Here is a 108,440-nt window from a genome sequence, read left to right on the forward strand (position 1 = left end):
CTTAACTCATTGAATCTCAAGGAGTTTTGCGTTCCGTTGTCGCTGGAAGTGTGGCGCATTATAAGGGGATTCGAGAGGGCGTCAACCGTTTATTTCAATAAGTTGAAATGGGGCATGTACAAGCCTTCATATGACCCCTGTATCTCTCAGCCGCTTCAATTGAGCGGCGTCCAGCCCCAGCACTTCAGCCAAGACCGCATCGGTATGTTCACCCAGTAACGGCGGCGCACGCCGATACTCAACCGGGGTTTGCGACAGCCGTATGGGGCTTGCCACTTGCGGTACGCTGCCACCCAGTGGGTGCGGCATGCTGACGGCCAGGCCTCGAGCCAGTACCTGCGGGTCCTGGAACACCTGGGCCAGGTCGTTGATCGGCCCGCATGGCACACCAGCAGCCTCCAGCTGGCTCACCCACTGCGCCGTGGTCTTGAACACGGTGGCCTGCCTGATCAACGGGATCAGTTGCGCCCTGTTGGCCACGCGCAGCTTGTTGGTGGCGAACCGCGCATCGTCCGCCCACTGCGGCTGCCCGGCCACCTCAGCGAACTTGCGGAACTGGCTGTCGTTACCCACCGTCAGGATGAAGTCACCATCTGCGGTAGGGAAATCCTGGTACGGCACTATATTAGGGTGCGCATTGCCCAGACGCCGCGGTGGGTTACCCGTGGTCAGGTAGTTCATGGCTTGGTTCGCCAGGCAGGCCACCTGCACGTCCAGCAGTGCCATATCTATGTGCTGGCCGATACCTGTCTGCTCCCGGTGCGACAAGGCAGCAAGCATGGCAACGGTCGAATACAGCCCGGTAAGGATATCGGTAAGCGCTACGCCCACCTTCACCGGCCCTTCACCGGCTTCCCCCGCCGGGCGCCCCGTGAGGCTCATGAGGCCACCCAGCCCCTGAATCATGAAGTCATAACCAGCGCGCTTGGCATAAGGGCCTGTCTGGCCGAACCCGGTAATCGAGCAATAGATAAGCCTGGGGTTGACCGCCTGCAGGCCCTCATAGTCCAGCCCATAGGCCGCCAGGCCACCCACCTTGAAGTTCTCGATGACAATATCGCAGGTGGCCGCCAGCTCACGCACCAGGCGCTGGCCCTCTGGCTGGGTGAAGTCGATGGTTACCGAGCGCTTGTTACGGTTGGCCGACAGGTAGTAGGCAGCCTCACTGGTATTATCGCCTTCAGCGTTCTTGAGGAAAGGCGGCCCCCAGGCGCGGGTATCGTCCCCAGACCCGGGGCGCTCCACCTTGATCACGTCGGCCCCCAGGTCCGCGAGGATCTGCCCGGACCAAGGCCCGGCCAGCACGCGCGAAAGGTCCAGCACCCGCAGATGTGATAGCGCGCCCATGGGCCGGCTCCTTATAAGCAGATCAATAGAAGGCCTGGATACCCGTCTGGGCACGCCCCAGAATCAGCGCATGCACGTCGTGGGTACCTTCATAGGTATTGACCACTTCCAGGTTCACCAGATGACGCGCTACACCAAACTCATCGGAAATGCCGTTACCCCCCAGCATGTCCCGCGCCATACGGGCGATGTCCAATGCCTTGCCACACGAATTACGCTTCATGATGGACGTAATCTCTACCGCCGCCGTGCCCTCATCCTTCATACGCCCCAAGCGCAGGCAGCCCTGAAGGGCCAGGGTGATTTCGGTCTGCATGTCGGCCAGCTTCTTCTGGATAAGCTGGTTGGCGGCGAGCGGGCGGCCGAACTGCTGACGGTCCAGGGTGTATTGACGTGCCGTGTGCCAGCAGGCCTCCGCAGCACCCAGCGCACCCCAGGAGATGCCATACCGGGCTGAGTTCAGGCAGGTGAAGGGCCCTTTGAGGCCGCGCACTTCGGGGAAGATGTTGTCCTCGGGGACGAACACGTTGTCCATGACGATTTCGCCAGTGATCGACGCACGCAGCCCCACCTTGCCATGGATCGCTGGCGCGCTCAGGCCCTGCCAGCCCTTCTCGAGCACAAAGCCACGGATGTCACCCGCATCGTCCTTGGCCCATACCACGAACACATCAGCGATAGGGCTGTTGGTGATCCACATCTTGCTGCCGGTAAGGCGATAACCGCCTTCAACCTTACGGGCACGGGTGATCATCGAACCTGGGTCGGAACCGTGATTGGGCTCGGTGAGGCCGAAGCAGCCAATCCACTCACCACTGGCCAGCTTCGGCAGGTACTTCTGCTTCTGCCCCTCGGTACCAAACTCATTGATCGGCACCATGACCAGCGAGGACTGCACACTCATCATCGAGCGGTAGCCGGAGTCGATGCGCTCCACCTCACGGGCGATAAGGCCGTAGCACACATAATTCAGGCCACTGCCGCCGTACTGCTCGGGGATGGTCGCCCCCAGCAGCCCAACCTCACCCATCTCGCGGAAGATTGCCGGGTCAGTCTTCTCGTGGCGGAAGGCCTCGAGGACCCGCGGCGCGAGCTTGTCCTGGGCAAACTGATAAGCGCTGTCACGCACCATGCGCTCTTCTTCAGTGAGCTGCTGGTCCAGCAGCAGCGGGTCGATCCAGTTGAAGCTTGCCTTGGGGGCCATGAGCGTATTCCTCGAATGCGGCAACAGTTCGGTATGCATTGATCCTAGGCCGCAACGGCACGCACCACAAACGACGATTACGCACCAATCAGTGATAATTTCTCACTTCGTAAACCTGTTGAAGCCCAGCTTCACCGCCTACCAAGTGAGGGATAAGCATGCGGCGCAAAATTCCCAGTACCACAGCCCTGATCTGCTTCGAGGCATCGGCCCGCCACGAAAGCTTCACCAAGGCAGCCCAGGAGCTTTCCCTGACCCAGGGCGCAGTCTGTCGCCAGGTAGGCGGGCTGGAAGTGTTCCTTAATGTGGAACTGTTCAGGCGATCACGCCGAGGTGTGAAGCTGACTGAAGCAGGGCTTTCTTATAGCCGGCAGGTTGCAGCCCAGCTGGACGCGGTAGAGCGCGACACGCTGTCGGTAATGCGCCAGCAGGGCGCCAACGTCATCGAGCTGGCCGTAGTGCCCACCTTCGGCACGCAATGGCTATTACCCCGGCTGAAGGATTTCCAGCAACGCCACCCCGACGTCACCGTCAACCTCACCAACCGCACCCGGCCGTTTCTGTTCGCCGATACGCCCTTCGACGCTGCCGTGTATTTTGGCGATGGCGACTGGTCTGGTACCCAGGCCCACAGGCTGATGGGAGAGAACCCGGTACCCGTGTGCAGCCCTGCGCTGCTGCGCGGGCTGCCGGCCCTGGAGGCACAGCGTATTGCCGAACTGCCACTACTGCAGCAGAGCACACGCCCGTACGCCTGGCGCCAATGGTTCGCCAGCGCAGGGCTAAGCGTGGAGGGGGACATGACCGGGCCTCGCTACGAACTGTTTTCAATGCTCTCGCAGGCGGCCATCCACCAGATGGGCATCGCCCTGATCCCTCCATTTCTGATCCAGCGAGAGTTGGAGGAGGGTAGGTTGGTGGTCGCTAACAGGCATGTTCTGAGCAGCCACAAGGCCTACTATCTGATGATTCCGGAGCGCAAGGTTCAGTCGGCATCCCTGGTTGCCTTCCGTGACTGGCTCACCGAGCAGTCACACGCGTATATAAAGACAGCCAGCGCTAACTGACCCCGTAGTCAGCTTTATCCAAAGCCTACAGATATAAATATATGTCGCACTTGATTAATTTTCATGAGCTGCACCAAAATGGTCACCAGCCCCGTCACAGCACGTTTTGAAGCGTAATTTTGCGACATTCACCTTTCCAAACACGAATTATGCAGATTTTATTCTGTTTTTTCGCCTAATCTGCCGAATGCCCGAATTTGCAGGGCTGCGTGAGATGCACTGCGACATGCAGTCACAGGGTGACTTGTAGTTTTACGATGGTTTCGCTCCAGAATGGCTTGTAGGGCCTGAGGTTCGTCTGCAAAATGCTTCGCCCGCCCAGGATTCGGCGGGTTGGGGCTCGATAGCCGCCCCAGCACACCACCCGAAGTGTGCTGGCATTTACAAAGACAAAAGGTCACCGCAGGAGAAATGTCGTGCACATAGGTGTTCCTCTCGAAACGCAGGCCGGTGAGGCCAGGGTCGCTGCGACCCCGGAAACCATCAAGAAACTCATTGGCCAAGGCCATCAGGTCACGGTGCAGCGCGGGGCAGGGCTCAATGCCAGCATTCCCGACAGTGCCTTCGAAGCGGTGGGTGCGGCCCTGGGCAGCGCAACTGATGCCTACGGCGCGCAACTGGTGCTCAAGGTGGTCGCGCCAAACGACCAGGAGCTGGCGCAGGTCAAGCCTGGCACCTTGCTGGTGGGCATGCTCAACCCGTTCAACAGCGAGCTGATCGCCCGAATGGCCGAGCACGGCGTCACTGCCTTCGCCCTTGAAGCAGCGCCACGTACCTCACGCGCTCAAAGCCTGGACGTGCTGTCGTCCCAGGCCAACATCGCAGGCTACAAGGCCGTGCTGTTGGCAGCGCAGCACTACCCGCGCTTCATGCCGATGCTCATGACCGCGGCCGGCACCGTCAAGGCCGCGCGCGTGCTGATTCTGGGTGCCGGTGTTGCCGGCTTGCAGGCCATTGCCACAGCCAAGCGGCTGGGTGCCGTGATCGAAGCCTCCGACGTACGCCCCGCAGTAAAGGAGCAGATCGAGTCGCTGGGTGGCAAATTCATCGACGTGCCCTATGAGACCGACGAAGAGCGCGAGTGCGCCGAAGGGGTAGGCGGCTACGCACGCCCAATGCCGGCCAGCTGGATGCAACGCCAGGCACAGGCTGTGCACGAGCGCGCCAAGCAGGCAGATATCGTCATTACCACGGCGCTCATCCCGGGCCGCAAGGCGCCTACCTTGCTCAGTGCCGAGACCGTTGCCCAAATGAAACCTGGCTCGGTGGTGATCGACCTGGCAGCCGCGCAGGGCGGCAACTGCCCACTGACCGTCGCAGATCAGGTGGTGCAGGCGCACGGCGTAACCATCGTCGGGCCGACCAACCTCCCCGCGCAGGTAGCCGCCGACGCCTCGGCATTGTATGCCCGCAACCTGCTGGACTTCATGAAGCTGCTGTTCGACAAGGACGGCGCGCTGACCATTAACCTGGAAGACGACATCGTCGCGGCCTGCCTCATGTGCCGCGACGGGCAGATCGTCCGCAAGAACGGCTGAGGAGCACGACAATGGAAGACATGCTGATTTCCCATGGCATCTACAACCTCATCATTTTCGTGCTGGCCATCTACGTGGGCTACCACGTGGTGTGGAACGTTACCCCAGCGCTGCACACCCCACTGATGGCGGTTACCAACGCCATTTCTGCCATCGTCATCGTCGGCGCGATGCTGGCTGCGGCACTGACCGTAACCCCCGCCGGCAAGGTGATGGGCACCCTGGCCGTGGCGCTTGCGGCAGTCAACGTCTTCGGTGGCTTTCTGGTCACCCGGCGCATGCTTGAGATGTTCAAGAAAAAAACCAAGAACGAGGGGCAGAAGTCAGCATGAGCATGAATCTGGTAACGCTTCTGTACCTGGTTGCCTCGGTGTGCTTCATCCAGGCACTCAAAGGCCTGTCGCACCCCACCACGTCACGGCGCGGCAACCTGTTCGGCATGATCGGCATGGGGATCGCCATCCTCACCACGGTTGGCCTCATCTATAAGCTGGGTGCCGAGCTCGCTACTGCCGGCATCGGCTACGTGCTTGTCGGCCTGCTGGTCGGTGGTACGGCCGGTTCGATCATGGCCAAGCGCGTCGAGATGACCAAGATGCCGGAGCTGGTCGCCTTCATGCACAGCATGATCGGCCTTGCGGCAGTGTTCATCGCCATTGCTGCGGTACTCGAACCCCAGTCCATGGGCATTGTCGCCGCCATCAGCGACCCGATCCCCACGGGCAACCGGCTGGAACTGTTCTTGGGCGCAGCAATTGGTGCCATTACCTTCTCCGGTTCGGTGATCGCGTTTGGCAAACTGTCGGGCAAATACAAGTTCCGCCTGTTCCAGGGTGCGCCGGTGCAGTTTGCCGGGCAGCACAAGCTGAACCTCATCCTGGGCCTGACCACCATCGCCCTGGGCCTGCTGTTCACGTTCACCGGCCACTACAGCGCCTTCACCCTCATGCTGGCCCTGGCGTTCGTGATGGGCGTGCTGATCATCATTCCGATCGGCGGGGCAGACATGCCGGTGGTGGTATCAATGCTCAACAGCTACTCGGGCTGGGCGGCTGCCGGTATCGGCTTCTCGCTGAACAACTCGATGCTGATCATTGCGGGCTCGCTGGTCGGTTCGTCGGGTGCGATTCTGTCGTACATCATGTGCAAAGCCATGAACCGCTCGTTCTTCAATGTGATCCTCGGCGGCTTTGGTGGGGATACAGATGCGGGTGCGGCACAGGGCTCGAAGGAGCAGCGCCCGGTGAAGTCGGGTTCTGCCGATGACGCCACCTTCCTGCTCAGCAACGCCGACAGCGTGATCATCGTGCCAGGTTACGGCCTTGCAGTGGCCCGCGCCCAGCATGCATTAAAGGAGCTGACCGAGAAGCTGACCCACAACGGGGTGACGGTGAAGTATGCGATTCACCCGGTAGCAGGGCGTATGCCCGGCCACATGAACGTGCTGCTGGCCGAGGCAGAGGTACCCTACGACCAGGTGTTCGAAATGGAAGACATCAACGCCGAGTTCGGCCAGGCCGACGTGGTGCTGGTGCTGGGCGCCAACGACGTGGTCAACCCGGCTGCCAAGAACGACCCCAAGTCACCGATCGCCGGCATGCCCATCCTCGAAGCCTTCAAGGCCAAGACCATCATCGTCAACAAGCGCTCCATGGCCAGCGGCTATGCGGGGCTGGATAACGAACTGTTCTACCTCGACAAGACCATGATGGTGTTTGGTGACGCCAAGAAGGTCATCGAGGACATGGTCAAGGCTGTGGAGTAACCACTGCTGCTGCATCGGCCTATATTAAGCAGAGCCCCGGCCTGATCCAACGGGGCTCTGCTTTTTTGATCCGGATCAACGGCAGCCAACCCTGCAGGGTCATACGACCATGGTCGCGGGACGGCAACGGGCGAAAACACTAGACTGCGCTGCAGTAGCTTAGTAGCCCGAGATAACAATCCATGTACCGTGATCGTATCCGCTTGTCCTCCCTGCACAGCAAGGTAATGAGTGCGGCTGATGCCGCTGGCCTGATCGAGGACGGCATGACCGTCGGCATGAGCGGCTTCACCCGCGCCGGTGAAGCCAAGGCCGTTCCCCACGCACTGGCCGAGCGCGCCAAGCTGACCCCGCTGAAAATCAGCCTGATGACCGGCGCCAGCCTGGGCAACGACCTGGACAAGCAGTTGACCGAGGCCGGCGTGCTCGCGCGCCGTATGCCGTTCCAGGTGGACAGCACACTGCGCAAGGCCATCAACGACGGCAAGGTGATGTTCATCGACCAGCACCTGTCCGAAACGGTGGAGCAACTGCGCAACCAGCAGCTCAAGCTGCCCGACATCGCGGTCATCGAGGCGGTGGCGATCACTGAACAAGGCCACATTGTACCTACGACGTCGGTGGGCAACTCGGCCAGCTTCGCGATTTTCGCCAAGCAGGTGATCATCGAGATCAACCTGTCGCACAACCCCAACCTCGAGGGTTTGCACGACATCTATATCCCAACCTACCGCCCCACCCGTACACCGATCCCACTGGTGAAGGTGGACGACCGTATTGGTAGCACCGCTATCCCCATCGACCCGGCCAAGATCGTTGGTATCGTCATCAGCGACCAGCCGGACTCGCCCTCCACCGTGTTGCCGCCCGATGGCGAAACCCAGGGCATCGCCGACCACCTGATCAACTTCTTCAAGAAAGAAGTGGCGGCGGGGCGCCTGACCAACCGGCTGGGCCCGTTGCAGGCCGGTATCGGCAGCATCGCCAACGCAGTGATGTGCGGCCTGATCGAGTCGCCATTCGAAGAACTGACCATGTATTCCGAGGTGCTGCAGGACTCCACCTTCGACCTGATCGATGCGGGCAAGCTGCGTTTCGCCTCTGGCAGTTCGATCACCTTGTCCTCGCGCCGCAACGCTGACGTGTTCGGCAACCTGGAGCAATACAAGGACAAGCTGGTACTGCGCCCGCAGGAAATCTCCAACCACCCGGAAGTGGTGCGCCGCCTGGGTATCATCGGGATCAACACCGCGCTGGAGTTCGACATCTACGGTAACGTCAACTCCACCCACGTGTGCGGTACGCGCATGATGAACGGCATTGGTGGCTCGGGCGATTTCGCGCGAAATGCGCATTTGTCGGTATTCGTGACCAAATCGATTGCCAAAGGGGGTGCCATCTCCAGCGTCGTACCCATGGTCAGCCACGTGGACCACACCGAGCACGATGTCGACATCCTGGTCACTGAACAAGGCCTGGCCGACTTGCGAGGCCTGGCGCCGCGGGAGCGGGCGCGGGTGATCATCGATAACTGTGTGCACCCAGACTACCGCGCCGCGCTGAACGACTACTTCTACAGGGCATGCGAGCGAGGTGGGCATACCCCGCATATCCTGCGCGAGGCACTCAGCTGGCATGAAAACCTGGAAGAAACGGGGCGCATGTTGGCCAGCTGACCGGCAACCCGCCTGCTTGTGCAACACAATCGAGGGCCGCGATGCGGCCCTTTTTCTTTGCCTGCTACAAACTGCCAGGCATTACCAAAATAAACTGTACTACTGTACTGGTTAAACCTTCATCTCTAAGCCTGATCACCCGAAAAAACCGCTAAGACGCACCAAAATGAGGCATACCAGTACAGTTAGGCTGCTTTCGGGTGCAACAGTACCGTTACACAGTTAACTGGCCCATTATCTTTTGAAGGAACTGTATCTACTGTTATGGACAAGAGGGGAGGATCATTGGCATCAGTTAAATCACTATCTAATGCCGCCATAAGCGGAAGGATGATCATCATGGAACGTACCCTCAGTTCCGGTCTGGTTTTTGAAAGCGAAGCTCAGCAATCCCAGGCCTCCCTGCCTCTGCGTGTAGCCTCCACCCTGCTGTTGTGGCAGCGCCGCATGGCCAGCCGTCGTCAACTGGCTCGCCTGGACGCCCGCCTGCTGGCGGATGCCGGTATCAGTGAGTCGCAGCGTTACGAAGAGCTCAGCAAGCCTTTCTGGCGCTAAGCGCTGGGTTGCCAGCCAGGCTGGCACCACGAATTTCCTAAACCCGCCGCAGGCCACTGCGGCGGGTTTTTTGTTGGTGTGAATAGCGACGCCAGTCTCGTACCAGTACAATTTCCCTTGCATTGCATGAGACAGGTACAGTTGTTGCCAACGGCTGTGTTTAACATTCTGATACACCTACGCGTGATACGCTTCGGCCAACAGTCTGGTAGAACCCACCTTTATGGGTGTCCAAAACCGCCATCTTAACGTCCCAGTAGCATTACGACCCAAGCCAGGAGTTTCCCTACATGCACCGTAACTATCTGATTGGCGCTGCCTTGATGCTGAGCCTGGCCGGCACTGCACAGGCCAGCAGCTTCATCGTGACCACCGACAGTGTGGTCGGCGCGGTAGCGGCCTCCACCGATGCCACCTCCGACGCCACCTCGTCGCTGCGCGACGACAAAGTGGTGCAAGCGGCGCGTGACGACGCCGCCAGCTTCGTCGCCAGCCAAGGTGATATTCGTGGCGCCAAGCTGGAAAGCGCGTTGCTGCACATCCGCTCACAAATGCCAGCCCTGCAAGCCAGTGACGCACAACTGGCCCAGGCTATCCTCGCGCTCTGAGCAAGCCCCGACTGCCTCGTTCAACCATGCGCTATTTGTTGCTGCCGTTGTTGTGGCTCGCCAGTATCGCGGCAGCCCACGCCATGGATACCACCACCCAGGGGTTGGTGATTTCTGGCTATGTCACCAGCCAGGTCACCAGCGCGCCGTTCGACCGCAAACTGGTGCTAGAGGCGCGCGATGACGCTGCAGCCTTCGTGGCCAGTGGAGGGCAGCTGCGGGGTGCATGGCTGGAAGCCGCGTTGGCATCATTAAGGCGCGATTGTACGTGCCGTGGCGCCAGTGACCTGGAACTGGCGCAGGCTATCCTCGTCCAATAACTACCCCTCACTCCCTGTATTTTCGGAGATGCTCCATGCGCAAACCGCTGATTGCCGCGACCCTCGGCATGCTGTTGCTGGCCGACCTGGCTCAGGCACAGACCCTGGTGGCCACCAGCAACATCATCGTGCGTGCCTTTGGCCGCTCGATTGACTTCACGTCCGATACCACCACCTCCATCCGCGACTCGAAAGTGGTGCGTGAAGCCCATGACGACGCCGCCAGCTTTGTCGCCAGCAACGGCGACATCCGCGGGGCCCAGCTTGAAGCCGCCTTCGACACATTGCGCGAACGCGTGCCGCAGGCACGTGACGCCAGCGACCAGGTGCTGGCCGAAGCCATTCTCGCGCTGTGAACAACGTGCGTGTCTGGTTGCTCGGCTGCGCCCTGACGCTGACCGGCACGCCCGCACTGGCAGACCTGCAGCTTGAGCTGCAGGTGGCCGGCCTCGACGCGCAACAGGTAGAGGCCAGCCAGAGGCTGCTCGACGAGGCCATGGCCAAACTGCCACCTCTGTTCAAGCAGCGGCTTGACCGCACTGTTCAGGTCGGCTGGAGCGACCACATGCCGGCCAACGCCTACGGCCAGGCTTCCCCGGTGTCCACCCTCGAACTCAACCGGCGCCTGCTACCCAGCCTTGCCGACGGCAGCGCGGCAACTGAGCCTACGCAGCGCCCTCATGGCACCGTGCGCGCAGAGCTGCTGGCCACCGTGCTGCATGAACTCACCCATATCTACGACCGCGCCCGGCTGTGGCCCAGCCAGGAGCAGTCGCTGATCGCGCGCTGCAAGCGCCAGCAAGGCACCCTGGGCAAAGTGGGCTTGCCCGGCCAGTGCCGCGGCCAGGCCGAGCGCCGCTTCACCCTCAGCGACGACCCGCGCCTGCTCGACCTGGCCGGCTGGCAGCAATACGTAGGCCGGCGCGGCGAGCGTGAGCAGCACAATGGCCAGTTCGTGCGCAGCCCCGACAGTTACGAACTGAGCACCCCGAAGGAATACATCGCGGTCAACATGGAGTACTTCCTCCTCGACCCGAGCTATGGCTGCCGCCGCCCGGCGCTCAACCAGTACCTGCGCGAGCATTTCGGCTGGGCGCCCCCTCAGGACACCTGCGCCAAAACCCTGCCGTTCATCAACGCCGGCAGCGACTTCGCCCGCCAGCCACTGGGTGAAGTGGACCCCGAGCGTGTGTACGAAGTGGACTTCCTGCTGGCCGAAGCCAATCAGAACCTGGTCAGCCGCTGGGGGCACAGCATGTTACGCCTGGTCATCTGCAAGCCAGGCCGCCCACGGGGCCCGGACTGCCGGCTGGACCTGGACCAGAGCCTGGTGCTCTCGTACCGCGCATTCGTCAATGACGTGCAGTTGTCCAGCTGGGATGGCCTGGTGGGGGTGTATCCGTCACGGCTGTTCGTACTGCCCCTGGGCCAAGTGATCGACGAGTACACCAAGACCGAGCTGCGCAGCCTGGCTTCCGTACCGCTCAAGCTCAACCGGGAAGAGATCGAAAACCTGGTGCGCCAGGCGGCGGAAATGCACTGGAGCTACGACGGCAATTACTGGTTCCTGTCGAACAATTGTGCGGTGGAGTCGTTGAAGCTGTTACGCAGCGGCACTGCCAACCCCAAGCTCAACGACCTCGACAGCATCATGCCGAACGGCCTGCTGGCCGTGCTCAGCGGCCGCGGGCTGGCCGATACCCGCGTGCTCGACAACCCCCGCGAAGCGCTGCGGCTGGGTTACCGCTTCGATTCTTACCGGGACCGCTACCAGGCCATGTTCGAGGTGCTGAAGAAGCAACTGCCGGTCGAACAGAAAGCAGTGGAAGACTGGCTGGCGCTGGATGCCGAGCAACGCCGCAGCTGGTTCGCCAAGGCTGACCTGCGCACCAGCGCCGCGTTGCTGCTGCTGGAACAGGCTGGCCTGCGGCGGCAATTGCTGCTGGCCCAGGATGAAGTCAAGCAACGCTACCTCAATGCCGCGGCGCTCAAGGACGGTAGCATCGACAAGGCTGACGCCACCCTCAAGCAGATGCTCGCCAACAGTGGCTTCCTGAGCCGGCCGGCCGAACTGCTGGATTCAACCGGGTACGGGCTGCCTCAACCTGAGGAGCGCAAGCACCTGGAAACAGTCAGCCGCGAACGCCAGGCGCAGCTGTTGCGGCTGAGCACCAGCCTTGACCAGGAGGTGAGGGCGCTGCTGGAGCCGTCGAGGGCCAAGCAGATTGCTGCAGTTGAAGCCAACGTAAAACAGATCGGCGAGCACCTGCGGGCGCTGCACAAGGCAGCGGGTGGCCTGCAGTTGTGATTGAGCTGGCCATACAGCCTATAACCTTTCGCCAAACTCCGAAGGCAAATGCTCGTCCAGGTGCAACCAAGGCACCCGGCTACCCACCCAGATATGCCGATTGGCCCGCACCCGCTCCGGCTGGTCCAGCGTCGCGACCGTTACATCCACCGTGTCAGGGCTGTGCGAAGTCACCAGCGCCAGATGAGCACCGCAGCGCCCGCAAAAATAGCGGCTGCAACTGGCCGGTGCCACATAGCAGCTCGGCACCCCCTGCAACCAGCTGAAGCCCGAGCGGGGCAGCGTGACCCAGGTCACCACCAGCCCGCCACTGACCCGTCGGCAAATGGAGCAATGGCAGTGGGCGACATCTGACAAATCGCCCTCCAGCCGGTAGCGCAGGGCGCCGCAATGGCAGCCCCCTTCCGTCATATCACCCATGCATAACCTCCTGTCGACTTTGTTGCAGCGAAAGCTGGCTGAAAGCTTGCCCACCTAGGATAGCCCCCATTGCCGGCACAGACCGGTCAGCCAGGGCACGGAATACCGCGCCCGGCGCAATCCAACAACAACAATGGTGACCCCGATGCCTTTCCGTGCCCGACTCGTCGTAGCCCACATCCTGCAGCTCCATGCACAGCGCCCTACGCGCTGACCCGCCCGAATCGCCTTAACTTTCGCGCCTCGCCTGGAGTACTGCCATGCTGACTTTCCTTGGCTTTGCCATGGTCATCACCTTCATGTACCTGATCATGACCAAGCGCCTCTCGGCCTTGATCGCACTGATTCTGGTACCCATCCTGTTCGCCATGTTCGGCGGTTTTGCCAGCAAGATCGGCCCCATGATGCTAGAAGGCATCAGCAAACTCGCGCCCACCGGCGTGATGCTGATGTTCGCCATCTTGTATTTCGCCCTGATGATCGACTCCGGCCTGTTCGACCCGGCCGTGCGCAAGATCCTCAAACTGGTCAAAGGCGACCCGCTGAAAGTGTCGGTGGGTACCGCCGTGCTGGCCCTGGTGGTTTCGCTGGACGGTGACGGCGCTACCACCTACATGATCTGCTGCGCGGCCATGCTGCCCATGTACAGCCGCCTGGGCATGAGCCCGCGGATCATGGCCGGCCTGACCATCCTGGCCGGCGGCGTAATGAACATGACCCCGTGGGGCGGGCCGACTGCACGTGCAGCCAGCGCACTGCACGTCGACCCTTCGGACATCTTCGTCCCGATGATCCCCGCCATGTTGTTTGGTGTGGTGGCCATCCTGGGTATCGCCTACCTCTACGGCAAGCGCGAGCGGGCTCGCCTGGGTGAGCTGCACCTGCCCACTGACGATATCGACCACAGCGAAATCAGCGTGTCGCAGTACCCGGAAGCCCGGCGCCCCAAGCTGCTGTACTTCAACGGCGCCCTGACCGCCGCCCTGATGGTGGCACTGATTGCCGGTGTACTGCCGTTGCCCGTGCTGTTCATGATCGCCTTCAGCATCGCCATGATCGTCAACTACCCGTGCCTGCAGCAACAGAAGGACCGCATCGCCGCCCACGCCGGCAGCGTACTGGCAGTGACCGGGCTGATCTTCGCAGCCGGCATTTTCACCGGCATCCTGTCGGGCACCGGCATGGTCGATGCCATGTCCAAGAGCCTGCTGGCGGTCATCCCCGAAGCGCTGGGCCCCTACCTTGCGGTCATCACAGCCATCGTCAGCATGCCGTTCACCTTCTTCATGTCCAACGATGCGTTCTACTACGGCGTGCTGCCCGTGCTGGCCGAAGCCGCCAGCCATTACGGCATCACCCCGGTCGAAATGGCCCGAGCGTCAATCGTCGGCCAGCCCGTGCACCTGCTCAGCCCCCTGGTACCCTCCACCTACCTGCTGGTGGCCCTGGCCGGCATCGAGTTCGGCGACCATCAGCGCTTTACGCTCAAGTGGGCGGTGCTGGTATGCCTGTGCATAATGTTTGCCGCGCTCTTGATGGGCATCTTTCCGCTGTTCAGTAGTCTTTAATACACTCGCATTCTCCCTTGCCGCACGCCTGGCGTGCGGCCTTTACCGCTTGAAGGAAAACACATGGAATGGCTGACCAGCCCGGAAATCTGGGTTGCCTTTTTCACCCTTACCGCACTTGAAATCGTGCTGGGGATCGACAACATCATCATGATCTCGATCCTGGTCAGCCGCATGCCCAAGCACATGCAGCCGCGCACTCGGATCTTCGGCCTGGCCCTGGCTATGGTCACCCGCATCATGCTGCTGCTATCCATCACCTGGGTGATGCGCCTCACCAACGACCTGTTCGTGGTCCTGGGTCAGGGCATTTCCGGGCGTGACCTGATCCTGTTCTTCGGTGGCCTGTTCCTGCTGTGGAAAAGCTCCCAGGAGATCTACCACGGCCTGGAAGGCGAAGATGAAAACGCCGAGGAGCCCAAGGGCTCGGGCGGCAAGTTCTTCTACACCATCATCCAGATCGCGATCATCGACATCGTCTTCTCGCTGGACTCGGTCATCACCGCAGTGGGCATGGTTTCGCACGTACCGGTCATGATCGCCGCCATCGTGGTCGCCGTACTGGTGATGATGGCCTGCGCCGGCGCCATCAGCGACTTCATCGACAAGCACCCTTCGTTGAAGATGCTCGCCTTGTCGTTCCTGATCGTGGTGGGCACCGTGCTGATTGCCGAAGCATTCGACGTGCATGTACCCAAGGGCTATGTGTACTTCGCCATGGCGTTCTCGCTGGCAGTGGAAGCCATCAACATCCGCATGCGCACCGCCGTTGCCCGCAAAGCCGGCAAGGATCACGACCCGGTGAAACTGCGCAAGGACATCCCGGGTCAATAAACCCAGGAAGCTGCAAACCCCAAAGGGCCTTTCAAGGCCCTTTTCTTTTTTGGGCAGCCCGCCCCATGGCATAAATGTTTCAAAATGATGACTGCCATGCGAAGCTGGCGATCGCTGCACAAAACAACTAAAGCTTTGAGTGGGCAACGGAAATTTCCACGTGCCCGCGCTTCGTCTTCTGGCCCAATGGCCAGTGCAACAGGGGGTTCCCGCCATGCTGACCCTGCTCAACCTGCTCTCGGCAGTCACACTTCTGGTGTGGGGCACGCACATCGTGCGTACCGGCATCCTTCGGGTGTTCGGTTCCGACTTGCGGCGCATCATCGGCCAGAACATGGACAAGCGACCACTGGCGTTCATTGCCGGCATTCTGGTGACAGCCGTGGTGCAAAGCAGCAACGCCACTGCCATGCTGGTGACCTCGTTCGTGGGCCAAGGCCTGATGGCCATGACCCCGGCACTGGCGATCATGCTCGGGGCAGACGTGGGCACGGCGCTGATGGCCCGGGTGCTCACCTTCGACCTGTCGTGGCTGTCGCCGCTGCTCATCTTCCTGGGCGTGATCTTTTTCCTGTCGCGCAAGCAGACCCGCGCCGGCCAGCTTGGCCGGGTGGGCATCGGCCTGGGCCTGATCATTCTTGCGCTGCAACTGATCGTGCAAGCCGCCGCGCCCATTACCCACGCCCAAGGGGTGAAGGTGCTGTTCGCCTCGCTCACTGGGGATATCCTGCTCGATGCCCTGGTAGGTGCCATGTTTGCCATGGTGTCCTACTCCAGCCTGGCGGCGGTGCTGCTCACCGCCACCCTGGCCGGTGCCGAGGTGATCAGCCTGCCGGTGGCGATCGGCCTGGTGGTCGGGGCCAACATCGGCAGCGGCCTGCTGGCCTTCATCAGCACCAGCATGCAGAACGCGGCCGGGCGCCGGGTAGCACTGGGCAGCCTGCTGTACAAACTCATTGGCCTGGTGCTGATCATCCCGGTGCTGCACCCACTGGTAGGCTGGATGGACTCGCTGAGCTTCAGCCCCCAGGAGCTGGTCATCGGCTTCCACCTGCTCTACAACACCCTGCGCTGCTTGATCATGCTGCCTACCGTCAAGCCCATGGGCCGGCTGTGCAACAGCTTGTTGCCAGAACGCGAAGCCAGCAATGGCCAGATACGCCCACGCCACCTCGACGCCTCGGCGCTGGAAACCCCTAGCCTGGCCTTGGCCAATGCCGCACGCGAAACCCTGCGCCTGGGCGATATCGTCGATAACCTGCTCGAAGCCATGCTGGGTGCACTGCGCGGTACCCAGGCTGCCTTGCCGCAACAGGTGCGGGCGTTGGGCGAAGATGCAGAAGCCCTGTACAGCGCCATCAAGCTGTACCTGGCGCAGATGGCCCGCGAAGACCTCAGCGAGCATGACAACCGCCGCTGGGCCGAGATCATCGAGCTGGCGATCAACCTGAAACTGGCCTGCGACCTGGTTGAACGCATGTTGCGCAAGGTGCAGCAGCAAAAGACCAGCCAGCGCCGCGCCTTCTCGCAAACAGGCCTGGAAGAGCTGACCGGCCTGCAGGAACAGCTGCTGGCCAACCTGCGCCTGGGCCTCTCGGTGTTCCTCAGCGCAGACCCCGAAAGCGCCCGCCTGCTGCTGCGGGAAAAGCGCCGTTTTCGCGCCCAGGAACGTCGCCTGGCTCACGCCCATGTCAGCCGCCTGCAACGCAAGGTGGTGCAAAGTATCGAAACCAGCTCACTGCACCTGGAACTGATTGCGGACATGAAGCGTTTGAACTCTTTGTTCTGTAGCAGTGCCTATGTGGTACTGGGCGGCTCGGACACGGGCGGGCTGATGCTCGACAGCGTGCCGGACGAAGCCCCTCTGCCATGATTGTGCCGACCCGAGGACCCTAGCTCGCCCATGCGTTGCCTGATGTTCATCTGCCTGCTGATCTGCAGCCTGCCTTCGTTTGCCCTGGACCGTTCGCGAGTGGAAGGTTATCTGTTGCCCAACGGCCTGCAGGTCATCCTGAAAGACGGCTACGAACGGGATCATGTGTCGATCCGCCTGGTGGTAGGCGTAGGCCTGGACGACTTCGGCTGCGAGCAGAATGAACTGCCGCACCTGCTTGAGCACCTGCTGTTCAGCGGTATCGACGAAGCAGGCGAGGGTGGCCTGGAGCGGCGCCTGCAGGCGCTGGGTGGTGAGTGGAATGCCTACACCAGCAATGCCGACACTACCTTCGTGATCGAAGCCCCGGCGCGCAACCAGCGCAAGGTGCTGGACCTGTTGCTGGCGATCCTGCAAGACACGCACATTGATGCCAAGGCACTGGCTACCGCCAAACGCATCATCGAGCGCGAGGACGGTGGCCACTACGGTCATCTGCAGCGCTGGCTGGACCGCCAGGACATCGGCCACCCTGCCAGCCAGCAACTGGCCACCGAACTGGGCCTGAAGTGCCCGGAGCGTTCCAACCTGGATGACATGACCCTGGAACAGGTACAAGGGCTGCGCGAACGCTGGTACGCGGCCAACAACATGACGCTGATCATGGTAGGTGGCCTCGATCGCCTGCTGCCCGCCTACCTGGAGCGTACCTTCGGTGAACTGCCGGCTACCGAGCCCGAAGAACGCCGCGACCTGGAAACCATCAGCCACAAGGCAGACCAGCGCCGCGACCTGATGCACGGCTGGCTGGGTGATAGCGCCAAACTCCACTGGCTGTTCATCGAGCCGGTGCTAGACAACGATCACCAGGCCACCCTCGACCTGCTGTCGCGCTACCTGGACTGGGCGTTGTACGACCAACTGCGTTTGCGCAACGGCCTGTCCTACGGCCCCTCAGTACAACGTGAAAGCTATGGCGACACCGGGCTGATCAGCCTCAATGCAGACCTTGAGCGTGACGACATCGGCCGTGCCGTTGATGTGATGCAGTCGCTGTTCGAGCGCCTGCGCAAGGACGGCCTGGACGCAGACACCTTCGCCCGCATCAAGCAGGCCAGCATCGCCAGGGAAAGCTGGAGCACCCAGGGCAACAGCGCGCTGGCCGATTATTACTGGGGGGCGCTGAACGACTACACCGATGGCCGCTTCGCAAGCCCCACCCGCCAGTTGCGCCATGTCACGCTCGAGCAAGCCAACCAGGCCCTCAGGCAGCTGCTCAAGGGCGACGGGTATATCCGCATCGAAAAACCGCTGCTCGGCTACGACGAGCTGTATGGCCTGGTGTTTCTGGTGCTCGGGCTGATACTGGCGGCTGGCCTGCTGCGCTGGCGCCGGCAGGCGCCCCACAAGCCCAGTGGTGCTACACGGCAGCGGTGAATCGGCGGTATTCTTTTGCCGGTATCGGGCTTGCGGTCGCTTGCGCGTCATGGGCCTGGTACAGCCACTTCACTCTTGCGTCGTAGCCCTCAATGCCCCCAATACCCCAGATCGTCCAGCGCATCATCGAACTGCTCAAACGCTACCCGGGCGTCATTGCCCTGGGCGGTTTTCTGTCGGGTATCGGCAGCTTCATCCTGGTCGACCGGCAGGCGGGCCTGGCCAGCTGGATAGCGGTGCTGTTGCTGGTCAGCTGGGTATGGCTGATGCTGGAAAACACCCTGACCGGCCTGTTCGCCCGTACCTTCAAGCGTGAAATACCCCAGCCGCTGCTGCGTTACGCCACGCAGATGATCCACCAGGAATCGCTGTTCTTCGTCCTCCCGTTCTTCTTCATCACCACCACCTGGAACAGCGGCCAGCTGGTGTTCACCGGCCTGCTGGGTGTGGCGGGGCTGATCTCCATCATCGACCCGCTGTACTACCGGTGGCTCGCGCCCCGGCGCTGGCTGTTCATGGCGCTGCACACCTTCACCCTGTTCGCGGCACTGCTCACCGCGCTGCCAATCATCATGCACCTCACCACTGCGCAGAGCTTCAAGCTGGCGCTGATCGCTGCCATGGCGCTCTCGTTCCCGAGCCTGGCCAGCAGTTTTCCGATCAACAGCTGGCGGCGTGGCCTGGCCCTGGTGGCCATGACCCTGGTGGTGGGCGGCGGGGGCTGGTTGCTGCGCTCCTGGGTACCCCCGGCCACCCTGTGGATGACCGAGGTTGCGGTCAGTACCGAGGTGATCAACCGCCAGCCCGGCGAATCGCTGGATGAAATCGCCGCCAGCCGTATCCGCAGCAGCGGCTTGTACGCCTATACCGCCATCAACGCGCCCCGCGGCCTGAACGAGCGCATTTATCACGTATGGCAAAAGGACGGGCAGGAAGTGGACCGCATTGCCCTGGACATTCATGGCGGGCGCAAGGAAGGCTATCGGGCCTGGACGCACAAGCAGAACTTCCCGCCCAACCCGGTGGGCAGGTGGCAGGTGAGGGTGCTGACCGAGGATGGTCAGGTGATCGGGGTGTTGCGCTTCAAGGTAGTGGACGACGCGCAGGCGGGATAAGGCAATGGCGGGTGATCCGGCGCCCACATGCGCTATGATCAGCCCCTGAGCCCTAGCGCAGAGCCTGTAGCATGGAGCCGTTGTCACCCCCCAGCGCCACCCTCGATACATCCAGCCACCCGGCCTGCCTGCGCATCGCCGGTGACTGGACGCTGGCGCACTATGCCAACCTCAGGCGCCAGAGCCAGAGCTTGCGCACCCAGTACGGCGACGATGCCGTCGCCGACCTTAGCCAGCTGGGCCGCCTGGACACTGCCGGCGCCTCGCTGCTGGCTGAGCTGCTGGGGGCGCAACGCCTGGCCCGCTGTACGGCTCAGTTGCCAGAGGCAAACCGCGCACTGCTGAACACCGTCTATACCTCGGTCGAAAACTACTGCATCCCGGTGAGGGAGCCTGAGCGCAATGCGCTGCTGATGCTGCTGGAACGCATCGGCTGCGCGGTGGGCACTTTGTGGCGGGATACCCTGCAGCTGCTCGGCTTCGCTGGTGTAATCCTGCAAACCCTGATGCGCCGGGCCCTGCAGCCCCACCGCTGGCGCTGGACACCCGTCGTTGCGCACATCGAGCAGACTGGCCTGGACGCTGCCCCCATCGTGGCCCTGCTCACGTTTCTGGTGGGGGCGGTGGTGGCCTTCCTCGGGGCCACGGTATTGGCAGACTTCGGCGCCACTATTTTCACCGTCGACCTGGTGGCTTTTTCATTCCTGCGCGAGTTTGCCGTGCTGCTTACCGCCATCCTGATGGCCGGCCGCACGGCCAGCGCCTTCACAGCGCAAATCGGCTCGATGAAAGCCAACGAGGAAATCGACGCCATCCGCACCCTGGGGCTCAACCCCATCGAATTGCTGGTGCTGCCCAGGGTGCTGGCGCTGCTGATCTCATTACCCCTGCTGACCTTCGTCGCCATGCTGTGCGGCATGGTCGGTGGCGCCGTGGTGTGCGCGTTGTCCCTGGATATTCCGCCGGCCATGTTCCTGTCGCTGCTGCAAACCGACATTGGCGTGCAGCACCTGCTGGTAGGCTTGGTGAAAGCACCGTTCTTCGCGTTCCTGATTGCTGCCATCGGCTGCCTGGAAGGCTTCAAGGTCAGCGGCAGTGCCGAATCGGTAGGCGCGCACACCACTTCAGCGGTGGTGCAGTCAATTTTCGTGGTGATCGTACTGGATGCCGTTGCAGCACTGTATTTCATGGAGATGGGCTGGTGAGCACAGACAACACCGTCATCCAGGCCCGGGGTATCTGCAACCGTTTCGGGCAACAGGTGGTGCACGAAAACCTTGATCTCGACCTTTATCGGGGTGAAATCCTGGGCGTGGTCGGTGGCTCGGGCAGCGGCAAGTCGGTGCTGCTGCGCAGTATCGTGGGCCTGCGCCGCCCCGACGCAGGGCAGGTGAGGGTGTTTGGCCAGGACCTCGCCAGCCTGGGTGAAGAACAGCGCTCGGCCGTTGAAAGGCGTTTTGGCGTGCTGTTCCAGAAAGGCGCGCTGTTCTCTTCGCTGACCTTGACCGAGAACGTGGCATTGCCGCTGATCGAGCATGCCGGCCTGTCCCGTCCCGACGCCGAACACCTGGCCGGGGTCAAGCTGGCCCTGGCCGGGCTGCCGATCTCGGCCGCCGACAAGTACCCGGCATCGCTGTCAGGGGGGATGATCAAGCGGGCGGCGCTGGCCCGTGCCCTGGCGCTGGACCCTGACATCCTGTTTCTTGACGAACCCACCGCAGGCCTGGACCCGATCGGTGCAGCCGCCTTCGACCAACTCATCCTGACCCTGCGTGACGCGCTGGGCCTTTCGGTGTTTCTGATTACCCACGACCTGGACACCCTCTACACCATTACTGACCGCATCGCGGTGTTGTCACAGAAGAAGGTGCTGGTGGCGGGCCCACTGGCAGAGGTTGCGCAACACCCCGACAGCTGGATCCAAGCGTACTTTCATGGCCCCCGCGGGCGCGCAGCCGAGCAGGCCGCCCTCCGTACCGGGCAGGAGCACTGAGCAATGGAAACCCGAGCCCATCACGTTCTCATCGGCCTGGTCACCGTCCTGGTGGTGGCCGGCGCCATGCTGTTCGGCCTATGGCTGGCCAAATCCAGCGTGGACGATGCTTTCAAGGACTACGAGGTCGTGTTCAACGAAGCCGTGTCCGGGCTGTCCCGGGGCAGCGCCGTGCAGTACAACGGCATCAAGGTGGGCGATGTGTCCAGCCTGCGCCTGGACCCGAAAGACCCTCGCAGGGTCCTGGCGCGCGTACGCCTGAGTGCCGACACCCCCGTGAAGGAAGACACCCAGGCCAAGCTGACCCTGGCCGGGGTAACCGGTAACTCGTTCATCCAGCTGAGCGGTGGCACGCCCCAGAGTCCGGAGCTGAAGGGAAGGGACGGCCAGCTGCCGGTGATCATCGCCTCGCCGTCGCCCATTGCACGGCTGCTCACCGATGGTAGCGACCTGGTCACCAACATCAACCTGCTGCTGCACAATGCCAACCAGATGTTCTCCGAGGACAACATCGGCCATTTTGGCAACACCCTGGCCAACCTCGACAAGACCACAGGCGCATTGGCCGGGCAGCACGGCAGCATCACACAGGCCATCGAGCAGCTGGTACAGGCGGGCAAACAAGCCAGCGCCACCCTGGCCGAAACCCAGGCGCTTATGCGTAACGCCAATGGCCTGCTCAACAGTGAAGGGCGCCAGGCCATCGGCAGCGCCGAGCAGGCCATGCAGTCGCTGGCCCAGAGCACGGCCACCATCAACCGCCTGCTGCAGGACAACCGCGAAGCGCTCGACAACGGCGCCCAAGGCCTCGACCAGCTGACGCCGGCCATTCGTGAACTGCGTGAGACGCTGAATGCGCTCAAGGGCATTTCCCGGCAGCTGGAAGCCGACCCCAGCGGCTACCTGCTGGGCCGCGACAACCACAAGGAGTTTCAGCCATGAGCGCCACAATGCGCCTGCTGGGCGCGGCCGTGGCGATGAGCCTGGCCAGCGCCTGCTCGATCCTGCCGCACAGCGAGCCTGTCGACCTCTACCGCCTGCCAGTCGACCAGCCCAGCCGGGCGGTGCCAGCGGTGGAGTGGTCATTGCGCCTGAACAAGCCCCTGGCCAGCGAGGCGCTCGCCGGGCCACGAATTGCCGTCGTCCCCCACGGGAATGTAATCAGCAGCTACAAAGGGGCACGTTGGGCTGATGCCGCCCCCATTCTGGTACGCAACCGCCTGCTCGATGGCTTCCAGCGGGACGGCCGCGTGCAGCGCCTGAGCGCTGACGACAGCAACCTGCAGGGCGACTTCGAGCTGGTGGGTGAATTGCTGGCCTTCCAGACCGAATACCGCCCGGGCGGGGCTGTGGAAGTGGTGGTTCGCTATGACGCGCGCCTGGTGCAAGGGCGCACCCAGCGCATCCTTGCCAGCAAGCGGTTCGAGGTGCACCAGCCGCTGGCTGACACGCAATTGCCAGCCGTCGTCGCCGGCTTCGGCCAGGCCAGCGACCAGCTGACCGGGCAAGTGGTGGGCTGGACCATCACCCAGGCTGGGGCCTGGGTTCAGGCGAAGAACCAGTAGCAGACGAAGATCGCCGCCACCACGCCAGAAAACTCGGCCAGCAACGCGCAACCGACCGCATGCCGGACGCGCTGGATACCCACCGCGCCAAAGTACACCGCCAGCACGTAGAAGGTGGTTTCGGTACTGCCCTGAATGGTCGCGGCCACCAGCGCCGGGAAACTGTCCACGCCCTGCGCCTGCATGGTCTCGATCAGCATGGCCCGCGCCGCGCTCCCCGAGAACGGTTTGACCAGCGCGGTGGGCAAGCCATCGACGAATCGCGTATCCAGGCCCAGCCAAGTCACCAGGTGGCGGATACCGTCCAGGGCGATCTCCAGGGCGCCCGAGGCGCGCAGCACGCCAACCGCCACCAGCATTGCCACCAGATAAGGCAGCAGGTTCCTGGCCACGTCGAAGCCTTCCTTGGCGCCCTCGACGAAGGCTTCGTACACCTTCACCCGCTTCAGCGCACCGATGACCAGAAACAGCATGATGACCCCGAACAGGGTGAGGTTGCCCAGTATGGACGACAGGTTGGCCAGCGCAGCCGCCGACAGGGTGCCCAAAAACGCCATGAAACCGCCCAGCAGCAAGGCACCGGGGATCAGATAGGCCAGCACCACCGGGTCCCACAGCCGAAGGCGCTGCATCACCGCCACGGACAACAGGCCCACCAGGGTCGAGACGCTGGTGGCCAGCAGAATGGGCAGGAACACCATGGTCGGGTCAGGTGCCCCTTGCTGGGCCCGGTACATGAAGATGGTTACCGGCAACAGGGTGAGCGAAGAGGCGTTCAGTACCAGGAACAGAATCTGTGCATTGCTTGCGGTAGTGCTGCTGGGGTTCAGCGCTTGCAGGGCCCGCATCGCCTTCAGGCCGATGGGTGTGGCAGCGTTGTCCAGGCCCAGGCCGTTGGCGGCGAAGTTCATGGTGATCAACCCCAGCGCCGGGTGCCCAGGGGGTACTTCAGGCATCAGCCGGGCGAACAGCGGGCCCAGCACCTTGGCCAGCCACTCGACGATACCGGCCTGCTCGGCAATTTTCAGAAAGCCCAGCCACAGGGTGAGGGTGCCGAACAGCAACACCATCACCTCGACCGACAGTTTGGCCATGGCGAAGATACTCTCGACCATCGCCGCGAAGATGCCAGCGTTGCCACCTACCAGCCATTGGGCCATGGCAGACACTGCTGCCACCAGGAAAAAGCCGAGCCAAAGGCCGTTGAGCATCCGCGTGTACCCCCTGAAAAATGCCCGAATGATAGCGGAAGTTGCCCCTACCGGCTTCACCCCTGGTAGGGCCGGCTTGCCGGCTATAGGGCCAACTGCACCCTACAGCCCTTACAGACAGCAAAAAGCCCCGACAAGTCGGGGCTTCTGTTCAAGCAACCGTCACGCTCAGCGCTTGACGGGCTCGCCAACCACCGCAGCCTGCTGCTTTTCGGCAACCAGCGAGGCGTAGTACTGCTCGCCCTTGGCCGCATCGTACATGCCTTCCCAACGGGAGATCACCAGCGCCGCCAGGGCGTTGCCGATCACGTTCAGCGCAGTACGGGCCATGTCCATGATGCGGTCGACACCGGCAATGAAGGCCAGGCCTTCCAGCGGGATGCCCACGCTGCCCAGGGTAGCCAGCAGCACCACGAACGACACGCCCGGCACGCCCGCAATACCCTTGGAGGTCACCATCAGGGTCAGCACCAGCAGCAGCTGCTGGCTCCACGACAGGTCGATACCGTACAACTGGGCGATGAAGATGGCCGCAATGCTCTGGTACAGGGTCGAGCCATCGAGGTTGAAGGAATAGCCGGTTGGCACCACGAACGAGCAGATCGACTTCGGCGCGCCGTACTTCTCCATCTTCTCGATCACCCGCGGCAGCACGGTTTCCGAGCTGGAGGTGGAGTAGGCCAGGATCAGCTCATCTTTCATGATGCGCATGATCTTGATCACCGAGAAACCAAACAGCCGCGCCACCAGGCCCAGCACCATGAAGGCGAAGAAGGCGATGGCGAAGTACACCAGCAGCACCAGCTTGGCCAGCGGCAGCAGCGAGCTGAAGCCGAAGTTGGCCACGGTCACGGCAATCAGGGCAAACACACCGATCGGGGCGTAGTTCATGATCATGTGAGTGACCTTGAACATGGTTTCCGAAACGGCCTGGAAGGTGCGTACCAACGGGTCGCGCAGCTCTGCCTGCAGGCTGGAGAGGCCCAGGCCGAACATCACCGAGAAGAAGATGATCGGCAGCATTTCGCCACGCATCAGCGCTGCAAAGATATTCGACGGGATCAGGTTGAGCAGCGTTTCGATGAAGGCATGCTCATGCTGTACCTCAGCCGCGGTTGCCTGGTACTTGGAAATGTCCACGGTACCCAAGGTACTCATGTCGATACCGGCACCTGGGTGGAACAGGTTGGCCAGCACCAAGCCTACGACGATGGCAATGGTGGTGACGACTTCGAAATAGAGAATGGTCTTGAGGCCGATACTGCCCAGCTTTTTCGCATCGCCAACCCCGGCGATACCCACGATCAACGACGAAATCACGATCGGGACGACGATCATCTTGATCAGGCGAATGAAGATGTCACCAGCTGGCTGGAGGACGTTGCTGATCCACCATGCCTTTTCCGCACTGAAGTGATTCAGTAGCGCACCGACTGCAACGCCCAGCAGCAGACCGATGACGATCTGCCAGGCGAGGCTCAGTTTTGCCTTCTTCATGTCTTTACCCTTTGTTCTAGTGGTCATGCCACCTCACGGAAACCCGCAGTCCCTGCCATCGGCAAACTCCGGCGGTAACGCCTTCCGCAAGGCAACGTGTTGTAAGGACAGCGCAGGCGGGCGTGAGGGCGCCCTGGCCGGCGAAAAAGGCGGCAACTATTGCGATGGGAAAAGGGGAAATCTAATGCCTGAAATGCATAGCCCATACCGATAGCGCATAAGGACTTTAGCGTTATTAAGCGCTTCAATCAGCCTGGATGGCCCGCGTTCGGGATACCGAACAAGGCCATAGCGCCAAATCAAGGCAGAAATGACAGTAGCGGAAGGTAGGAAGATTCGACTTGTTCGACAATCCGAATGGCAAAAATGCCACCCGAATGAATGAAGGGCAGAGCGAAAAAAAACTGATGTGCGGTTGAGACAAAATGTGTCTTCAAACAATAAACGTGCAAGGCCACCGCAACGGGCTCCTCGGAAGCCAGGCCTGCCATGAGCCTTTCCATGGCACCCAGCCTGACGCTTCCGATTCCGCCTTTTCCTGACCCGGCCCACTGAATGGAGGCACTCCCTGTACCCCTAGGCCACTCCGACCCTGCAACAGCCAGAACAGCCCGGCCCCATGGTCATGTGCTGCTCCTCCTCGGAGCGGCGCATCATGGAAGGCTGACACTATAGGGCCGTTCAGCTTCCATTTCGTGACAGTGCAGGGCGTTCTACCCGTACCGTCAGCAAACACTCAATACCAGTTCGGGTCACGCTTGAGCTGGTCCTGCAGCAACGCCTTCATGCCGTCATCCGGCTTGCCAAACCAGGTGTACTTGGCGTGACGGGTCGGCGACTTGTCGCTTGGCAGGCCCTCAGGCACTTCCACCAACATGCCGTAGGCATCATCCTTGTCCCAGCTCACCGCCACGATCAGGCGCTTGTACGTGCAGTTGTTGTCTGACTCGCACAGCGGGCCGACCAGGTACTTGTCGCCATCTTCGGTCAAGGCCGACATCTGCTGAGACGAGCTGCCAGACAGGTTAACTACCCACTCCGGCGGGTTTTCCTTGCCCTTGAGCGCGTCTTGCCAGGCTTCCCTGTATTTAGCGTCGGTCAGCAACTGGTTCACACGCAGTTGGCCATCATTGGCCGCCACCGCCGCGCCAGTGGCGCTCAACAGCAGAGCGCCAGCCAGAACGTTACGCAACAGGCTGCCCATTACCGTCGACCACGTCCGAAGAAGAAGGAAGCGACGAACAGAACCAGGAAGACGATGAACAGGATCTTGGCAATCCCTGTAGCAGCGCCCGCGATGCCACCAAAGCCCAGAACTGCAGCGACGATAGCGATGATGAGGAAAGTGATAGCCCAGCTCAGCATGGTGATTCTCCTTTCTTTTTGACGGCAGTGTGGGTCAGAACACCCAACGATCCTGAGGTACGACGTGTTCAACGGTGGCCGGTGAAGCGGCTTTGCCTTGCGAAGGCAGCTGCTCTGCTGCCTTTACCAGGTTACTGGCCCGCGTCGACTGGATCTGGGACAGCAAGGCGGTTTGCGCCGCCACCTGATCCGCAAGGCGGGCTGTTTGAACGCTGTAGTAGAAGAGGCCGGCTGCCAAAGTCAGCACCACCGCAACCCCCAGCGACAAAATTTGGCGCAGAGGCAGTGCAGCGACTTGCGAGTGGTTGACGGGTTGGCGGCTCATGCTGGCTCTCCTGCTGTAATTTTTGTCCAGACCTGAACAAGTAATTGCAGCCTGCGTGCCAGCTTTTAAATCATTAAAAACTCCTTATAAATCAACAACTTAAAATATTGAACCAATCAACCCTGGGACGTATCCTGCACGATGCCCGATTTACCTCCGTGCGAAATGCACGATCAGCCTTCCACCTTCGTCGCGACCTTGAGCATGTCTGCATCCACGCCACGCACGCCGATGATCTGCCGGGCGATCTCGGAGGCGATGGTTTTTTGCTCAGGGCTGACCACCTCACCCGACAAGCGCACCATCCCTTCCTCGCTTACAACCTTGAGGTTGAGGCCATCCAGATTGCGGCTGAAGCGGTAACTGCTCTGGATCTTGTCGACGATCCAGCCATCACTGGGTTGCGGCCCGCTGGGCAGGTCTACCGGTGCGTTCCTGGCCTTGGCCATGGCTGCAGTGTCCAGGCTGACCAGGTTGTTGACCAGGTAAACACCGTCGGTGGTGCGCGCCACTACCCCCGCCAGTTCCTTGGCCTCGGTGCTGTCCACCCTGCCACGCAGCGTTACCACGCCGTTGTCGCTGTTCACCTCGATAGGCGCTTTTTCGGTGACGCGGCTCCAGGACAAACGCGCCCTGATCACAGCTGCCAAGGTGGCATCCTCCACGCGCCGGGCGTAGGCACGCAGCTCAAGCGGGCGTTCGACCAGGCTCGCGTTCACCTGCAACTGGTTTTGCACCTTGTCGATGCCGGAGGTGGCCAAGGCGACGTCCTCGGCCAACCGCAGCTCGACATCATTTTCCACCTCACCCGACAGCTGCGCCTGAGCACCGTCCACCTCCACCTTGATGCGGTACGGGTTCAGCACCGGGTTAAGCGACAGTGCAGTTTGCAACGCCCCCTGCAGGCGGGCATCGTGCACGGCGTCAGCGGCTGCAGGGTGCGCAATTGCCAGCAAGCTGACACCCAACGCCAAGGCGCGGAAAGGAAATGGCATGGCTTTCTCCCTTTTTGTAGGCAAAATCTGTAATTCATCGCAACCAATGTGCCAAGCGCTGCCTCTAAGCAAATCACCGGCAGATTGCGGCTTTCAGGCATCATTCGGCCATTTGCTAGCATGCAAAGGGCAGAATCCTTCAGAATTGACCATGCAACTTGCCCGATTTTTCCCACACTAAACAAAGATATTTCCCTAAGGAGCGCAGGTAATGGAATCAGCCCAGGACAAACAAGGCCGGATTCTGCTGGTGGATGACGAGTCCGCGATCCTGCGCACGTTCCGTTATTGCCTGGAGGACGAGGGCTACAGTGTCGCCACCGCCAACAGCGCATCCCAGGCAGATACCCTGTTGCAACGCCAGGTGTTCGACCTGTGCTTCCTCGACTTGCGGCTGGGTGAAGACAATGGCCTGGACGTGCTGGCACAGATGCGCATCCAGGCCCCGTGGATGCGCGTGGTCATCGTGACCGCACATTCCGCCATCGACACGGCAGTAGATGCGATCCAGGCCGGCGCTGCCGACTACCTGGTCAAACCCTGCAGCCCGGACCAACTGCGCCTGGCCACCGCCAAGCAATTGGAGGTGCGACAGCTCTCGGCACGTCTGGAAGCCCTCGAAGGCGAGGTGCGCAAGCCCAAGGACGGCCTGGACTCGCACAGCCCGGCCATGATGGTGGTACTCGAAACTGCCCGGCAGGTGGCTACCACCGATGCCAACATCCTGATCCTCGGTGAGTCGGGTACCGGTAAAGGCGAGCTGGCCCGCGCCATCCACGGCTGGAGCAAACGTGCCCGCAAGGCCTGCGTCACCATCAACTGCCCATCGCTGAACGCCGAGCTGATGGAAAGCGAGTTGTTCGGCCACACCCGCGGTGCGTTCACCGGTGCCAGCGAAAGCACCCTGGGCCGGGTCAGCCAGGCGGACGGCGGCACCCTGTTCCTCGACGAGATCGGCGACTTCCCGCTGACCCTGCAACCCAAGCTGTTGCGCTTTATCCAGGACAAGGAATACGAACGTGTCGGTGACCCGGTTACCCGCCGCGCCGACGTGCGCATCCTCGCCGCCACCAACCTCAACCTTGAAGAAATGGTCCGGGACGGGCGTTTCCGAGAAGACCTGCTGTACCGCCTCAACGTAATCACCCTGCACCTGCCGCCGCTGCGCGAGCGCAGCGAAGACATCCTGACCCTGGCAGATCGGTTCCTGGCCCGCTTCGTGAAGGAGTATTCGCGCCCAGGCCGCGGCTTCAGTGACGAAGCACGGGCGGCCCTGCTGAACTACCGTTGGCCAGGCAACATCCGTGAATTGCGCAACGTGGTGGAGCGGGCGAGCATCATCTGCCCACAGGAAAAAGTTGAAATCAGCCACCTGGGCATGGGCGAGCAACCTGCGGGCAATGCACCGCGGGTAGGGGCCGCCCTGAGCCTGGACGAGCTTGAGCGCGCCCACATCGGCGCCGTGCTGGCGGCCAGCGATACACTCGACCAGGCAGCCAAGACCCTGGGCATCGATGCATCGACCCTGTACCGCAAGCGCAAGCAGTACAACCTGTGAAATGGCCAACCATGAAGCTGCGCACGCGGCTGTTCCTCAGCATATCGGCGCTGGTCACCGTGGCGTTGCTTGGGTTGCTGCTGGGGCTGGTCAGTGTGCTGCAGATGGCCTCGGTGCAGCAGCAACTGGTGCGCGACACCACCCACTCGCTGGAGGTAGGCCTCAAGCTGCGCCAGAACCTGGGTAACCAGTTGATTCAGATCCTCGATGAAACGCCTGCCACTGAGAACCTTCAGGTACTTCAGGAAGACTTCCAGCAGCTACTCGGCCAAGGGGTAGCCCAGGGCAGCGAGCGCGAAGGCTTCATCAAAGCCAGCGCGCATTATCAGGACTTCCTCAAGGCCTACCGCGAAAGCGCTACGCCTTCGCGCAGCATGGGCGTAGACCAACCGTTGGGCGCTGCCTTCAACCAGGTCCGCACCGACCTCATCGACGCCCACAAGCAGGCCTTGCAATACATCAGCCGCAGTGAAGAGCAATCCCGCGACCGGGCGCTCCTGGTCAGTGGCACCCTCGGCCTGATGGGCCTGGTGGTGCTGGTGCTGGGCTTCATCACCGCACACAACATTGCCCGGCGCTTTGGCCAGCCCATCGAGGCCCTGGCCAAGGCAGCAGACCAGCTGGGCAAAGGCAATTTCGATGTCACGCTGCCGGTAACCCAGGCCAGCGAGCTCAACCAGCTCACCCGCCGGTTCGGGCTGATGGCCGATGCCCTGCGCAAACACCAGGCGACCAATGTGGACGAGTTGCTGGCAGGCCAGCAACGCCTGCAGGCCGTGCTCGACAGCATCGACGACGGGCTGCTGATCATCGACCGGCAAGGCCTGCTGGAACACCTCAACCCCGTCGCCCAGCGCCAGCTGGGCTGGACCGACAGCCGGGTCGGCAGCAGCCTGGCCGAAGCCCTGCAACGCCCGGAGCTGGAGCAACAGTTGCGCCAGGTACTGCGCGGCGGCAGCCTGGACCGGCCACCCGACGACCTGAACATGGAGGTGGACGAGGAGGCACGCCTGCTCACCTACAGCCTCACCCCCGTCAGCCACCCGCAAGGGCCTATTCTGGGCGCGGTGATGGTGCTGCACGATGTTACCGAGCAGCGCGCCTTCGAGCGGGTTCGCAGCGAGTTCGTGCTGCGCGCCTCCCATGAGCTACGCACCCCGGTCACCGGCATGCACATGGCCTTCGGCCTACTGCGCGAGCGGGTGTCGTTTGCTCCCGAAGCCCGCGAGAACGACCTGCTGGACACCATCGGCGAAGAAATGCAGCGCCTGACCCAGCTGATCAACGACCTGCTCAACTTTAGCCGCTACCAGAGCGGCTTGCAAAAGCTGGAGCTTGCGCCCTGCGCCGTCGACGAACTGCTGGAGCGTGCCCAGGCGCGCTTCGCCGAACAGGCGGGGCAGAAAGACATCGAACTGGTGCTGGCCCTGGAGCCCCCGCTGCCGCGTATACAGGCCGACCTCGCCCAACTCGACCGGGTGCTGGACAACTTGCTGCACAACGCCATCCGCCATACCCCGCAGGGCGGGCGTATCCGCCTGCACGCCCGCCGGCATGCCGAGCGGGTCATCGTCAGTGTCGAGGATAATGGCGAAGGGATCGCCTACGGGCAGCAGGGCCGCATCTTCGAACCCTTCGTGCAGGTGGGGCGCAAGAAAGGCGGCGCCGGCCTGGGCCTGGCGCTGTGCAAGGAGATCGTGCAATTGCACGGGGGGCGCATGGGCGTGTTTTCCCGGCCAGGGCAGGGCACGCAGTTCTATATGGCCTTGCCGGTGTAATCCACAGGGTTAACGCTGCCGCCCATGCGGCAGCTTCCCCCGCGTTACCAGCTCGGCGAACTGCCGGGCAGTGAGGGCCTTGGCGAACAACCAGCCTTGGCCGTAGTTCACCCCTTCACTGAGCAGCAGCACTGCCTGGTCTTCGCGCTCGATACCTTCGGCGATCACTCGCAAGTGAAGGTCATGGGCCATGCGGATAATGTGCGGCGCAACCCCACTGCTGGCGGCATCGTGCCCGAGGGCACCAATGAATGCCTTGTCGATCTTCAGGCAATCAACCGGCAGGGTTTGAAGGTACGCCAGGCTGCAGTAGCCAGTGCCGAAGTCGTCGATCAGCACCTGGTGCCCCTCCGCACGTAGCGTCTGCAAGTTGTCGCGTGCCACTACCACGTCGATAAGGCCGCGCTCGGTGACCTCGAAGGCGATCTGGCTCGCATTAACCCGGTGCAACGCCAGCAGCCGCGCCGCCACCTCGCCGATACGCGGCACCATGACGTCACACGCCGCCAGGTTTACCGAGATGTACAACTTTGGGTGCGACCTCAGCAGCGCGCCCAGTTGCTCCAGCACGCGCTGCAAGACGAAGTCGGTGATCTGGCGGATCTGGCCGGTATTTTCGGCCAGCGGTATGAACAGGTCGGGGCTGGTAAGGGTGCCATCAGGCCGGCGCCAGCGCACCAACGCCTCGGCCCCCACACAGCGCCGGGTGTCGAGCTGGAAGATGGGCTGGTACAGCACCTGCAACTGGCCACGGCGCAGGGCATGTTGCAGCTCTGAACTCATCGACCGGCGTTGCTGTATCAGTTGCAGCACCAGCCAGCCAATGCAACAGGCCCCCAGCACGCTGCCCGGGAACAGCAACCACAAGGTGCCGTTCATTCTCAACGGCAGGCTGGCGCGTGGGGCGATCAGTACAAGCTGATAATCGGGCGACTTGGTCGGCATGCGATAGATCAGGCGATCACTGAACTCCAGCAGCGTCTTGTGGCTGCTGGACCACACCGACGGCGGCGGCCATACCTGGGCCGGGCCAAGCACGGGTATCGCCCTCGCACCGTTGTCCAGCACCACCAGCAGGCTGCCCCCCGGGGGCAAGTCCACCACATCGGTCAGGTGCCCCCGCGAGGTGGACACCAGAAACTTGCCACGGCCCAGCATCAACGCCGCCAGGTTTTCGTCAGGCTCGGTGGTTGTATTAAGCCAGTAGCTGTAGACCGGGCCCTTGATGTCCGGCGCACGCAGCGGTACGAATGCACGCTCGTCTCCCCGGTTGGAGCAGGCCGCATTGCCGTCCACGTAAGCCGCTTCGTAGATGAACCGTGAACTCAGGCCAACCCGTTGCAGGGTAGCCAGCATGGCTGGGCTGCAGCCGCGCACGGGTTGCGCCTGCAGTAAATCGACGCCTTCACGCAACTGGCCAAACACCTGCTCCAGGCGTTCGAGAAAGCGCTCGCCCTGGGCGTTCATCTGCTCGGTTTCGCTCTGCTTCATCTGTTGCAAGGCAACACCGATGCTGGCGGTGAGCAGCAGGGCAGCACTGGCCAACGCTGCCAACGTGGCCAGCATCCAGGGATGGTTGAAAATTTGGCGCAGCGTAGCGGTGGTGTCCGGCATCGAAGGCATCCAGTTGATTACCAAGGTATAGCAACTGGATCAGGATTTACCTTCGCCGTTTGGCGCTTCGCCCGAACACGGCATGGCCGCCTGGGCAGGCGACCTTAGCGGGTACGGTTCAACACTTGCAATATTGCCGCCGTCTGGGCGTCCGGCAGGCCGTCGAAGCGCTGCGGCCGGAACCGCATCTGGAAGGCCGCTAGCACATGCCGGGTGGCCACATCCAACACACCGGTCTGCTCGATGGCGTAACCAAAGCGCGCCAGTTCCTGCTGGTACCAGCCGACACCAGGCGGGTTGACGTCGAAATAGGCCTGCTGGCGTGCCACCGCGTTTGCATCGGGCCAAATGCCCAGGCCCTCGTCGGCCAGGCGCTTCCACGGGAACATCGGGCCTGGGTCGAGCTTACGCAACGGGGCGATGTCGCTATGGCCGATGATGTGCCTTGGCTCGATGTTGTTGCGCTTGACGATGTCCTTCAACAGCGCGATCAGTGACTGGATCTGCGCTTCGCTGTAAGGGTGCCACACCCGGCCTGCGGGCGTGTCCGTGAAGCCCGGGTTGACGATTTCGATCCCGATCGAGGATGAGTTCAGCCAGGTACGGCCCTGCCATTGGCTGTCGCCTGCGTGCCAGGCGCGGCGGTTTTCGTCTACCAGTTGATAGACCGTACCCGGCCCGTCGCCGATCAGGTAGTGGCTGCTGACCTCGCCATGGGTGAGCAACGCCAATGAGCGTTCCAGCGATGCATTGGTGTAATGCAGCACCACGAACTGGATACGGTTGTCCTGGTTGGCCGAGGGGTGGCTGCGGTCGATACGCAGGCCCGTCGAGCATCCGGCCAGGGTGAACAGCAGCAAAGTGATCAGCGTTGTTTTCAGCGTGGAAAGCACATCGGTGGCCTCAGCAAATGAGCGCTACAGTATAACGTGCTCCATGACGGCGCGCTCGCGGGTCTAGGAGCCGCTGATCAGCCTTGCTCGATGCGGTTTCGCCCCTGTTCCTTGGCCCGGTAGAGCGCTGCATCGGCACGCTTGAGCACTTGGTCGCCGTGCTCGCCGGCCCGGAACGCACTCAGGCCGATGGAGGTGGTAATGACTACCCGCTCCCCCTTGAAATGGAACGGGCAGGCCTGCACGGCCGCGCGCATGGCCTCGGTGACCTCCAGTGCCTGCGCGGGTGTGGTCTGCGGCAGCAGCAGGACAAATTCCTCACCGCCGAAGCGGGCAATGAAATGCCGGCCGCGCAAGCGCTTGCGCAATTGATCGGCAACGATCTTCAACACCTTGTCACCGGCCAGGTGCCCATAGCTGTCGTTGATCCGCTTGAAATGATCCAGGTCGAGAATGGCCATGGCGAGGTGACCACCTTGCGCCTGCCACGCCTGCACCTCGGCATCGAGCTGCTCGCTCCACGCGGCGCGGTTGGGCAGGCCGGTGAGCGGGTCCAGCAGGGCCTTCTGGCGCTGTTCTTCCAGGTGCTCGCGATAGCCAAGGGCTTCCTGCTCCATGCTGGCCACCCGCTCGGACAACCCGTGCAGGCGGCCGGCCAGCTCCTGCTCGCGGCGGTCGCGTTCATGCTTGTGCTGGTCCATGGTAACCAGCAGGCTTTCGAGCCGGCCGTCCAGCGCCTGCTTGAGGCTCACCACATCGGCGGCGCACTGGACATCGCTCTGCAGGCCGTCCACATGCTCACGCAACTGGGTATCCAGCTCCCGCGCTGCGCTGCTGTTGTCGGCATGGCCGGCGCTGGCCTGGTGCAAATAGTCGTGAAAACCTTCCAGGCGCTCGTTGAGCAGTTGCAGGTAGGTTTCGAATTCGTGCTGGCCGCTGTCGGTGATGGCCAGCAACAGAACGGCAAGGTCATCGAGCACCGGTATCAGCTCGTACCAGTTAAGCCCACGCGCAACCCGGTCGCGCATGGCCTGCGCCTGAGCCTTGTGCCGCTCCGGCAGGCTGAGGTCATCCAGCAGGCCGATCAGGGTCTGCTGGATGTGCGCGGCCACCTGGCTGTAGGGCGGTTCTACCGCGTAGGGCAGGGCGTAGGCCTCATCGGCGGCTTCCCGGCTATCCGGCGGAAGGTGCTCGGGCGTTGGGACGGTTGGCGGTGGGGTGGCGGCTACGTGAGCTTCTGGCAACGGGTCGTTGGCAGGTTGTACTGCGGGCTCGGCAGCAGAATCGACCTCAGGGGCATGCGGTGCATCGAATGCATCGATGCTGTGCGCCGCCGGGGCCTGGGCAAGCGCCGATGGCGGCTCGATGAGCGGCGCTGGTGACGCTGGCGCTTCCGGTGCGGGTGCTGGGGCTGGGGCTGGGGCTGGATCAGCCTCAGGCACCGGGGCCGCAGGCACCTCGTCCTCACGACCCTTGAACAGGCGCTGCAGGAACCCCCCACGCGGCTCACCAGCCGACTTGCCCAACGCCGAAAGCGCACGCTCCTGCAAGCCGCTCAACTCGCCCAACAGCGGCGGCAGATCACGCGATTGGCTCACCCCTGCCTCCAGGCGTTTAGCCAGCTTTTTCAAAGGCCGGGACACATCGCTGGAAAGGGGCAGGCCTTGCAGTTGCCCTACCAGCGAGGTCAGTGCATCACCCACCTGGTTCATGCGGGTTTCGCGGCGCTGCTCAGAGTCCAGCACCGCCTTCTCCAGCCGCGGTATGAGCCCGGCCAGCCCGGCGTCCATATTGTCACCACGGATCACCTCGCGCATTTCCTTCATGCACTGGTCCACGATCTTGTCGCTGCCTTCAGCGGCCAGGGTACTGCGCACCAGGCCACGGCGCAGCAAGTCGAGGCGAGCCTCCCAACGCCGCTCGAGCTTCTCCTGCTGCTCGATGCTCTTTAGGTATTTTTCTTTCCAGCGCTCGGCTTCTTCGGTCATGCCTGTGTCCGCACGGGTGATACAACTGGGGCTGTCTGATACACACTGTCGGCGCACACCCCGGGCACTTTAGGGCATGCACAGCTTCAGTTGATTCAGCTCAAGGCCGGCAGCGTATCCACAGTCAATGCATCAGGCAATCGGATCTCGACAGCGACCGGAAGGTGGTCGGAGATCGGTTGGGCCAGCACCTCCACGCGCTCCAGCGTAAGGCTGGGGCTGAGCAGAATGTGGTCCAGGCAACGCTGGGGGCGCCAGCTGGGGAACGTGGCCTCCACCTGCGGGGCAATCAGGCCAAGGTCGCGCAACGGCGAATGCTCGAGCAGGTCCGTGGCATGGGTGTTCATGTCACCCATCAACACCTGGTGACGATAACCGCCAATCAGCTCGCGGATATAGGCAAGCTGCAGGGCCCGGGTCTTGGCACCCAATGCCAAGTGCATCATGACCACGATCAGCGCATCCTCACCCTCGCCGAAGCGCACCAGAATGGCACCCCGCCCGGCGGGGCCGGGCAGCGGATGGTCTTCGAGCTGGTGCGGTTTCAAGCGGCTTAGCACGCCGTTGCTATGCTGGGCAAAGCGGCCAAGGTTGCGATTGAGTTGCTGGTACCAGTAGGGGAAAGCGCCCAACTGGGCCAGGTGCTCGACCTGGTTGATGTAGCCCGAACGCATGCTACCGCCGTCGGCTTCCTGCAAAGCCACCAGGTCGAAGTCGCTGAGCAGTTGGCCAATCTTCTGCAGGTTACCGGCCCGCCCGGTGTGTGGCAGCAGATGTTGCCAACTGCGGGTCAGGTAGTGCCGGTAGCGTTCGGTGCTGATGCCCACCTGAATGTTGAAGCTGAGCAGCCGCAGGCGACCATCCTCGGGCAGGCCAGGGGCCTGCAGGTGATGCTCGTTGACCTGCGGCTGGTGCAGGCCAATGCCACGCGTGGACCGGAAGCGGGGCATGGTAGCGCCGCCTACTTGGCGGCGCGCTCCTTGTCGATCAGCTGGTCGGCAACGTTCAGTACGGCCTCGGCACCGCCGGCGGTACCCAGGTCGAAGCGATACTTGCCGTTGACGATCATGCTCGGTACGCCGGTGATTTCGTACTTCTTCGCCAGCTCTTTGGCCTGGTTGACCTGGCCTTTGATCGCGAACGAGTTATAGGTGGCCAGGAACTTGTCCTTGTCCACGCCTTGGGTCGCCAGGAAGTCCGCCATGTCCTGTGGATCGGTCAGGCGCTTGCGCTGGTTCTGGATAGCATCGAAGACGGCAGCATGCACTTTATGCTCGACACCCATGGCTTCGAGGGTGAGGAACATCTGGCCATGGGCATCCCACGGGCCGCCGAACATGGCGGGGATACGCTTGAAGTTGACATCCTTGGGCAATTTTTCCACCCAAGGGTTGATCACCGGCTCGAAGCTATAGCAGTGCGGGCAGCCATACCAGAACAGCTCGACCACTTCGATCTTGCCAGGGACGGAAACCGGAACAGGGTTGCTCAGCACCAAATATTCCTTGCCGGCAACAGGCTCTGCGGCCTGGACGGCAGTCATACCGAATACGCTGGCAGCGACCAGCGCAGCGCTGAGAATCAGTTTACGCATGCTTTACTCCTGAGCAGTCATGGGTCGCCGCGACGCGACCTGCACTGAGACAGGCCGGGAAGGGCTCAAGTTCTGTAGTGTAACGGCTGCGGGCAAAAAAAAGGGCGGCCGCACCGCCCTTTCATCATTGGCTGGCAACATTAACCGAATGTTAATGCAGGCCCTGGATATAGCTGGCCAGGGCTTCGATATCATGGTTGCTCAGCTTGCCGGCGATGGTGCGCATGGTCATGGCATCGCCGTCGTTGGTGCGGTTGCCTTCGCGGAAGTCGGTGAGCTGCTTGCTCACGTACTGCGCGTGCTGGCCGCTCAGGTGCGGGAAGCCGGCAAGCGCAATACCGGCGCCGTTGGGGGAGTGGCAGCCGGTACAGGCAGGCATGCCCTTGTCGAGGTCACCGCCATTGAACAGTGCGCGGCCGCGTTCGACCAGCGCCGGGTCAGCAGCCCCCACGCTGCCTTTCTGGCTGGCGAAGTACGCAGCGATATCGGCGAGGTCCTGGTCGCTGAAAGCGGCCAGCATGCCGGTCATCTCCAGCACGGTACGCTTGCCGGACTTGATATCGTGCAGTTGTTTTTCGAGGTAGCGCTGGCCTTGGCCAGCCAGTTTCGGGAAGTTCGGTGCCAGGCTATTGCCGTCGGGGTTGTGGCAGGCGCCACAGACGGCGGTCTTGGCCTGGCCCGCGGCAGCATCGCCCATGACAGGTTGTGCAGCAGTGGCCGCACCTGCGACACCCAGGGTCAACAGCAGACTCACGACTAGTTTGTTCATCAGCTAATCCAACACGGCTAAGGGTGAAATGTTATGTATCGGGACTGCCACTCATCCAAAGGATGACCAAACGGTAGTCCTCGGCACTGCAGTCCATGCACAATCCACGCGGCGGCATAGCCTTGAAACCCTGGGTCACGTGCCTTACCAGTACCTCCATGCCCTGCGCCAGCCTTGGCTCCCACGCTACCCGGTCGCCCTGCCTGGGCGCCTGTGGCAACTGCCCGGCGTGACAGGCCGCACACGTGCGGTTGTACAACACCTCGGGATCCTGTGTAGCCTGTGCGCTGAAAACCGGCAGAAACATACCGACAGCAAGCAGCCATTTCGCCATGCGGAACGACCTTCAGGGTTGGGGGCCGCGCTGCGTTCTGTTGCGCGAGCTATTGATCGACACCCCATGCCCGTTCCCCTACGTTGGGAGAATGAGCACACAAAAACTGGGGCATTATATACTTCCGCCGTCCAAACGGAAACGACACCGCTTGCCAGGCTCAGGCCAATCGAGCCCGGCAACACCCACATCGGATATCCCATGCAAGTCAAGAACCCCATCCTCGGCCTGTGCCAGAAAGCCCAATTCGCCCTCAGCGCCGCCAAGGTCGAACAATGCCCCGACGACCAGGGTTACGAGGTGGCTTTCGCCGGCCGGTCCAATGCCGGCAAGTCCAGCGCCCTCAACACCCTGACCCACGCCAGCCTGGCACGCACCTCGAAAACCCCGGGCCGCACTCAGCTGCTGAACTTTTTCAGTCTGGACGATGAACGGCGTTTGGTCGACTTGCCGGGTTATGGCTATGCCAAGGTACCGATCCCGCTCAAACAGCACTGGCAAAAGCACCTGGAGGCCTACCTGGGCAGCCGCGAGTGCTTGCGCGGCATCATCCTGATGATGGACGTGCGCCACCCCATGACCGACTTCGACAAGATGATGCTCGACTGGTCCAAGGCCAGCAGGATGCCCATGCACATCCTGCTGACCAAGGCCGACAAGCTGACCCACGGCGCAGCCAAGAACACCCTGCTTAAAGTGCAGTCGGAAATCAGAAAAGGCTGGGGCGATGGCGTGACCATCCAGCTGTTCTCGGCGCCCAAGCGCCTGGGCGTAGAAGACGCCTACCGCGTGCTGGCCGGCTGGATGGAGCTGGAAGACAAGCCTGCGGTGTAACGCTTTGCCAAATCGCAGGCAAAAAAAACCCCGGACTTCGTATGGGGAGGGGGAAGTTCGGGGTTCAAGTCCGGACCGCTAGGGCGGGGTCCAGATATCTGCCAACACTTAACACAACATAGGAGCATCGAAAGGCTTCACCAGCCATTCAGGACCTCTGAGTCGCAATTCACCCTTTAAGTTCCTGACCGCTGCTTCAATTTGTGCGCTGTTTCATGAAATGCCATCGGCCACCGAGGTGGCCGGCATCCAGTCATGCGGCGATAAGTCGCAGAGGCTCGTGAGTTTTAACCGCTCGATCAGTGCGCTTCGTCCCAGTTCGCGCCCACGCCCGCTTCAACTAGCAGCGGTACGTCGAGTTTCGCGGCGTTGCTCATGTGCAGGCGAATTTCATCTTTGACCTGTTCAACCAGGTCCTCGCGCACCTCCAGCACCAGTTCGTCGTGTACCTGCAGGATCACCCGGGCGTCCAGCCCGCTCTCGCTCAGCCAGTTGTCCACGTTGACCATCGCCCGCTTGATGATGTCTGCGGCGGTGCCCTGCATGGGGGCGTTGATCGCCGTCCGTTCGGCGCCTTTGCGCAGGGCGGGGTTCTTGGCGTTGATGTCGGGCAGGTACAGCCGGCGGCCGAACAGGGTTTCGACGAAGCCCTGCTCCGCCGCCTGGGCGCGGGTGCGCTCCATGTAGGCCAGCACGCCAGGGTAGCGGGTGAAATAGCGGTCGATGTAGTCCTGGGACTGCTTGCGGTCCACGCCGATCTGCTTGGCCAGGCCAAACGCGCTCATGCCGTAGATCAGGCCGAAGTTGATCGCCTTGGCGCTGCGGCGCTGGTCGTTGGTCACCTGTTCGAGCGCCACGCCAAACACCTCTGCCGCCGTGGCCCGGTGCACGTCCAGGTCATTCTGGAAGGCATGCAGCAGGCCCTCATCCTTGGCCAGGTGGGCCATGATGCGCAGCTCGATCTGCGAATAGTCGGCAGCCAGCAGCTTGTAGCCGGGGCTGGCGATGAACGCCTGGCGGATGCGCCGGCCCTCGGCAGTACGAATGGGGATGTTCTGCAGGTTCGGGTCGCTGGACGACAACCGGCCGGTGGCCGCCACCGCCTGCTGGTAGGAGGTGTGAATGCGCCCGGTGCGCGGGTTGATCTGCCCCGGCAGCTTGTCGGTGTAGGTGCTCTTGAGCTTGCTCAGGCTGCGGTACTGCATCAGCACCTCAGGCAAGGGGTAGCCTTGCATCGCCAGGTCGTCGAGCACCGCCTCGGCGGTGGACGGCTGGCCCTTGGCGGTTTTGCTCAATACCGGCATGCCCAGCTTGTCGTACAGAATCGCCCCCAGCTGTTTGGGTGAGCCGAGGTTGAACTGCTCACCGGCCAGCTCGAAGGCGCGTTGCTCCAGCTCGGCCATCTTCACGCCCAGCTCACCACTTTGTACCTGCAACAAGGCAGCATCCACCAGGGCGCCCTGGCGCTCGATCTTGGCCAGCACCGGTACCAGCGGCATTTCGATGTCCATCAGCACCGGTTGTACACCGGGGGTTTGCGCCAGCCGTGCCTGCAACGCCTGGTGCAAGCGCAGGGTGATATCGGCATCCTCGGCCGCATAGGGGCCCGCCTTGTCCAGGTGGATCTGGTTGAAGGTGAGCTGCTTGGCGCCCTTGCCAGCGATGTCCTCGAAGGCAATGGTGGTGTGGCCCAGGTACTTCTGCGCCAGGCTGTCCATGTCGTGCCGGGTAGCGGTGGAATTGAACACGTACGACTCAAGCATGGTGTCGTAGGCAACACCCTGCATGCGGATGGCGGGCGAGCCGTTGGCGAGGATGTTGATATCGTATTTGGCGTTCTGCCCTACCTTGGCCTTGGTTGGGTCTTCCAGGAGGGGTTTCAGTGCCAGCAGCACGGCCTCGCGATCAAGCTGGGCGGGCGCCCCCTCGTAGTCGTGCATCAAGGGCACATAAGCGGCTTCGTGGGGTTCCACGGCAAACGAGATGCCCACCAGCTGCGCCCGCTGGGCATCCACGCTGGTGGTTTCGGTGTCGAACGCGATCAGTGGCGCGTTGCGCAGTTTTTCCAGCCAGGCATCGAAGCGGGCCTGATCGAGGATGGTTTCGTACTTTGCCTCGACGACCGCCGCCGGCGCTTGCACCGGGGCTACTTCATCACCTGCGCGGGCGGCATCGCGCTGCACATCGGCCACCCAGCTCTTGAATTCCATCTCGGTGTACAGCGCCAGCAGCGCCTCGCGGTCCGGCTCGCCGCACACCAGGGCGTCCACTTCGATGTCCAGCGGCACGTCGATCTTGATGGTGGCCAGTTCATACGACAAGAACGCCGCGTCGCGGTGTTCCTCAAGCTTGGCGGGCAGGCTCTTGGCGCCACGGATGGCCAGGGTGGGTACCTTGTCCAGGTTGGCGTACAGCTCGCTGAGCCCGCCACCGATACCGGTCAGCAGGCCTGCGGCGGTCTTTTCACCTACGCCCGGTACGCCTGGAATGTTGTCGACCTTGTCGCCCATCAGGGCCAGGAAGTCGATGATGTGCTCGGGCCCGACGCCAAACTTCTCATGCACGCCAGCCACGTCCAGCACGCTACCGGTCATGGTGTTGACCAGGGTAATGTGCCCGTCCACCAACTGCGCCATGTCCTTGTCGCCCGTGGAGATGATAACCGGCCGGCCAAGCGCGGCACTGCTGCGGGCCAGGGTACCGATGACGTCGTCAGCCTCCACCCCCTCGACGCACAACAGGGGGTAGCCCAAGGCCTTGACGCTGGCGTGCAAGGGCTCGATCTGCACCCGCAGGTCGTCAGGCATGCTCGGGCGATTGGCCTTGTAATCGGCATACAAGGTGTCGCGGAAGGTGCCGCCCTTGGCGTCGAACACCACGGCGAAGAGGCTTTCGGGGTACTGCCTGCGCAGGCTCTTGAGCATGTTCAGCACACCCTTCACCGCGCCAGTCGGCATGCCCTTGGACGTGGTCAGGGGTGGCAGCGCATGAAAGGCACGGTACAGGTAGGAGGAACCGTCCACCAGGACGAGGGGCGCTTGGCTCATGTGCAGAATCAACCTTTTCGACGGGTCCGGCGCTAGAATAGCCAGAATCATTGACGACAAAGGGACTAGGTTATCATGCGTACACTCAATCGCCTGTTACTGCTCGGCCTGTTGGCAACCACGCCTGTCGTAGCCCTGGCGGCGGACGACGCGCCCTCGGCCGATCCCGAGGTGACCATTCGCACGGAAGGCGACAAGACCATCCAGGAATATCGGCAAAACGGCTTCCTGTATGCAATCAAGATCACACCGAAACATGGCAAGCCTTACTTTCTGGTACGCGCCGATGGCTCCGATGGCAATTTCATTCGTTCCGACCAACCGGACATGCTGATTCCGGGCTGGAAGATCTTCGAGTGGTAATCTGACGCGCACCGTTCACATCAACCCGGCACTTCCCGGCGGAAGTGCCTGCATGGGCAATCTTTCATCATGTCAGTCTTCACCCCCGTGACCCGGCCTGAGCTGGAAACCTTTCTGGCGCCTTACCAGCTGGGCCGCCTGCTCGACTTCCAGGGCATCGCCGCCGGTACCGAGAACAGCAACTTCTTCGTCAGCCTCGAACAGGGGGAGTTCGTGCTGACGCTGATCGAGCGTGGGCCCAGCGAAGACATGCCGTTCTTCATCGAACTGCTCGACACCCTGCACGCCGCGGACATGCCCGTGCCCTATGCCGTGCGTGACCGTGACGGCAACGGCCTGCGTGAGCTGTGCGGCAAGCCGGCACTGCTGCAGCCAAGGTTGTCGGGCAAGCACATCAAGGCGCCCAACGCCCAGCACTGCGCCCAGGTCGGTGAATTGCTCGCACACATTCACCTGGCTACCCGCGAGCGCATCATCGAACGCCGCACCGACCGCGGGCTGGACTGGATGCAGGCCGCCGGGGCCGAGCTGCTACCGCGCCTCACCGCGGAGCAGGCTGCGCTGCTGAGGCCGGCACTGGCCGAGATGGCTTTGCACAAGGCACAGATCCTGGCATTGCCACGGGCCAACCTGCACGCCGACCTGTTCCGCGACAACGTGATGTTCGAAAGCACCCACCTGACGGGTGTGATCGATTTCTACAATGCCTGCTCGGGGCCGATGCTCTACGACCTGGCCATTACGGTGAACGACTGGTGCCTGAACGACCAGGGCGGCGTCGATGCACCACGCGCACAGGCACTGCTGGCGGCCTATGCTGCGCTGCGACCGTTTACGGCGGCCGAGGCCGAGTTGTGGCCAGAGATGCTGCGGGTAGGCTGCGTGCGGTTCTGGTTGTCGCGGCTGATTGCCGCTGAATCGTTCGCCGGCATGGACGTGATGATCCATGACCCGCGTGAGTTCGAGGTGCGCCTGGCGCAGCGTCAGCAGGTGAGCCTGCACTTGCCGTTCGCGCTGTAAACACGCGGTCGCGCGCGCCTGTCACAGCCGTGATTGGCCCGAAACAAGCGTAGGAGCGAGCGCAGCTCGCGATGCGCCGCGCGGGCGGCGCTCGGTCTCATAGGCGCAGACTCTTTTGTGGCGAACACCTGGCGGCCATCACGCAACCTAGGCCCGGTCCCTTCACCGGCAGAATACGGTGGGGCTGGGAAGTTGTCACCGGCACAGTTTTCAGCGCCTGGGCGATCGAGCGCCGCCCGCGCGGCGCATCGCGAGCTCCGTTTGTTTCGGGCCAGTTTGGCTGCGCCCCTAGGGCGCATGACGCGCTATGGCACGGTTACAACTGCTCCAGGCACCCGGCCAGGTCATTACCCAGCTTCTCCAGCAGGCGCTCATACCCTTTGCCATCTACCGGGTCTGTACCGCCCAGCGCGTCCAGCTCGGCCAGGCGCACCGGCAACCCTGCGGTCAGGGTCTCGGCCAGGCGTGGGCGCAGGGGCGGTTCGCTGAAGACACAGGTTTTGCCCACCTCCTGCAACCGCGTGCGCATGGCTGCCACATGCTGCGCACCGGGCTGTACCTCCGAAGCCACACTGAACACGCCTGTGTGCTTCAGGCCGTACTCCGCCTCGAAGTAATCGAACGCCTCGTGGAAAACAAAGTACGGTTTGCCTGCTACGCCCGCCACCCGGGCCTTGATTCGGCCATCCAGGGCATCCAGGTGCCCATCAAAGGCCTTCAGGTTGCTCTGGTAACGGGCAGCATTGGCAGGGTCGACCTGGGCAAGGTCAGCGGCCATCTTCGCGGCAATCACCCGTGCGTTGACCGATGATAACCACAAATGCGCATCCAGGCTGCCTGGGCGGTGATCATGGTCATGATCGTCCTGGGCCTCGTCATGGGAGTGGCTGTCCTCGCCAAAGTGGCGCAACTTCATGTTCGCCAGCGACTGCACCGCCACTGTGGGTTTGCTGCGGCTGCCCAGCACCCGAGGCAAGAAGCCCTCCATGTCCGGGCCGATCCAGTACAGCAGGTCGGCATCACCCACACGCCGCACATCGGAAGGGCGCAGCGCGTAATGGTGCGGTGAGGCACCGGGCGGCAACAGCACCTCAGGGCTGCCAACCCCGTCCTGAACGGCTGCGGCAATCTGCTGCAGGGGCTTGATACTGGTCAGCACACGCACGTCGGCGTGGGCTGAGAATGCGATGAAAGCGACAAACAGGGCCAGGAATCGGGACACGGTAGGTACTCGAATCGTCTAAAACAGGTAACATAATAACGTCTCTGTCCAGAACCGTCGCTGCCCATGTCCATCACGCCGCTGGCCAACCGCCCCCATGATCATTCCCATTGCGTACACAGCGCCCTGGCCGAAGCCGACGCGCTGTGCGCGCGCCAGGGCCTGCGCCTGACCGCACTGCGCCGCCGCGTGCTGGAGCTGGTATGGCAAAGCCATAAACCGCTGGGTGCCTACGACATCCTGGCGGTGCTCAGCGAACAGGACGGGCGCCGGGCGGCGCCCCCCACCGTGTACCGCGCACTGGATTTCCTGCTGGAAAACGGCCTGGTGCACCGCATCGCCTCACTCAACGCCTTCATGGGCTGCAGCCACCCGGAACACGCTCACCAAAGCCAGTTCCTGATCTGCCGCGTCTGCCATGTGGCCATCGAGCTGGAGCAGGACAGCATCAGCGACGCCATCATCGGCAGCGCCAGGCACGTCGGCTTTACCGTCGAGAACCAGACCGTGGAAGTGGTGGGCCTGTGCAGCAATTGCCGGAGCGCGGCATGACCGACGCGCTCATCCGCCTGGAGCAGGTCGGCGTCACCTTCGGTGGGGAGAACGTGCTGGACAGCATCGACCTGTCGGTGGCACCCGGCCAGATCGTGACCCTGATCGGCCCCAATGGCGCAGGCAAGACCACCCTGGTGCGCGCCGTGCTGGGGCTGCTCAAGCCACACCGCGGTTCAGTATGGCGCCGGCCCAAGCTACGCATCGGCTACATGCCGCAAAAAATCCAGGTGGATGCCACGCTACCGCTCTCCGTGCTGCGCTTTCTGCGCCTGGTGCCGGGTGTTGACCGGGCGGCCGCCTTGGCAGCGTTGCACGAAGTGGGTGCCCAGCACGTGATCGACAGCCCGATCCAGACCGTGTCCGGTGGCGAGATGCAGCGCGTGCTGCTGGCCCGTGCCCTGCTGCGCGAGCCACAGCTGCTGGTGCTGGACGAGCCGGTACAAGGTGTGGACGTGGTCGGCCAGACCGAGTTGTACAACCTCATCACCCGGCTGCGCGATCGCCTGGGCTGCGGCGTGCTGATGGTGTCCCACGACCTGCACCTGGTGATGAGCGCCACCGACCAAGTGGTGTGCCTGAACCGCCATGTCTGCTGTTCGGGCCACCCGGAACAGGTCAGCGGCGACCCGGCGTTCGTCGAACTGTTCGGCCAGACCGCGCCAAGCCTTGCCATCTACCATCACCATCACGACCACAGCCATGACCTGCACGGCTCCGTGGTCGCCCCTGGCAACCCTGTTCATGGAGCGCACTGCAAGCATGGCTGATTTTCTTCTCTACGCCCTGCTTGCCGGTCTGTCCCTGGCACTGGTGGCCGGGCCGCTGGGCTCGTTCGTGGTCTGGCGGCGCATGGCCTATTTCGGGGACACCCTGTCACACGCAGCGCTGCTCGGCGTGGCCATGGGCTTTGCCCTGGATGTAAGCCCGGCGCTGGCAGTGACCGTGGGCTGCCTGCTGCTGGCCATTGTGCTGGTTACCTTGCAGCAGCGTCAGCCACTGGCCTCCGACACCTTGCTGGGCATTCTCGCACCCAGCACGCTGTCGTTGGGGCTGGTGGTGCTGAGCTTCATGCATGACGTGCGCATCGACCTGATGGGTTATCTGTTCGGCGACCTGCTGGCCATCAGCCCCACCGACCTGGCCTGGATCCTCGGCGGCAGTGCCCTGGTGCTGGTGCTGCTCGCTGTGCTGTGGCGGCCATTGCTGGCCGTGACCGTGCATGAAGAGCTGGCCATGGTCGAAGGCCTGCCCGTCGCCGGCCTGCGCATGGCGCTGATGCTGCTGATTGCCGTGGTCATCGCCGTGGCCATGAAGATCGTCGGGGTGCTGCTGATCACCTCACTGCTGATCATTCCAGCAGCTGCGGCGCAGCGTCACGCCCGCTCTCCCGAGCAGATGGCGCTGGGGGCCAGCCTACTGGGCGTCACCGCAGTTTGCGGCGGGCTGGCGCTGTCCTGGTTCAAGGATACCCCTGCCGGCCCCTCCATCGTGGTGTGCGCTGCAATGCTATTCTTGCTGAGCCTGGCACTGCCAAAACGGTGAAAAACCGGCGTGCCGGGGCTGCCTCTGCAACCTTGGGCGAAGTAAAGGGTCTGTAAGACCTGTTTTCGAGCGTGCGCACCTGGGTGTAGACTTGCTCGCTTTTTGCGCAAATAGAGAGTCGCAGGAATGAAGCCGTTTGCCTCCCGTTGTCTGCTTGTTGCCGCGTTTTCACTGTTTCTGGCCGCCTGTACCCATGCGCCAGTTCAACAGGCCACCGCACCTGCCCAAGCCGATGCCTGGCAGCAGTTGCAACAAAATATTGCCAGCAATGAGCTGGCCACCGCCGAAGACCAGTTGGCCGCGCTGCAAGCGCAGGCGCCAGGTGACGCGCGTATCGAGCAATTCCAGCGCCAGCTGGCCGAAGCCTATCTGCAACGCAGCCAGATCGTGCTGCAGAAAGGTGACGTGAACGCCGCTGCCACGGCACTGGCCAGGGCCCGCGCATTGATGCCCCAGGCACCTGCCGTGATCGGTGGGGACCCGTTGACGCAAGCGCGTAAAGCCGAGCTGGCCAAGGCGGAGGCTGCGCTGCAGGCAGCCGAAGCCAAGCCCAAGGCACGGCTGATCGACCCGACAGCGCCCAGCACGGTCGTTGCGTTGAAAACCACGGATATTGGCGCAATGCGTCATCAGCTGGACGATATCGCCCAGGACGTCGTCAACTACCGATGCGAAGTGGTGTTCCAGGTGCCCCGCAGCGCTGATGCACCGTGGCTCAAGCACCTGCTTGAAAAGCGTGTGCACAAGCTGGACAGCGGGTACAACCTGAAGCTCAAGCATGAGATCCAGCGTGCATTGCCGGCGCAGGTGGTTCTGGTCCCACACCAGCAATAACGTCGTAGGCCCCGCCAGCAGGCCGGCTCCAAAGGTCGCCGGCCACGGGGTGGGCCGTCAGGCTGGCACAGCCTCGGCTGCCGCTTCACGCTCCCAGACGCGGTGCCCTTCTACCGCCTTGACGAACGCGTCCACGGTTTTCTGGTCATCGCCTGTCAGCAGCCCCTTGTCCTCTTTGAGGCCAAGCGTTGCCAGCAGCTCCTTGGTCAGCACCATGGCCTTCAGGTGTTTGTAACCTTCGAGCAGGAAGTGCTTGGCCACGCCGCTGCCAGCCAGCGCATCACCAGAGGCTTTGCCCGCCGGCACGATAATGCCGTCGAACATTACCGACGGCATGCCCTCCATCGACGCATCCACCGGCAACTGCTTGCCGTCTGCGGCCTTCACCGGCGCCGAAGTCGGCCCCAGCAGCATCGGGCGGGCACTCTGGGCTTCCAGTGCCTTGACCAGCTTGTCGACACTGCCCGCATCCACGCCATTGGCCACCAGAATGGCAATCTTGCGCCCCTTGATGCCCACCTTGCCCGGCAGGTTCATCTGGCTAAGCGTAGGCGACGTCGCCTGCTTGCTGCCCTTGACCTGGACCGTGCCGGCCTTGGGGGCAGGCAGGCCGAGGTTCTCGGCAACTGCTGCCGCCAGTTTGAGATCGATGTTGGCCAGGATCTCATTCACCTGACGTGCGCGAATGGCCTCACGCTCGACCTTGCCCAGTTCAAAGCTGTAAGCCTTGATGATGTGCTGCTGCTCGGTCGGGCTCATGCTCTGGAAGAACAGACGCGCCTGGGAGAAGTGATCGCTGAACGAGTCGCTGCGCTGGCGAATCTTGTGCGCATCGATGCGTTCCTGGTAGCTCTCGAAGCCACCGTCACGGGCGCCCGGCGGGGTTTCCTTCGGCCAGCCGCCATCGATGGAGTTAGGCTCGTAGGACGCCTGGCCCTTGTGCACGATGTGCTGGTGAATGGCATCGCGCTGGTTGTTGTGGAACGGCGCAACCGGGCGGTTGATCGGGATCTGGTGGAAGTTCGGCCCACCCAGGCGGCTGAGCTGGGTATCGGTGTAGGAGAACAGGCGCCCCTGCAGCAGCGGGTCATTGGTGAAGTCGATGCCCGGCACAATGTGGCCTGGGCAGAATGCAACCTGCTCGACCTCGGCAAAGAAGTTGTCCGGGTTGCGGTTAAGCACCATCTTGCCCAGCGGTGTAACCGGCACCAGCTCTTCGGGGATGAGCTTGGTCGGGTCCAGCAGGTCGAAGTCGAACTTGTGCTCATCAGCCTCCGGCACGATCTGCACGCCCAGCTCCCACTCAGGGTAGTGCCCGGTTTCGATGGCTTCGCGCAGGTCGCGGCGGTGGTAGTCGGTATCCTTGCCCGCCAGCTTCTGTGCCTCGTCCCACAGCACCGAATGCACGCCTTCGCTCGGCTTCCAGTGAAACTTCACGAAGCTGGCCACGCCCTCGGCGTTGATCAGGCGGAAGGTGTGCACGCCAAAGCCTTCCATCATGCGCAGGCTGCGCGGGATGGCCCGGTCGGACATGGCCCAGATGACCATGTGCGCCGATTCTGGCACCAGCGACACGAAGTCCCAGAAGGTATCGTGGGCCGAGCCGCCGGTCGGCATTTCGTTGTGCGGCTCGGGCTTAACCGCATGCACGAAATCAGGGAACTTGATGGCGTCCTGGATGAAGAACACCGGCATGTTGTTGCCCACCAGGTCGAAGTTGCCTTCGTCGGTGTAGAACTTCACGGCAAAGCCGCGAACGTCGCGCACTGTGTCGCCCGAGCCGCGTGGGCCCTGCACGGTAGAGAAGCGCACGAACACCGGGGTGATCTTTTCAGGGTCCTGCAGGAAACCCGCTTTGGTCAGCTCGGCATGGCAGCCATAGCTCTGGAAATAACCATGGGCGCCCGTGCCGCGGGCATGAACGATACGCTCAGGGATGCGTTCGTGGTCGAAGTGGGTGATCTTCTCGCGCATGATGAAGTCTTCAAGCAGCGAGGGCCCACGGGGGCCAGCCTTGAGGGTGTTCTGGTTATCGGAGATGCGCACACCCTGGTTGGTGCGCAGCGCCTGCCCAGTGGCGTCACTGCGGTCGGCCTCCAGGCTCTGCAGCTTGGCGTTGGTGTTGGCCTTGTCTGGGCTCTGGTTGCCCGCAGCCTCGCTGTGCTTGGGGGCGTCCGTCTTCTTGCTGGGCATGTTCGGCTCTCCTCATCAGTCTTCAGGCGTGCCCGTTCGGGCTATGTTCTGGTAGTGACTGGAGGTGTTCGGTGAGCGTTCAATCAGGTTTACCGGTTGTCGACATATGCCCGTTGGCTTGGTCCAAGGCGAAATAAATGCTAAGAACAGCGGGTGGAAAAGGCTAAAATGCGCCACCCAGCCAACCGCTGACCCAAATTCATGCGCCCCACAAGGTTCGCTACGTGATCGAGTTCCAACAGGTACACAAGACCTACCGCGTCGCCGGTAGGGAAATCCCCGCCCTTAACCCGACTACCCTTACCATCGAGAATGGCCAGGTGTTCGGCCTGATCGGCCATTCCGGTGCCGGCAAAAGCACCATGCTGCGCCTGATCAACCGCCTGGAAGAGCCTTCCGGCGGCACGATCATCGTCGATGGCGAAGACGTCACCGCGTTCAACGCCACCCAGTTGCGCGGCTTCCGCCAGCAGGTCGGGATGATTTTCCAGCACTTCAACCTGCTGGCATCCAAAACTGTCGCCGATAACGTCGCCCTGCCACTCACCCTGGCCGGCGAACTGTCGCGCAGCGAGATCGACAAACGCGTCACCGAACTGCTCGCCCGCGTCGGCCTGTCGGACCACGCTCGCAAGTACCCGGCCCAGCTCTCGGGTGGCCAGAAGCAACGCGTGGGTATCGCCCGGGCGTTGTCGACCAACCCCAAGATTCTACTGTGCGACGAGGCGACCAGCGCCCTCGACCCGCAGACAACCGCCTCGGTGCTGCAACTGCTCGCCGAGATCAACCGCGAGCTGAAGCTCACCATCGTGCTCATCACCCACGAGATGGATGTGATTCGCCGGGTCTGCGACCGTGTTGCGGTAATGGACGCCGGCCATATCGTCGAGCAGGGCTCGGTGGCCGATGTCTTCCTGCACCCGCAGCACGCCACCACCAAGCGCTTCGTCCAGGAAGACGAGCAGGTGGACGAAGGCGAGCAGCGTGACGACTTCACCCATGTGCCAGGCCGCATCGTGCGCCTGACCTTCCAGGGTGATGCCACCTATGCCCCGTTGCTGGGCACCGTGGCCCGTGAAACAGGCGTGGATTACAGCATCCTCGCCGGGCGTATCGACCGCATCAAAGACGTCCCCTATGGCCAGCTCACCCTCGCCTTGATTGGCGGTGACATGGAAGCGGCCTTCGCCCGCTTCAAGGCAGCTGACGTTCATATGGAGGTACTGCGTTGATGGACGCCCTTAATTTCTTCGCCAACGTCGACTGGGCCGAAATCTGGCTGGCCACCGTCGACACCATGATCATGCTGTTCGGTTCGCTGTTGTTCACCGTGCTGCTGGGCCTGCCCCTGGGCGTACTGCTGTTTTTGTGCGGCCCCAAGCAGATGTTCGAACAGAAAGGCGTTTACGCGCTGCTGTCGTTGGTGGTCAACATCCTGCGCTCGCTGCCGTTCATCATTCTGCTGATCGTGATGATCCCGATCACCGTACTGATCACCGGCACCTCGCTGGGCGTCGCTGGCGCCATTCCGCCGCTGGTGGTGGGTGCCACGCCGTTCTTTGCCCGCCTGGTGGAAACCGCCCTGCGAGAAGTGGACCGCGGTATCATCGAAGCCACCCAGTCGATGGGCGCCACCACGCGCCAGATCATCACCGGCGCCTTGCTGCCAGAAGCCCGCCCGGGCATCTTCGCCGCCATTACCGTCACCGCCATCACCCTGGTGTCGTACACCGCCATGGCCGGTGTGGTCGGTGCGGGCGGCCTTGGCGACCTGGCCATCCGCTTTGGTTACCAGCGCTTCCAGACTGACGTCATGGTCGTCACGGTGGTGCTGTTGCTGGTGCTGGTGCAAGTGCTGCAAAGCGTCGGCGACAAGCTTGTCGTGCATTTTTCCCGTAAGTAACCCCAATGGGGCAGACCCGTTCGGGGGCCGTCGCGGCCCTCACAAGGAGTGATCAATGAAGAAGCTGCTTGCTGTTGCTGCCGCCGTGGCGGCCTTTTCGGCCCAGGCCGATACCCTGACCGTCGCTGCCTCGCCGGTGCCCCACGCGGAAATTCTCAACTTCGTCAAACCACAGCTGGCGAAGGAAGGTGTAGAGCTCAAGGTGAAAGAATTCACCGACTACATCCAGCCCAACGTGCAGGTTGCGGAGAAGCGCCTGGACGCCAACTTCTTCCAGCATCAGCCGTACCTGGATGAGTTCAACAAGGCCAAGGGCACTGACCTGGTGAGCGTGACCGGCGTGCACATCGAGCCGCTGGGTGTTTACTCGGGCAAGCTGAAGAAGCTGGACGAGCTGCCTTCCGGCGCCACCGTGGTCATCCCCAACGATGCCACCAACGGCGGCCGCGCATTGCTGCTGCTGGACAAGGCCGGGGTGATCAAGCTCAAGGACAACAAGAACATCCTCTCGACCGTGAAGGACATTGCCGAGAACCCGAAGAACATCAAGTTCCGCGAGCTCGAAGCGGCGACCATTCCGCGTGTCCTGACCCAGGTGGATGCTGCCTTGATCAACACCAACTATGCGCTGGAAGCCAAGCTGAACCCGGAGAAAGACGCCCTGGCCATCGAAGGTGCGGATTCGCCGTACGTGAACATTCTGGTTGCCCGGCCGGACAACAAGGATTCGGACGACATGAAGAAACTCGCGGCTGCACTGCATTCGCCTGAAGTGAAGCAGTTCATCACCGAGAAGTACAAGGGCGCCGTGGTTCCGGCGTTTTGATGTGATGGTCATGGGGCCGCGTTGCGGCCCCTGAAACCGTTGGACAGGCTCACCCGCGAACGGGCAGAGCCGACAGCCTCAGTCCTGCTTCACCAATGCCGGCAACCGGGCTACCAGCTTCTGGTTGTTGAACGGCGCACGTATGAACCCCCGCTGGCGCCCGTCCGGGCCGACCACCGCCAGGTTGCCACTGTGATCAACCGTATACCCCGGCTTGCTGGTGTCTGCCGGGATGAACGGGATGCTCAAGGCATTGGCCAGCTTCTGCGTATCCTCGATCGACCCTGCCAGCCCGACGAAGTCCTTGTCGAAGTAAGCCAGGTACTGTTTGAGCTGGTTGGGCGTGTCGCGGTTGGGGTCCACGCTCACCAGTACCACTTGCAGGCGGCTTAAGGTCTCCTTGGGCAGCTCGCTTTTTACCTGGCGCAACTGCGCGAGGGTGGTCGGGCAGATATCCGGGCAATAGGTATAGCCAAAGAACAGCAGCGACCATTTGCCCTTCAATTCGTCCAGGTGTACCGGCTGGCCGTCCTGGTTGGTCATGGTCACATCGGGCACCGCGCGGCTCTGCGGCAGCAGGATGATGCCTGCATCGATCAGCTCGGTGGGGTTTACCTGGCCCCGGCCGTTGAGCACCTTGTTGACGGTAAGGCCCAGGATCAGCGCGACCAGGGCAACGAGGATGAAGACGGTTTTCTGGGTTCGGGTCATAAGCTCGGCAACAGTTCGTGGTCAACGGGCGCCGCGATCAATGGCGCGCACAGGAAGCCGATAGAGTACGCGAAGGTGCTGGCCACTGCATGCGGCCGGCTGCCACGGGCCGGTATCGGCATGGGCCAGCGGAGTGAGGCGCCAGGCTGCGGTGATGCGCGGCTTGTCGACCACGCGGATGCGGAAGTTGACTAGCACCATGGCCAGCAACAGCACCGCACCCCCCGCGTTATGCAGCACGGCAACGGCCAACGGCACGTGCAGCAGCACATTGGCGACCCCCAGGCACAGCTGCAGCCCCAGCGCCGCCAGCACCATCACCGCCAGGCCGCGCAAGTGCAACCGATGCAGCTTCCAGCCAAGCAGCAACAGCACACACGTCACCATCAGCGCACCCAGGCGATGGCTGACATGGATGGCCGTGCGCGCATCGCTGTCCAGCTGCCCGCCCAGGTAGTTGGGCCCCACGTGCTGGGTGAGGTGGAAACCATTGCCGAAATCGGCGGCCGGCCACCATTGGCCATGGCAGGTGGGCAGGTCAAGGCAGGCAACGGCAGCGTAGTTGGCACTCACCCAGCCACCCAGGGCAATCTGGCCGATCACCACCAGCAATGCCAGGGCTGCCGTGCGGCGCAAGCTCAACGGCAGCTTGGGCATTGGCGGCAGGCGCCCGCACAGGCGCAGCGCCAGCAAAAACAGCAGGCTCACGGTGGTGAAGCCGCCCAACAGGTGCGCAGTGACCACCTGCGGCCACAACTGCAGCGTTACTGTCCACATGCCGAAGGCCGCCTGGCCCAGCACCACCGCAAGCAGCAGCAAGGGCAGGCGCCGGGGCTGGCCATCGCCAGGGTGGCCACGCAATGAGCGCAAGGCCAGCCAGGCAATGACCAACGCCAGCGCACCGGCGAAATATCGGTGGGTCATCTCTGCCCAGCCCTTGGCCTGCTGCACCGGGTGGTCCGGGAAATGCCGCTCGGCGTGGGCCAGTTGGGCGTCGGTCTTGGGCACGGTGAGCATGCCGTAGCACCCCGGCCAGTCCGGGCAGCCCAACCCGGCATGGGTCAGGCGGGTGTAGGCGCCCAGCAACACGACCATCAAGGCCAGCAGGGTGGCGAACACAGCAAGGCGAAATCCAGGTCGGGCCATGGTGTTGTCCTAGCCGATGTTGGACAGCTTGAGCAGGTGGCGCAGGTCGTCGAGGACATGCTTGCCGTTCACCCCGGCGTCATAGCGCAGCACCAGGTTGCCATGAGGGTCGACGATCCACAGCTGCGGCCCGGGCTGGTTCACACGCTGTCGGTAACGCACAGCATCCAGCGCATAACGTTGCAGCCGCGGGTATTCGCGACCGAGCAGCGCCTGGTAGGGGGCGCTCAGGGGCTGGGATGCGGCCAGGGCATGGCTGGCACGGCTGGCATCGCGGCCCAGGCCAACCTGTATCTGCCGGGCCAGGTACACCAGCCGCTGGCAATCGTCGGCGCACTCCGCAGGCGCCGTGACCAGCAGCTGCCAGCGCTCATCCTGGCCCGCCACGCCCAGGTCGGCGCGGCCTTCGCCATTGCCAACCAGCACGCCATGGAAGCTGCGGCCATCCGGCACCCAGAACCCCAGCTTGTACATGCAGGTGGCCAGCACCATGGGCCCGATCACCAGCAACAGGATCAACAGCAGTTGCAAGCGCCCGCGGGCCTTGCGCTTGCCGCGTTCAGGCGCGGTCAGTGGCGTGGCGGTGGCCATGGCGTTTCTCCTTGTGCTGATGCCAGCCGAAATAGAGGTAGAGCACCACCAGGGCAATGGCCAGGGCGAACCACTGCACGGCATAGCCCACGTGCTTTTCCGGGCCCATGGCCACTGCCGGCCAGCCCAGGCGATAGGCAGCGGGGCCAGGTTCAAGCCGTAGCTCGTGGGCAAAGCCCTCACGCCCCAGCTGTTGCCACAGGCCGCTGGGGTCGACGGCCGTCAGCAGGTGGGGCCATTGCCCGCCGACAGGGTCGGCGTGCAACTGGAATGGGCTGCCGGGGGCGACATAGACAGAGGCCTGCAGTGCCAGCGCCTTGGCTGGGGTTTCGAAGCGCACCGGCACGCGCCGGTCGGGCCATGCCAGCCAGCCGCGGTTGATCAATACCCACGCACCGCTCGGTTGGTCGTGAAAGGGTTGCAGCAGCTCCACACCGACCTGGCCATCGCGCATGCGGTTGTCCAGCAACAGGCTGTGCTCGGGGTCAAAGCGCCCGTACAACTGCACGCGGCGGAAGGCATCGTCACCCGCCGGCGCCAGTTGCGCGACAGCCAGCGGCGGCTCGGTGCGCCGTTCAGCGTAGGCTGCCAGCAGCACCCGCTTCTGCTCGGCCCGCCCCAACTGCCAGCAGCCAAGCGCGATCAAGCCAGGCACTAGCGCCAGCACCGCCAGCGTCGGCAGCCAGCCAGGGCGAAATCGCCTCTGCATGGCCGTACCCGGTGGCTCGCTATACTTGTCCACATTCCTGCACCTCTTCGGAGTAGCCCCATGCTCAAGGCTGCGATTGTGCTGATGCTGTTGGCCACGGTTGCCAGCCTGTTCAGTGGCCTGGTGTTTCTGGTCAAGGACGATGAAAACTCCACACGCCTGCTCAAGGCACTGACAGTGCGGGTCACCCTCGCAGCACTGACCATCGGCTTGGTGGCCTGGGGGTTCATCAGTGGTCAGCTGGTTTCACATGCCCCGTTTTAAGTGCCGGCCTTCAAACCACATACACAAAGATGAACAGCCCTACCCACACCACGTCGACGAAGTGCCAATACCAACTGGCCGCCTCGAAGCCAAAGTGTTTTTCCGGGCTGAAATGCCCACGCAGAATGCGCACGAACATCACCAGCAGAATGATCGTGCCCAGGGTCACGTGGGCGCCGTGAAAACCGGTGAGCATGAAAAACGTAGCGCCATAGATGCCGGAGCCCAAGGTCAGCCCCAGTTGCGTGTACGCCTCGTGGTACTCGTAGGCCTGCAAGGCAATGAAGCTGGTGCCTAGCACCAGGGTCAGTGCCAGCCACAGTTTCAGCGCAGTGCGGTGCCCTCGGCGCAGGGCATGGTGGGCCAGGGTGATGGTGATGCTGGAACTGACCAGCAACACCGTATTGATCAACGGCAGGTGCCACGGGTCAATGACGCTCTTTGGGGGCGGGAACAGCTTGGGGTCCGGCGTGTGCAGCAACGGCCAGGTGAATTCGAAGCTTGGCCACAGCATGTGCGCCACCCCCTTGGCGCCATCGCCGCCCAGCCAGGGCCCGGCCAGTACCCGCACGTAAAACAGCGCACCGAAGAAGGCCAAAAAGAACATCACCTCCGAAAAGATGAACCAGCTCATGCCCCAGCGGAACGAGCGGTCCAGCTGCGGGCTGTACAGGCCAGCCCGGCTCTCGCGCACCACCGCCCCGAACCAGCCGAACAGCATGTAGGCCAGCAGCAATGCACCGATGAAGAAGATCAACGGCCCATGGGAGCCAGCATGCCCGGCCTTGATGTCATTGAACCAGGTACCCAGCCCGAACACCGTCACCAACAGCCCGAGCGAGGCGATGATCGGCCACTTGCTCTGCGCCGGAACGTAATAGTGCTGGTGGTTTGCCATGACGGTGCTCCTTCCCTCAGCGGGCGCGCCCTGGGTCAACCGCCGAGGCCTGGGCGACGGGCGGGTGACGGGCGGTGATGTCGAACAAGGTGTAGGCCAGGGTCAGGTGCTTCACACCGGCAGGCAGGTCACGGTCGACGATGAAACGCACTGGCATCTCGATGCGCTCACCGGGCTGCAATACCTGTTGGGTAAAGCAGAAGCACTCGGTCTTGTGGAAATACGCTGCAGCCTCGGCCGGGGTGATGCTGGGGATGGCCTGGGCGCTCATCGGCCGGTCGGTGGGGTTGCGGGCAATGAAGATCATCTGGTTCACCGCACCCGGGTTCACCTGCAACTGGTCGGCGCTGGCGTAGAAGTCCCAGACCATGTCGCTGGCATTGGTGGACATGAACTGCACCCGCACCGACCGGGTTGTATCAGCCAGCTGGCTACCCTCGTACTGCCCGCCGGTCTTGCCATTGATACCAAAGGCCTTGCACATCACGTCGTAGAGCGGCACCAGGGCAAAGCCAAAGGCGAACATCACCACCGTCAGCATCAGCAGGCGCAGCACCAGGCGTTTGAGCGACAGGCCGTTCATGGCGATGGGTTACTCCACGTCAGGTGGCGTCTGGAAGGTGTGGTAGGGCGCAGGCGAGGGGACCGACCATTCCAGCCCCTCGGCCCCATCCCAGGGTTTGGCAGGGGCCGGCTCACCGCCCCGTATGCACTTGATGACAATGAACAGGAAGAACACCTGCGTGGCGCCAAACAGAAACGCGCCAATCGAAGACACCATGTTGAAGTCGGCAAACTGCAGGTTGTAATCCGGAATACGCCGCGGCATGCCCGCCAGCCCGACAAAGTGCATGGGGAAGAAGGCCATGTTCATGCCGATGAACGACAGCCAGAAGTGCAGTTTGCCGAGGGTTTCGTCGTACATGTGGCCGGTCCACTTCGGCAGCCAGTAATACGCCGAGGCGAAGATGCCGAAAATGGCGCCGGGTACCAGTACATAGTGGAAGTGCGCCACCACGAAGTAGGTGTCGTGGTACTGGAAGTCGGCGGGGGCGATGGCCAGCATCAACCCCGAAAAACCGCCGATGGTGAACAGGATGACGAAGGCAATGGCAAACAACATGGGCGTTTCGAACGTGAGCGAGCCTTCCCACATGGTACTGACCCAGTTGAACACCTTCACCCCGGTAGGCACCGCAATCAGCATGGTGGCGTACATGAAGAACAGCTCGCCCACCACCGGTATGCCCACCACGAACATATGGTGCGCCCACACGATGAAGGACAGGAAAGCAATGGCGCCGGTGGCATACACCATGGAGGTGTAGCCAAACAGCGGCTTGCGGGAAAACGCCGGGATGATCGAGCTGACCGCGCCGAAGGCCGGCAGGATCATGATGTACACCTCGGGGTGGCCAAAAAACCAGAACACGTGCTGGAACAGCACCGGGTCACCGCCACCGGCAGCGCTGAAGAAGCTGGTGCCAAAATGGATGTCCATCAGCATCATGGTCACCACGCCGGCCAGTACCGGCATCACCGCAATCAGCAAAAATGCGGTAATCAGCCAGGTCCACACGAACAGTGGCATCTTCATCAGGGTCATGCCCGGTGCACGCAGGTTGAGGATGGTGGCGATCACGTTGATTGCCCCCATGATCGAACTGATCCCCATCAGGTGGATGGCGAAGATGAAGAAGGTGACACTGGCCGGTGCATAGGTGGTGGACAAGGGCGCATAGAAGGTCCAGCCAAAATTGGGCCCGCCGCCAGGGGTGAACAGGGTGGAGACCAGCAACAGGAACGCCGCCGGCAGCAGCCAGAAGCTGAAATTGTTCATGCGCGGCAGGGCCATGTCCGGGGCGCCGATCATCAGCGGGATCATCCAGTTGGCCAGCCCCACGAAGGCTGGCATCACTGCACCGAACACCATGATCAACCCGTGCATCGTGGTCATCTGGTTGAAGAAGGCCGGCTCCACGATCTGCAGGCCCGGCTGAAACAGCTCGGCGCGGATCACCATGGCGAACGAGCCACCCAGCAGGAACATGGTGAAGCTGAACCACAGGTACAGGGTGCCGATGTCCTTGTGGTTGGTGGTGAGCACCCAGCGCATCAGGCCCTTGGCCGGCCCATGCGCATGGCCCTGGGCGTGGTCATCGATCACTGCACTCATGTCCTGTCTCCTGCAACCTGTTGGTCGCCAAGGCCCCGGCGGTTCATTGCGCTTGCGCCTGCTTGAGGGCCAGCACATCCTGCGGCGTGACCATATCGCCCTGGTTGTTGCCCCAGGCGTTGCGCTCGTAGGTGACCACCGCCGCAATGTCCACTTCGGAGAGCTGCTTGCCAAACGCCGCCATGGCAGTGCCCGGCTTGCCGTTGAACACGATGTTGAGGTGGCCTTCCTTCGGCCCGGTGGCAATTTTGGAGCCCTTCAGCGCCGGGAACATCGGCGGCAAGCCCTGGCCCTCGGCCTGGTGACAGGCCACGCAGGTGGTGTGGTAGACCTTGTCGCCGCGCGCCACCAGTTCGTCCAGCGTCCACTGCTTGCTGGTCAGTTCCTTGAGCTTGGCCGCGTCGGCCTTGCGCTCACTCAGCCAGGTGTCGTAATCGGCCTGGGACTTCACCTCCACCACCACCGGCATGAAGCCGTGGTCCTTGCCGCACAGTTCGGTGCACTGGCCACGGTAGATGCCGGGCTTGTCGATGCGGGTCCAGGCCTCGTTGACGAACCCGGGTATGGCGTCGCGCTTGACGGCAAAGGCGGGCACCCACCAGGAATGGATGACATCGGCTGCCGTCACCAGAAAGCGCACCTTGGCACCCACCGGCAACACCAGGGGCTGGTCCACTTCCAGCAGGTAATGTTCGTCCTTGGGGGCGTTGTTGTGAATCTGCTCGGCAGGGGTGGCCAGGTTGCTGAAGAACTCCACGTCCTGGCCCAGGTACTTGTAGTGCCACTTCCACTGGTAGCCGGTGACCTGGATATCGATGTCCGAGTCGCTGGCGTCGTAGATGTGCAGCAGGGTGCGCGTGGCCGGGATGGCCATCGCCACCAGAATCAGGAAGGGGATCACCGTCCACAGGATCTCGACCCGGGTGTGCTCATGGAACTGCGCCGGCTGCTGGCCGGTGGAACGGCGGTGCAGCACCATGGACCAGAACATCGCGCCGAACACCACCAGGCCGATGATCACGCAGATCCAGAAAATGGTCATGTGCAGGCTGAAGACGGCGTTGGACACTTCCGTCGCCCCAGGGTGCATGTTCACGGTCCAGGCCGCATTGGCCCGCCCCAGAACCGACCACAACAGCAGACCCATCCACGCAGATGGATGTCGCATCATTGCGGGTTCCCCTACTTGTTCTTGTTTTTCCGGAGGCAGGGCCTGCGGCAAGAGGGAACGGCGGTCAAGACTGCCTGGCTTCGACGACCGAGCCCCAGCTGAAAGCAGTCGGGCCTCATCAACGAATCACGTTCTACGGGAGTATAGACAGCAGCCGATGGGCCGCAACGAAGGCCCGGCCCGCCGAAGGGTGCTCAGCCCGTATCACGTGTGCTTGAAGGCCTGAAGCCCGGAGGTTGGCTCTGTATATGCTGAGCAAACCACAGATTGGATCCCTTTATAACAAATGAATCTTAAGTATTTTGAATATCCAGCTAAGTTAGTGTCTTCCGTTTGAAACGTTTTGTCCCTGGAGTTGTCATGAACATCGCTGCTGTACGCGAGCAGGTGAGCCAAGCCCATCAACATGAAGGCCAGACCGGCCAGCTGAAACAGCGCCTCGCGCTGCAACTGCCGCACCTGCACCCCTCAATCCAGCTGCCGGAGCAGGACGCCCAAGGTACGTTGGCGCGCTTCGTCGGTGCCTACATCGACCAGGTGCCGGAGCTGCTGGAGGCCGCCCACGAAGTCGCCCGCGAGGCCGGCATCGAATCGCAGATCAAACCCGTATTGAAAATTGCAGAAGCCTATTTCCTGCAGCCACCCAGCGTGATGCAGGGGCATGTGGGCCTGGATTGCCTGCTGGACGAAGCCTACCTGGCGCACCGCCTGGTGGAAGAGGTCAATGACCTGTACATCCGCCACTTCCAGCAGCCGCTGATCCCGGTCGACACCACCGTGGCCAACCTGATCGCCCACCAACTGATCGGCGAGGCCTTCGCCAACCAGCTGGACGAAGTGGTGCACCACTCGGTAGACGAGATGCTGGATGACGAAAGCTTTGCCGCAGAGTCGGTGGAAAGCTACCGCGACAAACTCAGCAGCCCGGAAACCGGCGCCGCCTGGAAGCGCTGGCCGTGCCTGTCGCGCCAACTGGGCGTGGAACTGGGCCAGCCGGCCTGAGCCATCGCCCCCCTGCTGGCTGGCCCTTGGCGGTGTTACCCGCCAAGGGCCAGCCCACAGCTAGGCCCCAACACCTGCGGTAGTGCGCAAGCGCCCCTCCACCCGCCGCTTCAGGCGCCTGTGCTCGATGCGCAGCCGCGAGCCATTGGCTGCATTGCTGCGGCTCCAGTCTTCGAGCAGTTCCAGGCATGAGTGGTCGATGTAGCTGAGGTTGCCCAGGGGCACATGCAATGTTGTGCCTGCCGGTACGCTGTCCAGCACCTTGGTCAACGCCGGCACCTTCAGGAAGGTGGCCGCGCCGCTGAGCCGCAGCTCCATATGGCCGGCCTTGGGCAGGCTCACCAGGTTGATCTTCAGCCGCGCGGCCTTGAAGGCCAGCTTCAGCAAGGTCAGGGCAAAGCCCAGCAGCACGCCGGTGAGCAGGTCGGTGAAGATGATCGCCAGCGCGGTTGCCGCGTAGGTGAACATCGGCATGCGCCCATAACGCCCCAGGCCGCGGAACGCCTTGAAGTCCACCAGCTTGACCCCGGTGAACACCAGTACCCCAGCCAGGCTGGCGACGGGGATCTGTTGCAGCACACTGCTCAGCACCACCACGAAGGCCAACAGCCAGATGCCGTGCAGAATCGCCGAGGCCCGTGTTTGGGCACCGGCCTGCACATTCGCCGAGCTGCGCACAATCACCCCAGTCATTGGCAGCGCCCCCAGCACACCACACAGCATATTGCCGATGCCCTGGGCGGACAGCTCGCGGTCGAAGTCCGAACGCTGGCCGCTGTGCATGCGGTCCACGGCCGCAGCCGAAAGCAGCGTTTCGGCGCTGGCGATAAAGGCCAGGGCAAAAGCGGCCACCAGCAGGGCAGGGTCGGCCAGCTTCATCAGGTCATCGGGGCGTATCCAGTCGATCGCTTCCGACAGGTCGGCGGGCACCTGCACACGGTTGACCGGCAGCGCCAACCACATGCTGATGGCAGTCATCGCCGCCACCCCCAACAACGCCCCGGGGATGAACCGCAAGCGCTGTGGCCGAAACCGCTCCCAGCCCCACATGATGAGGATGGTGCCCAGACCCAGGGCACCGGCCTGCCAACCCATGCCGGCGCTTTCCAGCGGCAGGGCAGCGGCCACCGTTGCCGGGAACTCCAGCAGGTTCTGCAGGCCCGAAGGCTGGGGCGCGGTGTCGAACATCACATGCACCTGCGACAGCACGATCAGCACGCCGATGCCCGCCAGCATGCCGTACACCACAGCAGGCGCCGTAACCCGGAACCAGCAACCCAGGCGCAGACGCCCGGCCAGCAGTTGCAATACCCCCGCCAGCAGCAGGATTGGCCCGAGCATGGCCATGCCATGCTGGCGCACCAGTTCGAACACCAGAACCGCCAAGCCTGCCGCAGGCCCGCTCACCTGCAGCGGCGAGCCGGCCAGAAACCCAACGACGATGCCACCGATGATGCCGGTGATCAGCCCCTTGGCTGGCGGCATGCCCGAGGCGATCGCGATACCCATGCACAGCGGCAACGCCACCAGGAAGACCACCACCGAGGCCAGCAACTCACGCGGCAGGGCCGCTTTCAGCTGTGTAATGTTCACCGTATTTCTCCTTTCTCGATCACATGGCCATTCCGCTGGCCATGGGCACGTTTGGGCCCCGACATGCGCGCAGGCGCGGGCTGCCAGCAGACAATGCCGGCACACCAGTCAGGGAATTCAAGGCAGCCGAAGGCCGCGCCGCACGCCCGCAGGGTGCAGCCGGCTATTCAAGGCTCAGGGGTGTCAGGGTCGCTTAGTAGCGGCCTCTCGGAGTAGCGCAGGGGACGGGCTCGCCGGCCGCCAGGGGCATGAAGCTGTCGCTGGCCGCGTCATAGGCTTCGATCTTGCTGGTTTCGATGTCGTAGACCCAGCCGTGGATATACAGCTGGCCTGCGGCAAGGCGCGATGCCACTGAGGGGTGCGTGCGCAGGTGATGCAGCTGGGCGATGACGTTTTCCCGGGTCAGCACCTGCATGCTTTCGTGCTCACTGCCACACGAGCAGTTGTTCTCGACAACCGTGCGGGCCACCTCGGCATGGCGCAGCCAGGCGCCAACGGTCGGCATCTTGGTCAGCGACTGGGGGTTGAGCACGGCGCGCATGGCGCCACAGTCGGAGTGGCCACAGATGATGATGTGGTGCACTTTCAACGCCATCACGGCGTATTCGATGGCGCTGGACACACCGCCGTTCATCTGGCCATAGGGCGGCACCACGTTACCGACGTTACGGGTAACGAACAGGTCGCCGGGCGAGCTCTGGGTGATCAGCTCGGGGACGATGCGCGAGTCGGCACAGGTGATGAACATGGCGCGCGGTGTTTGCGCCGTGGCGAGCTTTTTGAACAGCTCTTGCTGCTCGGGGAAGACATCATGGTGAAAGCGCAGGAAGCCGTCGACGATGTGCTTGAGGGCAGCATCGGCGCTTTCCGCGGGGACCTGCGGTACGGCCTTGGATGGGTCCTTTACGGGCATGATTCATCCTCTTGACGGTGAGTAGGTAAACCCAGTTTACCGGTGAAAGATTCTGGCTATGCAGGGATTTAGATGACAGGCATTTGCCATAAATCACAGTCGGTGTGGACTGATTTCCTACGCTAGCGGGGAAAACTTAACTGAAACTTAATTCGGAGGCTCTAGAACGGCTGTTCCAGACGGAAAGGCGGGATGTCGATGGTAGCAAAAAAGCATCAAGTGACAAGCATCATTACTGTAATTATTTACTGCAATGAGTGAGGCTGGGGTTAGCTAACCCCCAGCGTTCATTTCGGTGAGCGGTCCCACACCAGCCACGGCCTGACCACCTCATTCAGTTGCACCCGGGGTATCGTACCGAAATACCGGCCGTCGAAAGACAACCGGCTGTAGTCGGAGAGCATCAGCACTTCGCCGTCGGCCAGGCGAAAATGCGCCGATGCAGGGCGTGGCATGCTGCGCCCGCTTGGGTCCTTGGCCAACAGCTGGCTGCGCAGTTGCAGTTGGCCGTTGACGCTGACGCCAGCGTCGGCAATCAGCACCTCGTCGCCCGCCTCAGCGACCAGGCGCTTGATCATGTGCATGTAGCCGCCGGGGCATGAACCCCCGCCGAGGTAGCCGCGCGTATGCGCCAGGTCGAACAGGGGCAATTTGGGAGGGCAGAACATCACCAGGTCACCCTTCTCCGGTGCCTTGTCGACCACCCAGTAGATACCCGGTGGAAAGCTACTGGTGACGTTGATGCGGGCCCCGCTGTGCATGGCCAGCGCAGACAGCAGCAAGGCCAGGATGCCCAGCAGCGCAGCCACGCTCAGCGGTCGCTTCATGCCGATGGTGCCGTCTCCCGCAGGTCGATGGTGCGGTCGCTGTCACGCGGCGCTGGTACCTTGGCGCGGGCGGTGAAGATAGGGTCCTGGAAGTACAACGGCTGCTTGCCGTAGAACGCCGGGAACCCTGCGCAGTACACCACCATGTCGCCGGCCTCCTGAATGTTACCGCTGCTGTCCTTGCGAGGGCCGGGCATGCGCAGGGCTTCGTCGGTGGTCAGCAGCGGCCGCTGCACTTCCTGGATGGTGCGCGAGACCTGCCCCAGCAGCGCGCTTGAGCGGCGCCCGCTGGTGGTGACCTGTTCCTTGACGATGGTCGTCTGGCCGGTGAGCTTGGACAGGTGCTCTGCGGTTTCCACCCGGTTTGGCGGGTAGGCGTTCTGGATATGGCAGTTGGAAGTGATGCTCTCGTTCTGCCCGTAGAATTCCTGCAGCTGCGACAAATCCTGAATGATCAGGTAGCACTTGATGCCATAACCGGCCACGAACGCCAGCGACTCCTGCATGATGTCCAGCTTGCCCAGGCTCGGGAACTCGTCGAGCATCATCAGCAAGCGGTGCTTGTAATGCGCTTTGGGGCGCCCGTCCTCGAAGTCCATCTTGTCGGCCAGCAGGCGCACGATCATGTTTACCAGGATGCGCACCAGCGGGCGCAGGCGGGCCTTGTCGTTGGGCTGGGTGATGATGAACAGGCTGACGGGGTCGTCGTGATTCATCAGGTCGCGGATCTTGAATTCCGAACGGGCGACGTTGCGGGCCACGATCGGGTCGCGGAACAGCGAGAGGTACGACTTGGCAGTGGACAGCACCGAGCCTGCCTCTTCGGCCGGGCGGTCGAGCATGTCCCGGGCTGCAGAGCCTACCAGCGGGTGGTTCTCGCCATCGAGGTGGCCGTAATGGGTCATCTCCTCCCACAGTTCGGCAATGGGCCGGCTGGGGTCGGCGAGCATGGCATCGAGCATCGGCAGGCTGGCGAAACCGCCTTCGTCCTGCGCTCGGTAGCATAGGTGCAAAATGCAACCAACCAGCATGGCCTGGGAAGTCTTCTGCCAGTGGTCGTTGAGGCCCTTGCCGTCCGGGTCGACAATCAGCGTGGCCAGGTTCTGTACGTCACCCACCTCGAACTCGGTGCCCAGGCGGATTTCCTCGAGCGGGTTCCAGCCAACGCAGCCGTTGGCCGTGGCGGGCTCGAAACGCAGCACCCGGTTGCCCGCGTGTTTCTGGCGCCAGCCGGCAGTCAATGCCCACAGTTCGCCCTTGAGGTCGGTGATCACGGCGCTGTGTTTCCACGACAGCAGCGTTGGGATCACCAACCCTACGCCCTTACCGCTACGGGTGGGTGCGAAGGTGAGGATATGTTCAGGGCCGTTGTGGCGCAGGTAGTGCAGCTTGTTGCGCTTGTCCAGCCAGGCGCCCACATATACGCCTTCGTCGGCCAGCAGGCCGGCGCTTTCGATGTCCTTGCGCTCGCCCCAGCGGGCCGAGCCGTGGAGGAAGGCGTTGGCCTGGGCGCTGTTGTTGGTGATCATGCGTACCACCACCACGGTGACCAGGCCAATGCCCGTCACCAGTACCCCCATGGAGCCCGCACGCATCAACGCATCCTGTTGTTCGACCGACCACCGGGCGGCCCACACCAGAATCATCCAGGGCGCATACACCCCGTTAAGGTTCGGCCCCAGAGCTGCGTGATAGCCGAACTGATAGGCGAAGAACTGGGTGGCCGTGGCCAGCCCTGCGATCAGAAACGCGATGGCCAGCAACGCTTGCCAGCGGCTGGCGCCATTGCGTTTTCCGCCACGGATCTGCGGCCCGACGGCATTGTTGTGTTTCATGGATGGGCTCCGTGAACGTTAGGGTGACTGTTAGGGGCGGTAGGGCTCACGGCGTGGTTGTCCGGCCGCGGCTCAGTTCTGGGCTCAGGCTGCGACGCTGAGCTTCGGTCAGGCTGCGCTCGGCCTGGCGCTGCAGGCTCCACTGCTCGACCAGCTCAGGCTGCTCGGCGCGCAACTGGCGCGCGGCCATCTCTTCGATACGTGGCGTATACAGGCCCATGCCATGGTGCAGGTCTTGCACCCGCTCCAGACGCGCCTGTAATTGCTGCAGGCGTGCCTGGCAGCGCTGGTTCGCCTGCTCCCAGGCAGCGCGGGTGGACGGCAGGGCGATCATGCCAGGGCGCAACGCCAGGCTTTGCTGCAGTTGCGCCTGCTGGCGGTCGAGCATGTTTTCCAGGCGTTGTTCCAGCGCGCCCGCCTGGTCAGCTTTCTGCTCGACCAGTTCGCCAAGAGCCTGGTCATAGCGAGCCTGCACCGAACTGCCCTGCAGCAGCGCGGCCTGCTCGGCGGCCAATGCCTGGGCCTGGGCCTCGAGGCCTTGGCCGGCATCGTCTGCCGGCGGGTTGATGGGGGTCGGCATCTTCATCAGACACTCCTCATATCAGAAACAGATAACCGGCTTTTGCCATGGGTATGCGAATCAGCCACAGCGCCACGAGGTGCAGTGGGTAATAGGCGTAGAACAGCCAGCGCCAGCGCGGCAGGTTCGGCCTGATGCCACGCGCCAGCAGCACGATGGGCAACGCAGCCATGGCCCAGGCATTGCCGTTGACATAGGTCAGCGCTGCCAGCGACAGCACCGTACCCAGTGCGGCAAAAGCATTAGGCCGCCGAACGAACCACGTTGTGCACACGCCCAGCAACACAGCGGGCCACCAGAACTCGACCAGCGCGCCCCCTACCAGAAACACCAGCAGCGCCAGGCCCCAGGCCCAGCGCTGCCCGGCCAGCGCGCGCTCGCAGGCGGCCAGGGTGAGGGTGATGACCAGCAAGGCGAACAGGATGTTCAACGGGTAGTAGCCGTACCACAACCCGCCCAAGGCAATGAACGGGGGCGTAGCGAGCAGGCCAAAGATCAACAGACGCCATGCGGTACGTCGGTGCGCGCCGGCCTGCCAGCTGTTCGGCCGGCCCAGGTTGTAACCCAGGATGATCACGAACAGCGGCATGGCGATGCGCCCCGCCTCGAACAGGTAGGGGAGCGTTTCGTTGAACAGGTACTTGTTGATGTGATCGCCGGTCATCAGCAGCAGGGCGAGCCATTTCAGGGTTTGAAGGGTGCCCTCAGCCAGCAGCGGACGAGGGGCAAGCACAGTTTCATGCACCTGCCGCCCTGCAACTGTCCTGGCCAAATCTAGCTCGGTCACCGACGCATTGCCTGGCCCAGCCCCGTGTCCAACTCCAATTTCGGCGCTGCATTACGAGCGACCTCACCGATGCCTTTCTCATTTACGATGGCTGTACTCTTGCCCACCTGGAAGTTGCGGTTGGCATCGACGTCACGACGATCATGGATGACAAACTGGTCGGTTTGCCCAACTTTCTGCAAGATGTGATGTTCGTCCATCCCAACCACCATCCCGCTGGTAGCCTTGCGACCGGTTTGCGATGCTTCGCCAACACTGGCAGACGGGTTGAGGCTGCGAGCCTTTTCCTCCATTGCCTTGAATGAATCGCCGCGCTGTTGGGCAAGAGGGTCTTGTTGCTGCCCTTGTAAGGCGCCATTGGGTACCGGTACTGGCTGCAGCTTCATACCTTCGATGTAGCTGGCATTTGGCCTCGATGCCTTGAGGTCACCGGACAGGCCAGATACCTGGCCCTGTGCGACGGCGGCCCTTTCAGCCTTCAGCTGATCTATCTGGTCCATGCCTTCGTCAACGGCCTGCTTGCGCGTATCCATGCCTACGAAGCGTGCGGTGGCAGAAAGTGCATTCTGGCCCAATGTCTTGAGGTTGGCACCCAGGTCTTCAAAACCTCTGGACACGCTGCTACGGCTAAGCCGATCGTCGTTTTCGAAGACTACACCGCGGCCGTTGGTTTCATGCTCGAAAGGCCTGCTCTGACGATCAAAGATATTAACGGTGCCTCGCTCCAGCGGGAACGGAGTATTATTAATGGTTTCGTATACACCGTCCTTGCCTTGGGTGAATGCCTTTTCACCTTTCAGCAGCCGAGAGTCGATCAGCGCTGCTTCAACCTTTTGTGGGTCTTTGATCAATTGGTTGTACTGTTCGACTCGCTTGACGTCTTCCTGCTGCATGGGTTTCAGCTCGATGCCTGCCGACTGCAGACGCTCGTACATCACAGCCAGAGGGCCAGCAGCGAGCACGTCATTCTGATACCCACCGCCCACCTGCGAATGCGCACCCGCGAACTTGATCTCCTCGATCTTTGAGTTGTCATCGTTGCGCAGGGCACTGGTCAGCTTGAAGGTGTCACGGTATTCGTTCATCGCCACCAAGTGGGTGGTAGAGTCAACGTTCTTGCCGATTTCCAGGTTTTTACCCAAGTGTGTATCGGTGTTGGACAACCCGTCAGTGGCGACGGTGTCGAAGATACCCAGCTTGTTGACATGGGCTTGGCCAGGTGGAATCAGAAAGTCCCCGGTAGGCTTCCCTTGCCCGTCCAATTTCGGCACACCGCTGTCAATGAACTTGTTGGCCAGTGCGCGAGACTGGGAGGCGCCCCGGCTGAACCCGACAATATTCACATCAACCTGCTGGTCGGGGTATTTGTTGTGAAACGCCACAATTGCATCGTAGGCTTGGTCGACACGCTCTTGCGCGCCCCGTCCGGTAGCACCCTCGATTAGTGACCGCCCGGAGGTCTGCGACTGGCTGCCAACACCGTCGAAGTAGATTTTCTCTGACTGGCCGGAACGTGCCTGGGTATCGTACTGCTGCGGGGTATGCCCCGAGTTGCGCGCCAGGTTGGTCCCTTGGGCGGTATCCAGGTCGAATAGGCGCGCGACGTTGGTCTGCGTACCCTCAGGGGTGTTCAGGTCTTTGTTGTTGCCGGTGCCGTCGAAGTACACCGTGAAACGCTTGGCATCACTCATATCATGTCCCTATGGTTCTTGCCGATAGCGGTACTGGGTGCCCAGTACCGTTTCCAACAATCTTCAGGCGCCTGGTTTGTTCAGGGTTGCAATCAAGTCGTGAACGCCATCGCCGGCACTGCTGATGTAGTTACGAAGAAACGCTTTGTCCATGTCCAGCAGCGGTGAGCCTTTAAGAGATTCAGTTGTGGCGCGCACGGCCAGTGCCCCAAAACTTTCAGCCATGTCAGCGACACTCTTGCTACGGTCTGCAGGGTTTTCATAAGGCTTTTTGTACCACGTGGCAATCTGGTACTCGACGTTCTGGGCTTCCAGTGCCTGGTTCAGATGCTGGGCCAGCGCGAACAGTGATTCACGTGCCAGCGTCGGATCAACCCCCGCTTCTTTCAGTACCGCTTCAGCCCGTTTACCCGCCGCGCCCACCAAATCTTCATGGGTGTAGCCTTGCATGGGTGGGAAGACGCCCTCAGGCAGCTTCATACCTGGGGTGTAGGGTTGATACTGGCCTTGATTGTCTTGCATGGAAATCTCCTTGGCTTGAAGTAGAGATGAGGTGGCGGGCGAGAGCGCGCAGGCGCCCAGCGCCAGCGGGATGAGCAGGCTCATCCGCACTCGCGTCCAATGATGCTTGGTAAAGCGACAGGCAACGCCAACAATGGACGTACTGACGCCATGGGTTCTAATCATTCATCCTCCCTGCCACCGCCTATGGGCGGTTCCCTGGTTAAAAACGCTGCACGGTCGGGCCCGGCTAACGTGGAACAAAGAATATCGACAAAACTGTGGCCAGGGGCCACTAATCGACCGCACCTGATTTAGCCAGGTTCAACGTTACGATCAGGTCCATGCACGCCATTTCCGGCTGCCTGACTGATCCGCCCTCGGCATGCCTCCAGTACAAGAGGGTGGCCCGAGTGCATACTGCATGGGTACGATCAGGCGCCTTGATTGTTCAAGGTGATAATCACATCGCGCACGGCTTCGCCTGCAGCACCGATATAGCCCTTGTAGAATTCCCGGCCTTCGTGAAGCAGTGGCGAACCCGCCAATGACTCAGACGCTGCCTCAACGGCGGCCGACCCATACTCTTCACTCATGGCCTTGACACTTCTAGCGCGCGCTTGAGGATCGTCATAAGGTTTCTGGTACCAGCTCGATACCTGATACTCCACCCCCTCACGCTCAAATTTTTCGTTCATATGAGTCGCCAATGCGATCAGAGATTCCCGCGCCAAAGTAGAATCGACAGCATGCGTCTTCAGGTAAGCCTCGACGCGTAACTGCGCAGCGGCGATCAGATCAGCATGGGTATAACCCTGCATGGGTGGGAACACGCCATCAGGCAGCTTCATGCCTGGGGTGTACGGTTGGTATTTGCTCTGGTTTTCTTGCACGGAAATCTCCTTGGCGTGGAGCGCAGATGACGTGAGAGGCAGGAGCAAACAGGCTCCAAGGATTAATGAGCCCAGCGCATTCAGGCGTAGCGGTGGCCGGCTTCTCTGGATACCGATCAAACTAACCGCTAGGACGCGAGTATTCGAACAGGCGGTAGAGGGGTTCAAGCTAGCTGATGGCTGGAGTTGTTTCATGATGATTCCTTGATTAGTCGAAGGCAGATTTGCGATTCATGGCTTCTCTTCAACGGCGCCTTTAGGAAAATCCAAATTTTTCGTTATTCCCGGCGCCATCGGATTACACATTAAAACGTAGCGCTTTACGTATGTCATATACTTATGAACGCCACTTAAACCTAGACGCCTCTCCGACTCAATTACTAGACAGATTGAGCGTTTCAATAAGTCCCTGAACGCCAGCGCCAGCACTTGACAGATAGCGACGTATAAAGGCGTCATCCATATGTTTCAAGGGAGAGTTAATCAACGACTCTCCTGCCGCCCTCACCGCATAAGCATTAAATTCTTTAGCCATAGCATTAACGCTTTCGGCGCGGGCCGAGGGGTCATCATAAGGTTTCTGATACCACGTAGAGACTTGATAGTCCACGTTCCGTGTAGTGAAAGCTTTATTCAGATGATTAAACAGATCAAAGAGCGTTTCACGTGCGAGCGTTGGATCAATGTTACTCTCCTTCAGGACCACGTCTACTTCTTGGCAAGCGGCCGTCGCCAGTTCCTCATTGGTATAACCAGGCATCGGAGGGAATACGCCTTTAGGTAGTTTCGAATCAGTGCGGGTATCGGGCATGACGGTTTCCATATTTTGAAGGGCAAAAGAGGTAGCGGGCAGCACCAAGCAAGCTCCAATCAAGAAAGCTACAAGGGATCTCAAGCACACATGGGACCATCGTTTGAGATGCTGAAGACCCTTCAAAGCAGCGATTGTGCGTGCATTGCCCATTACACCGTTCAATTTATCTCCTTAGCCTAAAAATGGGAGGGGCAACCAGGCGTAGGCGCCGTCGGAACGACGCCTGCTCACAGCGGCATACGTCGTAAGTAGTATCGGGCTTTCCAGCCACCGGCCCGATAAAAGCAACGATGCGCGTCCTCTTCTCGGCGCCCGTACCACTCCAAAGTCATCACCTGCCCCCCATGACCAGCCCACGAGGCACATAAGCTGACGTAGCAGCAGGTTGTGTTGTAACAGCCCGCGGCTCTGCAGTGGCCTTTACTACAGTCGTCGTCTCAACCGCCGAGGCCGGCGTTTCGCTGGGGGCGCCGGAGAACACTGCGCCTTGCGCCACCTGCTGTGTGGCAAAGCGCTCATCCAGCCAGTCAGCCCACCAGGCCGCGCGGCGCATCACCTGCTGGCGATAGCGGGCGTTGATTGTGGGCGTGCGCGAGTGATAGTTGGCCACCCGCGTCCACAAGTCGCCACGGTCGTTGCGCACATGACCGCGCAAGCGCCAGGCGGCCAGTTCGTAAGCGTAGCAACCGCCTTGCTCGACGTCCTGCGGGGTGATGCCGTAACGCGAGAGCTCGCGCAGGTAGCTGGTATTGAACTGCATGGGGCCCACGTCGTAGGTGCCGTTGCTGTTGCGCACCCACTGGCCCGGCTTACCGCCTTCCTGGGCCGCGACTGCCAGCACGATGTTCACGGGCAGCTCATATTTTACGGCTGCCATGATGGAACAGACGACTGGCTCATCCAGTGGCGGTAATACCGGGGGGACGTCGATCGGCATGACGGCAGGCCCTAGATCACTTTGCCGAATTTTTTGTTGATTTTCTTGGTCGCGTCGGGGTCAGCGTCAGGGCAACTGTCGAGGAACGACTGGCGGGCATCTGCCGTGCGGTCCAACTTGATCTTGCCTCTCTTCTTTTTGACGATATTGAAATAGTCGGCAACTGGGCCGTCGCAGTTTTCGACCACGCCAGCCCCTTTCAACTTGCCGAACATGCACAGCACTGTTTCGCACGGATCGCCTGCCTGAGCAGGCCCTGCAACCATGAAGGCAAGCGCGGCAGCTAAGAGAGCAGTAGATGAGCGTTTGGTGTTAATCATGATGGTACTCCGGCTCAGGTAAGGTCTTGTTTACGTTCGCTGAAGCTCTTCACTTCTGCGTCAGGGTTGAACTCCCGGCTGTTGGACCGAGTGTCCAGGTTTCCGCTGGGGGCCTTACCGCCATTGGAACCGCTGTTAGCGATTGAGTGGGCGAGCCGGCCACCTGCCGTTTGGTCGATACGGGCTTGCGCCGCGCGGCCCACACCAGACGCGAGGTTGGCTGCCGTTTGCAATGCCACGCGCCCGGCGGTGCCCAGCTTGCTCGATGAAGACGAGTCAGCGCTGCCGCCATCGCGATTTGATCCTTCCTTGGAGCTAGACCCACTTGCAGTGGATGCGCCCTGATCGGAGCCCGAGGTGCCGCCCCCCGTGCCGCCGGAGTCACCGCCTCCGGAGCCTGCGCCGCTATCACCTGATGAGTCCTGCGCACCACCACCTGATGAAGCACCAGCGTCATTGTCGCCGCCAGATGAAGACTGCTCACCACCGCCCGACGAGGCACTTTGTACGCTGCCTCCACCTGAGCCAGCGGACAACCCCATGACGGAACCTAATGGACTGGAGCTAGAGCCGCCAGACGCACCGCCTTGCCCCCCACTTTGACCTCCGCCCGAGCCGCCGCCTGAACCGCCACCCAACATCCCTGCCATACGGGAGCCGATATCTGAGCCCGAAGCGACGCTTGCCTGCGCACCTTTGAATGCAGAATGGACAGCCTGCGCGCCTCCAACCATGCTTGCGCCACCGCTGGCCATTGCCGAAGCAGCCTGGCCTGCCATTGAGACGGCAGTTGTTGCTGCCCCAACCATTGCGCCGGCACTGAAGTTGCCGATGCCCATGGATGCCCCACCCGCGCCGCCAACCAGCGACGCAATCATCGGCGGGATCTTGTTAACTAGTAACAGCAGGAGAACAGAAACTACGAGCATGACAGCCAGCTCTTGCACCGACATCTTCTCGCTGATTCGACTCGAGAACTCTTCGATGAAATCTTTGCCGATGGCAATCAGAAGCACCATGGCAAATAGCTGAGCGGCTACGCCCAGCACAGCCCTGTAGTAGTTCAGCGCTATATCAGATGTCCAGCGCGACCCTCCAAACCCCAGAAAGAACACACCGGCATACAGCAAAAACCAACTGGACGCCAGTAAGACCAGCAGGTTAATCCCTACAACAGCGAGGACGAGCAATACAACGATCGCCATGAGCTCCATGGTTATCTGGCGCCCCATTTGATACCAGCTGAGTTTATCCGTCGCTTTTACAGTGCGATCATAGAGCTCAAAGCCTAAATCGACGATACTCGAAGGCTGAAGATCCGTCGTTCCGAGTTTGCCCGCCGTTGATCCTAACTGACTTAACGACTTTACCATCGTGTCAGCAAGTTGCAGGCCGCCCATTGCGTTCGTTAACAGCCACCAGAAGAACCCGAACACCACGAGAAAGCGGATGAACTCTGCGAAAAATTCACCAATGTCTGCTTTTCTCATCAGCATCAAGCCGAACGTCCAGACCATGGAGATGACGGCCAGTGCTAAAAATAGGCGCTCGGCAGCCGCCTGAATCGCGGGTAACCATTTGCTGGTTGCATTATTAAAACGATGAAGCACCTCATTCATGATCCCCGAGCTTTCCAGTTCGGCACTTGCTGCCTGAGCAAGCGTCGGGACTGACAAAATGGCGAAAATTACCAAGGCATTTATAATCAAATCCCGACGCTTACCAAGCATGTAGCCCATTCCTTACTAGAAATCGTCTTTCGGACTTTTCTTAAACGTCCAATCCGTCAATTTTTTGGACTCTAGCAAACTATGACAGTTTGTCTTGAACTCGTTCTTGCTCGACTCTTTGGACAGCCCAGCCAATACTTTTTCATACATGACGGGCGAGCAGTTTTCTGCGGTAGCTTGCGGGACGGTTTCGCTGAAGCACCCTGTCAACAAGGCCGCAGCGGCCATCAATGCACCTGCTCTACAGTTTAAAAATTTCATACATCCTCCATTAAAAATCATCTTTAGGGCTCTTTTTAAACGTCCACTCTGTCAGCCGACGATTTTGAGCTTCACCGCGAGCCCGCTCATCAAGCTCAGCCGCATGACGGTTGGCTTCTGCTGTCTGTTGCGCCAGCATGAGCATACGCAGTTGCAGCAACTGGTTAGCTTGCTGACTGGAGAGCTGATTGGCATATTGAATCGCTTTGACCTGACCATCGGCCGTGGTCGCTGCCTGCTGGAGTCTCTCAAGTTGGCGCGCATCGGACTTCAGGTTATCTTGCTGCTGTTTGATGCTCTTAAACAGCCCATCATTGGCATTTTTTTGGGAGGTGGAGGCCAACTCCTGCTGTTTTTGCAGCGCCGCCTCATCGGCTGCTGTACACCCACCACTGCCAAAACAAGGCGAGCTTCTGTAGTAATTCGTATCCTGGAACTTATCCAAGTACGACTCGAAGCTGCCCGCCTGATTGGTGTAGTAGTCAAGCATGTCTTGCGCATGCATCAACTTGTTGATCGTGGAATTGGCCTCATCCCAGATGTAGGCAGCAGGGGCGACCGTATTCTTGACCATATTTTCATACTGGTCCAACTGTGTCCGGTACTGGTTCATCTGCGTGGCGTATTCCTCGATCTGCTTTGCCGTCTGCGCAATGCTCTCGATAGAAGTCACCTGATTGAGCGCGACATTCGCGCCGTCGATAACGGGAATCCCCGCGTAAGCCTGCAGGGTGAACCCGATACCTGCCAGCAACCCCACAGCCGGTTTTAAAAGGGTAGGCTTAGTCATATTCCTCTCCTTGTGCTTTTCATCAGTAGTCAAACGCTTGATACGGTTTGGAGAACGTCAGGTCCTTGGTCACCATCACGTTGAACCTGAACCCTGGGCGAATTTCCAAGGTCGGGGCGATATTCAGGTTTTTAGCAATCATCTGTGCCGTGACCTGGCCCAACTGTTGGCCCAAAGCCTCACTCATGGCACTGCTGGCACTCTCGCGCTGGTTGCCGCCACCAAAGCTGCTATTGGTATTACGGTCCTGGCTCAAGCTGATACCCGCCACCACGCCTGACATCAGCAATGCCGACCCGAACACCCGCACATAGTGATTGTTGACCTTGTCGTTGAGGCCGGAATAGCCGATCCCGTCGGCACCTGGCATAGCGCCAATATCCATTGCCTTGCCGTCTGGGAAGACAATGCGCTGCCAAGCCACGAGTACTCGTGCCTGCCCGTAGGCCACATCGCTGGAGTAGGAGCCGACCAGCCGAGCACCTTGCGGGACGAGCAGATGTTTACCCGTAGCCGTGTCGTAAACGCTTTGGGTGACCTGGCCAATGATCTGCCCCGGCAGGTCAGAGTTGATACCGGATACGAGCATGGCGGGGATCACAAAGCCGGCACGCAACTCATACGGGCTGCGTGGCGCCTGCAGCTTGGCATCCAGTGCCCAGCGGTCTTCACCGTCAGCGCCGTTGAACTGATCGAAGCCCTTCTCGCGCGATGCTGAAGCGGCAGCACGGAAAGGCGTGTCACCAAGGCCATCGGCGCCGCCTCCACCTGTACCCATACCGCCCTGGCGCAATTCAGCCAGTCGCGCTCGGAAGGCACTGTTGGGATCACTACGCGATTGCTCGTACAAACGTTGGCGTGCAGCTGCAATATTCGCGAGCGTGTCCTCTGGCCCGAGCGGCCCGTTTGCGGGGCGGGAGGACCCGACGCTGCGCGGCGCCTGAACCTGAACGGTACTCTTGGCTTGTACCGCCTCCTGGAACTGCTGCGCTTTCATGCGCCGAATACGCTCCAGCTCCTCGGCATTCATATCAGGTTGCCCGCCACGGGGTGGCAACGGTGGCGCATCAAGGTTGTCCGGGCGCACCACCTGCAAACGCTCTGGTTCCTGTACAGGCGCGTTATTCAGCGCCGGTACAACAGGCGGCTCGGCCTTGCTTGGGATGATGCCATCAGAATCCATACCGCTGATCTGATTGGCAAACAGGCTGCTGTTACCGGTTTTCTCCTTTTTCTTGTCTTCAGGCTCATGCTGCTGGTTGGCCCGATCCGATGCCACCATGATCATGATCAGCAAAAAAATGGCAGCCGCACCGCCGATGATGTACATCGGCCAGTTGTTCACCCGGCGCACACCGCTGCTGCGGTTCAGCTTGCCGGGGGAAGCGTCTGGGGACATGGCGTCGTTCGCTTTACTCATGCCGCGTTACTCCTTGCGAACCCAAGCACCCGCGGCCAGCAGACGGTCGTTCTGCACACCGTAGGCACGGCTCAGGGTTTCTGGGCCGACACGCAGAATCACCCGGATCAACTGGGTGTCCTTGGGGGTGTCGACTACATAGTTGACCGGCAATGGCGGCACCACGCCGCGTGCCACAGGCGCAGGCTGCGCCTTGGGGTCGAACTCCTGCACGGAATAACCCGACGCACGCAGCGTGCTCAACAGCGCCACGCCATAGCCGTCGTTGGTTTCCTGGGCCAGGCGCAGGCGCGTGCTGGCCGGCGGATGCACCACCGCCAGCTGGCGCACGGTGGCCTGCGCCAGTTGCTGGTTGACTGCCGGCGAGGTGCGTTCGGCGAAATTGCCGTACGGCCCATTGGCGCAGGCAGCCAGCCACAGGGTGGCGAACAGTGCTAGGCAAGCGCGCATGCTCATTTCCCCCGCTTGATGGTGATGCGGTCCTGAGACTTGCCGACACCGGCAATCAGGATGGCCTTGTCGAACACGGTGTCGACGATGTAGCGGTCACCCTGAACGCGGTAGTTGACCATCACCGTCTCGTCATCGCGGAACCAGCCGCCGTCCTTGCGCACCACCATCAACGACGGTGCTTCGGTCTGGGCAACGGTCTGCGGCATCTGGATGATGGTCTTGCTGCCGTCGTTATAAACCCGTACCGGCTTCCAGGACGTATCGCCCTCAACGGTGTAGTCGAAGCTCAGGTTGCCCAGGTACTCGCCAGTCTCGGGAATAGTGGAGCGCTTGCGTTCGGTGGTTTCGCGCTGCTTGATCAGGTTCCACTTGGCCAGTGCTTCCTCCGGGTAGGTGAAGGCCACTTGCGGCATGTACTGGGTACGGTGCGAGCGCAGCTTGAAGTGGTAGGTGCGGCGGTTGGTGGTCACCACCAGCGACGTTTCCAGGCCCACATCCATGGGCTTGATGATCAGGTGCTGCACTTCGCTCGGGCCGGCGCCAGTGATGGCAGGCTCGACGGTCCAGCGTGCGGTGTCGCCCAGGTTGATCGAGTTGACCTGTTCGCCGGCCTGCAGGGCGATGTCGCACACCTGCAGTACTGCGCAGACGACGCTCGGCTGCTGTGCACCGAAGATGAAGCGCGCGGTACCGTCACCACCGTCCACCGGTTTGATGCCAGTGGCACTGGCCTGCTGCCAGCGCTGGGAAATGGCCAGGGCGGCCTTTTCCTGCGGGGTCAGGGTAGGGTTGGCGTCGGAGAAATACAGGTCAGCCTGACTGGTGCCGGGCGCGGCCTGAACGAACGCAGGCAGTGCGGCGGCGAGCAAAGCGCAAAGATAACGGTTCATGGTCGGTCCTTCAAAGTTGCTTGGACCAGGAGAAGTCGCGCACATAGGTCCCGATCGGGTTCATCCGTAGTTGCTCTTCGCTGGTTTGAGTGGTGGGTTCGGCGATGTAAGTGGTCACCAGGGCACGCCAGTTGGCCTTGCTCTTGACCAGGCCTTGGCGGTCACGGGTAATTTCTTCCCAGTCCACCTGCCAGGTCTCGGGCGTCTGCTGCATGACCGAGCGGATATCGACACTGACGGTTTCGTCCGCAGCGCGCACGAACGGGCTCGATTCCTTGGTGCCGTTCAGCCATTCGTTCATTTTTTGCGTGGCCGGGTCGTTCTGCCCGAGCAAGGCATAGATGCGGAAGATCGACTTGCGCAACAGGGCTACGTCGGGGGTAACGGTACGGGCATCGGCGATAAAGCCGGCCACCTGGGATTTCACTACACGCTGGTCGACCGCCTGCGCTACTTGCGCCGGCGCTACTGCCAGCGGCTGGCCCAACTTGTCCACTTCGACCACGTAAGGCACGAACTTGGACTGGCTGCCGATGTGGATCAGCCCACCGACGCAAGCCAGCGCAATCATCATCGACAGGATGGCGACCACCTGCCACATCAGGCGCGATGTCACTACGCTGCCAACGTGATCGTTCCAGGTGCGTCGGGCGGTCAGGTACGGGTTATCAAGCGCCGCGCCTTTCGGCGACGGGGAGCTCATGCCAGGTTCTGCAGATTCGGCGGGGCGTTTTTGCACCATCGCCTTCAAGCGTTCAGCGAGGCTCATGCGGCCACTCCATAATCATTCAGTCTGAGGCCACGGGCGGCCAGCCATTCGTTCACCCAGCCATTGCCGTACTTGGCTTCCAGGCGCTTGATCGCAGCCACCGACTCTTTGTCGGATGCGCCGACAAAGGCCAGGGCCAGTGGGCCAAGGGCAAGGTCGTAGAGACGACGGCCGTTTTCCGACACGTAGTAGTACTGGCGCTTGGGCACGGCGGTGGCGAGGATCTCGATCTGGCGCGCGTTCAGCCCCATGCGCCGGTACAACAACGAAGTGTCTTCGTCACGGGCATACACGTTGGGCAGGAAGATCTTGGTGGCTGTCGACTCGACGATGACATCGAGGATGCCCGAGTTGGCGGCGTCCGAGAGGCTTTGGGTAGCCATCAGTACCAGGCAGTTGGCTTTACGCAGAACCTTGAGCCACTCGCGAATCTTCTCGCGGAAGGCCGGGTGGCCGAGCATCAGCCAGGCTTCGTCAAGAATGATTACCGCCGGCTGGCCCTTGAGGGCGCACTCGATGCGGCGGAACAGGTACAGCAGTACCGGCAGGGCGTACTTGTCGCCCAGGTTCATCAGCTCTTCGATCTCGAACACAGTGAAATCGGACAGGGCCAGGCCATCCTCATCCGCATCGAGCAGGTGACCCATGGTGCCGTCGACCGTGTACTGGCGCAGGGTTTCCCGCACGCTTTCGTCCTGTACCACCAGGCAGAATTCAGACAACGTGCGCGAACCGTCACGGTACATGCTCATTACTGCGTGGCCGATTTCGTTACGCTGCGCAGCGGTGGTTTCCAGGCCGTTGAGCGCCAGAATGGTGTCCATCCATTCCATGGCCCAGGCGCGGTCGCCCTTGGTCTCAAGGAACTGCAGCGGGCAGAACGCCAGGCGCTCATCGTCTGCTGCCACGGTGAAGTGGCGGCCGGACTCGCCATTGCTTTCGGCACGAATACCGGCCGCCAGCGGGTACATGGACATACCCTTGTCGAAGGCGAAGATCGACATGCCCTTGTAACGACGCAACTGGGCGGCGATCAGCGCCAGGTGCGTGGACTTGCCCGCACCGGTCGGGCCGAACATGAAGGTGTGGCCAAGGTCACGCACGTGCAGGTTCAGGCGGAACGGTGTGGCCCCGCTGGTCACGCAGTGCATCAGCGCCGGTGACAATGGCGGGTAGAGCGGGCACGGCGCTTCGGCACTGCCTGTCCAAATACTGCTGGTGGGCAGCATGTCAGCCAGGTTGAGCGTATTGATCAACGGCCGACGGACGTTTTCCACACCGTGACCGGGAAGGCTGCCGAAGAAGGCATCCAAGGTGTTGATAGTTTCGATGCGGGCGGCGAAGCCCAAGCGTTCGATAGCTTTCTCGACGCTGCGTGCAGCCTCTTCAAGCTGCTGACGGTCTTCGTCCATCAGCACTACCACGCTGGTGTAGTAACCCTGCGCGACCAAGCCACTATTGACCTCGGCAATCGCGTCAGCGGCATCCTGCACCATCGAGAGCGCATCCTGGTCGATGTTGCCATTGTTGGTGTTGAATACCTGGTCGAAGAAGCCTCGGACCTTCTGTTTCCATTTTTTGCGGTACTTTTCCAGGTGCTGCACCGCTTCGTGCGTATCCATGAAGATGAAGCGGCTGTTCCAGCGGTACTCGCACGGCAGTTCGGCCAACGCGGCCAGCACACCGGGCGCCGACTCCAGTGGGAACCCCTCGATTGCCACCACCTGAATAAAGTTGCGGCCGATTTTTGGCACCACGCCGCCCCACAGTTCCTTGCCGCCAAGAATGGCATCCAGGTACATGGGGTTGCTGGGCAATTGCACCGGCTGGCTGATGCCCGTGATACAAAACTGTACCCAGCTCAGCAAGTCATCATGGGTGATCTGAGCACCCTCTTCGGTCACAAGCGCGTTGGCTTTCAGGCGGGTGAGCTTCAGCACCGAAGACAGGCTGCCTTCTACGCCCATGCAATCGCGCTTGAACTGCTCGATGAGGTTGCGCGTACGCGCCTTGTGGTCAGGCGGTGGCGTATCGTCGTCGAACATCAACTCGACGAATTTCTGCTGCGCCAACATCGGCGGGAAGAACGTCAAGGTCAGAACGAAATAACCTTCGTAGAGCGAGCCCAGGGACTCAAAGAAGCCACGGCGCTCTTCGTCCATCGCCTCGGTAAGCCGATCAGGGAAATGCGAAAAGCCTCGGCTGGAATAGTTGACCGCCGGGCGCCGCACTGCATCGACGTGAATCATCCAGCCGCTGCCCAGCCCGGCCAGGGCCTGGTTGATGCGAAGCGATACCAGCTCGCGCTGGGCTTCGGTGCTGCTGGCGTTATCGTCGCCGCGGTACAGCCAGGACGCCATGAAGGCGCCGTTCTTGCCCACCATCACGCCGTCGTCGACCAGCGCCGCATGGTTCAGCAGGTCCGACAGGCCGGCATCTTTCGAGCGGTGCTTCTTCAGCTTGAGCTCGGCATCGACCTGCAGTAGACGCTGGACCAGCAGCAGGACCAGCAAGGCACCGAGGGCTGCGATGGCATACGCAATACCTTCGATCATTTGTATTGATTTCCCTGACTTGGAGGATTGTCCCTATACGGAGTGCTACGCGCCGGGTAGTACGACTTGTAGCGTCGATGACGCAGGTACACCGGGCGCATCTTCGGGTCGGCCTTGGCCATCACCCGCAGAATGAACAGCCCGGTAAACCACAGCACCAGCCCGACTATCGTGGCGCGCAGTTCCTGGGCGCTGAAGATCAGGGCGAAAGCCAGCAGGCCGGAGAACATCACCAGCTCGCGGTCACCGCCCATGAACAGGTTGTCGCGGTTGCCCGCACGACGGATGGGGATGGTGCGCAGCGCCATGATTCAGACCTGCCCTTGGGCCAGGCTGGAATCGATCACTGGCAGCCACTGGGCCAGCTCGGCACTGGTGCCGAAGAAGCTACTCATGATGTTGTTGGCGCCCACGATCAGTGCCATTACCAGCACCAGGAAGATCAGGGTGCGGAAGAAGCCGTTCAGGTCGCCACCAAAGATCAACACGCCGCCAGCGACAACGATGCCAATGATCGACAGCGCGAAGGCAACCGGGCCCGTTACCGACTTACGCAGCGATTCCAACCAGCTCTCATAGGGCAGCGTGCCGCTGCCTGCGGTGGATGCAAAAGCGTTTTCCGGGGTAACCATCACGTACAGCATCAGCAGGCAGAGGGCCAGATAGCCAAACGTTTGGGCGTTGAAACGGGGCAGCGAGATAGCTTGCATGAGCAGTGGTTTCCTTAAAGGTTACGTGTGATGTAACGGCCATCCTCATACCCGGAAACCTCGAGGATCTCCTGGATGCGGCGGCCTTCTGGGGTTCTGGCGATGGAAATGACGACGTGAACCGCTTCGCCAATCAGCGGCTCGATGTCGGCCGGGGCCGACTTGTTGCGGGAAACCAGGGATTTCAGACGGGTCAGCCCTTCGCTGGCGCTGTTGGCGTGCAAGGTCGCGGCGCCACCCGGGTGGCCGGTGTTCCAGGCATCGATCAGGTCGAGTGCCTCTTCACCGCGCACCTCGCCCACCAGGATGCGATCAGGGCGCATACGCAGCGAGGTCTTGAGCAGGTGGGTCATGCTGACGTCGACAGTGGTGTGGTACTGCACGAAATTCTTCGCCGCACACTGGATCTCGCCAGTGTCCTCGATGATGAACACGCGCTCGCTGGGGAACTCGATGACCATCTCGTTGATGACTGCGTTGACCAGGGTGGTCTTGCCGGTACCGGTACCACCGATCACCAGGATGTTGCGGTGCTCACGGATGGCGCGCTTGATGGAGTCGCACTGAGCGGGCGTCATGATCGCGGATTCGACGTACTGGTCCAGCGTATAGATAGCCACTGCCTTTTTACGGATCGCAAACGTGGCGGCGCGGACGACGGGCGGAAGCTGGCCAGCGAAGCGCGAGCCATCCAACGGCCATTCACCTTCGAGCAAAGGCTTGGTGCGGGTCACTTCCTTGCCATGGAAGCCGGCCACGGTCTTGATGATGGACTCGGCCTGTGCCGGGCGCAGGTCACCGATATGCTTCATCGGCTGGCCCAGCTTCTCAAGCCAGAGTTTGCCGTCGCCATTGCACATCAGTTCGACGGTCTGTGGATCGTTGAGGGCATCGATTATGAGCGGGCCGGCATCGCGCTCCAGCTTTTTCTTGGCGCGATCTTTCAGGCTGGCAGTTTCTGCAATTTCCACACTTATCGTCCATGAATTAACTATTACCTCCCCGGTTGGGCAGGCAATTAGAGCTCGCTGTTCGAGCAGGTCTTCAGACCGTCGATGAATCAAAGACCCTCGGCACTCGAAACAAGTCGCCTGCGCTGGGGATATTTGTTCGAGATATGAGAGGGGCTTCACAAAGGCGCGCAGGTTACCCGAGCAACAATTGCTAACGAAATGGTTAATCTCCTACAGCCATGTAAGCATTTTCCTACAAAACTGGCACGGTCGTGCCCTGACGCGAAAGCACCAGCATCGCTGAAACACGCGCCGCATATGGGATCCACGCCTGAGCGGGAAAAAAAAGACAGCTAATTGCCACCATCTTGTCTATTCAACAAATCAACAAAAATTAGAACCACTTCACAATTAAGCGTGGTTATTTCTTGCTGTTTGCATGACAAAAATGTTGCGAAGCGCTACCTCCTGGCGGAATTTCTGGGGAAACTTCGCGTGGTGACATCCATATGCCACTGCTTAGTGGCACTTAGATATCACTGCGCACTTTCGCGGCGACATTGTGGTCTTTATAAAGTTCAAAATAATATCAGCTGCTCTCCAGGCGGGCTGAAAAGTGAACAGTCAAGCACCTGCGCGTCCCGCCCCTCGAAGTTCAGCCTGCGCACGGTCTTGGCGAAGCGCTGCGCCAGCATTTCGGCAAAAATCCCCTCACCTCGCATCCGCGTGCCAAAGCGGCTGTCATACAGTTCACCCCCTCGGCTTTGCCGAATCAGGCTTAGTACATGGCTGGCACGCTGCGGGTAGTGGTCCTGCAACCACTGCTCAAACAACGGTGCCACCTCCAGTGGCAGGCGTAGCATCATGTAGGAAGCACTTTGCGCACCGGCTTGCCTGGCGGCCTCCAGCAGCTGCTCCAGTTCGCTGTCGTTGATCATCGGGATGATCGGCGAGCACAGCACCCCCACGGGGATACCTGCCTCGCGCAGCACCCGTATCGCCCGCAACCGTGCATTCGGGGAGGCGGCCCTTGGCTCGAGTACCCGCTTGAGGTCAGCGTCCAGCGTGGTGAGGCTGATCATCACCCGCACCAACCGAAGGCTGGCCATTTCTGCCAGCAGGTCCAGGTCTCGCAGGATCAAAGCACCTTTGGTGACGATGGTGACCGGGTGGCGAAAGCGCAGCAGCACCTCCAGCAGCCGCCGGGTGAGCATCTGCTCCCGTTCGATGGGCTGGTAAGGGTCGGTGTTGGACCCCAGGTTGATGGGTGCGCAGACATACCCTGGCTTGCTCAACTGCTGCGCCAGCACCTCGGCGGCGTTGGTCTTGGCAATCAGCTTGGTTTCGAAGTCCAGCCCGGGGGAGAGGTCCCAATAGGCATGCGAGGGCCGGGCGTAGCAGTAGATACAGCCGTGCTCACAGCCCCGGTAGGGGTTGATGGAGCGATCGAAAGGCAGGTCGGGGGAGGTGTTGCGGCTGATCACCGTTTTGGCGATTTCTACCCTTACCTCCGTGCCTTGGGTTGGCGGCACTTCCTGGTGCCAGCCATCATCCTCCACTACCGACTGGTGGGAAGCGAAGCGGTTATGCGGGTTGCACGCGGTGCCCCGACCCTTTTGTGCTGATGGAGGAATCATGACAATACCCATTACTGTATTTATATACAGTAATGAGATAAATCGGCGGTGACCAGCCCCTCTCGTCACTCCACGCCATGCCACCGAAGATACGGCTGCACACTTGGCTTGCGCCCCAGAAACACCTGCAACCCCTCATGCAAGGGGCGTGAGGCGCCGGGGGCGATCACTGCCTGGTGAAGTGCCTGGCCGGTGGCGCGATCAAGCAGGCCCACCTGCTCGAAGCGGGCGAAGATGTCCATCGCACAGGCGTCAGCCCAGAGGTAGGCGTAGTAACCCGCATCATAGCCAGTGACCAGGTAATCGAAAGCGTGAGCCGGGTGTTCAAACGCGGCAAGTGGCCAGTAGCTACATTGCTCACGGGCGTGCTCAAGCCGCTGGCGCACGGTTGTGCCGTCATTCGGGTTGGCATGCAGATCCAGGTCGAACAATGCCAGGCTCAGGTCGCGTGCTGTTTCGCCGACGGCTTCACGCTGGTAGCGCTCGATGCAGCGCTGCATCTGCCCGTGGCTGATGCGGCGGTCATCAAGGTGATGCGCTGAAATAGCCACCAGGTAATCCACGTTCCAGACCCAGCGCTCGAACAGCTTACCCAGCAGTTCAGTGCCGTCGGTGCCCAGCTCGCTGACACTGGACAGCACCTGGTTGCCCGTGCGCACCAGCAGGTGGTGCAGGGCATGGCCAAATTCATGGAACACTTTACGCAAGGCGCGGTGGTCCAGCAGGGGCTCGTCACCCTCGGGGGCCGGTGGGATGTCGCTGTACATCATCACCACGGCTTGCTGGTAGATACCCTCGGCATCCACGCGGCGGTTATGCACATAGGTGGTGTACACGGCGTCGGGTTGCTTGCCAGGGTGCTGGACGGCGTCGAGGTAGAACAGGCCAAGCAGCGCATGGTCCTGCCAGGCCTCGAACGTGAGCACGCTCGGATGCCAGGCAGGTAGGCGCACGGCGCGCAGTTCCAGGCCGAACAACTGCTGCGCCAATTGGAGCAAAGCCCGGACCACCGCGCTGAGCGGGAAGAACTCGCGCACGGCGTCATTGGATAGCACCCGGGCAGCGTTTCGGGCCTGCGCCTGCAGAAAATCCCTGTCCCAGGGCTGGGCTTGTTCAAGCCCCGCTGCCTGGGCCGCAGCCTCAAGCCCGGCACGCCAGCGCAACACGGCAGGTACGATGCCACCCGCCAAAGCCTGTAGAAACTGGCGTACCTGTTGCTCCGTGCCTGCGCTCTTGCGCTGCAGGCTCAGCGCCATGTGGCTGCTGAAGCCGAGCAGTTGCGCCCGCTCATGACGCAAGGCTGCCAGACGCTGCAAAACGCTGGCGTTGTCTTTTTCAGGGTCGGTGTGCACGCCGCGCTCATGGTAAGCGCGGTAGGCACGCTCGCGAACAGTCCGGTCCTGAGCTTCTTCCAGCACCTTGTCGGTGGCCCAGGCTTCACATGAGATCAACCAGCCTACGCTACCGTTTTGCTGGGCTTGCAGCGCCAACTCGGCCAGGCCCCGTTCGGCAATGCCACGCAGTTGGTCGACGCTGTCGATCAGCAGCCCCGGCCTTGCCATGTTGCCCAGGAACGCTTCCTCCAGCGCCGTAATCTGCTCTTGCAATTGTTGCAGCCGTTGCTTGTGCGGCGCCGACAGGGAAGCCCCGCTGATACGAAACTTTTCAAGGTGCCAGCGCAACGTAGCCCGTTGCTGAGCATCGAGGTTGCGCCCCACGTTGCTGGCAGCCAACCGATCGTAAAGCGCGAACAGCCGGCCATTGCCATACCGGGTATTCAGGGCTGCATTCATGTTGAGGTAGAACTGCACAATAGCGTCGGCCCATGCCGCATCCTTGCCTATCAACGGCGAGGCTGCGTAGAACACGCCCAGTAGCTGTGCATCCAGGCCGTCGACCGCCAGGACCAGATCGTCCCAGGTGGGCAGGGCCTGCTGGTGTTCGATGACCCGCTCAACGCCCTGGCCATAGGTATGCAGCACATGGTCGAACGCGGCCTGCATGTTTTCGAGGGTGATAGCGTGATAGTCGACAGCGGAACCGCTGCCTTGCAGAAGGGGGTTGCTCATAGGCTCTGACTCGCTCGTTTTCAGGAACGTGCCAGCGTGCAGCGGGGCAAGCGGGGAAGGGCGCGATTAACTACTACCCGGGCGTTGCGCCCGGGCAGTACGGCGATCATTCAGCAGGCTTTTTCAGCTTGGGGTTGGGGAAGAACTGCACGGTCTGGACCTTCGCCGGCGCGGCCTTGGGCGCTTGGTGGTTCACCCGAGTGCCCAGTTCCCTGGGCACCGACAGGCCCTGCTCGTTGAGGGTGTCGGTAAAGCCACAGGCCACGCACTCACGGTGAGGTACGCCGTCTTCGTTCCACATCATCAGCTTGTCCGGCTCGCTGCAGGCCGGGCATACCGCCCCGGCAATGAAGCGCTTCTTGGTCTTGTTCACGGCATCCTCACTCATGCGGCCGCTTCTTCACTGAGGCCGCTGTGGCGCAGCAGTGCATCGATGGACGGCTCACGGCCACGGAAGTCGACGAACAGCACCATTGGCGCACGCGAGCCGCCTCGGGCCAGGATCGCCTCGCGGAACGCACGGCCGGTTTCGGCATTGAACACGCCTTCTTCCTCGAACCGCGAGAACGCATCGGCCGACAGCACTTCAGCCCATTTGTAGCTGTAATAGCCCGCCGCATAGCCGCCGGCAAATATATGGGCAAAGCTGTTGGGGAAGCGGTTGTACGCAGGCGGGCGCATCACCGTGACTTCGTCGCGCACACCTTCGAGCACCTGCAGCACCGTGCGGCCGTCGCCATGGCTGGAGTGCAGCTCAAAGTCGAACAGCGAGAACTCCAGCTGGCGCACCATCATCATGCCCGACTGGAAGTTCTTGGCCGCCAGCATCTTGGCCAGCAGGTCCTGGGGCAGGGCTTCGCCGGTTTCGTAATGGCCGGAGATCAACGCCAGGCCCTCAGGCTCCCAGCACCAGTTTTCCATGAACTGGCTGGGCAGCTCCACGGCATCCCAGGCCACACCGTTGATACCCGACACACCGGCATGCTCGATGCGGGTCAGCAGGTGGTGCAGGCCATGGCCGAATTCATGGAACAACGTGGTGACTTCGTCATGGGTAAGCAACGCCGGCTTGCCAGGCGCCGCGGGGGTGAAGTTGCACACCAGGTTGGCCACCGGGCTCTGCAACTGGCCACCTGCGGTGCGGCGGCGGTCGCGGGCACCGTCCATCCAGGCGCCCCCGCGCTTGTTGGCGCGGGCATACAGGTCGAAGAAGAAGCGGCCCACGTGCTGGCCGTTTTCCTTGATCTCGAACAGGCGAACATCCGAGTGCCAGGCATCGAAGCCCTTGAGCTCGGCGATTTCAATGCCGTACAGGCGCTGCACGATGCTGAACAGGCCACCCAGCACCTTGTCGATGGGGAAGTAGGCGCGCAGCGCTTCCTGGGACACGCTGTAGCGCTGCTCGCGCAGTTTCTCGCCAAAGTAACCGGCGTCCCAACTGGCCAGCTCGGGGCAACCCTGCTCGGCCGCGTAGGCCTTGAGCTGGGCGAGGTCCTGGGCGGCGAATGGCTTGGAGCGCTTGGCCAGGTCACGCAGGAAGCTCAGCACCTGGTCGCTGGACTCGGCCATTTTGGTGGCCAGGCTCAGCTCTGCGTAGTTCTTGTAGCCCAGCAGCTCGGCCAGCTCCTGGCGCAGGTCAAGAATCTGCTGCATCACCGGGCCATTGTCGAACTGGCCGGCATTCGGGCCCTGGTCCGAGGCACGGGTGCAGTAGGCGGCATACAGTTCTTCGCGCAGTGCGCGGTCGCTGGCGTAGGTCATCACCGCGTAGTAGCTGGGGAACTCCAGGGTGATCAGCCAGCCATCGAGCCCCTTGGCCTGGGCAGCCGCAGCCATCTGCGCCTTGGCAGAGTCGGTCAGCCCGGCCAGGGCCGCTTCGTCGGTAACGTGCTTGCTCCACGCCTGGGTGGCATCGAGCAGCTGGTTGGAGAAGCGGCTGCCCAGCTCGCTGAGCTTGCTTTGCACCTGGGCGTAGCGCTGCTGCTGGTCTGCAGGCAGGTCGATACCCGACAAGCGGAAGTCACGCAGCGCATGTTCGAGGATGGTTTTTTGCGCCACGTCGAAGCCGCTGGCCTCAGGGCTTGCAGCCAACGCCTGGTAGGCGTCGAACAGGGCACGGTTTTGCCCCAGCTCGGTGGCATAGGCGCTCAGCGCCGGCAGGCACGCCTCATAGGCCTCGCGCAGCTCCGGGCTGTTGCACACCGCATTCAGGTGGCTGACCGGGCTCCAGGCCGCACCCAGGCGGTCGTTGAGTTCGTCCATGGCCAGTACCAGGCCGGCCCAGGTGGGGTTGCTGCCCTGGGTTTCCAGGATCTGGGCAATAGCTGTACGGTTGTCGGCCAGGATCGCTTCGATCGCCGGCAACACGTGTTCGGCACGGATTTGCGAGAAGGGCGGCAGATCGTGGGATTGCAGAAGCGGGTTGTTCGCAGTCACGGTTTGGATACCTTGGCAGAAGAAACACTGCCCCATCTTAATTACAATCGACGCCGACCGCAGCAGGCAGCCAGCCTATCGGCACAGATGAGGGAGGCTATCATGGCCATTCGAAGTTTCCGGCAACATACGCCAAGGCTCGCCGCCAGGGCCTTCGTGGACCGCTCGGCGGTGGTGCTGGGGGACGTGGAGATCGGTGAGGACAGCTCGGTGTGGCCCATGACGGTGGTCAGGGGCGACATGCACCGCATCCGCATCGGCGCGCGCACCAGCGTGCAGGACGCCAGCGTGCTGCACATCACCCACGCCGGCCCGTTCAACCCGGATGGCTTCCCGCTGATCATCGGCGACGAAGTCACCATCGGCCACAAGGTCATGTTGCATGGCTGCACCCTGGGCAATCGCATTCTGGTGGGGATGGGCAGCACCATCATGGACGGTGCCATCGTCGAGGACGAAGTCATCATCGGTGCCGGTAGCCTGGTGCCACCGGGCAAGCGGCTGGTCAGCGGCTATCTGTACATGGGTAGCCCGGTGAAGCAGGCACGGCTGCTGAACGATCAGGAGCGCGCGTTCTTTTCCTACAGCGCGGGCAACTATGTGAAGCTCAAGGACCAGCACCTGGCCGAAGGCTACGACCAACCCGAATGACCGCTTCGCAGGTTTACCTGCGAAAAACGCCATAAAGTACACAAGCGGAACGGTATACATGCACCAACAAAACATCCTGTTCGACCTCGACGGCACCCTCACCGACCCGCGCCTGGGCATCACCCGCTCCATCCAGTACGCGTTGGCCAAGCTGGGTATCGATGAACCCGACCTGGTGCGCCTGGAGCACTTCATCGGCCCGCCGCTGCTGCAGGCATTCATGCAGTTCTATGAATTCGACGAAGCCAAGGCCTGGGAGGCGGTCAACTTTTACCGGGAACGCTTCCGCGTGACCGGGCTATACGAAAACCAGGTGTTCGAGGGCGTGCCCGAGTTGCTCGAGGCCCTGAATGCGCAGGGGCGAACCCTGTTCATCGCCACCTCCAAACCCTGGGAATTCGCCCGCGAAATTGCCCGGCACTTTGCGTTCGACCGCCATTTCAAAGTGATCTACGGCAGCGAGCTGGACGGCACCCGCACCAACAAGGTCGAGCTGATTCGCCATCTGTTGGACGAAGAAGGCCTGGACCCGGCACAAACGCTGATGATCGGCGACCGCAAGCATGACCTGATCGGCGCACGCAGCAACGGGGTGCAGGCCGTGGCGGTGGGGTATGGCTTTGGTAGCCAGCAGGAGCTGATGGCCGAGTCGCCAGCGTTCCACTTCGCCACGCTGGCCGAGATGCATCAGGCGTTCGTCAAGGCCTGAGCGGCGGGCATCAGCTGGTGTAGTGCGGCTGTTCTGGCCGCTGCAGGCAGGCGTGCCAGGTGCTCGACTTCCAGATAAAAACGGGCCCAGTCGCCGTTTACTTTCTGGAACAACGCGGTGAACGCGGGCACCCACTCGTCATACAGCCCAAACGGCAGGAGCTTGGCGTTGTTCAGCGGGGCGTATACCCAGGCGTCGTAGCGGGCGTCGCCTGACCACTGGCTGTCACGCAGTTGCCGGTAGTCGCGCCTCAGGCGCTGGAATTCGGCCTGTTTGGCCAAGCGCTTGTGCACATCGTCCAGCGGGCCCCTGTAAATGGCCTGCAGGCGCTCGCGGCTGGCCAGCACCAGGCGGATGAACTGCTCGCGCTGCTGCCCCTGCTGTTCGCCATCGGCCGCAAGCCCCCTTGCCAGCCGCCACTGGCGCGTGCCTTGCTGCTCGACGAAGGTCGCAAACGACTCGTTGAACGCCGTGTCATCCTGCACGTAGACACGCTGGTGGGCCAGCTCGTGGAAAATCAGCGTGGCCAGCCGCTCATCGCTCCAGCCCACCATGGAGGACAGGATCGGGTCGTCGAACCAGCCCAGTGTCGAATAAGCCTCGACGCCGCCGACATACACATCCAGGCCCTGCTCGCGCATCAACGCCGCCGCACCACGGGCGGCGCCCTGGCGATAGTAGCCCCGATAGGCCACGCAGCCCGCGATTGGAAAACAGTGGGTAACAGGTTGCAGGGAAAGCTCGGGGGTGGCGAACACATTCCATACCACGAACGGGCGGCCCAGGTTGGCGTACACCCGGTAACTGCGGTTGTCGGGCAAGTGCAACTGCTGGCTGGCGAAGTCCCGCGCTTGCTGCGCGTGCAGCAGGCGTGCGCGCAATGCGGAAGGTGTGGCGGGGTCAGCCACCACCTGTGCCACCGGCTGGCGCGCACGCAACAGCGCCCACTGCCCCTCGGCCAGTTGGCCGTAATAGCGGGCGCTGGTGCAGCCGTTCAGCAGAGCAGCTGCCAACAGCGGAACCAACAGGGTGAAAACGCGGTCGAGTGGCCCAGGGCCTGAGCGCTGCAAATATGAACGTTCAACCATCCTGATTCACTCACGGCCTGTTTGCCTGAAGACTATCTCGCCAAAGGGGAAATTCGCCATGCGTGCACTATGGGTTGCTGGGTCACTGCTGATGGTTTCGGCCTGCTCCACCTTGCCGGACCCTGACCCGAACCAGGCCTGGATCGACCTTAAACCCCGCAAAGATACGTCCCTTGATGCGCTCCAGGTAGATGAGCGCGACTGGGCCGACAGCCGCTACTTCGAAGTGCAGCCCGGTAACCATGAGCTGACCGTGCGCTATCAGTTCCCGGTCACGCCCAGCAATATCGGGCCTGTGAAAGAGCCGCTGTGGCGTGATTGCCAAATCAAGCTGGCATTCAACGACTTCAATGCCGGCCAGCGTTACCAGTTGCAGGCGGGCAGCATTGGCTTCAGGCCGTGGATCAAACTGTATGACCACCAGCAAAAACTGGTAGGCCAAGGGCTGCCAGCGGGTTGCCAACGCACCTGAAGCGCGCAACGGCGCTATGCTTAGAGCCTGTACATTGCAAATGAGAAACCCGCCATGCGCCAGCCCATGATGCTGATCGCCCTCAGTGCACTGGGCGCTTGCGCCAGCCCACTGCCCCCGGTAGACCCCAAGCAAGCCTGGGTCGACTTGTACACCATGACCCCTGGCAGGGTCATCATGGCTGATCGGCTCGATGGCAAGCGCCTGGACGATGGCCGCTACTTCCAGGTAACCCCCGGCAAGCACGAACTGGTGGTGCGCTTCGATTACGAGATTTACGCAGGCGGCTTTACCACCGACCCCAGGGAGCGAACCTGCTACCTAACCGTGCGCTTCAACGACTTCAAGGCGGGGGAACGCTACCGGCTGGAAGCGCGGGCACCGGTGATGGAGCCGCAGGTACTGCTTTATGACGCCAGCCGCACAGTAGTGGTGAACAAGCCGAGCCAGGTCTTTTGTATCCCCTGATCCAGGGGCATGGCTGCCGCGATAACGTGTGCGGTTACTGATCGTTCTTTTGGTAGATGATCTTCTGGGTGCCGCCGTTACAGGTCCCGACCACCATGTTGGGGTCTTGCACCTCGCTATTCGGCACGATTTCAAGCGTGTAGGACGCAACGCCCTGCGCCTGGATCTTCGCTTCGATCTCCGCTTTCAGCTCTTCGCAGGGCTTTACCGCCGCTAATGTGCAGGTTGCAGTGAAAGAGGCGAAAACAGCGACTGCGAGGCGAATCATGGGGGCGGCTCCTGTAGTGGCAGCGATGCTGCCGAGGGTTGCTAGATTACCGCAAACCGCCCCCGATTCATGCATCAGCCAACCAGGCTGGCATCCAGGGTAATTTTTGCGTTAAGCACTTTGGATACCGGGCAACCGGCCTTGGCTTTGTTGGCGATCTCCTCAAACTGCTCGGCACTTGCACCTGGCACCTTGGCCCTCAGTACCAAGTGAACAGCCGTGATCGCAAAACCATCCGGTTGCTTGTCCAGCGTGACTTCTGCAGCGGTGTCGATACGCTCAGGCGTCAAACCTGCGTCGCCCAACATCATCGACAGGGCCATCGAGAAGCAGCCCGCGTGTGCAGCGCCGATCAATTCTTCCGGGTTGGTGCCCGGGGTATCTTCGAAGCGGGTGTTGAAACCATAGGGGTTCTGCTTGAGGGCGCCGCTTTCGGTAGAAAGCAGGCCTTTACCGTCTTTCAGACCACCTTGCCAGATCGCCGATGCTGTCTTTTTCATGATGCCTCCTGGTCATTGGTTACATACCTAAGGGTTCAGAGGCACGCTGCTGCTTGAGAGTTCAGCGCAATCTGACCGCAGGCATTGAATCCAACGATTGCGCCCATACACAGTCAATAAGGCTTCTGGCCAACCACTTTTTGCGGAGGCTCCATGACGCAGTTGCGTGATCTGAACATTTCCACCCTCGACCTGGTACCGGTACGTGCCGACGCTGGCCCAGCCCAGTCGTTGCGCAACTCGCTGGACCTGGCGCAGCATGTCGAGCGTTTTGGCTACAACCGTTTCTGGGTAGCCGAACACCACAACATGGACGGCATTGCCAGTTCGGCCACCTCGGTGCTGATCGGTTACCTGGCAGGCGGTACTTCGCGCATCCGCGTGGGGTCTGGCGGCATCATGCTGCCCAACCATGCACCATTGGTGGTGGCTGAGCAGTTCGGCACGCTGGCCAGCCTGTACCCAGGGCGCATCGACCTGGGCCTGGGCCGCGCGCCGGGGTCCGACCAGATGACCGCCTACGCGCTGCGCCGCGACCGGGCCGGCAGCGCGGACGACTTCCCGGAGGACGTAGAAGAACTGGCACGCTACCTGGGCCCGCGCACCGACGACCAGAAGGTTATTGCAGTGCCAGGGCATGACACCGAAGTGCCCATGTGGCTGCTCGGGTCCAGCCTGTTCAGTGCCCAACTGGCAGGCATGCGCGGCATGCCCTATGCGTTCGCCTCGCACTTTGCCCCGCGTTACATGCATGAGGCCATTCGTGTGTACCGCAACCACTTCAAGCCATCCACTGCGCTGGACAAGCCCTACGTGATGCTGGGTATCCCCATGGTGGTGGCGGAAACAGACGAAAAAGCCGAATACCTGGCTACCTCGGTGTACCAGCGCATCCTGTCACTGATCCGTGGGCAGAGCCTGATGCAAAAACCCCCGGTCGAGAGCATGGACGGCTTGTGGCTACCCCATGAGCGCGATGCGGTGGGCAGCTTCCTGGGCCTGGCGATGATAGGCAGCCCGCAGAAAGTCCGAGCCAAGGTTGAGGTGCTGCTGGAGCAGACTGGGGCGGATGAGCTGATGTTCACGTGTGACCTGTATGAGCATGCGGATCGCATCAGGTCGTATGAATTGCTGGCGCAGGCGTTGCAAGCGGGCCATTGACCCCTGCCAATCGCCGGCTTGCCGGCGATTGACGGCGACGTTAGCTGCGGCGGTACACGATTTCCTTGGTGCCGCCTTCACAGCTGCCTACAACCTTGCCTGCAGGCTCGCCTTTGTTGACGACTTCCAGGGAGTACCCCTGAACACCCTTGGCATCCAGCTTGGCCGCGATTTCAGCCTTGAGCTCCTCGCAAGGCTTGCCAGCCGCCAGCGCACCACCGGCCAGGCTCATCAGGCCCAGCGCCAGAATCAGTTTGTTCATTACTCGCTTTCCTTGTGCAATGAAATCGGAAAAGGCGCCCGGTCAGGCGCCTCCCGTATTGATACCCCATAGCGCCAGGCGCTTCCAGCTTGGAAATGTGTCAGCTGTTGGTGATGCGGAAACCGACTTTCATCGTGACCTGGAAGTGCTCGACCTTGTTGTCGCGAATATGCCCACGGGTGCTGACCACCTCGAACCATTCGAGCATCTTGATGCTCTTGGACGCCTCCGCCAGCGCATTCTGGATCGCGTCCTCGATGCTGCTGGTGGACGAACCTACCAACTCGACCATTTTGTACGTGTGGTGATCGGACATGTGCTCTCTCCTCGGATATTGACCTGGAGCCTCTCAGGCAGGCCTGGTTTACCTGCGAGCCGATAAACCAACAGAAAGTTCGATCGCACTTTCGCCCCGCGCAGCAGTCGCATTTTCTACAGCCCACAACGCGAAGGAGAGTCAACATGCCACGCAACTCGCTGCGAAAAACATCCCTGGAAAGCATGGAAGCCGAGATCGAGAGCCTTCTGAAAAGCCTGGAAAACCTCAAGAATGACGCCTCGGAAGAGTCGCAGAAATCCCTGAAGGCCATCCGCAGCAACGCCGAAACAGCACTGCGCCATTCCCGTAGCCTGGTAAGCGACGCCTACGAAGAAGTGAAACACCGCACCCGTCAAACCGGCATCGCCACCCGCGACTATGCCCAGGAACACCCCTACACCACCGCCGGCGTCGCCATTGGCGCGCTGGGCCTGCTGGCGGCCTACCTGCTGTGCAAGCGCAACTAAGCGCTCTGCCTGGCCAATTCGGCGCGTAGCCAACGCGCCAGCTGCTCGGCGCGCCCATCTGCGGCGCGCCGTGGCACCCACAGCGCCAATGCTGCGGGTGTACGCGTAAACCCCCATGGCGCGCTCAAGCGGCCAGCACGCAAGTCATCCGCCACCAATGCCTGCGGCGCAATCGCCACGCCCAGCCCCGCGCAGGCAGCTTCCAGCAAGTAGTACAGGTGCTCGAACGCCTGGCCATAGTGGATACCCTTTGGGTCCAGCCCATGCTCCATCGCCCAGGTTGGCCACGCCTGTGGGCGCGACGTGGTGTGCAGCAGCGCTTCGTCCAGCAGGCGGTCAACGGGTGCCCCTTGCAGCCGTGAGAAGCCGGCAAAATGTGGGCTGAGCACCGGCCCGATACGTTCCTCGGCCAGTACATGCACGTGCATGTCGGCAGGCCATGGTGGCTCGGCGTACACCAACAGGGCATCCAGGCCGGGGCGACGCGGGTCCAGGTCACCCTCACCGGCTGACAAGTGCAGGCGTAACTCCGGCAAGTCAGCCTTCAAGCGCCCCAACCTGGGGATGAACCAGCGCGCCAGCAGGCTGCCTGAACAGCCAAGCACGAACGCCGCCTGGTCACCCTCGCGGCCAAGCTCACCGCACACGCTGCGCAGCCGGTCAAAGGCTTCGCCACTCACATCGCGCAGGCGAATGCCGGCATCTGTGAGTTTGATACCGCGCCCGTCCTTGACGAACAGGGCAACGCCCAGGTGCGTCTCCAGCACCTTGATCTGCCGGCTTACCGCGCCATGTGTGACATGCAGCGCTTCGGCCGCCAGGCTTACGCTGTTAAGCCGGGCAGTGGCTTCAAATGCCCGCAGGGCATTGAGGGGAGGGAGATCCTGGGCCATGTTACCTGTGAGTTTTTCTGACAAGTTTGCGCAATCTTATCGGTTTTCAGCGGCGCCTGCCGTGGTTACAGTAAAGCCCATCATTCATTCGATATGCCTTGGAGCGCCCCATGACCCAGTCCCAGTACCGCCCCGGCCCAGACGCCAACGGCCTGTTCGGCTCGTTCGGTGGCCGCTACGTGGCCGAAACCCTCATGCCGCTGGTGCTGGACCTGGCCCGCGAGTACGAAGCTGCCAAGGCAGACCCTGCATTCCTCGAAGAGCTGGCGTACTTCCAGCGCGATTACATCGGCCGGCCAAACCCGCTGTATTTTGCCGAACGCCTGACCGAACACTGCGGCGGTGCAAAAATCTTCTTCAAGCGTGAAGAGCTGAACCACACCGGCGCCCACAAGGTGAACAACTGCATCGGCCAGGTGCTGCTGGCCAAGCGCATGGGCAAGAAGCGCCTGATCGCCGAAACCGGCGCTGGCATGCACGGTGTGGCCACTGCCACCGTGGCGGCGCGCTTCGGCCTGCCTTGCGTGATCTACATGGGCGCCACCGACATCGAGCGGCAGCAGGCCAACGTGTTCCGCATGCGCCTGCTGGGCGCTGAAATCGTGCCGGTCACCGCCGGCACCGGCACCCTGAAAGACGCCATGAACGAGGCGCTGCGTGACTGGGTCACCAACGTGGAAGACACCTTCTACCTGATCGGCACCGTAGCCGGCCCGCACCCGTACCCAGCCATGGTCCGCGACTTCCAGTCGATCATCGGCAAGGAAACCCGCGCCCAGTTGCAGGAAAAGGAAGGCCGCCTGCCCGACAGCCTGGTCGCCTGCGTCGGCGGGGGCTCCAATGCCATGGGCCTGTTCCACGAGTTCCTCGAAGAACCAAGCGTGCAGATCATCGGCGTTGAAGCGGGTGGCCACGGCGTGCACACCGACAAGCACGCTGCCAGCCTGAACGGGGGCGTACCGGGCGTGCTGCACGGCAACCGCACTTACCTGTTGCAAGACGCCGACGGCCAGATTACCGATGCCCACTCCATTTCCGCAGGCCTGGACTACCCCGGCATCGGCCCGGAGCATGCCTACCTGCACGAAGTGAAACGGGTGGAGTACGTCAGCATCACCGATGACGAGGCGCTGGATGCATTCCATGCGTCCTGCCGCCTGGAGGGCATCATCCCGGCCCTGGAAAGCGCCCACGCCCTGGCCGAAGCCATCAAGCGCGCGCCCAGCCTGCCCAAGGATCACCTGATGGTCGTGTGCCTCTCGGGCCGCGGCGACAAAGACATGCAAACCGTCATGAGCCACATGGCCGCCCAGGAGAAACAGGCATGAGCCGTCTTGAACAACGCTTCGCCGAGCTGAAAGCCGAAGGGCGCTCGGCACTGGTCACCTTCATCACCGCCGGCGACCCGGGCTACGATGCGTCGCTGCAAATTCTAAAGGGCCTGCCTGCAGCGGGCGCGGACGTAATCGAACTGGGCATGCCGTTCACCGACCCGATGGCTGACGGTGTGGCCATCCAGCTGGCAACCCTGCGCGCCCTGGAGGCCGGGCAGACCCTGGCCAAGACGCTGCAAATGGTGCGTGACTTCCGTACCGGCAACCAGACCACGCCCATCGTGCTGATGGGCTACTACAACCCGATCCACCGCTTTGGCGTCGAAGCCTTCGTCGCCCAGGCCAAGCAAGCCGGTGTCGATGGCCTGATCATTGTCGACCTGCCGCCCGAGCACGACGCCGAACTGGCAAGCCCCGCCCAGGCTGCCGGCATAGATTTCATCCGCCTGACCACCCCGACCACCGACGATCAGCGCCTGCCACGGGTACTGGAGCGCAGTTCCGGGTTTGTCTACTACGTGTCGGTAGCAGGTGTGACCGGCGCAGGCTCGGCCACAACCGAGCACGTCAGCGAAGCCATTGCGCGCCTGCGTCGGCACACCGACCTGCCGATCAGCGTTGGTTTCGGCATTCGTACTCCCGAGCAGGCCGCCGCCATCGCACGCCTGGCCGATGGCGTGGTAGTGGGTTCGGCACTGGTGGACAAGATCGCCCAGGCCGAGCGCCCGGAACAGGCTGTAGATGACGTGCTCAGCCTGTGTGCGGCGCTGGCAGAAGGCGTGCGCGGCGCGCGGCGCTAAGCTGGCTTGCCCTTACTGCCAGTAAGCTGGCAGTAAGGGCAGCCCGGGCACTATTCACCGAATAGCGAAAGGTCCAGCGGGCGCACCGCCCCCATCCAGATCGCATGATCGCGGTGGTCGGCCAGCTCATCCCCGGTCAGCGGGTGCATGAACACCACCAACCCCTTGCGGTTGAGCGCCAGCCACGGCAATACCACGCCGACGATTTCCGGCTCGAACGCCAGCTGGCAACTCCAGTCCGGGTGCGGCCCCACTCGCTTCTGGTGCAGGCGGCCCATGGTCACCGGGAACAGCCGCGCGGCTTCCTCGCAGAGCTCACGGGCCTGCTCCAGGGTGGCGGCATCGTAATAAACGTGGGCGTGGTAACCCTTGATTCTCTGCATGCTTACCTCCGCTGCTGCAATGGCCATGACTATACCCGGCCAAAACCGATGAGCGCCCTGGAAATCACCGCTCGCGCTCCTGCTCCAACCAGCTTACAAAGCGTTCTATCAGCGCACCACGGCGCTTGCGCGGCGGCAGCACGGCGTAGTACCCGCGTGCCGACCGCAGGCTGCCTTGCAGTGGCCGGCAGAGCAGGCCTTGGTCCACCAGGCTGTCCACCAGGTGCCCCCAGCCGATCGCCACCCCTTGCCCGGCAATGGCAGCCTGAATCAGCAATGTGTAGTTGTCGAAGCGTAGCTGCCCCGGCGGCGGCGGGCTGGCCACACCCAACCCACGAAACACCCCCGCCCAGTCGAACCAGCGGCTGGACTGCTCGCCCTTCAGGTGCAACAGGGGCAAACGTTGCAAGGCCTCGGCTGACAAGGGTTTGCCACCGATCAGCCCAGGGCTGCACACGGGGAAAACCTCTTCATCGAACAGCCAGCGGCTTTCCCCCTGGCGGAAGCGGCCATCGCCGAACAGCACGGCCACATCGATGTCCGGGCGCAACATGCCTTGGCTACGTTCCCCGGTCACCAGGCTCACATCCACCTGTGGATAAGCCTCATGAAAACGCTGCAGGCGGGGCATCAGCCAAAAGGCGGCGAAAGCAAAATCGGTCGCCACCTGCAACACCTCACGCTGATCACGCCCACTGGCCTGGGCGATCCCGTCATCCAGCGTGTGCATGGCCTGGCTCACGTGCTCGAACAGCAGTTGGCCAGCCTCGGTTAGCTCGATGCCGCGATAAATGCGGTCGAACAAGCGGGTGCCTAGCTGCGCTTCCAGGCGTTTTACCTGCTGGCTGACCGCTGGCTGAGTAGTGCCCAGCTCCAACGCGGCTGCGGTAAACCCGTTCAATCGCGCCGCAGCCTCGAACACGCGCAAGGTATCCAGAGACACGTCGGCCAAATGCTCAAACATAAGCGCAGCTTATCCCAGTCATTGCCCGCCATGGGCTTTACCCATGTTATCCACAGTCGCATCTTGGTACGCAAGCGGTTCGCATAACCCTCGACGATGGAAGCTTCCCATGACGCGCCCCAATATCCTGTTCATCATGGCCGACCAGATGGCGGCGCCGCTGCTGCCCATCTACGGCCCATCCCCCATCCAGATGCCCCACCTCAGCCGCCTGGCCGAGCAGGCCGTGGTATTCGATTCGGCCTACTGCAACAGCCCACTGTGTGCCCCCTCGCGGTTCACCCTGGTGAGTGGCCAGCTGCCCAGCCGTATCGGCGCCTACGACAATGCTGCCGACTTCCCTGCTGACGTGCCCACGTATGCCCACTACCTGCGCCGCCTGGGCTACCGCACGGCGCTGTCGGGCAAGATGCATTTTTGCGGCCCGGACCAGTTGCACGGCTATGAAGAACGGTTGACCAGCGACATCTACCCGGCCGACTACGGGTGGGCAGTGAACTGGGACGAGCCCGACGTGCGCCCCAGCTGGTACCACAACATGTCGTCGGTGCTGCAAGCTGGGCCGTCCGTGCGCACCAACCAGCTGGATTTCGACGATGAGGTGGTGTTCAAAGCCCGCCAGTACCTGTACGACCATGTGCGTGAAAACGATGGCCGGCCGTTCTGCCTGACGGTGTCCATGACCCACCCGCACGATCCCTACACCATTCCTAAGCGCTACTGGGATCGCTACGAAGGTGTGGAGATCCCCATGCCCCGCGCCGAGTTGAGCCAGGCAGAGCTGGACCCCCATTCGCAGCGCCTGCTGAAGGTGTACGACCTCTGGTACAAGGCGTTGCCTGAAGAGAAGGTCCACGATGCCCGCCGAGCCTACTTCGGCGCCTGCAGCTACATCGACGACAACATCGGCCAGCTGCTGCAAACCCTCGAAGAATGCAACCTGGCCGATGACACGCTGATCGTGTTTTCCGGCGACCACGGCGACATGCTTGGCGAGCGCGGCCTCTGGTACAAGATGCACTGGTTCGAGATGTCCGCCAGGGTGCCCCTGCTGGTCCATGCACCAAAGCGCTTCAAGCCTGCCCATGTCGATGCGTCCGTATCAACCTGCGACTTGTTACCCACCCTGGTGGAGCTGGCCGGTGGTGCTGTGGATAAAAACCTGCACCTGGATGGCCGCTCCCTGCTTGGCCACCTGCAAGGGCACGGCGGCCACGATGAAGTGATTGGCGAATACATGGCCGAAGGCACCGTGGGCCCGCTGGTGATGATCCGCCGTGGTGCCTACAAGTTCGTGTACAGCGAAGACGACCCTTGTTTACTCTATGACCTGAGCCACGACCCGCACGAGCGGGAGAACCTCACCGGCAGCCCGGACCATCAGGCGCTGCTGCAGGCATTTGTCGAGGAAGCCCGCCAGCGCTGGGACATACCCGCCCTGCGCCAGCAGGTGCTGGCCAGCCAGCGCCGCCGCCGCCTGGTCGCCCAGGCACTGGCCATCGGCAAACTGAAAAGCTGGGACCACCAACCCATGGTGGACGCCAGCCAACAGTACATGCGTAACCACATCGATCTCGATGACCTCGAGCGCAAGGCACGTTACCCACAGCCCGCACCCATGGATTGAGAAGAGAGGCCGCCATGCACAAGTTCTCCGCTACCATGTTGACCCTGGCCATCGGCCTGGGCACCGTCACCGCTCACGCCGCTGACAGCAGCGACCAATGCACCACCGTGAAAATGGCCGACCCCGGCTGGAGTGATATCGCCACCACCAATGCCGTCGCCCGCCTGCTGTTGGAAAGCCTGGGCTACAAGGTCAAGGTCGACAGCCTGGCCGTACCGATCATCTACGGCGGCCTGAAGGATGGGCAAGTCGACGCCTTCCTCGGCAACTGGATGCCAGCGCAGCAAGGTTTTCATGACAAGTTCGTCGCCAACGGCGATGTTCTACAGCTGTCGCGCAACCTTGAAGGCACCGAGTTCACCCTGGCAGTGCCGGACTACGTGTGGAATGCCGGGGTGAAGGACTTCGCCGACCTGCAAAAGCACGCCGACAAGTTCGACAAGAAGCTGTATGGCATTGGCTCCGGGGCGCCGGCCAACCTGTCGCTGAAAGAGATCATCGACAAGAACGCGTTCAACCTGGGGCAATGGAAGCTGGTGGAATCCAGCGAACAAGGAATGCTGGCGCAGGTTGATCGCGCGGTGAAAAAGCAGCAGTTCATCACCTTCCTGGGCTGGACACCGCACCCCATGAACGTAAAGCTGAACATGCATTACCTCACAGGGGGCGAGCAATGGTTTGGCAGCAAAGGCGATGTCTACACGCTAACGCGCAAAGGTTACCCACAGGCTTGCCCCAATGCTGCCAAGCTGTTGGGTAACCTGAAGTTCACACTGGACATGGAAAACAGCATCATGGCCAATGTGCTGGACCAGAAGATCAGCTTCGATGAAGCCGCCAAGGCCTGGGTCAAAGCGCACCCCGAGTTGCTGGACGGGTGGTTGGCCGGGGTTACAACCAAAGCTGATGGCAATGCCGTGGAGGCTGTCAAAGCCAAGCTGTAATACCCCGTAGTGCGGGGTATCTGTGGGGGCCAGGTTTTTTCTAACATTGTGGATAACTCATGCATCGCATTCTGCACCTGCTGCCGTTCCTGAGCTGGCTACCCCGTCAATCGGGTCGCAGCCTGCGCCAGGACCTGCTGGTGGGGCTGAGCGGTGCAATCCTGGCCCTGCCACAATCCATTGCCTATGCATTGATCGCCGGCTTGCCCGCCGAGTACGGCTTGTACGCCGCCATCGTCCCCGTGCTGGTGGCCTGCCTGTGGGGCTCGTCCTGGCACCTGATCTGCGGGCCCACCGCTGCCATTTCCGTGGTGCTCTACGCCAGCATCAGCCCACTGGCCGTGGCTGGCAGCGCCGACTACGTTACCTTGGTGCTGCTGCTGACGTTCCTTGGCGGCGCTTTTCAGTGGCTGCTGGGGCTGCTGCGGTTCGGGGCAGTGGTCAACTTCGTTTCCCATTCCGTGGTACTGGGTTTCACCCTCGGCGCAGCCATCGTGATTGCCTTGGGGCAATTGCCCAACCTGCTGGGCATGGACCTGGCCAGCCAGGCCACGGCATTGAAGACCGTTCAGGAACTGGCCCACCACGCCGGGGAGGTAGACCTGCCATCCTTGCTGCTGGGTGTGGCCACGGTGGTGCTGGGCGTCACCCTCAAGCTCTGGCGCCCACGCTGGCCCAGCCTGCTGATCAGCCTGGTGGTGGTGAGAGTGCTGGCCTGGGTGCTACCAGGGTACTTCGGCCATGTGCCACGTGTGGCAGCGTTCACCGGGCAACTGCCTCCATTCAGCCCACTGCCTCTGCTTGATGTGGAACTGATCCTGCGGCTACTGCCAAGTGCTGTGGCGGTGGGCATGTTGGGGCTGGTTACCAGCCTGTCGATTGCCCGTTCGCTGTCGGCACGCTCGGAGCAGATGATCGACCCCGACCAGGAAATCCGCGCACAGGGCCTGTCGAACATCGCTGGCGCCTTTTGCTCGGGCTACCTGTCTGCAGGCTCGTTCACCCGCTCGGGCCTGAGTTACGAGGCCGGCGCTCGCTCGCCCATGGCAGGCGTGTTTTCGGCGCTGTGGGTGGCGGTGTTCGCCGTGACGGGGGCAGGGTTGATCGCGCAGCTGCCCATCCCGGCCATGGCCGGTAGCATCCTGTTGATTTGCTGGGGGCTGGTGGACCACAAGGCAATACGCGCACTGCTGCGCGTCAGCCGCTCGGAGTTCCTGGTGATGGCACTGACCGCCGCCGCCACCTTGTTGCTCGAACTGCAGACAGCCATCTACGCCGGGGTACTGGCGTCGCTGTTCTTCTACCTCAAGCGCACCTCCCGGCCCCGGGTGCAGCAGAGCCGGGAAGGGGACGCGGATGTGCTGCGCGTGGGCGGGTCGATCTTCTTTGGCGCGGCGCATTATCTGCAGGTGAGGTTGCAACGCTGCCAGGGGCCGCATGTGGTGATCGATGCCCGGCAGGTGAACTTCATCGACTACTCGGGTGTGGATATGCTGCACCGGGAGGCGCGGCGCTTGCAGCGGCTAGGTGGCAGCTTGACCCTGCATCACGCCAAGACGCACGTAGTCGAAGATTTGCAGAAGCTGGAAGGCGCCGACCGGTGCCCCATACGTTTCGCAGAATGAGCGCCTCAGCCCGAAGGGGCAGCAAAGCAGCCCCGGGCACCCTCAACCCCGCGCCAGCTGCCGGCGCAACTCCGCCAGCACCGGTGCAGTATCAGGCCGCACGCCACGCCAGATGAAGAACGCCTCAGCCGCCTGCTCGGCCAGCATGCCCAAGCCGTCCAGCACCTTCGCCGCGCCCAGGTTGGCTGCCCACTGGCAAAACGGCGTGGGCGCCTTGGCGTACATCATGTCGTAGCAGACCGTACGCCCCGCCTCGACAAGGCTGTCGGCAATCGGTGGCAGCTCACCTGCCAGGCTCGCCGAGGTGGCGTTGATGATCAGGTCCACCGGCTCATGCAGCCAGGCAAAACCGCTGGCCACCACCGGCCCAAGTTCATCGAACTCATGCGCCAGTTGCTCGGCCTTTTCCACCGTGCGGTTGGCGACTACCACCGACTGCGGCTTGTGCGCCAGGAGCGGCTCCAGTACACCCCGCACGGCGCCGCCGGCACCGAGGATAAGAATGCGCTTGCCGGCCAGCTCAACACCCGCATTCACCGTAAGGTCACGCACCAGGCCAGCGCCATCGGTGTTATCGCCCTGCAACGTGCCGTCTTCCAGCTTGCTGAGGGTGTTCACCGCACCGGCGCGCTGGGCACGGGGTGTGAGGCTGTCGCACAGGCGGTAGGCCTCTTCCTTGAAGGGTACCGTGACGTTGGCGCCGCTACCTTGTTTGAAGAAACCCCAGGCGCAATCACTGAACGCGTCCAGCGGTGCCAGCAAGGTGGCGTACTCCAGGTATTCGCCAGTCTGCTCGGCAAACAGGCGGTGGATAAGTGGCGACTTGCTGTGGCCAATGGGGTTGCCAAACACAACGTACTGGTCCATGACGGCTCCTTGGGTTGCCACGGGCTTACTGGCCAAGCCAGTCACGGTCTTGCAGGAAGTATTCGGTCAGGCGCGCTTCCTCGGTACCCGGTTCGGCCTTCCAGTCGTAACCCCAGCGGACCTGGGGCGGCAGCGACATCAGGATCGATTCGGTACGCCCACCCGATTGCAGGCCAAACAGCGTGCCACGGTCATACACCAGGTTGAATTCCACGTAACGGCCACGGCGGAACTCCTGGAACTCACGCTGCTGCGCGGTGTAGGCCATAGCCTTGCGACGTTGCACGATTGGCACATACGCCTGGATGTAGGCATCACCGATGGCGCGGATAAAGGCGAAGCAGGTGTCGAAGTCCCATTCGTTGAGGTCATCGAAGAACAGGCCGCCGATGCCCCGTGGCTCGCCGCGGTGCTTGAGGTGGAAGTAGCGGTCGCACCAGGCCTTGTAGCGGGGGTAAACGTCGGCACCGAACGGCGCGCAGGCCTGCTCTGCCACGCGGTGCCAGTGGATGCAGTCTTCTTCGATGCCGTAGAAGGGCGTGAGGTCGAAGCCACCGCCGAACCACCACACCGGCTCTTCACCTTCTTTCTCGGCAATGAAAAAGCGCACATTGGCGTGGGAGGTGGGCACATGCGGGTTGTGCGGGTGGATCACCAACGATACGCCCAGCGCCTGGAAGCCACGGCCGGCCAGCTCAGGGCGGTGGGCACTGGCCGACGGCGGCAGGCCGGTGCCGAACACATGGGAAAAGTTGACCCCGCCTTTTTCAATCACCTGACCGTCACCAATCACCCGCGTACGGCCCCCGCCACCGGCTTCGCGCACCCAGGCGTCCTCGACGAAGCGGGCGCCGCCGTCTTCGGTTTCGAGGGCAGAGCAAATGCGGTCTTGCAGGTCGAGCAGGTAGGCTTTCACGGCCTCGGTGCGGCTAATCATCGGGTCACCAGGAACGGGCAGGGAAGAATTCGCGCGTAGCATACCATCGCCGGCCGGCACACCGCAGTTGACGGCAGTCAAGCAAAGGCGTCCGATAGAAGGCCTTTCCCGATCCCGAAACCAGGAGTAGCAGATGGCCAAGCGTATCCAGTTCAGCCAGCACGGCGGCCCTGAAGTGCTGCAGTGGGTGGAGTTCGAGCCCGCCGCGCCCGGCCCGCAGCAAGTGCGCGTGCGCAACCATGCAGTCGGCCTGAACTTCATCGATACCTATTTCCGCAGCGGGCTGTACGCGCCACCATCACTGCCATCGGGCCTGGGTACCGAGGCAGCGGGTGTGGTGGAAGCCGTGGGCGAGGGCGTTACCCGCCTCAAGGTGGGCGACCGCGTGGCCCATGCTGGTGGCCCACTGGGGGCGTACAGCGAGGTGCACACGTTGCCAGAGGCCAACCTGGTCAAGCTGCCGGACGCTATCAGCTTCGAGCAGGCCGCAGCGGTAATGCTGAAGGGTTTGACCGTGCAGTACCTGCTCAAGCAAACCTACGCCGTACAGCCTGGCGACGTGATCCTGTTCCATGCGGCGGCGGGCGGTGTAGGCTCATTGGCCTGCCAGTGGGCAAAGGCGCTGGGTGCCAAGTTGATCGGCACCGTCAGCTCCGCGCAAAAAGCCGAACGGGCCAAGGCCCTCGGTGCATGGGCGACCATCGATTACAGCCACGAAGACGTCGCCCAGCGCGTGCTGGAGCTGACCGACGGCAAGAAGTGCCAGGTGGTGTATGACGGCGTGGGTGCCGACACCTGGCTGACCTCGCTGGACTGCCTGCAGCCACGGGGTTTGATGGTGAGCTTCGGCAATGCCTCGGGTGCGGTGAGCGGGGTCAACCTGGGGATTCTGTCGCAGAAAGGCTCGCTGTACGTGACCCGGCCAACCTTGGCGACCTACGCCAACAACGCGCAGAACACCCAGGCCATGGCCGATGACCTGTTTGCGATGATTGCCAGCGGCAAGCTGGTGGTGGATATCCAGCAGCGGTATCCGCTGAGCGAGGCGGCCAAGGCGCAGGCGGAGCTGTCGGCGCGCAGGACGGTTGGGTCGACTGTGTTGCTGCCTTGATGGGGGGATGTTGAGGCGGCTAAGGTGTCCGCCTTGACGATTGTTTCGCCTGTAAGACCGAGCGCCGCCCGCGCGGCGCATCGCGAGCTGCGCTCGCTCCTACGT

At 62.0% G+C, this 108,440-nt stretch carries 109 protein-coding genes; 45 read left to right on the forward strand and 64 right to left on the reverse strand.

Annotation, left to right across the window (positions count from 1 at the left end; genetic code table 11):
- Window positions 1-126 precede the first annotated feature (126 nt).
- Together IAE38_RS11535 and IAE38_RS11540 are read right to left on the reverse strand one after the other, a co-directional pair.
- Window positions 127-1,347, reverse strand: coding sequence for a CaiB/BaiF CoA transferase family protein (locus IAE38_RS11535; RefSeq protein ID WP_201217650.1), 1,221 nt, complete (start codon window positions 1,345-1,347; stop codon window positions 127-129).
- Window positions 1,348-1,369: 22 nt separating this feature from the next.
- The gene (locus IAE38_RS11540; protein WP_201217651.1) at window positions 1,370-2,551 is read right to left on the reverse strand and encodes an acyl-CoA dehydrogenase; all 1,182 of its coding nucleotides are present in this window, start codon (window positions 2,549-2,551) and stop codon (window positions 1,370-1,372) included.
- A 158-nt stretch (window positions 2,552-2,709) separates the two neighbouring features.
- On the opposite strand from IAE38_RS11540, the gene IAE38_RS11545 reads away from it, so the two are divergent.
- The 10 genes from IAE38_RS11545 (at window position 2,710) to IAE38_RS11590 (ending at window position 12,388) form a co-directional block, all read left to right on the forward strand.
- Entirely contained in the window at window positions 2,710-3,618 is a 909-nt protein-coding gene (locus tag IAE38_RS11545) for a LysR substrate-binding domain-containing protein (RefSeq protein ID WP_201217652.1), read from the forward strand.
- 416 nt (window positions 3,619-4,034) lie between these two features.
- A complete protein-coding gene (locus IAE38_RS11550; RefSeq protein WP_201163386.1) occupies window positions 4,035-5,156 on the forward strand; it encodes a Re/Si-specific NAD(P)(+) transhydrogenase subunit alpha in 1,122 nt (373 codons plus the stop codon).
- Window positions 5,157-5,167: 11 nt separating this feature from the next.
- On the forward strand, window positions 5,168-5,488 hold the full coding sequence (locus IAE38_RS11555; RefSeq protein WP_028633089.1) for an NAD(P) transhydrogenase subunit alpha: 321 nt from the start codon (window positions 5,168-5,170) through the stop codon (window positions 5,486-5,488).
- Window positions 5,485-6,921: an NAD(P)(+) transhydrogenase (Re/Si-specific) subunit beta gene (locus IAE38_RS11560; protein WP_028633090.1), complete on the forward strand. Its 1,437-nt coding sequence runs from the start codon at window positions 5,485-5,487 to the stop codon at window positions 6,919-6,921. Before IAE38_RS11555 ends, IAE38_RS11560 begins: the two co-directional genes overlap by 4 nt.
- Before the next feature lie 182 nt (window positions 6,922-7,103).
- The gene (locus tag IAE38_RS11565) at window positions 7,104-8,597 is read left to right on the forward strand and encodes an acetyl-CoA hydrolase/transferase family protein (RefSeq protein WP_201217653.1); all 1,494 of its coding nucleotides are present in this window, start codon (window positions 7,104-7,106) and stop codon (window positions 8,595-8,597) included.
- A gap of 339 nt (window positions 8,598-8,936) precedes the next feature.
- Window positions 8,937-9,152, forward strand: coding sequence for a DUF1127 domain-containing protein (locus IAE38_RS11570; protein WP_201217654.1), 216 nt, complete (start codon window positions 8,937-8,939; stop codon window positions 9,150-9,152).
- A 290-nt stretch (window positions 9,153-9,442) separates the two neighbouring features.
- Window positions 9,443-9,760, forward strand: a complete 318-nt coding sequence (locus IAE38_RS11575; RefSeq protein WP_201217656.1) for a DUF2388 domain-containing protein — start codon at window positions 9,443-9,445, stop codon at window positions 9,758-9,760.
- Between the two features lie 26 nt (window positions 9,761-9,786).
- Window positions 9,787-10,080, forward strand: coding sequence for a DUF2388 domain-containing protein (locus IAE38_RS11580; protein WP_028633094.1), 294 nt, complete (start codon window positions 9,787-9,789; stop codon window positions 10,078-10,080).
- Between the two features lie 35 nt (window positions 10,081-10,115).
- On the forward strand, window positions 10,116-10,436 hold the full coding sequence (locus tag IAE38_RS11585; protein ID WP_028633095.1) for a DUF2388 domain-containing protein: 321 nt from the start codon (window positions 10,116-10,118) through the stop codon (window positions 10,434-10,436).
- Complete coding sequence (locus IAE38_RS11590) at window positions 10,433-12,388, forward strand: DUF7844 domain-containing protein (protein WP_201217657.1); 1,956 nt, start codon at window positions 10,433-10,435, stop codon at window positions 12,386-12,388. Before IAE38_RS11585 ends, IAE38_RS11590 begins: the two co-directional genes overlap by 4 nt.
- A gap of 18 nt (window positions 12,389-12,406) precedes the next feature.
- Here IAE38_RS11590 and IAE38_RS11595 read toward each other — a convergent pair whose 3' ends face one another.
- On the reverse strand, window positions 12,407-12,808 hold the full coding sequence (locus tag IAE38_RS11595; RefSeq protein WP_201217659.1) for a GFA family protein: 402 nt from the start codon (window positions 12,806-12,808) through the stop codon (window positions 12,407-12,409).
- A 260-nt stretch (window positions 12,809-13,068) separates the two neighbouring features.
- Between IAE38_RS11595 and IAE38_RS11600 the strand changes: the two genes are divergently transcribed.
- The 9 genes from IAE38_RS11600 to IAE38_RS11640 all read left to right on the forward strand — a co-directional run bounded on the left by IAE38_RS11600 (window position 13,069) and on the right by IAE38_RS11640 (window position 23,193).
- Complete coding sequence (locus tag IAE38_RS11600) at window positions 13,069-14,376, forward strand: CitMHS family transporter (RefSeq protein ID WP_028633098.1); 1,308 nt, start codon at window positions 13,069-13,071, stop codon at window positions 14,374-14,376.
- A gap of 63 nt (window positions 14,377-14,439) precedes the next feature.
- Window positions 14,440-15,210: a TerC family protein gene (locus tag IAE38_RS11605; RefSeq protein WP_028633099.1), complete on the forward strand. Its 771-nt coding sequence runs from the start codon at window positions 14,440-14,442 to the stop codon at window positions 15,208-15,210.
- A 214-nt stretch (window positions 15,211-15,424) separates the two neighbouring features.
- Complete coding sequence (locus IAE38_RS11610) at window positions 15,425-17,083, forward strand: Na/Pi cotransporter family protein (protein ID WP_201217661.1); 1,659 nt, start codon at window positions 15,425-15,427, stop codon at window positions 17,081-17,083.
- A 30-nt stretch (window positions 17,084-17,113) separates the two neighbouring features.
- On the forward strand, window positions 17,114-18,520 hold the full coding sequence (locus IAE38_RS11615; RefSeq protein ID WP_201217663.1) for a M16 family metallopeptidase: 1,407 nt from the start codon (window positions 17,114-17,116) through the stop codon (window positions 18,518-18,520).
- A gap of 92 nt (window positions 18,521-18,612) precedes the next feature.
- Window positions 18,613-19,635 carry a DUF5924 family protein gene (locus IAE38_RS11620; protein WP_201217665.1) on the forward strand — a complete coding sequence of 341 codons (1,023 nt, stop codon included), beginning with the start codon at window positions 18,613-18,615 and terminating at the stop codon, window positions 19,633-19,635.
- Window positions 19,636-19,706: 71 nt separating this feature from the next.
- On the forward strand, window positions 19,707-20,840 hold the full coding sequence (locus IAE38_RS11625) for an ABC transporter permease (protein WP_201217667.1): 1,134 nt from the start codon (window positions 19,707-19,709) through the stop codon (window positions 20,838-20,840).
- Complete coding sequence (locus IAE38_RS11630) at window positions 20,837-21,628, forward strand: ABC transporter ATP-binding protein (protein ID WP_201217668.1); 792 nt, start codon at window positions 20,837-20,839, stop codon at window positions 21,626-21,628. Before IAE38_RS11625 ends, IAE38_RS11630 begins: the two co-directional genes overlap by 4 nt.
- A 3-nt stretch (window positions 21,629-21,631) precedes the next feature.
- Window positions 21,632-22,570: an MlaD family protein gene (locus IAE38_RS11635; RefSeq protein WP_060482622.1), complete on the forward strand. Its 939-nt coding sequence runs from the start codon at window positions 21,632-21,634 to the stop codon at window positions 22,568-22,570.
- Window positions 22,567-23,193, forward strand: coding sequence for an ABC-type transport auxiliary lipoprotein family protein (locus tag IAE38_RS11640; protein ID WP_201217670.1), 627 nt, complete (start codon window positions 22,567-22,569; stop codon window positions 23,191-23,193). Before IAE38_RS11635 ends, IAE38_RS11640 begins: the two co-directional genes overlap by 4 nt.
- Here IAE38_RS11640 and IAE38_RS11645 read toward each other — a convergent pair.
- The 6 genes from IAE38_RS11645 to IAE38_RS11670 all read right to left on the reverse strand — a co-directional run bounded on the left by IAE38_RS11645 (window position 23,175) and on the right by IAE38_RS11670 (window position 28,586).
- Window positions 23,175-24,404: a nucleoside recognition domain-containing protein gene (locus IAE38_RS11645; RefSeq protein ID WP_201163397.1), complete on the reverse strand. Its 1,230-nt coding sequence runs from the start codon at window positions 24,402-24,404 to the stop codon at window positions 23,175-23,177. The two genes, IAE38_RS11640 and IAE38_RS11645, sit on opposite strands and share 19 nt — an antisense overlap.
- 168 nt (window positions 24,405-24,572) lie before the next feature.
- Complete coding sequence (gene gltP, locus IAE38_RS11650) at window positions 24,573-25,901, reverse strand: glutamate/aspartate:proton symporter GltP (RefSeq protein WP_060482619.1); 1,329 nt, start codon at window positions 25,899-25,901, stop codon at window positions 24,573-24,575.
- Window positions 25,902-26,637: 736 nt separating this feature from the next.
- On the reverse strand, window positions 26,638-27,105 hold the full coding sequence (locus IAE38_RS11655) for an inhibitor of vertebrate lysozyme family protein (protein ID WP_201217672.1): 468 nt from the start codon (window positions 27,103-27,105) through the stop codon (window positions 26,638-26,640).
- The gene (locus tag IAE38_RS11660; protein WP_023532363.1) at window positions 27,105-27,266 is read right to left on the reverse strand and encodes a DUF1328 domain-containing protein; all 162 of its coding nucleotides are present in this window, start codon (window positions 27,264-27,266) and stop codon (window positions 27,105-27,107) included. Before IAE38_RS11660 ends, IAE38_RS11655 begins: the two co-directional genes overlap by 1 nt.
- Window positions 27,267-27,300: 34 nt before the next feature.
- Window positions 27,301-27,591: a hypothetical protein gene (locus IAE38_RS11665; RefSeq protein ID WP_028633111.1), complete on the reverse strand. Its 291-nt coding sequence runs from the start codon at window positions 27,589-27,591 to the stop codon at window positions 27,301-27,303.
- Between the two features lie 173 nt (window positions 27,592-27,764).
- Window positions 27,765-28,586: a BON domain-containing protein gene (locus IAE38_RS11670; protein WP_201217673.1), complete on the reverse strand. Its 822-nt coding sequence runs from the start codon at window positions 28,584-28,586 to the stop codon at window positions 27,765-27,767.
- 211 nt (window positions 28,587-28,797) lie between these two features.
- Between IAE38_RS11670 and algB the strand changes: the two genes are divergently transcribed.
- Together algB and IAE38_RS11680 are read left to right on the forward strand one after the other, a co-directional pair.
- A complete protein-coding gene (algB, locus tag IAE38_RS11675) occupies window positions 28,798-30,144 on the forward strand; it encodes a sigma-54-dependent response regulator transcription factor AlgB (RefSeq protein WP_028633113.1) in 1,347 nt (448 codons plus the stop codon).
- An 11-nt stretch (window positions 30,145-30,155) separates the two neighbouring features.
- Window positions 30,156-31,922: a KinB sensor domain-containing domain gene (locus tag IAE38_RS11680; protein WP_201163447.1), complete on the forward strand. Its 1,767-nt coding sequence runs from the start codon at window positions 30,156-30,158 to the stop codon at window positions 31,920-31,922.
- A 9-nt stretch (window positions 31,923-31,931) separates the two neighbouring features.
- On the opposite strand, the gene IAE38_RS11685 is transcribed toward IAE38_RS11680, so the two are convergent.
- The 7 genes from IAE38_RS11685 to IAE38_RS11715 all read right to left on the reverse strand — a co-directional run bounded on the left by IAE38_RS11685 (window position 31,932) and on the right by IAE38_RS11715 (window position 39,114).
- Window positions 31,932-33,536, reverse strand: coding sequence for an EAL domain-containing protein (locus IAE38_RS11685; RefSeq protein ID WP_442968284.1), 1,605 nt, complete (start codon window positions 33,534-33,536; stop codon window positions 31,932-31,934).
- A gap of 104 nt (window positions 33,537-33,640) precedes the next feature.
- Complete coding sequence (locus IAE38_RS11690; RefSeq protein WP_201217676.1) at window positions 33,641-34,429, reverse strand: N-acetylmuramoyl-L-alanine amidase; 789 nt, start codon at window positions 34,427-34,429, stop codon at window positions 33,641-33,643.
- A gap of 77 nt (window positions 34,430-34,506) precedes the next feature.
- Window positions 34,507-36,417, reverse strand: a complete 1,911-nt coding sequence (locus tag IAE38_RS11695; RefSeq protein ID WP_201217678.1) for a GGDEF domain-containing protein — start codon at window positions 36,415-36,417, stop codon at window positions 34,507-34,509.
- Window positions 36,418-36,512: 95 nt separating this feature from the next.
- Entirely contained in the window at window positions 36,513-37,367 is an 855-nt protein-coding gene (locus IAE38_RS11700; RefSeq protein WP_201163404.1) for an endonuclease/exonuclease/phosphatase family protein, read from the reverse strand.
- Window positions 37,368-37,378: 11 nt separating this feature from the next.
- Window positions 37,379-38,011: a thiol:disulfide interchange protein DsbA gene (gene dsbA / locus IAE38_RS11705; RefSeq protein ID WP_201217680.1), complete on the reverse strand. Its 633-nt coding sequence runs from the start codon at window positions 38,009-38,011 to the stop codon at window positions 37,379-37,381.
- 151 nt (window positions 38,012-38,162) lie between these two features.
- Entirely contained in the window at window positions 38,163-38,780 is a 618-nt protein-coding gene (locus tag IAE38_RS11710) for a c-type cytochrome (RefSeq protein WP_028633120.1), read from the reverse strand.
- A gap of 31 nt (window positions 38,781-38,811) precedes the next feature.
- Complete coding sequence (locus IAE38_RS11715) at window positions 38,812-39,114, reverse strand: c-type cytochrome (protein ID WP_201163406.1); 303 nt, start codon at window positions 39,112-39,114, stop codon at window positions 38,812-38,814.
- Between the two features lie 201 nt (window positions 39,115-39,315).
- Here IAE38_RS11715 and yihA point away from each other — a divergent pair, with 201 nt between their 5' ends.
- Window positions 39,316-39,948 (forward strand): ribosome biogenesis GTP-binding protein YihA/YsxC, encoded by a 633-nt coding sequence (yihA, locus tag IAE38_RS11720; RefSeq protein WP_028633122.1) that lies wholly within the window; start codon window positions 39,316-39,318, stop codon window positions 39,946-39,948.
- A 299-nt stretch (window positions 39,949-40,247) separates the two neighbouring features.
- On the opposite strand, the gene polA is transcribed toward yihA, so the two are convergent.
- Window positions 40,248-42,995, reverse strand: coding sequence for a DNA polymerase I (polA, locus tag IAE38_RS11725; RefSeq protein WP_201217682.1), 2,748 nt, complete (start codon window positions 42,993-42,995; stop codon window positions 40,248-40,250).
- A gap of 75 nt (window positions 42,996-43,070) precedes the next feature.
- Between polA and IAE38_RS11730 the strand changes: the two genes are divergently transcribed.
- Window positions 43,071-43,358: a DUF2782 domain-containing protein gene (locus tag IAE38_RS11730; protein WP_028633124.1), complete on the forward strand. Its 288-nt coding sequence runs from the start codon at window positions 43,071-43,073 to the stop codon at window positions 43,356-43,358.
- Between the two features lie 69 nt (window positions 43,359-43,427).
- On the forward strand, window positions 43,428-44,378 hold the full coding sequence (locus IAE38_RS11735; protein WP_201217683.1) for a homoserine kinase: 951 nt from the start codon (window positions 43,428-43,430) through the stop codon (window positions 44,376-44,378).
- A 316-nt stretch (window positions 44,379-44,694) separates the two neighbouring features.
- Here the strand turns inward: IAE38_RS11735 and IAE38_RS11740 are convergent, their stop codons facing one another.
- Window positions 44,695-45,600, reverse strand: coding sequence for a zinc ABC transporter substrate-binding protein (locus IAE38_RS11740; protein WP_201217685.1), 906 nt, complete (start codon window positions 45,598-45,600; stop codon window positions 44,695-44,697).
- Between the two features lie 66 nt (window positions 45,601-45,666).
- Between IAE38_RS11740 and zur the strand changes: the two genes are divergently transcribed.
- The 4 genes from zur to IAE38_RS11760 all read left to right on the forward strand — a co-directional run bounded on the left by zur (window position 45,667) and on the right by IAE38_RS11760 (window position 48,531).
- Window positions 45,667-46,152: a zinc uptake transcriptional repressor Zur gene (gene zur / locus IAE38_RS11745; RefSeq protein ID WP_028633127.1), complete on the forward strand. Its 486-nt coding sequence runs from the start codon at window positions 45,667-45,669 to the stop codon at window positions 46,150-46,152.
- A complete protein-coding gene (gene znuC / locus IAE38_RS11750) occupies window positions 46,149-46,922 on the forward strand; it encodes a zinc ABC transporter ATP-binding protein ZnuC (RefSeq protein WP_028633128.1) in 774 nt (257 codons plus the stop codon). The genes zur and znuC overlap by 4 nt, the downstream gene beginning before the upstream one ends.
- Window positions 46,915-47,697, forward strand: a complete 783-nt coding sequence (gene znuB / locus IAE38_RS11755; protein ID WP_028633129.1) for a zinc ABC transporter permease subunit ZnuB — start codon at window positions 46,915-46,917, stop codon at window positions 47,695-47,697. Before znuC ends, znuB begins: the two co-directional genes overlap by 8 nt.
- Window positions 47,698-47,823: 126 nt before the next feature.
- Window positions 47,824-48,531: a PA5502 family lipoprotein gene (locus IAE38_RS11760; RefSeq protein ID WP_201217687.1), complete on the forward strand. Its 708-nt coding sequence runs from the start codon at window positions 47,824-47,826 to the stop codon at window positions 48,529-48,531.
- A gap of 57 nt (window positions 48,532-48,588) precedes the next feature.
- On the opposite strand, the gene katE is transcribed toward IAE38_RS11760, so the two are convergent.
- Window positions 48,589-50,724, reverse strand: coding sequence for a catalase HPII (gene katE / locus IAE38_RS11765; protein WP_201163410.1), 2,136 nt, complete (start codon window positions 50,722-50,724; stop codon window positions 48,589-48,591).
- A gap of 224 nt (window positions 50,725-50,948) precedes the next feature.
- On the opposite strand from katE, the gene IAE38_RS11770 reads away from it, so the two are divergent.
- Genes IAE38_RS11770 through IAE38_RS11780 form a run of 3 tightly spaced genes read left to right on the forward strand, consistent with a single transcriptional unit; the run spans window position 50,949 to window position 53,453 of the window.
- Window positions 50,949-51,956: a methionine ABC transporter ATP-binding protein gene (locus IAE38_RS11770; protein ID WP_028633132.1), complete on the forward strand. Its 1,008-nt coding sequence runs from the start codon at window positions 50,949-50,951 to the stop codon at window positions 51,954-51,956.
- Window positions 51,956-52,627, forward strand: a complete 672-nt coding sequence (locus IAE38_RS11775) for a methionine ABC transporter permease (RefSeq protein WP_201217689.1) — start codon at window positions 51,956-51,958, stop codon at window positions 52,625-52,627. The genes IAE38_RS11770 and IAE38_RS11775 overlap by 1 nt, the downstream gene beginning before the upstream one ends.
- A 55-nt stretch (window positions 52,628-52,682) precedes the next feature.
- Window positions 52,683-53,453, forward strand: a complete 771-nt coding sequence (locus tag IAE38_RS11780) for a MetQ/NlpA family ABC transporter substrate-binding protein (protein WP_201163411.1) — start codon at window positions 52,683-52,685, stop codon at window positions 53,451-53,453.
- 78 nt (window positions 53,454-53,531) lie between these two features.
- Here IAE38_RS11780 and IAE38_RS11785 read toward each other — a convergent pair whose 3' ends face one another.
- The 4 genes from IAE38_RS11785 to IAE38_RS11800 are packed head-to-tail and all read right to left on the reverse strand — an operon-like array spanning window position 53,532 to window position 56,610.
- Window positions 53,532-54,164: an SCO family protein gene (locus IAE38_RS11785; protein WP_201217691.1), complete on the reverse strand. Its 633-nt coding sequence runs from the start codon at window positions 54,162-54,164 to the stop codon at window positions 53,532-53,534.
- 21 nt (window positions 54,165-54,185) lie between these two features.
- Window positions 54,186-55,310: a COX15/CtaA family protein gene (locus tag IAE38_RS11790; protein WP_201217692.1), complete on the reverse strand. Its 1,125-nt coding sequence runs from the start codon at window positions 55,308-55,310 to the stop codon at window positions 54,186-54,188.
- Between the two features lie 9 nt (window positions 55,311-55,319).
- Window positions 55,320-55,901: a hypothetical protein gene (locus tag IAE38_RS11795; protein ID WP_201163413.1), complete on the reverse strand. Its 582-nt coding sequence runs from the start codon at window positions 55,899-55,901 to the stop codon at window positions 55,320-55,322.
- Complete coding sequence (locus tag IAE38_RS11800; protein WP_201217717.1) at window positions 55,870-56,610, reverse strand: SURF1 family protein; 741 nt, start codon at window positions 56,608-56,610, stop codon at window positions 55,870-55,872. Before IAE38_RS11800 ends, IAE38_RS11795 begins: the two co-directional genes overlap by 32 nt.
- A gap of 60 nt (window positions 56,611-56,670) precedes the next feature.
- Between IAE38_RS11800 and IAE38_RS11805 the strand changes: the two genes are divergently transcribed.
- Window positions 56,671-56,874: a twin transmembrane helix small protein gene (locus IAE38_RS11805; RefSeq protein WP_054902213.1), complete on the forward strand. Its 204-nt coding sequence runs from the start codon at window positions 56,671-56,673 to the stop codon at window positions 56,872-56,874.
- A 10-nt stretch (window positions 56,875-56,884) separates the two neighbouring features.
- Here IAE38_RS11805 and IAE38_RS11810 read toward each other — a convergent pair whose 3' ends face one another.
- From IAE38_RS11810 to coxB, 4 genes are read right to left on the reverse strand one after another with little or no spacing between them, the layout of a single operon-like run.
- Window positions 56,885-57,772, reverse strand: a complete 888-nt coding sequence (locus IAE38_RS11810) for a cytochrome c oxidase subunit 3 (protein ID WP_201217694.1) — start codon at window positions 57,770-57,772, stop codon at window positions 56,885-56,887.
- 16 nt (window positions 57,773-57,788) lie between these two features.
- Window positions 57,789-58,355, reverse strand: a complete 567-nt coding sequence (locus IAE38_RS11815) for a cytochrome c oxidase assembly protein (RefSeq protein WP_060482603.1) — start codon at window positions 58,353-58,355, stop codon at window positions 57,789-57,791.
- A gap of 9 nt (window positions 58,356-58,364) precedes the next feature.
- A complete protein-coding gene (ctaD, locus tag IAE38_RS11820; protein WP_060482602.1) occupies window positions 58,365-59,948 on the reverse strand; it encodes a cytochrome c oxidase subunit I in 1,584 nt (527 codons plus the stop codon).
- Window positions 59,949-59,991: 43 nt separating this feature from the next.
- Window positions 59,992-61,119 (reverse strand): cytochrome c oxidase subunit II, encoded by a 1,128-nt coding sequence (coxB, locus tag IAE38_RS11825; protein WP_201217695.1) that lies wholly within the window; start codon window positions 61,117-61,119, stop codon window positions 59,992-59,994.
- Between the two features lie 360 nt (window positions 61,120-61,479).
- Between coxB and IAE38_RS11830 the strand changes: the two genes are divergently transcribed.
- Window positions 61,480-62,121 carry a hypothetical protein gene (locus tag IAE38_RS11830; protein WP_060482600.1) on the forward strand — a complete coding sequence of 214 codons (642 nt, stop codon included), beginning with the start codon at window positions 61,480-61,482 and terminating at the stop codon, window positions 62,119-62,121.
- Between the two features lie 60 nt (window positions 62,122-62,181).
- Here the strand turns inward: IAE38_RS11830 and IAE38_RS11835 are convergent, their stop codons facing one another.
- From IAE38_RS11835 to prlC, 27 genes are all read right to left on the reverse strand, one after another.
- Window positions 62,182-63,714, reverse strand: a complete 1,533-nt coding sequence (locus tag IAE38_RS11835; protein WP_201212780.1) for a SulP family inorganic anion transporter — start codon at window positions 63,712-63,714, stop codon at window positions 62,182-62,184.
- A 193-nt stretch (window positions 63,715-63,907) separates the two neighbouring features.
- Window positions 63,908-64,627, reverse strand: coding sequence for a carbonic anhydrase (locus IAE38_RS11840; protein ID WP_028633145.1), 720 nt, complete (start codon window positions 64,625-64,627; stop codon window positions 63,908-63,910).
- 287 nt (window positions 64,628-64,914) lie between these two features.
- A complete protein-coding gene (traF, locus tag IAE38_RS11845; protein ID WP_201163419.1) occupies window positions 64,915-65,454 on the reverse strand; it encodes a conjugative transfer signal peptidase TraF in 540 nt (179 codons plus the stop codon).
- Window positions 65,451-67,289: a type IV secretory system conjugative DNA transfer family protein gene (locus tag IAE38_RS11850; RefSeq protein ID WP_201217697.1), complete on the reverse strand. Its 1,839-nt coding sequence runs from the start codon at window positions 67,287-67,289 to the stop codon at window positions 65,451-65,453. Before IAE38_RS11850 ends, traF begins: the two co-directional genes overlap by 4 nt.
- Window positions 67,290-67,335: 46 nt before the next feature.
- The gene (locus IAE38_RS11855) at window positions 67,336-67,875 is read right to left on the reverse strand and encodes an IncP plasmid survival protein KfrC family protein (RefSeq protein ID WP_201163421.1); all 540 of its coding nucleotides are present in this window, start codon (window positions 67,873-67,875) and stop codon (window positions 67,336-67,338) included.
- A gap of 10 nt (window positions 67,876-67,885) precedes the next feature.
- On the reverse strand, window positions 67,886-68,602 hold the full coding sequence (locus IAE38_RS11860) for a TraX family protein (protein WP_328822891.1): 717 nt from the start codon (window positions 68,600-68,602) through the stop codon (window positions 67,886-67,888).
- A 50-nt stretch (window positions 68,603-68,652) separates the two neighbouring features.
- On the reverse strand, window positions 68,653-70,347 hold the full coding sequence (locus IAE38_RS11865; RefSeq protein ID WP_201217699.1) for a phospholipase effector Tle1 domain-containing protein: 1,695 nt from the start codon (window positions 70,345-70,347) through the stop codon (window positions 68,653-68,655).
- 63 nt (window positions 70,348-70,410) lie between these two features.
- Entirely contained in the window at window positions 70,411-70,953 is a 543-nt protein-coding gene (locus tag IAE38_RS11870; RefSeq protein ID WP_236403914.1) for a hypothetical protein, read from the reverse strand.
- Window positions 70,954-71,282: 329 nt separating this feature from the next.
- A complete protein-coding gene (locus IAE38_RS11875; RefSeq protein WP_328804845.1) occupies window positions 71,283-71,741 on the reverse strand; it encodes a hypothetical protein in 459 nt (152 codons plus the stop codon).
- 373 nt (window positions 71,742-72,114) lie between these two features.
- On the reverse strand, window positions 72,115-72,552 hold the full coding sequence (locus IAE38_RS11880; RefSeq protein ID WP_201217700.1) for a hypothetical protein: 438 nt from the start codon (window positions 72,550-72,552) through the stop codon (window positions 72,115-72,117).
- Window positions 72,553-72,886: 334 nt separating this feature from the next.
- Entirely contained in the window at window positions 72,887-73,492 is a 606-nt protein-coding gene (locus IAE38_RS11885) for a transglycosylase SLT domain-containing protein (protein WP_201217702.1), read from the reverse strand.
- Between the two features lie 11 nt (window positions 73,493-73,503).
- Window positions 73,504-73,812, reverse strand: coding sequence for a TrbM/KikA/MpfK family conjugal transfer protein (locus IAE38_RS11890; RefSeq protein WP_236403917.1), 309 nt, complete (start codon window positions 73,810-73,812; stop codon window positions 73,504-73,506).
- Window positions 73,813-73,826: 14 nt separating this feature from the next.
- Window positions 73,827-75,542 carry a P-type conjugative transfer protein TrbL gene (gene trbL, locus IAE38_RS11895; RefSeq protein WP_201163425.1) on the reverse strand — a complete coding sequence of 572 codons (1,716 nt, stop codon included), beginning with the start codon at window positions 75,540-75,542 and terminating at the stop codon, window positions 73,827-73,829.
- Window positions 75,543-75,557: 15 nt separating this feature from the next.
- Window positions 75,558-75,803, reverse strand: coding sequence for an entry exclusion lipoprotein TrbK (gene trbK / locus IAE38_RS11900; RefSeq protein ID WP_236403919.1), 246 nt, complete (start codon window positions 75,801-75,803; stop codon window positions 75,558-75,560).
- A 10-nt stretch (window positions 75,804-75,813) separates the two neighbouring features.
- Window positions 75,814-76,593, reverse strand: a complete 780-nt coding sequence (trbJ, locus tag IAE38_RS11905) for a P-type conjugative transfer protein TrbJ (protein WP_201163426.1) — start codon at window positions 76,591-76,593, stop codon at window positions 75,814-75,816.
- A 22-nt stretch (window positions 76,594-76,615) separates the two neighbouring features.
- Window positions 76,616-77,938: a TrbI/VirB10 family protein gene (locus tag IAE38_RS11910; protein WP_328804846.1), complete on the reverse strand. Its 1,323-nt coding sequence runs from the start codon at window positions 77,936-77,938 to the stop codon at window positions 76,616-76,618.
- Between the two features lie 81 nt (window positions 77,939-78,019).
- Complete coding sequence (locus IAE38_RS11915; protein ID WP_236403921.1) at window positions 78,020-78,463, reverse strand: conjugal transfer protein TrbH; 444 nt, start codon at window positions 78,461-78,463, stop codon at window positions 78,020-78,022.
- Window positions 78,464-78,465: 2 nt separating this feature from the next.
- Window positions 78,466-79,356: a P-type conjugative transfer protein TrbG gene (gene trbG / locus IAE38_RS11920; RefSeq protein ID WP_201163428.1), complete on the reverse strand. Its 891-nt coding sequence runs from the start codon at window positions 79,354-79,356 to the stop codon at window positions 78,466-78,468.
- Window positions 79,357-79,366: 10 nt separating this feature from the next.
- Window positions 79,367-80,125 (reverse strand): VirB8/TrbF family protein, encoded by a 759-nt coding sequence (locus IAE38_RS11925; RefSeq protein ID WP_201163429.1) that lies wholly within the window; start codon window positions 80,123-80,125, stop codon window positions 79,367-79,369.
- Window positions 80,122-82,680: a VirB4 family type IV secretion/conjugal transfer ATPase gene (locus IAE38_RS11930; RefSeq protein ID WP_201163430.1), complete on the reverse strand. Its 2,559-nt coding sequence runs from the start codon at window positions 82,678-82,680 to the stop codon at window positions 80,122-80,124. Before IAE38_RS11930 ends, IAE38_RS11925 begins: the two co-directional genes overlap by 4 nt.
- Window positions 82,677-82,988: a conjugal transfer protein TrbD gene (locus tag IAE38_RS11935; RefSeq protein WP_201163431.1), complete on the reverse strand. Its 312-nt coding sequence runs from the start codon at window positions 82,986-82,988 to the stop codon at window positions 82,677-82,679. Before IAE38_RS11935 ends, IAE38_RS11930 begins: the two co-directional genes overlap by 4 nt.
- Before the next feature lie 3 nt (window positions 82,989-82,991).
- Window positions 82,992-83,390 carry a conjugal transfer system pilin TrbC gene (trbC, locus tag IAE38_RS11940; RefSeq protein WP_201163432.1) on the reverse strand — a complete coding sequence of 133 codons (399 nt, stop codon included), beginning with the start codon at window positions 83,388-83,390 and terminating at the stop codon, window positions 82,992-82,994.
- A 14-nt stretch (window positions 83,391-83,404) separates the two neighbouring features.
- Window positions 83,405-84,361 (reverse strand): P-type conjugative transfer ATPase TrbB, encoded by a 957-nt coding sequence (gene trbB / locus IAE38_RS11945; RefSeq protein WP_156333194.1) that lies wholly within the window; start codon window positions 84,359-84,361, stop codon window positions 83,405-83,407.
- A gap of 560 nt (window positions 84,362-84,921) precedes the next feature.
- Window positions 84,922-85,980, reverse strand: a complete 1,059-nt coding sequence (locus IAE38_RS11950) for a PA0069 family radical SAM protein (RefSeq protein WP_201217704.1) — start codon at window positions 85,978-85,980, stop codon at window positions 84,922-84,924.
- A gap of 65 nt (window positions 85,981-86,045) precedes the next feature.
- Entirely contained in the window at window positions 86,046-88,049 is a 2,004-nt protein-coding gene (locus tag IAE38_RS11955) for a M3 family metallopeptidase (RefSeq protein ID WP_201217705.1), read from the reverse strand.
- A 106-nt stretch (window positions 88,050-88,155) separates the two neighbouring features.
- Entirely contained in the window at window positions 88,156-88,437 is a 282-nt protein-coding gene (locus tag IAE38_RS11960; protein WP_028633148.1) for a YheV family putative zinc ribbon protein, read from the reverse strand.
- Window positions 88,434-90,485: an oligopeptidase A gene (gene prlC, locus IAE38_RS11965; protein ID WP_328822892.1), complete on the reverse strand. Its 2,052-nt coding sequence runs from the start codon at window positions 90,483-90,485 to the stop codon at window positions 88,434-88,436. The genes IAE38_RS11960 and prlC overlap by 4 nt, the downstream gene beginning before the upstream one ends.
- A gap of 102 nt (window positions 90,486-90,587) precedes the next feature.
- On the opposite strand from prlC, the gene IAE38_RS11970 reads away from it, so the two are divergent.
- A complete protein-coding gene (locus tag IAE38_RS11970; RefSeq protein ID WP_028633150.1) occupies window positions 90,588-91,136 on the forward strand; it encodes a gamma carbonic anhydrase family protein in 549 nt (182 codons plus the stop codon).
- Window positions 91,137-91,194: 58 nt separating this feature from the next.
- A complete protein-coding gene (locus IAE38_RS11975) occupies window positions 91,195-91,845 on the forward strand; it encodes an HAD family hydrolase (protein ID WP_028633151.1) in 651 nt (216 codons plus the stop codon).
- Here IAE38_RS11975 and IAE38_RS11980 read toward each other — a convergent pair.
- Window positions 91,824-92,915 (reverse strand): aminopeptidase, encoded by a 1,092-nt coding sequence (locus IAE38_RS11980; protein ID WP_201217724.1) that lies wholly within the window; start codon window positions 92,913-92,915, stop codon window positions 91,824-91,826. The genes IAE38_RS11975 and IAE38_RS11980 overlap by 22 nt on opposite strands.
- A 76-nt stretch (window positions 92,916-92,991) precedes the next feature.
- Between IAE38_RS11980 and IAE38_RS11985 the strand changes: the two genes are divergently transcribed.
- Both IAE38_RS11985 and IAE38_RS11990 read left to right on the forward strand, forming a co-directional pair.
- Complete coding sequence (locus IAE38_RS11985; RefSeq protein WP_201217707.1) at window positions 92,992-93,405, forward strand: PA0061/PA0062 family lipoprotein; 414 nt, start codon at window positions 92,992-92,994, stop codon at window positions 93,403-93,405.
- Between the two features lie 54 nt (window positions 93,406-93,459).
- Entirely contained in the window at window positions 93,460-93,873 is a 414-nt protein-coding gene (locus IAE38_RS11990; RefSeq protein WP_028633154.1) for a PA0061/PA0062 family lipoprotein, read from the forward strand.
- 34 nt (window positions 93,874-93,907) lie between these two features.
- Here IAE38_RS11990 and IAE38_RS11995 read toward each other — a convergent pair whose 3' ends face one another.
- Complete coding sequence (locus IAE38_RS11995; protein ID WP_060482578.1) at window positions 93,908-94,141, reverse strand: DUF1161 domain-containing protein; 234 nt, start codon at window positions 94,139-94,141, stop codon at window positions 93,908-93,910.
- A gap of 74 nt (window positions 94,142-94,215) precedes the next feature.
- Window positions 94,216-94,641 (reverse strand): OsmC family protein, encoded by a 426-nt coding sequence (locus IAE38_RS12000; protein ID WP_201217708.1) that lies wholly within the window; start codon window positions 94,639-94,641, stop codon window positions 94,216-94,218.
- Between the two features lie 153 nt (window positions 94,642-94,794).
- Between IAE38_RS12000 and IAE38_RS12005 the strand changes: the two genes are divergently transcribed.
- Window positions 94,795-95,802, forward strand: coding sequence for an LLM class flavin-dependent oxidoreductase (locus IAE38_RS12005; protein ID WP_060482576.1), 1,008 nt, complete (start codon window positions 94,795-94,797; stop codon window positions 95,800-95,802).
- A 40-nt stretch (window positions 95,803-95,842) separates the two neighbouring features.
- On the opposite strand, the gene IAE38_RS12010 is transcribed toward IAE38_RS12005, so the two are convergent.
- Together IAE38_RS12010 and IAE38_RS12015 are read right to left on the reverse strand one after the other, a co-directional pair.
- Window positions 95,843-96,064, reverse strand: a complete 222-nt coding sequence (locus IAE38_RS12010; protein ID WP_028633158.1) for a DUF1161 domain-containing protein — start codon at window positions 96,062-96,064, stop codon at window positions 95,843-95,845.
- A gap of 100 nt (window positions 96,065-96,164) precedes the next feature.
- Complete coding sequence (locus tag IAE38_RS12015) at window positions 96,165-96,380, reverse strand: dodecin (RefSeq protein WP_028633159.1); 216 nt, start codon at window positions 96,378-96,380, stop codon at window positions 96,165-96,167.
- 146 nt (window positions 96,381-96,526) lie between these two features.
- Between IAE38_RS12015 and IAE38_RS12020 the strand changes: the two genes are divergently transcribed.
- The gene (locus IAE38_RS12020; protein WP_028633160.1) at window positions 96,527-96,850 is read left to right on the forward strand and encodes a DUF883 family protein; all 324 of its coding nucleotides are present in this window, start codon (window positions 96,527-96,529) and stop codon (window positions 96,848-96,850) included.
- Here IAE38_RS12020 and IAE38_RS12025 read toward each other — a convergent pair.
- Window positions 96,847-97,743 carry a LysR family transcriptional regulator gene (locus tag IAE38_RS12025; protein ID WP_028633161.1) on the reverse strand — a complete coding sequence of 299 codons (897 nt, stop codon included), beginning with the start codon at window positions 97,741-97,743 and terminating at the stop codon, window positions 96,847-96,849. The two genes, IAE38_RS12020 and IAE38_RS12025, sit on opposite strands and share 4 nt — an antisense overlap.
- Before the next feature lie 110 nt (window positions 97,744-97,853).
- Here IAE38_RS12025 and trpB point away from each other — a divergent pair, with 110 nt between their 5' ends.
- Window positions 97,854-99,071 (forward strand): tryptophan synthase subunit beta, encoded by a 1,218-nt coding sequence (gene trpB, locus IAE38_RS12030; protein ID WP_028633162.1) that lies wholly within the window; start codon window positions 97,854-97,856, stop codon window positions 99,069-99,071.
- Complete coding sequence (gene trpA / locus IAE38_RS12035) at window positions 99,068-99,877, forward strand: tryptophan synthase subunit alpha (RefSeq protein ID WP_201163439.1); 810 nt, start codon at window positions 99,068-99,070, stop codon at window positions 99,875-99,877. Before trpB ends, trpA begins: the two co-directional genes overlap by 4 nt.
- A gap of 50 nt (window positions 99,878-99,927) precedes the next feature.
- On the opposite strand, the gene IAE38_RS12040 is transcribed toward trpA, so the two are convergent.
- On the reverse strand, window positions 99,928-100,260 hold the full coding sequence (locus IAE38_RS12040) for a DOPA 4,5-dioxygenase family protein (RefSeq protein WP_201217709.1): 333 nt from the start codon (window positions 100,258-100,260) through the stop codon (window positions 99,928-99,930).
- Between the two features lie 64 nt (window positions 100,261-100,324).
- Window positions 100,325-101,224: a choline sulfate utilization transcriptional regulator gene (locus IAE38_RS12045; RefSeq protein WP_201217710.1), complete on the reverse strand. Its 900-nt coding sequence runs from the start codon at window positions 101,222-101,224 to the stop codon at window positions 100,325-100,327.
- 109 nt (window positions 101,225-101,333) lie between these two features.
- Between IAE38_RS12045 and betC the strand changes: the two genes are divergently transcribed.
- From betC to IAE38_RS12060, 3 genes are read left to right on the forward strand one after another with little or no spacing between them, the layout of a single operon-like run.
- A complete protein-coding gene (gene betC / locus IAE38_RS12050; RefSeq protein WP_201217711.1) occupies window positions 101,334-102,851 on the forward strand; it encodes a choline-sulfatase in 1,518 nt (505 codons plus the stop codon).
- Between the two features lie 14 nt (window positions 102,852-102,865).
- On the forward strand, window positions 102,866-103,795 hold the full coding sequence (choX, locus tag IAE38_RS12055) for a choline ABC transporter substrate-binding protein (protein WP_201217713.1): 930 nt from the start codon (window positions 102,866-102,868) through the stop codon (window positions 103,793-103,795).
- 59 nt (window positions 103,796-103,854) lie between these two features.
- Window positions 103,855-105,420: a SulP family inorganic anion transporter gene (locus tag IAE38_RS12060; protein ID WP_201217715.1), complete on the forward strand. Its 1,566-nt coding sequence runs from the start codon at window positions 103,855-103,857 to the stop codon at window positions 105,418-105,420.
- 42 nt (window positions 105,421-105,462) lie between these two features.
- Here IAE38_RS12060 and aroE read toward each other — a convergent pair whose 3' ends face one another.
- A complete protein-coding gene (aroE, locus tag IAE38_RS12065; protein ID WP_201212800.1) occupies window positions 105,463-106,287 on the reverse strand; it encodes a shikimate dehydrogenase in 825 nt (274 codons plus the stop codon).
- A 25-nt stretch (window positions 106,288-106,312) separates the two neighbouring features.
- Window positions 106,313-107,224: an oxygen-dependent coproporphyrinogen oxidase gene (gene hemF / locus IAE38_RS12070; protein ID WP_028633170.1), complete on the reverse strand. Its 912-nt coding sequence runs from the start codon at window positions 107,222-107,224 to the stop codon at window positions 106,313-106,315.
- Between the two features lie 133 nt (window positions 107,225-107,357).
- Here hemF and IAE38_RS12075 point away from each other — a divergent pair, with 133 nt between their 5' ends.
- A complete protein-coding gene (locus tag IAE38_RS12075; protein ID WP_060482567.1) occupies window positions 107,358-108,335 on the forward strand; it encodes an NADPH:quinone reductase in 978 nt (325 codons plus the stop codon).
- The last annotated feature ends 105 nt before the right edge of the window (window positions 108,336-108,440 follow it).

Origin of the sequence: Pseudomonas sp. S32 (genome assembly GCF_016648095.1) — a bacterium.
Classification (GTDB): domain Bacteria; phylum Pseudomonadota; class Gammaproteobacteria; order Pseudomonadales; family Pseudomonadaceae; genus Aquipseudomonas; species Aquipseudomonas parafulva.

What these genes read in the sequence shown, in the direction of transcription:
- trbJ (WP_201163426.1), bottom strand. Translation starts at nt 76,593, where the DNA reads ATGACTAAGCCTACCCTTTTAAAACCGGCTGTGGGGTTGCTGGCAGGT.
- IAE38_RS11880 (WP_201217700.1), bottom strand. Translation starts at nt 72,552, where the DNA reads ATGCCCGATACCCGCACTGATTCGAAACTACCTAAAGGCGTATTCCCT.
- IAE38_RS11640 (WP_201217670.1), top strand. Translation starts at nt 22,567, where the DNA reads ATGAGCGCCACAATGCGCCTGCTGGGCGCGGCCGTGGCGATGAGCCTG.
- coxB (WP_201217695.1), bottom strand. Translation starts at nt 61,119, where the DNA reads ATGATGCGACATCCATCTGCGTGGATGGGTCTGCTGTTGTGGTCGGTT.
- IAE38_RS11625 (WP_201217667.1), top strand. Translation starts at nt 19,707, where the DNA reads ATGGAGCCGTTGTCACCCCCCAGCGCCACCCTCGATACATCCAGCCAC.
- IAE38_RS11795 (WP_201163413.1), bottom strand. Translation starts at nt 55,901, where the DNA reads ATGGCCACCGCCACGCCACTGACCGCGCCTGAACGCGGCAAGCGCAAG.
- IAE38_RS11975 (WP_028633151.1), top strand. Translation starts at nt 91,195, where the DNA reads ATGCACCAACAAAACATCCTGTTCGACCTCGACGGCACCCTCACCGAC.
- IAE38_RS11700 (WP_201163404.1), bottom strand. Translation starts at nt 37,367, where the DNA reads ATGCCCCGCTTCCGGTCCACGCGTGGCATTGGCCTGCACCAGCCGCAG.
- znuB (WP_028633129.1), top strand. Translation starts at nt 46,915, where the DNA reads ATGGCTGATTTTCTTCTCTACGCCCTGCTTGCCGGTCTGTCCCTGGCA.
- IAE38_RS11785 (WP_201217691.1), bottom strand. Translation starts at nt 54,164, where the DNA reads ATGACCCGAACCCAGAAAACCGTCTTCATCCTCGTTGCCCTGGTCGCG.
- IAE38_RS11540 (WP_201217651.1), bottom strand. Translation starts at nt 2,551, where the DNA reads ATGGCCCCCAAGGCAAGCTTCAACTGGATCGACCCGCTGCTGCTGGAC.
- IAE38_RS11605 (WP_028633099.1), top strand. Translation starts at nt 14,440, where the DNA reads ATGGAATGGCTGACCAGCCCGGAAATCTGGGTTGCCTTTTTCACCCTT.
- yihA (WP_028633122.1), top strand. Translation starts at nt 39,316, where the DNA reads ATGCAAGTCAAGAACCCCATCCTCGGCCTGTGCCAGAAAGCCCAATTC.
- IAE38_RS11850 (WP_201217697.1), bottom strand. Translation starts at nt 67,289, where the DNA reads ATGAAACACAACAATGCCGTCGGGCCGCAGATCCGTGGCGGAAAACGC.
- IAE38_RS12005 (WP_060482576.1), top strand. Translation starts at nt 94,795, where the DNA reads ATGACGCAGTTGCGTGATCTGAACATTTCCACCCTCGACCTGGTACCG.
- traF (WP_201163419.1), bottom strand. Translation starts at nt 65,454, where the DNA reads ATGAAGCGACCGCTGAGCGTGGCTGCGCTGCTGGGCATCCTGGCCTTG.
- IAE38_RS11680 (WP_201163447.1), top strand. Translation starts at nt 30,156, where the DNA reads ATGAAGCTGCGCACGCGGCTGTTCCTCAGCATATCGGCGCTGGTCACC.
- IAE38_RS11955 (WP_201217705.1), bottom strand. Translation starts at nt 88,049, where the DNA reads ATGAGCAACCCCCTTCTGCAAGGCAGCGGTTCCGCTGTCGACTATCAC.
- IAE38_RS11615 (WP_201217663.1), top strand. Translation starts at nt 17,114, where the DNA reads ATGCGTTGCCTGATGTTCATCTGCCTGCTGATCTGCAGCCTGCCTTCG.
- IAE38_RS11595 (WP_201217659.1), bottom strand. Translation starts at nt 12,808, where the DNA reads ATGGGTGATATGACGGAAGGGGGCTGCCATTGCGGCGCCCTGCGCTAC.
- IAE38_RS11840 (WP_028633145.1), bottom strand. Translation starts at nt 64,627, where the DNA reads ATGCCCGTAAAGGACCCATCCAAGGCCGTACCGCAGGTCCCCGCGGAA.
- IAE38_RS11735 (WP_201217683.1), top strand. Translation starts at nt 43,428, where the DNA reads ATGTCAGTCTTCACCCCCGTGACCCGGCCTGAGCTGGAAACCTTTCTG.
- zur (WP_028633127.1), top strand. Translation starts at nt 45,667, where the DNA reads ATGTCCATCACGCCGCTGGCCAACCGCCCCCATGATCATTCCCATTGC.
- IAE38_RS11535 (WP_201217650.1), bottom strand. Translation starts at nt 1,347, where the DNA reads ATGGGCGCGCTATCACATCTGCGGGTGCTGGACCTTTCGCGCGTGCTG.
- choX (WP_201217713.1), top strand. Translation starts at nt 102,866, where the DNA reads ATGCACAAGTTCTCCGCTACCATGTTGACCCTGGCCATCGGCCTGGGC.
- IAE38_RS11710 (WP_028633120.1), bottom strand. Translation starts at nt 38,780, where the DNA reads ATGAACAAACTAGTCGTGAGTCTGCTGTTGACCCTGGGTGTCGCAGGT.
- IAE38_RS11730 (WP_028633124.1), top strand. Translation starts at nt 43,071, where the DNA reads ATGCGTACACTCAATCGCCTGTTACTGCTCGGCCTGTTGGCAACCACG.
- znuC (WP_028633128.1), top strand. Translation starts at nt 46,149, where the DNA reads ATGACCGACGCGCTCATCCGCCTGGAGCAGGTCGGCGTCACCTTCGGT.
- IAE38_RS11635 (WP_060482622.1), top strand. Translation starts at nt 21,632, where the DNA reads ATGGAAACCCGAGCCCATCACGTTCTCATCGGCCTGGTCACCGTCCTG.
- IAE38_RS11810 (WP_201217694.1), bottom strand. Translation starts at nt 57,772, where the DNA reads ATGGCAAACCACCAGCACTATTACGTTCCGGCGCAGAGCAAGTGGCCG.
- IAE38_RS12045 (WP_201217710.1), bottom strand. Translation starts at nt 101,224, where the DNA reads ATGTTTGAGCATTTGGCCGACGTGTCTCTGGATACCTTGCGCGTGTTC.
- IAE38_RS11565 (WP_201217653.1), top strand. Translation starts at nt 7,104, where the DNA reads ATGTACCGTGATCGTATCCGCTTGTCCTCCCTGCACAGCAAGGTAATG.
- IAE38_RS11995 (WP_060482578.1), bottom strand. Translation starts at nt 94,141, where the DNA reads ATGATTCGCCTCGCAGTCGCTGTTTTCGCCTCTTTCACTGCAACCTGC.
- IAE38_RS11570 (WP_201217654.1), top strand. Translation starts at nt 8,937, where the DNA reads ATGGAACGTACCCTCAGTTCCGGTCTGGTTTTTGAAAGCGAAGCTCAG.
- IAE38_RS11890 (WP_236403917.1), bottom strand. Translation starts at nt 73,812, where the DNA reads ATGATTAACACCAAACGCTCATCTACTGCTCTCTTAGCTGCCGCGCTT.
- trbK (WP_236403919.1), bottom strand. Translation starts at nt 75,803, where the DNA reads ATGAAATTTTTAAACTGTAGAGCAGGTGCATTGATGGCCGCTGCGGCC.
- IAE38_RS12000 (WP_201217708.1), bottom strand. Translation starts at nt 94,641, where the DNA reads ATGAAAAAGACAGCATCGGCGATCTGGCAAGGTGGTCTGAAAGACGGT.
- trpA (WP_201163439.1), top strand. Translation starts at nt 99,068, where the DNA reads ATGAGCCGTCTTGAACAACGCTTCGCCGAGCTGAAAGCCGAAGGGCGC.
- trbG (WP_201163428.1), bottom strand. Translation starts at nt 79,356, where the DNA reads ATGAACCGTTATCTTTGCGCTTTGCTCGCCGCCGCACTGCCTGCGTTC.
- IAE38_RS11960 (WP_028633148.1), bottom strand. Translation starts at nt 88,437, where the DNA reads ATGAGTGAGGATGCCGTGAACAAGACCAAGAAGCGCTTCATTGCCGGG.
- IAE38_RS11560 (WP_028633090.1), top strand. Translation starts at nt 5,485, where the DNA reads ATGAGCATGAATCTGGTAACGCTTCTGTACCTGGTTGCCTCGGTGTGC.
- hemF (WP_028633170.1), bottom strand. Translation starts at nt 107,224, where the DNA reads ATGATTAGCCGCACCGAGGCCGTGAAAGCCTACCTGCTCGACCTGCAA.
- IAE38_RS11665 (WP_028633111.1), bottom strand. Translation starts at nt 27,591, where the DNA reads ATGAGCCGCCAACCCGTCAACCACTCGCAAGTCGCTGCACTGCCTCTG.
- IAE38_RS12060 (WP_201217715.1), top strand. Translation starts at nt 103,855, where the DNA reads ATGCATCGCATTCTGCACCTGCTGCCGTTCCTGAGCTGGCTACCCCGT.
- IAE38_RS12040 (WP_201217709.1), bottom strand. Translation starts at nt 100,260, where the DNA reads ATGCAGAGAATCAAGGGTTACCACGCCCACGTTTATTACGATGCCGCC.
- IAE38_RS11930 (WP_201163430.1), bottom strand. Translation starts at nt 82,680, where the DNA reads ATGATCGAAGGTATTGCGTATGCCATCGCAGCCCTCGGTGCCTTGCTG.
- IAE38_RS11695 (WP_201217678.1), bottom strand. Translation starts at nt 36,417, where the DNA reads ATGACCGAAGAAGCCGAGCGCTGGAAAGAAAAATACCTAAAGAGCATC.
- trpB (WP_028633162.1), top strand. Translation starts at nt 97,854, where the DNA reads ATGACCCAGTCCCAGTACCGCCCCGGCCCAGACGCCAACGGCCTGTTC.
- IAE38_RS11760 (WP_201217687.1), top strand. Translation starts at nt 47,824, where the DNA reads ATGAAGCCGTTTGCCTCCCGTTGTCTGCTTGTTGCCGCGTTTTCACTG.
- IAE38_RS11800 (WP_201217717.1), bottom strand. Translation starts at nt 56,610, where the DNA reads ATGCAGAGGCGATTTCGCCCTGGCTGGCTGCCGACGCTGGCGGTGCTG.
- trbC (WP_201163432.1), bottom strand. Translation starts at nt 83,390, where the DNA reads ATGCAAGCTATCTCGCTGCCCCGTTTCAACGCCCAAACGTTTGGCTAT.
- IAE38_RS12020 (WP_028633160.1), top strand. Translation starts at nt 96,527, where the DNA reads ATGCCACGCAACTCGCTGCGAAAAACATCCCTGGAAAGCATGGAAGCC.
- IAE38_RS11805 (WP_054902213.1), top strand. Translation starts at nt 56,671, where the DNA reads ATGCTCAAGGCTGCGATTGTGCTGATGCTGTTGGCCACGGTTGCCAGC.
- polA (WP_201217682.1), bottom strand. Translation starts at nt 42,995, where the DNA reads ATGAGCCAAGCGCCCCTCGTCCTGGTGGACGGTTCCTCCTACCTGTAC.
- IAE38_RS11925 (WP_201163429.1), bottom strand. Translation starts at nt 80,125, where the DNA reads ATGAGCCTCGCTGAACGCTTGAAGGCGATGGTGCAAAAACGCCCCGCC.
- IAE38_RS11935 (WP_201163431.1), bottom strand. Translation starts at nt 82,988, where the DNA reads ATGGCGCTGCGCACCATCCCCATCCGTCGTGCGGGCAACCGCGACAAC.
- betC (WP_201217711.1), top strand. Translation starts at nt 101,334, where the DNA reads ATGACGCGCCCCAATATCCTGTTCATCATGGCCGACCAGATGGCGGCG.
- IAE38_RS11775 (WP_201217689.1), top strand. Translation starts at nt 51,956, where the DNA reads ATGGACGCCCTTAATTTCTTCGCCAACGTCGACTGGGCCGAAATCTGG.
- IAE38_RS11870 (WP_236403914.1), bottom strand. Translation starts at nt 70,953, where the DNA reads ATGAGCCTGCTCATCCCGCTGGCGCTGGGCGCCTGCGCGCTCTCGCCC.
- IAE38_RS12025 (WP_028633161.1), bottom strand. Translation starts at nt 97,743, where the DNA reads ATGGCCCAGGATCTCCCTCCCCTCAATGCCCTGCGGGCATTTGAAGCC.
- IAE38_RS11620 (WP_201217665.1), top strand. Translation starts at nt 18,613, where the DNA reads ATGCCCCCAATACCCCAGATCGTCCAGCGCATCATCGAACTGCTCAAA.
- gltP (WP_060482619.1), bottom strand. Translation starts at nt 25,901, where the DNA reads ATGAAGAAGGCAAAACTGAGCCTCGCCTGGCAGATCGTCATCGGTCTG.
- IAE38_RS11950 (WP_201217704.1), bottom strand. Translation starts at nt 85,980, where the DNA reads ATGATTCCTCCATCAGCACAAAAGGGTCGGGGCACCGCGTGCAACCCG.
- IAE38_RS11575 (WP_201217656.1), top strand. Translation starts at nt 9,443, where the DNA reads ATGCACCGTAACTATCTGATTGGCGCTGCCTTGATGCTGAGCCTGGCC.
- IAE38_RS11545 (WP_201217652.1), top strand. Translation starts at nt 2,710, where the DNA reads ATGCGGCGCAAAATTCCCAGTACCACAGCCCTGATCTGCTTCGAGGCA.
- IAE38_RS11670 (WP_201217673.1), bottom strand. Translation starts at nt 28,586, where the DNA reads ATGCCATTTCCTTTCCGCGCCTTGGCGTTGGGTGTCAGCTTGCTGGCA.
- IAE38_RS11885 (WP_201217702.1), bottom strand. Translation starts at nt 73,492, where the DNA reads ATGCCGATCGACGTCCCCCCGGTATTACCGCCACTGGATGAGCCAGTC.
- IAE38_RS11685 (WP_442968284.1), bottom strand. Translation starts at nt 33,536, where the DNA reads ATGCCGGACACCACCGCTACGCTGCGCCAAATTTTCAACCATCCCTGG.
- trbL (WP_201163425.1), bottom strand. Translation starts at nt 75,542, where the DNA reads ATGCTTGGTAAGCGTCGGGATTTGATTATAAATGCCTTGGTAATTTTC.
- IAE38_RS11830 (WP_060482600.1), top strand. Translation starts at nt 61,480, where the DNA reads ATGAACATCGCTGCTGTACGCGAGCAGGTGAGCCAAGCCCATCAACAT.
- katE (WP_201163410.1), bottom strand. Translation starts at nt 50,724, where the DNA reads ATGCCCAGCAAGAAGACGGACGCCCCCAAGCACAGCGAGGCTGCGGGC.
- algB (WP_028633113.1), top strand. Translation starts at nt 28,798, where the DNA reads ATGGAATCAGCCCAGGACAAACAAGGCCGGATTCTGCTGGTGGATGAC.
- IAE38_RS11990 (WP_028633154.1), top strand. Translation starts at nt 93,460, where the DNA reads ATGCGCCAGCCCATGATGCTGATCGCCCTCAGTGCACTGGGCGCTTGC.
- IAE38_RS11865 (WP_201217699.1), bottom strand. Translation starts at nt 70,347, where the DNA reads ATGAGTGATGCCAAGCGTTTCACGGTGTACTTCGACGGCACCGGCAAC.
- IAE38_RS11600 (WP_028633098.1), top strand. Translation starts at nt 13,069, where the DNA reads ATGCTGACTTTCCTTGGCTTTGCCATGGTCATCACCTTCATGTACCTG.
- IAE38_RS11970 (WP_028633150.1), top strand. Translation starts at nt 90,588, where the DNA reads ATGGCCATTCGAAGTTTCCGGCAACATACGCCAAGGCTCGCCGCCAGG.
- IAE38_RS11585 (WP_028633095.1), top strand. Translation starts at nt 10,116, where the DNA reads ATGCGCAAACCGCTGATTGCCGCGACCCTCGGCATGCTGTTGCTGGCC.
- IAE38_RS12010 (WP_028633158.1), bottom strand. Translation starts at nt 96,064, where the DNA reads ATGAACAAACTGATTCTGGCGCTGGGCCTGATGAGCCTGGCCGGTGGT.
- IAE38_RS11815 (WP_060482603.1), bottom strand. Translation starts at nt 58,355, where the DNA reads ATGAACGGCCTGTCGCTCAAACGCCTGGTGCTGCGCCTGCTGATGCTG.
- IAE38_RS11790 (WP_201217692.1), bottom strand. Translation starts at nt 55,310, where the DNA reads ATGGCCCGACCTGGATTTCGCCTTGCTGTGTTCGCCACCCTGCTGGCC.
- IAE38_RS11555 (WP_028633089.1), top strand. Translation starts at nt 5,168, where the DNA reads ATGGAAGACATGCTGATTTCCCATGGCATCTACAACCTCATCATTTTC.
- IAE38_RS11715 (WP_201163406.1), bottom strand. Translation starts at nt 39,114, where the DNA reads ATGGCGAAATGGCTGCTTGCTGTCGGTATGTTTCTGCCGGTTTTCAGC.
- ctaD (WP_060482602.1), bottom strand. Translation starts at nt 59,948, where the DNA reads ATGAGTGCAGTGATCGATGACCACGCCCAGGGCCATGCGCATGGGCCG.
- IAE38_RS11780 (WP_201163411.1), top strand. Translation starts at nt 52,683, where the DNA reads ATGAAGAAGCTGCTTGCTGTTGCTGCCGCCGTGGCGGCCTTTTCGGCC.
- IAE38_RS11655 (WP_201217672.1), bottom strand. Translation starts at nt 27,105, where the DNA reads ATGGGCAGCCTGTTGCGTAACGTTCTGGCTGGCGCTCTGCTGTTGAGC.
- aroE (WP_201212800.1), bottom strand. Translation starts at nt 106,287, where the DNA reads ATGGACCAGTACGTTGTGTTTGGCAACCCCATTGGCCACAGCAAGTCG.
- IAE38_RS11915 (WP_236403921.1), bottom strand. Translation starts at nt 78,463, where the DNA reads ATGCGCGCTTGCCTAGCACTGTTCGCCACCCTGTGGCTGGCTGCCTGC.
- IAE38_RS11985 (WP_201217707.1), top strand. Translation starts at nt 92,992, where the DNA reads ATGCGTGCACTATGGGTTGCTGGGTCACTGCTGATGGTTTCGGCCTGC.
- IAE38_RS11855 (WP_201163421.1), bottom strand. Translation starts at nt 67,875, where the DNA reads ATGAAGATGCCGACCCCCATCAACCCGCCGGCAGACGATGCCGGCCAA.
- IAE38_RS12015 (WP_028633159.1), bottom strand. Translation starts at nt 96,380, where the DNA reads ATGTCCGATCACCACACGTACAAAATGGTCGAGTTGGTAGGTTCGTCC.
- IAE38_RS11610 (WP_201217661.1), top strand. Translation starts at nt 15,425, where the DNA reads ATGCTGACCCTGCTCAACCTGCTCTCGGCAGTCACACTTCTGGTGTGG.
- dsbA (WP_201217680.1), bottom strand. Translation starts at nt 38,011, where the DNA reads ATGCGTAAACTGATTCTCAGCGCTGCGCTGGTCGCTGCCAGCGTATTC.
- IAE38_RS12075 (WP_060482567.1), top strand. Translation starts at nt 107,358, where the DNA reads ATGGCCAAGCGTATCCAGTTCAGCCAGCACGGCGGCCCTGAAGTGCTG.
- IAE38_RS11660 (WP_023532363.1), bottom strand. Translation starts at nt 27,266, where the DNA reads ATGCTGAGCTGGGCTATCACTTTCCTCATCATCGCTATCGTCGCTGCA.
- IAE38_RS11645 (WP_201163397.1), bottom strand. Translation starts at nt 24,404, where the DNA reads ATGCTCAACGGCCTTTGGCTCGGCTTTTTCCTGGTGGCAGCAGTGTCT.
- IAE38_RS11580 (WP_028633094.1), top strand. Translation starts at nt 9,787, where the DNA reads ATGCGCTATTTGTTGCTGCCGTTGTTGTGGCTCGCCAGTATCGCGGCA.